This is a genomic window from Shuttleworthella sp. MSX8B (assembly GCF_000524295.1).
GTDB lineage: Bacteria > Bacillota > Clostridia > Lachnospirales > Lachnospiraceae > Shuttleworthia > Shuttleworthia satelles.
This window is the reverse complement of sequence record NZ_JAQT01000029.1, coordinates 1-83,182: the sequence shown is the minus strand read 5'-3', so window position 1 is coordinate 83,182 and position 83,182 is coordinate 1. Positions and strand designations below refer to the sequence as shown.

Here is an 83,182-nt window from a genome sequence, read left to right as displayed (position 1 = left end):
GGATGGAATCTCCGTATACAAAAAGTTTCGAGCGTGATTCGATCTCTGTTTGCTATGCAGAAATTTGGTCTGGAGTCATTATAGCATGCCCATTGATTATTAAAATCTGGGATTCTTGATTACAAAACGGGATTTTCATTTACAAATCGGGATTCTCGGTTACAGAATATCACCTCTTATTTACCAAACGGGAGTCTCCGCTTACAAACGGGATTCTCAAGCTACATTTCATCCTCTATATTATTTGTTGTAACCAAGGATAAATGTATGATACAATATATTGAACAATAGATCAATAATACAAGAACTCTTCGGAGGAAGGAAATGCTGAAAAATAATATTGAGATGGATGTAAAAATGAAGTGCATCGAGCAGTCGCTGACACAGGCGAAGCTTGCGGAGAATATCGGCATTACGCCATCCTATGTCAATAAGATTGTGCGGAAGAAAGAGCACGTTATCAGCAAAACCTTCCTCGCTATGATGGAGGAGCTTGGGTATGATGTGAGGATTACCTACGAAAAGTGTAAGTGAAATGTTGTCGCAGGAAGCTATGAGAATTGAGCACATTGCTATATATGCAAATGATCTAGAGGCCACCAGGGATTTCTTTACGCAATATCATGGCGTCAGATCGAATGACGGATACCACAATAGAAAGATGGATTTTCGTGGAAGAAAACCAGATCGAACTAACAATATAAGAAAGGAATCGGACGGATGACAGATGCAGAGCAGAGAGAAGCTGCAAGGCAGTTTGTAAATAAATGGCAGTGAAAAGGGAATGAAGACGAGGACGGAAGGTCATACTGGCTGGAGTTCCTTAGCAACGTTATGGGGATGGAGAACGCTACTGGCCGCGTGAATTTTGAAAAGAAGGTCGTGGTAGATGGCCATACCAAGCGCATAGATGTCTATATCCCGGAGACGCACGTGCTGATTGAACAGAAAAGCAAAGAGAAAGCGTTGGATCATAAGATCCATAACTCCGGCGATATCGAGCTTACACCCTATGAACAGGCAAAGCGCTATAACGATAACCTTCCCTACGGTGAGAAGGCAAGATGGATCATTACGTCCAATTTTGCAGAAATTTGGGCATATGACATGGATGCCCGTGTGCCGGAGCCAGTAAAGATTACGCTGGAGGAGTTGCAAAGTAAATATTCGCTTCTTGACTTTCTGGTTCGTAGGGACGTGAAGAAGATTTCGCACGAGATGGAAGTCTCCATTCAGGCAGGAGATATCGTGGGGCTTCTTTATGACGCCTTTTTAAAGCAATATCGTGACCCAGAAAGTGAGAAGACCTTAAAGAGCATTAATGTTCTGTGTGTTCGTCTCGTATTCTGTCTTTACGCAGAGGATGCTGGAATATTTGGTCGCCGGGCAATGTTTCATGACTACTTGGCCGCGTATAAGACAGATGATATACGCGATGCCCTTATCAGTTTGTTTAAGGTGCTAGATCAAAAGCCGAGTGACAGGGATTGTTATCTAAAAAAATCATTAGCGGAATTCCCTTACGTGAACGGTGGACTCTTTGCTGATGAAAATATCGAGATTCCTATGTTTACGGACGAAATCCGGGATCTTATTCTTGTTAAGGCAAGTGAAAACTTCAACTGGGCGGATATTAGCCCGACAATTTTCGGTGCAGTATTTGAATCCACTCTGAATCCAGAGACGAGACGATCCGGCGGAATGCACTATACTTCGATCGAGAACATCCATAAGGTCATTGATCCGCTGTTCTTAGACGACCTGAAGAAGGAGCTTCAGGAAATTAAGGAGATTTCTGTGTCGAAGACGCGGAACCGGAAGCTGGAGGAATATCAGCGCAAACTCGCGTCCTTGGAATTTCTGGATCCCGCCGCAGGAAGTGGCAATTTTCTTACGGAAACCTATCTGTCGATCCGGCGACTGGAGAATGAAGTCATTAGTACAATCGAGCGAGGACAGCTTACAATTGGTGCTGTGTCAAACCCGATCCAGATATCGATTAGCCAGTTCCATGGCATCGAAATCAATGATTTTGCCGTGACGGTCGCGAAGACAGCTCTTTGGATCGCAGAAAGTCAGATGATGAAGGAGACGGAGAATATTCTCTATGGAACGCATCTGGAGTTCCTGCCGTTGAAGACCAATGCTAACATCCTTAAGGCAAATGCGCTGCGGATTGACTGGAATGATGTGATTCCAGCGGAAAAGCTCAATTACATCATGGGTAATCCGCCGTTTGTAGGCGGAATGTATATGAATCGTACGCAAAAAAACGAGGTCAGAGACATTTTCAACGATGTAAAGGGCGCTGGCGAGCTAGATTATGTATGTGCATGGTATAAAACCGCCTGTGCATACATGAAGAACTCAAGTATTCAAGCGGCATTTGTTTCAACAAATAGTATATGTCAGGGAGAACAGGTCACAACCTTCTGGAAAAGCCTATATGAGAAATTCCCGGTTTCAATCAATTTTGCATATACAACCTTTGTTTGGAACAGTGAGGCAAATGACAAAGCAAAAGTTCATTGTATTATTGTTGGATTCTCCTTGTCGGACGCGGGTGTTCATAAGCAGATATACTATAAAGATGGAACGGTGAAACAGGTTGATCAAATCAATCCGTATCTTGCCGAAGGTAAAGCTATTTTTATAGAAGCTCATTCCGCTCCTCTATGCAAAGTGTCTCCTATGAAGTTTGGAAGTATGCCTCGCGATGGAGGAGGGTTCATACTCACTACAGAAGAGAGGCACTCTCTTCTTGAAAATGAACCGTTAGCAGCTAAATGGGTGCACAGATATGTTGGAGCGACTGAGTTTTTAAATAATAAAGAAAGATATTGCTTGTGGTTGGTAGGGGCGAATCCTTCAGAAGTGGCTAAATGTCCCACAGTAAAAAACGTATTGAGTGCGTCAGAAATTTTAGGTTATCCAGCAAGGCAGCTGGAACTAGAAAATTTTCTGAAACACCAATGGTGTTTTGCCAAATTGCTCAACCCCAAACGGAATATATTATTGTTCCCAAGACTTCGTCGGGAAAACGTCGATATCTTCCGATAGGCTTTATGAATCCAGATGTCATTGCTAGTGATCTTGTATTTTTGATTCCAAATGCCACATTATTTGAGTTTGGAGTTCTTATGTCGAATGTGCATAATGCGTGGATGAGACAAGTTGCCGGACGATTAAAGAGTGATTATAGATATTCAAAGGATATTGTTTACAACAACTTCCCATGGCCTACACCTACAGATGCCCAGAAGCAGAAGATCGAACAGACCGCACAGGGCATCCTTGACGTGCGTGCGCTGTATCCGGACTCCTCTCTTGCAGACCTTTACGACCCTATCACGATGCCGCCAGAACTTCGAAAGGCACATACGGCGAATGACCGGGCGGTCATGGTAGCCTATGGCTTTAGTACCAAGGTGTCGGAAGTAGATTGTGTGGCGGAGCTGATGAAGATGTACCAGAAGCTTGTGGAGAACCGCCATGAATGAGTTCAAGAAAAAGGATAACCTATGGTGCTCCGATGCCAATTCTTATGGGGAGCTGATCCGGAATATTGGCTTTATATTGGAAACCGGCAAGAAGCAGGCTGTATCCGCAGTGAATCAGGCCATGGTCAGAACCTACTGGGAGATCGGCAAGTATATTGTGGAGTATGAACAGGCGGGCAATGCGAAAGCGGAATATGGTTCTGAGACGCTGAAAAGACTCTCCAGAGATCTGACGGATCGATATGGTAATGGTTTTGGAATGAGCAATATCAATAAGATGCGAAAGCTCTATTCGACATACCCAATTTTGCAGACAGTGTCTGCAAAATTGAGCTGGAGCCATTACGTAGAACTCTTGAAGATTGAGGATCCTTTGGAACGGTCCTTCTATCTGAAGGAATGTGAGCAGGAGAACTGGGGCGTCCGGGAACTTCGCAGACAGATGAAGAGTATGCTGTTTCAGCGTCTGGCATTAAGCAAAGACAAAACGGAAGTAATCCGGCTTTCAACAGAGGGGCAGGTGATTGAGAAGGCAGAGGATATTCTGAAAGACCCTTATGTGTTTGAATTTATTGGGTTGCCAGAACTTCCAGTATACAAAGAGGGAGATCTCGAAAATGCGCTGATTAACAACTTGAGTCAGTTTCTATTGGAACTTGGCAAAGGATTCACCTATGTGGGCAGACAACAGAAAATCAATATCGGTGGCAGAATCTATAAGGTCGATCTGGTTTTCTATCATCGTATCCTGAAGTGTTTTGTCCTCATTGATTTGAAGCGAGGCGAAGTGCAGCATGAGGATATCGGACAGATGAACCTCTATCTAAACTACTTTCGGGAAGAGATGAATACGGAGGGCGATACCGAGCCGATTGGTATTGTACTGGGGGCTTATGAGGATAAACTGATGGTCAAGTATGCGACTCAGAACATTTCCAATCAGCTGTTTGTGAGTCGGTATCAGTTCTATTTGCCGGACAAGGAGCAATTCGAGCAGGAAGTACGCCGTTTTTGGGGGGGAGAATAGATATTTGCATTTTAAAATGCTACGGCGTAGATTTGTAAATGATGTGAGACCAGATGATCAAAGCGAATGAGCGGGGATGGAAGTAGAAATATCACCATCAGTGTTGCTGATTGTCAAGTAGCTGTCCTCGTTTATTAAGGGGCTGCTGATATTTCATTAAGGAGATGGTTCAAGAAGTGGTGAAGGAATCAGCAGATAGAAACGATTGAATATGATATGAGCCTTCACAGGCGGCTTTTGCGAACATTGATTATACTATCGAAAAGCCCCATATCGTAAAAAGAAGGAAGAAGTATCAATCGTTTATCGGGGTGATGATATGAAAAAACTGTTCAGGGCCATAAGAAATCGTGATTTGGAAACGGTTCATCACATCATTGGTAATAGACCTGAGCTAGTCAACTGTAGAGCAAAACAGCCGCCAAAGAAAGATGACGGACAGTCTCCTTTGCAAATTGCGCTTAAGACAGGAAATACAGCTATTGCAGAATATCTTTTGGATATGGGGGCAGACGTTAATTTTATTGAGGATGAGTCATGTTGTAATCAGTGGAGAGCGCCTGTCATACATGATGCAATTAACTGTGCGGTTATGCTGAGCAGGTGGAACACCAATGAAAGCTTAAGTGGATTTGTTGTGCATTCCACGGAAGAAGAAGCAATGGAATCCCTGCACCTTCTGAAAAGGATGATAGCTGCCGGTGCAGATGTCAACGCCGTGGATTCCTATGGAAATTCCGGGTTGAGTCGGTTCGTTTTGCAGGCAAGACAGATTCTTCCTGCCTATAATTATAAAGAACATAAAGAGAGTGACAATCGTATTTTTACCAAAGAGCTTCATGAGGATTTGAAGAGCATTCTGCAGGTTTTGAGGGATGCCGGTGCCGATATAGAATATGCAGCGCCTAATATTAAAGTGTCAATTCGCGATTTCTATCAAGAAGGCGCTATTTCAATATTGCTGAGTGAAGTCTATGAAGTCGAAAATCATAGCCCGGTTGTGCCGGGGATTGAAAAAACGTCCTAGTTTATATCAGGGACAGCATAAAATCATCTTTTTAAATTCAGAAGAAGGCATCAAAATTTCACAAAAACAAATCGTAAAGCAGTAGGATTTGCGACATCTTGTTTTTAGACCATGGAGAGTTCTCCCTTGTGAATGAATGTTTTAGCGCAGTCATTCTGGGTGAGCCTTAATTAGTTTCCTGCGATTTAATTTTTGCGAATGTTATTGAACAATATTATAATACCGGTCCACGATCATTCGGATTCTGTGCGGGAGAAAATTATGGCATAATAATCATATGGAAAAAAAGTGACTTTATGTTACAGATGATTCCAGTGAAAGAATACCGCAAGGGTATCAGAAATGTTCCGTCCGGTATCGTAACCTGTTATAGAGGAGGTTTTTTACATGAGTAACGTTACAAAGTACAAATGGTTTTTCAGACTCTTGGCAACAAGAGAAGGCAGAAGAATCCTGCTGATTCCGACGGTGATCCTGCTGGCATTGTCTGTGTTTACCATTTATCAGATGGAGCTAAATCCAAAACCGGAAAGGGTAGAGATGCAGGATGGCAGCGGTGACATTAAGCTCACGAAGAGAAGCGCGCTGATTGCTTTTAAACTGCCGCAGGAAGTCGGTGAGGTGAGGGATATTGTCGGTGAGGATATGAAGGTGACATCCTATGATGTATTTTGTGATAAGGACAACAACATAAAATCTGCCATGGTGAATGTGAAGGCCGATGAGAAGGAAGCAAAGGAGATCATAGATTCCTATCAAAAGAAATATGGTTTGACGCAGGCCGCATCTGCCTGGAATGGAGATGCGGGTGGCTTTGACATTTCGATTCGATATGACAGGAAGGATCAGAGGATAGACATTGATTTGAAGAAAAAATAATATTTTTTAGAAAATCGATTAGTTTTTAGACAAATAGCAAAAGAGTCAGTACAAAGAGGGGATAGAGGGGCTATGACGAAAGAAGAGCGCACTGAGAAATGGTTTGAAGAGGTGCCTGAAGCAAAGAAGCTGTCCCTTGAAGAAAGAAGGAAAATCTGTAGTTGTGTTGCAAGGGAAACTGTGGTTATTTTCATCGTCCTTCTTGCGGCGGAGTTCGTTGCAGTGTATCTCTGGACTGGCGGAATCATTTTTGACCGTATGGCAGAGGCAGCGAATCAACTTGCCGTGAACAGTCATGGGACAAGACAATATAAGATTCTTGCCCTGTTTGGCGTGATGCTGTATCTTCCCTTTTTTGTGATCCCTCTTACTATGGGTTTGGTCTATCGGAAAAGACGTCTCAAAACTCTGGCAAAGAGGGCTTGTTCTGCGGGGGAAGTGTTCTCGGCAAGCGATATATCACAAGCGGGTGCATCGTATCATGATGCGAAAGGGGATGAGATGAAGGGGAATGAAGCGCCGGAAACAATAGAAGAGAATTCAGGAAATGAGTGGCTGAACCAATGGGAAAGGCTCAGGCACAGGTTTGACTGCAAAACCGACCTGGAGTCTTACTTTAAAAAGAAAAGGATCGGGGAAGCGGATATGGGTGTCCTGGATCTGGGCATGGCGCGTTTTGAGACCGGTCGGATCATCGCCTGCGATCCCTGCATCGACCTTGATGGGGCCAAGCCATATCTACAGACGATTCCGTCGGGAATTTATCCTGTCAGAGTCGCCGTATGTAACAGTGACGGCAGCGGAATTCGCTATGCTTGTGCCAAGGTCGAAGTCAGTGGAAAGAAGCCGGCCCGTTATGAGCTTGCGATGACAGGAGATGAAAAGCTTACGTCAGAGAATGACGGAGGTCAAGAGGAGGGATTCTTTGGCTTCGGCGTTGACTGCGGCCTGGCCTGTATTGCGGACGTGGCGACGCAGAGGGCATTCAATCGTTACTGGAAAGAGCGATGGGACAGGGATCATAGCATAGATCCTTTTAATGATCTCTTCTGTGACCTTTTGGAGGAGAGTTATAAGAAATATCCGAAGTACCAGAGTAAAACAGGGGATTGGTTTCACTGGAAGATCCCGGGAACAGACTGCGATCTGCCGGTTTTTGCTTCCGGCTGGGGTGACGGTGTTTATCCCGCTTATTTTGGCTATGACGCGGCGGGAAAAGTGACCGGGGTCTATATTCATTTTATTGATGTTGAAGAAGATTTTGCTGATGTGCAAACAGAGGATTCTCCGGAGGAAAACCACGAGGGTTGGACACTGGAGGTAGATGGGGAAGAGCAGACAGCAGTTACAATGACGAAGATCAAAGAGCAGTTAGGCGCCATACGAGGGGGCGATGCAGATTTTATGATCCTGAAGCCGTCGACGCCAATTTCAGTAGAGGATAACGATCGCATGTGTCATTTCGTGCAGATCTGTTCCGATAATGGCTCAGAAGAGTATCATTTTGAAGTGGGTACAGGCAGTAAGGGGAAAAACGATGGAACTTTGATCTATGGGAAGGATCACCTGAAGCAGGAAGAGGCTGAAAGGCTGATTCAGTCGCTTCTGGACAGCAATATTGTCCCGGAATTGCGGGAGTGGGAAATTGTTCTGGATTTGAGGTCAAATGGGAATATATAATGTGAGAGAAAGGAGTCAGTCTCCTGAGAATGATGTATTTTAGAGGGATATAAGCAAGAGCAGACCGGTTATGGATGCCAAGAGGCTTATGTCTGACAGAAAAAGGCAAACCGTGGCCGGGAAGGGGAAGAACAGTGAAGCGAGTTTTTGAAAATAGGGGAATTACTTACAATATCCAGAGGAAATATCAGCTGCATATTGATGGAGAGGGAGTCAGATATCAGTCAGCCAATGGGAAGAAATCTCTCGACATTAAGTTTGCGGAGCTTGGCTCTATTTTTCTTCTTACATACTGTAGTTCAAATCAGGATTACCTGGTGACTTTTCGTGATTCGGAGGGAAAGGATATCGGAGAGATTCACACTGATGTGCTTGCTGACGACGGATGCCACAATGTGAGGGAGACCAAATCGCTTCTGATCGCCCATGCGGAGAGCAAATTGCCCCGGAGCTTTCCGGACAATCTTGACAGTCTCAATATGAAGATTGCATTCAGTCTGGCAGAGAAAGAGATTTCTATCAAGGATGGTATCCTCATCGGAGCCAAGCATCAGGTGAAGCTGTCAGAGATCCGTCGGGTTAAGTGCGGTACCAATGGAACTTTGAGTTATCTGACAGTTCACACAAAGGATAAGGGAGGATTTTTGGACCTGCCGGATATGAAAGTCCCGGTCAACGAACTGACACTGCCGATTCTGGAGGCTGTCCTTGCCAGAAATACCGGGAAAGTCATTGATTTCAGCAGAGGCAATGGCTTTGACCAGAAGACCTGCGAATTCGTCCTGATCCGCTATATGAATTCTACTTTCTTCGAAAATGAGGATGGAAGCGTGACAGATGACTGGCACAGGACGGCCTATGATCATATTCATTCCTATCACGCGGATATCGTAATTCCTGAGGATGGGTTGGAGCTATAGAAAGCTCTTTTTCATAATGAAAGATGGGAACGATCATCTGGGGAAGAGAATGATCAAGGATTAATGGTTTCCTTGCTGACCTGGGGGCTCTTTTAAGAGGCATCGCGTGCTGTGGGTATATGTTGATCAGCTGCCGTTTTCGGGGGGATAATATGAGAAATCATGAGGTTACCAGACGTCAGAATCTCTTGGATAGCTATGGGAACATCGCCGAGCCGGGCTGGTCAAGGAGGCAGCTTCAGACCTATCGGAGAGGGGATATCAAGGCGCCGGCATTTCGGATCAAGGAGTGGGATTACTATTTGATCCTGAATAAGGACTTCGGCCTGGCCCTTACTATGTCCGACGATGGTTATATGGGACTGCAGTCGGCCAGTTTTCTCAAGTTTACGGATCAGCCCTTTGAGCACACGGAGACCATTTTCAACCTGTTGCCTATGGGAAGGCTTAAAATGCCGGAGACAAGTTCCTGCGGGAACTGTCTCTACCGGGATGACAGGCTCTTTTTGTCCTATGAGATTTCGAACCTTCCCTCCGGGAGAGGACGGCGAAGACATCTGATCTGCAATTTCAGAAATTTCTATCATGGAAAGTCCCTGAAATGCAATATATTCCTCGATGAGCCGGACATGGATACGATGGTGATTGCCACGCCCTGGAATCGGAAACACGCCTTCTACTACAATCAGAAAATCAACTGCATGCGTGCTTCCGGCAAGGTTTTGTTTGACGGGAGGATTTACAGATTCAACCCCAGGACGGATTTCGGAACCCTGGACTGGGGACGGGGAGTGTGGACTTACGAGAACACCTGGTACTGGGGAACCTGCAGCTGTGATATGGATGGGCACAGCTTCGGATTTAACATCGGTTATGGCTTCGGGAATACGAGAGCGGCGAGTGAGAATGTTCTCTTTTGGGATGGGGCAGCTCATAAGTTGGATGATGTCATGTTTTTGATCCCGGGCGACCACGGACCGGACCCGATCCGGGACAGGGGCAAAGAGGGAAAGCGGCGCGGCGGAGACGGCAGAGATGCGATCCGCTATCTGGAGAAATGGCGCTACACGTCCTCTGACGGGCGCTTTGAGATGGATTTTGTCCCGATCATCGACAGGAGAGCCAAAATTGACAGAAAGATTATTTGCTCTGACCAGCATCAGGTCTTCGGGAAAATGAGCGGTACGGCCATTCTTGACGACGGCAGGAAGATTGTTCTCAAAGACGTACTCTGCTCGGCGGAGCATATCTATAATCGCTTTTGACAGGGCACGAAAGAGACTGTATTCGAGTAGGCGCGGTGCTTTAAAACAGAAGACATGGAGAAAGAGCAGACGGCAAGCGCTTCGCAGGCATTTAGAGAGTCTGGTGTGATTGGAGGCGGACTATGCCGATTCACGTGAGAGTAGAGAGCGACGGCTTTGAGGGAGTCTTCTATCAGGGAAGAGATTCTGACAAGAAGGCTCTGATTGTCATGTCCGGCTCCAATGGAGGGCTGAGTCTGACGCGAAAAGAAGCGGAATTCTATCGGAATAACGAAATTTCAGCCCTTGCTCTTGCCCTCTTTCGAACACAGGATACGCCAAAGGAACTGTCTCGTATTCCGATAGAGTATGTGGAAAGTGCCATCCGCTGGCTGCGCGGACAGGGCTATGAGAAGATTGGTGTCGACGGGATGTCTAAGGGCAGTGAGATGGCTCTTCTGGCAGCGTCCATGTTTTCGGAGATTTCCTGTGTGATCGCAAGGGTGCCCTCCTACTTTGTGAGTGAGGGAATCGCAGGCGCAGGAAAGTCCAAAAGGCCGTCGGGAACCTCCTGCTGGAGTTATCAGGGCAGGGATATTCCCTATGCGCCTTATCAGAGCAGGAAATTTTCTATGATGAAGGCATTCTTGCGGGAGCGGGAAGTTCATATCATTGACTTTAACAGGGACAAGGAAGTCAGACCGGACACCATCATTCCTGTCGACAGAATCAAGGGGCCGATTCTTTTGATTTCATCGAAGCATGACGAGATCTGGCCCTCCTATGAGAGTGCATGCAGGATAGAGCGGGAACTGCGGGAGAAGGCCTTTATCTATCCGGTCAGACATGTCGCGCTGGACTACATCAGTCATGCGGTGACTGCAATGGACTTGCCGGGGATCTACAAGCTGATCTTCAGGACGGAGCGTCAGCATCCCAAAGAGTGCCGCAGGGATCGGGAGATCCTGAGGGGGGAATTGCTCTTCTGGGTGAATGAGGTTTGGAAGTGAGATTTGATTTAGCCGGTCGGCTGAAATCGCTGAAGACATGGAGACAGAAGGTTTTTTCATGCACCGGAGCTGACAGAAAAGTTTCTGGAGTTGCAATATATCTAGGCACGGAGATAGAATTATATTATACTTGATTTAGTTTTCTAGCTTTTGTCCTGCTATATCGGGGTAAAGGATGGAAATGGAGAGATGAATGCGGAAGAATCTGTAATTTATCTTTGTAGTACCGGATTGAGTAGATCATTAGAATGGCTGATCGGCGGGAATTCTTTTGTATCGGATGAGAAAACATGAAAAGGAAGTGACGAATGAGCGCGAGAACAAAAATTTCAGACAGACTTCAGGAAGTGGTCGGGCTAAAAGCAGATCAGGCCAGCGGTCAGTTATGTGGAGTATATCACGGCTATCACGTTCGATTGGTTCCCTATAATGGAAGCAATGCCTATAGCTACATGGCCTGCTTTTCCCTGTCGCAGGGCGGCATGCAGCCGAGGAAGGAAGATATCAGAGAAATCGTAAAAGGTTCCAAGGTATTCTATGGCAGGGCGCAGGTCAAGGGATTTTCGGTTTCATTTCCACTTCGCGCAAAGCTGACGCTGGGAAAAAGCGTGGAGAACATCCGAACTGCCCTGGATTACATTACAGAACAGCTCGGAGTCAGAGGCTATCGGGAATGCTGTGAAAGCTGTGGCAGAGAAACCATGACAGAGCATTATCGGATGGGGAATCAGTTCCTGCTCCTGTGCCCGGACTGTTATTCCACGAAAGCCGGTGAGATTACAACTCGCAATCAGAGGGATTCAATGAAGGAAGAGACGGTCGTGGGGGGCGTGATCGGAGCGCTCTTAGGATCACTGATCGGAGCGGCCGCCATAGTCCTTCTGGGTCAGCTGGGATATGTGTCCATGCTGTCTGGAATTATTATGGGATTCTGCGTACTGAAAGGCTATCGACTGCTTGGAAACCGAATCAGCAGGAAGGGGATAGTCATCAGTCTTGCGGTGATTGCGCTTATGGTCTATGCGGCCAATCGGCTGGACTGGGCAATTTCCTTCTCAAAATGGACCGGGGGAGAGGTGGATATTCTGACTGCTTTCCGCTACTTTACGGATATCATGAAGGAAGGATATATCAATCTCAAAAGTTACTGGATGGATCTGGGACTGGTCTACCTCTTCTCCGCGCTTGGCGCGATTCCGGCGATTGCTAATATTGTTAAGAGTGACAGGAATGCCAGCAGCTTCGAACAGATGGGAGGTAAGGACACCTTTTGATCCTGCCTGTTGATGCGTTGATTTGGCAGCATAGGGAAGGTTTCAATACTTTTGCGCGTGAAGGGACCGCTTGTGGCAGCTTTAAAGGAGCCACAAGCGGTCCTTTTTCGTGAGTCCGACAAAGAGTCTGTTTTAAAGCTCTGTTTTCGTCCTTTTCGATATTTGTTCATTCATGGTTTTGACCAGTTTTCTGTTGTGAAGATAGAAGCCAAGCCAGATCAGCAGGGCAATGGCAAGTTCACCCAGAAGAGGAAAGATTACAGCGTAGATTCCGCTGCTTATCGGGATCCAGCCGACTGCAAATGCACTGATCAGCATGACGGCGCAGCCGATTCCCATGTGGAGAACAGACTGCAGGAAAAGAGGGAGACGGTCATTTTCATAGAGGAAGGTCGGAAGTCCAAAGCCCAGTCCGATGAGAAGAGATCCGAGGGCCATCTTGGTGAAGAAGTAGTTCGAAGTGCTGAAGTTGCCCTTGTAACCGAGATCCATTGCGACTCCGACGATACAGAATATGATGGCAGAGATGCCGATTGCGACAAGCGTGTTGCGTAAGACAGATTTCAGATTTGTACTCATTTTTAACCTCCTTGTTTTGTCTCTGAGGCAAAGAATCTCTTGATTGCCAGGGATAGGACTTACAGTCCTAACTGTTTCTTGAAGTCCGGCAGATATTTCCTTGATACATAGTCCGAAAGACCGTTCCTGAGTTTCAGGAGCAGGGCCCCGCTGAATCCTGTTTCAAGACCCTGCAGGCAGGAGAGGTTTACCAGGGTCTGCTTTGAAATCTGCAGGAATCCGGCGCCAAGTTGAGCTCTGATCTCACAGAGACGGGCGCAGGAGAAATAAGCCTTCTTTTCGGTGTAAATGACGGCCTGACCACCCTCAACTCGAACCATGTAAATCTCCTCCGGTTGGAGAAAGACCTTCTGATCCTCTGCTCGCGCAAGAATGGGGGCGCGATTCGCTCCAAGCAGATCAATCATCTTCTGTATGTCGTCCGTCATGCGATCTGTGTAGATGACCGCATAGGGCGGTTGATGTTGTTCGCCTATTTCAACGCGGACCTTCATGTCAGCTGCTCCTTTCTCTCTCCTGATAATGCGATCATACAGGAAGAATGAAAACCTGTCTCGCAGCTTATGCCAAGATGCCCAAATTTTGTGCTAAGATGCATTTGAACCTTCCCTTTCTGCAGAGTGCGATTCGTCTTTACCAGAAGTATGGTTTCTATGAGATCGAAAGCTATAACAACAGCCCGATGGATACTTCCATTTACATGAAACTGGATTTATGAGTCCGGGGGATTGGAAATCAGATAGATTTGACGCATACCAGGCTGGAAAATGGGAGAAAACGTATGAGGAGCGGTGAAGGATCGATTTCATGAAGTGATTTATGAGGGTAGCAGGAAGCAGGAGAACGAAATGATACATGTCTTGATTGTGGAGGATGATCCGGCGATTGTAAAATCTCTGGAAGATTTTTTGCGGGGGCAGGAGATGCAGGTGACTTCTGCCGGGGGGCAGGAGGAGGCTCTGCAAAAATTACAGGAGAGGCCGTATGATCTGGTTCTTTTGGATATTACGCTCCCGGATGGCAGCGGCTATTCCGTCTGCAACGCGGTCAAGAGAGATTATCAGACGCCGGTTATTTTTCTGACTGCCTCCGGGGATGAGAACAGCGTGGTGACGGGCTTTGACCTGGGCGCAGAGGATTATATTGCCAAGCCCTTCCGTCCCCGGGAGCTGGTCTCCCGCATCCGAAATGTGCTTCGCCATACAAAAAGGCAGTCAAATATCGAACGAGTTCAGGATCTTCGCGTCGATCTTGACAGCGGCCGCGTCTTCAAGGGAGAGCAGGAGCTTAGCTTGTCGGCCATGGAATACCGGCTTCTGGGTATTTTTCTGGAGAATCGGGGCAGGATTCTCTCGCGCAGTCAGCTCTTAGAGGCGGCCTGGGATTTTGCCGGCGATTATGTCAATGACAATACGCTTTCGGTCTACATCAAACGGCTGCGGGAGAAGATTGAGAGTGATCCGCAGAACCCGACCATGATCAGAACGGTGCGGGGGCTGGGATATCGCATGGAGGACTCCACAAAATCGACTGGGGGGAAATGATGAGAGAAGTAAGAGCGTTTCCGTTTGCCCTTCGGGGGAGACACAATCGAAAATCTTTCTGCCTGATGCTGCTGACATCCGCCATCAGCCTGCTTGTCATCTGTCTGGTCAGCAGAAGTTTCTTCCCTGGACTTTTGGCGCTTTTGGGAGACCTTGTCCTGATCTTTGTCTGGTATCACCATGTACGGGCTATCGATAAGGAACTGGCCGGCCTGAGTGATCTGGTTGACCGAACTCTGCGGGGAGAATCGAGTCTGTCTATTGATAGTTCTGAGGAGGGAGCCTTTGCGATTCTGACAGGAGAACTGGAGAAGATGGCGGTGCAGCTTCGAACCGAGGCGGATCAGAAAAAGATCGAGAAGCAGAAGATGAGCCGGGCTCTGGCGGATATCGCCCATCAGTTGAGGACGCCGCTGACCGCCCTGAATCTGAATATGGATCTTTTGATGAGAGGAAATCAGAAGATGAATATGGATCTCATGCAGGATCAGAATGAAAGCGCTATGGAATCTCGCAGTCGTCAAATGCATGAGATGAGACGCTGCCTCCTGCGCATGGAATATCTGGTGGAGGCCATGCTCAAGTTGGCCAAATTGGACTCGGGGACAGTGCAGTTCAAGAGAGAGCCTGTTATGCTGAGGGAAATGCTTACAAGGGCAGCAGAGCCCCTTCGCATTCCCATGGAACTCAAGGAACAGAAACTGGTCATTGCGGGTGACGGCAGTTTTATCGGGGATATGGATTGGAGTATTGAGGCGGTCGGCAATATTTTAAAGAATTGCATGGAGCATACGCCGGAGGGAAAAGAGATCTGTGTGTCCATTGAGGATTCTCCCATTGCGGCCGTAATTGTCATTCAGGATCAGGGGGAGGGCTTCTCCTTAGAGGATCAGACGCGGATTTTCGACCGCTTTTATCGGGGAAAGAATGCCTCACCCCAGAGCGTCGGTATCGGACTGGCCCTGGCCAGGGAGATTATTCTCGCCCAGAACGGCACTGTTAAGGCTGAAAATATTCCGAAGGAAAAAGGCGGCGGCGCGATGTTCACGATCCGGTTTTATAAGCAGGTTGTTTGATAAGTCAGGCTCTTCCACAAGGCAGGGCCCTTGCGCGTAAGCTCTGAGAAGAAGGGATCGGTCAGGACCTTATTGTGCTTTCACAAGTCAGGATCCTGATATGTCAGTCTTCTGCAGTGGAATGATTTCTAACAGTTGCCTGCGAAGTGCGGGGAAATGACAGGTCAGTGACAGAATTCGTTGGTTTTCTGTCACTGACCTGTCATTTTGCATATCTATACTGAATACAGAAAGCATGATACAGAGATTCAGAGCGATTGCAATCGCAGGAAAGGAGAAATATATGGAGATTCTTCGCGTTGAAAATCTTTCCAAAATCTATGGAAAAGGAAATCAACAGGTGAAGGCCTTGGATGGAGTGTCCTTCTCTGTTGCCAAGGGACAGTTTGTCAGTATTATTGGCCCTTCCGGATCCGGGAAATCGACCCTTTTGCACATCCTCGGCGGTGTGGATCGACCGACCGAGGGAAAGGTTTTTCTCAACGGACAGGATGTCTATGCCAGAAATGACGAGCAGCTGGCCATTTTCCGGCGCAGACAGGTAGGCCTGATCTACCAGTTTTATAATCTGATCCCGGAATTAGATGTGGAGGAAAATATCAGTCTCCCCCTTCTGATGGACGGACGTAAGCCGGATCCCAAGGCCCTGGAAGAAATGATCCACAATCTGGGTCTGGAAGAAAGACGCCATAACCTGCCAAATCAGCTGTCCGGAGGCCAGGAACAGCGTGTATCCATCGGAAGAGCCCTGCTTACCTCGCCTGCCCTTGTCCTGGCCGATGAGCCCACCGGAAATCTGGATTCTACCAGGAGCCAGGAGATTGTTACCCTCTTAAGGGAATCGAATCGTCGTTTTCAGCAGACCCTAATTGTCATTACCCATGATGAGAATATTGCCCTGCAGGCGGACCGTATGCTCTCGATTGAAGATGGCCGCATTGTAAGGGATGAGATATTAAGGAGGTAGGACATGAGAATCTTTCGTCAACTGGTCTGGAAATTTCTGCGGGCGAATCGAATGCGAACGGCAGCTACAATTGTCGGTATCGCTCTTTCCATGTCCCTGCTTACGGCAGTGATTGAGGGAGCCGTCAGCGGAGTTCGCTATCTGCGGGAGGTGGAGATAGAGAAAAACGGAAGTTATGATCTCATTCGGTCAGATCTGAATGCCCAGGAGGCAGAACGTCTGAGTCAATTGGATGGAGTGAAGCAGTACAGCCGTATCACAGAGGTTGGCTGGGCCAATATTCATTCGACCAATGAGAAGAAGCCTTATCTGTACATACAGTCAGCAGAAGACAACTTGAAGGATCTGATCGCCCTGCACCTGACAGAGGGAAGGATGCCGGATAAGGCTGACCAGATCCTGCTGCCGGAGCACCTGGAGAAGCAGGGGGGCGTCAAATATCAGCTGGGGGATGCTCTGACCCTGCAGGTCGGGACAAGAAGCGTGAATGGGCAGAGAGCTTTGGCCAATGCGTCGCTTGGTCACAGGGAAGAGGGGGAGGATGCAAATAAAGCAGAGGAAAAGTTGGTTGATCTTCATGAGCAGACCTACCAGGTGGTCGGCTTTTACAAGAAACCCTCTGCAGATCTGGAATCCTATTTCTGTCCGGGCTATACGGCTCTGACTTGTAGAGCTGCCGGAGACGGAAGATATACGGTAGCTCTTACCATCCGTCAGCCGGAGAAGATTCATGCCTGGATGAATGAGCATCCGGATCTGTTAAAAAAGGCGAAAATACACAAGAATCTTCTTCAATTCTATGGGGTGATCGGTAAGGAGAGCTGGCGGATCATGCTCTATGGATTTGTGATTGTTCTTCTTGTAATGGTTGTTTTTGGATCATTTTCACTGATCTATCATGCCTTCTCCATCTCTTTGAGTGAGCGCACCCGAAAGTACGGTATGCTTCGGTCGATCGGAGCAACCAGAAGGCAGATCCGGGCATCGGTTTTCTATGAGGCGGGAATTCTGTCTCTGGTCGGTATCCTGTCCGGAATTGTCATCGGATGCCTTGGAATCGGTCTGACCCTTCATTTTTTGCAGGACCTGATTTCTCGTTTCGTTATGAATACACCGGTTCGCATTCATATGGTCCTGTCGGGAGCAGGGATTGCCCTGTCTGCTCTCATCTGTCTGCTCACAGTTCTCTTGTCTGCTATACTGCCGGCCCGACGGGCGGCTGCCCTGTCGCCGATAGAGGCGATTCGACAGAGCCGGGATATGGAGCTAAAAGCGAAAGACCTGAAGACCGGAAAAAGGTTTCATCAGAATTTCGCAGCTATGATGGCTAAGAAGAATTATCGGCGCAATCGCAGACGGAGCCGAACCTGCGTCCTGGCCCTCTTTTCCAGTGTGGTGATCTTCGTATCGGCTTCTGCCTATTCTGCCTACTCGATCCAAGTGATAGATCAGAGAGCAGGAAATGGTCCGGACGTATTCTATTTCTACTCTGTGGATCACATGACGTCACAGACGGCAGATCTCTGGAAGCAGTACCGGGAAATTGAGGGAGTTACTGGATTTGCGGCTAAGCTGAGCCCGCAGAATATCAGCAGCTTCAGTGCGGATCGGGCTAATTTCAGTGAGGATTATCAGAAGAAGTCGATGAATGGGCAGGAGTCGCAGGAAAATGGGCAGCAAAAACAGGTAAATGGACAGGAGTCGCAGGAAAATGGGCAGCAAGAGCAATATGAATTTGATAGCCAGCTGAACTTCATAGATGACAAGTCTTTTTCCCAATTGCTCAAGGAAAACGGCTTGTCCCAAGAAGAGTATATGAATACTTCCGCTCCCAGGGGTCTGCTTTTAAACCGCTTCTATCTCAAGGATGTTAAGGGAGAGGAGACGCCGCCATTGATGAAAAAAGAGGCATTCCCACTGCAGATCTCAGGGAAACGCATGCTTAATCTGCAAGGAGAGGACGCACGCTTTGATATCCTGCCTTTGACTATCGGAGCGGGGATCACGAAAGGTTTCTGGTTTGAGCGGGATGTCAACGGCATATATTATCCGGTGTCTGCTATGGAGGCTGTTCTGGGAAGAAACAGCAGTGAAAATGGAAGTGGGGGCGTTACTCTGGCCTTTCAGACAAGAGATCACAGCAAGACCGTAGAAGAACTGGAGAAGATGGAGGGAAAGCTGCTAGGCTATCGCGGCTCTGTTTATGACCGCCTTGCGAATGCGCAGACCACGCAGGCGACGATTCTGGTCATCAAGGTATTCGCCTACGGGTTCATCATCCTGATTTCCCTGATCGCCATCACCAATGTCTTCAACATTATGTCAACGGGGATTATCCTGCGGCAGCGGGAGCTTGCCATGCTTCGCTCGGTCGGCATGTCCCGCAGACAACTGGTACGGATGCTTTCCTATGAATGTATCGGTTACGGGGCACGGGCGCTGGGATTGGGACTGCCCTGTTCCGTCGGCATTTCCTATCTGCTCTATCGGCTGATTGTACAGAATGAGTTCCTGCGCCCAATATCCTTCTTCCTGCCCTGGCAGGCAATGCTGATCGCTGTCGCAGTCGTCTTTGCCGTGGTCTTGATTACCATGCGATATGCGGAGCACAAGGTATCAAAAGTGAATCTGATCGATGCGCTGAAGGAAGAGGTGGTCTGAGAGGAGATTTGCTCCGGAAGTAATTACAATGACGGCTCTATGTCACATGTCGGAGCGGGATCCCCGGGGAGCCCGCTCCATTACTATGCCTGAACGGATTTGGGTGTTCTATGGTATGGCCGAATGTTTTACGGGTTCTGCCGTGTTGGATCTTCACGAGACGAAGTGCTGTCTCTGTCATTTTTCAAAGAATCTTCTTCATCAGATGCCCGTGATACGTGGCCTTTCCGATACAGGTGTACAAAAGTTATGACGCAGAAAGTGATGCCAGACGCTATCAAAAGCAGCAGAGAGAGTCCCCGCAGAAGGAGGCTGAAGAAGAAACCGACTGCGATCAATGGCGTTGAAAAGAGGAGGGTGTAGCCCCCCATGTCATCCATCTCAAAACCGGATATATGATTCCAGACTGCCTTTAAAATCAGATCAAAACCGCTTCCTGTCAAAAAGAAGAAGAGGGCGATTCCCAGGAGAACGAGAATGGGAGTATATTGGTGAAAATACTTTTTCATGCTTGCCTCACAATTTGCAGAACGGCCGCTCGACCTCACCTGAAAGGTTAATTGAAGAATAATATGTTTTTCTGTCGGCAGCAAGTGAGAACCTCTATTTTGAGTGGTAGCTTAGATGCGGTAGAGAGGTGGACTGCAATTGGAGTTTCGATCAAAAAGAGGGCGCAAAAGGGTCTCTTTGTCGGATCAAAAATATAGTAAAATGAAGACGGGAGTCTCTGTTTATTTATGGACATAGAAGGCCTGCAGAGCCTGTATTCAAGAGGTGAATTCATGATTGTCGATACAACTGCGGTTAATAAAGGGGCTCTATGAGCAAGAGTAAGTATACTGTCAGTCGGATTTGTGATGTGAGTATCCGTAATATGAGAATGGGTGAGGACGAACGATGTTTTTTGATAAGTTAAAGAAGGAACTCTTTCACGGGGGAAAAGGCCAATCGAACGAGGACAGAAACGTCTCTGCTTCACAGGGGCAATTCTCGCGGGCAAGCGGAGAAGGGACGGAGAAACCGTTCTCGCAGGCAAGCGGAGGAGAAGCAGAGGAACCGCTTTCGCAGACAGCGATGGGGGAAGAGAGGAGCAAGCGCTTTACTTTGATGGCGGAGAGATTGGAAATCGCTGCTGGAGAGGAATTCTATGTCGAGGGTGACCTCGTCGGCCAGGCTCAGGCAGGTGAACTGGTGACGGTTCTGTATCGCGACGGCAACATTGCCCATCCGGTGATTGAAAAAGTAGAGATCTTAGAGAAAAAAGGAGATGTCAGCGCCGACACCAGGACGGCAAGACTGTATTTTTCCGGGAAGAAAGCCCTGGATCTCGACTGGAAGTATGCCGTCATTACCGATATTCCCTACCAGATCGAGGTGGATGTGAACAAGGCAGTAGAAAATCCATATCTGCTGGGTCTGATCCAGGCTTTTGATCGGCACATCCGCGAGGAAGACTTTTGGAATCTCTTCTTCCGCGAACTGGTGCGGAGTCATTATCTGCTTCCTGTGCGCATGGACGGCAGTATGCCAAAGGGCCAGGGCGGGGAGGTTACGCTTGAAAAGGGGATGACCTTTGGGGTCTATCGGGTCAGCTTGAATGACGGAAGTTCGGCCCTGCCGGTCTATACGGATTGGGTAGCATTGGAAGGAATGGCCGGGCAATGCGGTGATGGCTGGAAGAGAGAAACCATGGTCATGCATTTTCCTCAGCTGGTGGATATGCTGGAGGAGGGAGAGAGCATCATCGTGAATCCTTACGGTCCTAAATTTTTTGTCGTCGATCCAAAGACCATTGCAAATATCGTGAATTCTTCCGGTTATCAGGGCGAGTTCGGAGAGGCCAAGGTTGCGTCTAAGGCAGTCCAAAAGGATGAGAAGATTCTTCTGGGTTACCCCGCAGAGAGCGAAGAAGTGGAGGCCATTCGCAGGCGTCTGGTTGCCTTTGGTAAAAAACATCCTGAGATTTCCATGATCGATCTTTTACTCAAGGCGGATGAAGAGGGAACTCAGTCCTATCTGGTAATTGTCGATGTACCGGAGGAGGGATGCAGGGACTATTTCGGCTCCATTTACAATGCCTGCCGTGACCTGCTTCACCGAGTGACTTATATGGATTTTGTGACCCTAAGGAGAGCGGAGTTCGCCAGGACGGCGAGGACAGAGCCGCCGGTCTATCAGAGATAGGGGATAGAAAATGCTGATTGGTTTTTTCTTTGCCGTTTGTTTCGTTGCATCGTCCGTCGGAGCTGTTGTGGGGGCCGGCGGAGGGGTGATCATCAAGCCGGTACTGGATATGGTTGGAATTTTGCCTGTGTCAACGGTCAGCTTCTGCTCGGGCTGTACCGTCTTAGCCATGTCTGTGTGCTCTTTGATTCGAACCAGAAATAATGGAGTTCAGCTTAAGATCAAGACGAGTACAGCGCTCGCTGTCGGCGCGGTAGTCGGAGGACTCCTGGGACAGATCCTTTTTGATCTGGTTCGAAAAAGCTTCGGAAATGAAAGTGTACTCGGGGCCATCCAGGCGACCTGCTTAACCATAATGACGGTAGGAGTCCTGCTCTATGTTATTTTCAAGAGCCGTGTGAAGGCCCTGCAGGTGAATCATGTTCTGCCCGCGGTTCTTATCGGTCTTATCCTGGGCCTTGTCTCCGCCTTTCTCGGAATTGGCGGAGGACCTATGAATGTAGCGGTTCTCTACTACTTTTTTTCTATGGACGCCAAGCAGGCGGCCAAGAATTCGATTTACATCATCATTTTTTCTCAGACGACGAGTCTGATCAGCTCCCTGATCAGGGGAACTGTTCCCGATTTTACCGCGGTCTATCTGATTGCCATGATCTGCGGCGGTGTGGGCGGAGCTCTCCTGGGAGCGGCAATCACCAAAAGACTCAATAACAGCGGCGTTGAAAAGGTGTTTAATATTCTCCTTCTTGTTATCATAGCCATTGGCTGTTACAACATCTTTAAGTACACACATATGTAAATCATAAGCACCCCGGTCGGGTATCCGTGTCAAAGAAGACGGTTTTTCTGTGAGACTGCCGGGAAGAGGTGAGGGCGATGATTGTTGAGAGCGGAAACAGCCTGCAAGAGACTAAGCGCAGGAATCGCATCCTGATTAAAAACAAGATTTTTCGAATGGAGCATGCCCTGCGCAATGAGATTGCGAGGGAACTGGGACTGACCCTGCCGACCATCACGAACAGCATCAATGAGATGATCCGTGAGGGTCTTGTCATCACAGAGCCGCTTTCACAGGAGAGCCGGAACAAAAATTCGGGAAGACGCCCCCTGGCAGTGGCATTTCGCCGGGAGGCGGCCTACGCCATCGGCATTGAGCTGGGACCTTATTATAGCCGGGCGATTCTGGTCAATTTGCGCGGAGAGGCTGTTGAGAGCGTGACGAATCCGAAAGCCTCCGAGAGCTATGGGAAAATGCTGTCAGAGCTCGAAAATCTGGTGGAGCATTTTCTGCACCGGATTGATCGGGATCAACTGATCGGAATCGGAATCGGAGTGCCGGGATTTGTGGACACGGACCGGGGACGGATCCGCTATACCTTTCGAGAGGACTGGAACGGGAAAACGCTGGGAGAGGACCTGGGCAGGAGATTCTCAGTTCCGGTCAGCGTCGATAACAACACGCGTCTTCGGGCCACAGGTTATGAGATGCTGCTGCGCGAAGAACGGCCGGGGATGTTTGCCTATTTTTTTGTCTCGCGAGGGATCGCCTGTCCCATTCTTATGAATGATCTGGTTCTCTCCGGGGACAGCGCAGGAGCGGGAGAACTGGGACAGACGGTTCTCTTGTCCTTTGATCAGAAGGGGCGAAAAAGGGCTGTGACGACAGACCAGCTCGCCTCAGAGTCGGCCCTTTTTGAGCTCTGCCGCAGGGAAATGGCGGAGGGAAGATTGGCAGCTTTGCGCAAGAGGCTGGACGCGGGAGAGGAACTGACCATGCGGCTGATTCTCGAGCTGCAGATGGGGGGAGACCAGGAAATTGACGCACTGATTGACGGTTGTATTCATGGGCAGGCTCTTGCCATGGCAAATGTTGTCAATCTGCTCAATCCAAATGCGGTTGTGGTTGATGCTTATATGATGACGTGGAAGACCAACAGAGAAAGACTGGTGGCTTATGCAAGAGAGCATTTCTTTGGAATGAATGAAAAGGATGTTGAGATACGATTTCGCGAATACGATTCCTATGACGGAGCCTTGGGGGCAGCCCTCGGATGTATTCAGAAGAATTTCTTGAATATCTGATCGCTGATCGTTTCGATTGAAACTTTCCTATCATTGAGAGGGAATCTTATTTTTTACGAGAATATAATTGGAGGACTGTGAAGATTTATCTTCAGCGACGGCAGATAAAAATTAAATAAATTTAATGAACGGTAAAGAAGAGAGAGTGGATCCAGGTGATAAAAGGTCACAGGGATCCTTTTTTACGCAATGTGTGGTCGAGGAAGAGATGTATGGGGGATCGATGCCCGTTAAAAATTTTTAAGCGGATCAGTATTTGCGGGGGATAATGTTTCGGTAGAAAATTCAGCATAATCCACAAGCCTGGGATAGTGAAACTATGGATATTTCCGATATTGATCTATAAAATAGAGAACTTATAATTAATAAAAAGATTTAATAAATAGATACAAGATTTTTGAAAGGATTCGAAAGAGAGAACTTGTATTTTGAGGGATGGGAAAATGCTTTCATATAATATAAAAATATCAGGGGAGAGATGGGAAGAAGATTATCAGCAATTTTTAAATCGAAATCTAGATTGTTTGAGAAGAGTTCAGGAAGGACAGGCCAAATATGCGGACAGCCAGGACTGGCTTGATACCCGGATTTGCGCAGGAAAAGATGTTTTGAATCGCATTTTGGACAAGGCTGGGGAGATACGGGAGAATGCGGACACATTTGTTCTGATCGGCGTGGGCGGCTCCAATAATGCGGCTCGCTCTGTGGTCGAGGCAATTGCTCCGAGGAGAGAGGGAGTGGATCCGGAGATTATTTATGCCGGGAACACATTAAATCCAACGCAGCTAAAGAAAATGCTGAGTAAGTTGGAGAACAGAAGTTGTTATATTGAATGTATCGCCAAAAATTTTGAGACTCTGGAGCCCGGCTCCTCCTTTCGGATTCTGAGAGAGTTAATGGACAGAAAGTACGGGAAAAAGGCACATGAACGAATCATTACTTGTGGAACAGCCGGAAGTTCTCTGGATCGACTGAGCAGAGAACAGGGATATGATTTCTTCGATTTTCCGAGCAAAGTGGGCGGAAGATTCACGGCTATGACCAATGTTGGCTTTCTGCCTGTAGCGGTTGCGGGGATTGATATTCAATCTCTGGTTGCGGGAGCGCATATGATGCAGATGTTTTTACATGCGAAGCGAGGGAAAGACAATATGGCATACCAATATGCCTGCCTGCGCAATTTCTGCTATCAGAAGAATCATCAGGTGGAGATGCTTTCTTCTTTTGAGCCGCGTTTCCGTTTCTTCTACAAGTGGTGGATACAGCTCTTTGCGGAGAGCGAGGGGAAGGATAATCGGGGAATTTTGCCGGTGACAGGGGAATTTTCAGAAGAACTGCACTCCATTGGTCAATTTATCCAGGAAGGTACGCCCATGCTCTTTGAGACTTTTCTGGACGTAAAAGAAGCGGATGACAGTTTGATGATCCATGCAGATGGACTGCCGGATGCCTTTGATTATTTGGATGAGAAGGATTTTGCTGATATTAACAGGGCAGCTTTTGATGCAACTGTTCAGGCGCATGCCGAGAGATTGCCGGTATCCATTCTTCAGTTGGACCGGTTGGATGCTTACGGGTTTGGTCAACTCTTTTATTTTTTCCAGTTTGCTTGTTATATCTCTTGTGAAATGATGGGAGTGAACCCTTTTAATCAGCCGGGGGTAGAGGCCTATAAGAAAAGAATGTTTCAGATTTTAGAAGAAAAATAAACGGTTAGAGACGGGGGACTTTATTTTAAATCAAACAGGAGAGAGTTTTTGTGTACAGAGTGGATCAGGAAAAGGGAATGGATGAAAATTTGCTTATCATGCACGGCGGGGGGCCGACAGCAGTGATTAACTGTTCCCTCTACGGGGCAGTGACGGAGGCTAAAAAGAGACTGAAGAGGGGACGGATTCTGGCAGCCAGGAACGGAACCGGAGGGCTGATCAGGGAAGAACTGATCGATTTGACTGAGGTCGCGGAGGCGGATCTAAAGAAGCTGCTTGTGACTCCGGGAAGTGCCATCGGAACCTCCAGAGACCAGCTTAACGAAGCGGAATACTTGCGAATGGCGGAGATCCTGAAGAGACATCAGATTCGCTATGTGCTCATGAACGGGGGCAACGGAACCATGGATACCTGCGGCAGGCTTTTTCTGGCCTGCCAGAAGCAGGGGCTTGAGATCAAAGTGATGGGAATTCCAAAGACTATGGACAACGACATTGCCGTCACAGATCACAGCCCCGGCTTTCCAAGCGCGGCAAGGTTTATTGCTGAGAGTGTCCGGGAAGTCTGCGCCGATGTCAGAGGCCTGCCCATCCATGTCTCTGTCATCGAGGCCTCTGGGAGAAATGCCGGATGGATCACGGCGGCCTCCGCCCTGGCGGCGGATCAGGGAGGACCGGGACCGGATCTGATCTATTTGCCGGAGCGGCCTTTTGATGAAAACGCCTTCATCGAGGATGTCAAAGAGCTTTTGAAGGTCAAAAAAGGGATTGTCGTTGTCGCCAGCGAGGGTCTGAAAGATGCCGCGGGGAAACCTGTGGTAGAACCGATTTTTACCGTGGGAAGAGCGACTTACTTTGGGGATGTAGGGGCGCATCTGGCTAATCTTGTGATCCGGAGGCTGGGCTATAAGGCCCGCAGCGAGAAGCCGGGTTTGATTGGAAGAGCTTCTATCAGATTGCAGAGTCCCGTTGATCGCAGAGAGGCCATTGAGGCGGGGGCTCTTGCCTGCAGGGAGGTGCTGTCCGGCACGACCGGGAAAATGGTGGCATTTCGGCGCGTTTGTGACCGCCCCTATCGGGCGGAGGCCTTTTTGACGGACATAGACCAGGTAATGATGACGGAGAGAACAGTGCCTGATTCCTATATCAACGCAAGGGGCAATGGGGTTACCGAGGCTTTTATGGACTGGTGCAGACCGCTTCTGGGAGCGGATCTGCCGGAGATGATTTCCTTTAACTGAGGAGAGGAGGAGAATATGCTGGTTCCAATGAGATGTATCTTAGAGGCGGCGGACCGCAAGGGGTACGGTCAGGCGGCCTTCAACATGAACAGCTTCAGTCAGATCGCTGCCGCCGTGCAGATCCATGAGCTCCTGGAGAGCGCCTGTATCCTGCAGGGGGCGGAGGCTTCCAACGCCTTTATGGGGGGAGAAAGCGATTTCATGCACGGCTCTCCAGAGAGCAAGAAAAAGGGCGCAGAGAATATGGGGAACATTGTCCGGGATTTCGGTCAGGAGAGTCCCATTCCCATCGCCCTTCACTTGGATCACGGCAGGAGTCTTGAGATGGTCAAGGCCTGCATTGAGGGGGGTTACACCTCCGTGATGATCGACGGCAGCAGTCTTCCCTATGAGGAGAATGTCGAGCTGACCAGAGAGGTGGTTCGATATGCCCATCCTCTGGGCGTTACGGTCGAGGGAGAGCTGGGCGTTCTTGCCGGTGTGGAGGATCACGTCTTCTCCGCGAGCTCAACCTATACCAATCCCCTGCAGGCAGTTGGTTTCTTCAAAAAAACCAGGGTGGACGCTCTGGCGATCAGCTACGGAACCATGCACGGGGCGAATAAGGGCAGGGATGCTAAGATCCGCAGGGAAATTGCCATCGCCACCAAGGAGTGCATGCGCCATGAAGGCATCGACGGCTTTTTGGTCAGCCATGGCTCCTCGACAGTTCCGCAGGAATTTGTCAGGCAGATCAACGAGCTGGGGGGAAGGATGGAAAATGCCTATGGGATCGATGTGGATCAGCTGGTCGACGTGAGTCGATGCGGGATCAATAAGATCAATGTAGATACCGACCTTCGCATGGCAAGTAGCAGAAATGTCCTTGAGCTGTTTAAGAATCATCCTGAGTTAAGGGAGAGCGAGAGTGTCGCCTGCGTCTATCGGGAGCTGACCGCCAACCCGGCCAATGTGGACCCCAGGAATTATGTGTCGGGCATCATGGACGCGATTCTCCATGGAGAGCTCGCTGATGAGGATGTGGAACTGGTCGACGACTGCCTCTATCGGGGGGCCATCTCCGCCATAGCCCCTCTTCTCGTCCAATTCGGAAGTTACCGCAATGCATCTGAGGTGATCCCCGTGAGCCTGGAAGAGATGGCAGAACGCTATCAAAAGGCGGGAATTTAAATATAGACAGTAGTTTTACGGAGACAATATTGAGGTGTCATAGAGGTATCATAGGTATGAAGCATATTTTTTTAAATCTCAAGCGCTTTGATGTGCCGGTAAAGGAGGGGGGAGTCAACCGTCTGGCCCCCATTGCCGGCTGGGGACGGGCCGTGGTCGAGGGGATTCAGGATGAAATCGAGGCCTATGGAAAGGATACGGAATTTGCGGTCTTCTTCCCGGAGGCGCATATTCTTTCTGCGGCTGAGGCCCAAAAACCCGGGAGCAGACTGATCCTGGGCTGTCAGAGCGTCTATCGGGAGGACGTCTTGCCCGGCGGCAATTTCGGAGCCTTTACCAGCAACCGCCCTGCGGCGGCCGCGCTTGCTCTGGGGGCTGATTACACGATCATCGGCCACTGTGAAGAGAGAAATGACAAGATGGGACTTCTTGCCGGCGGCGGCCTGACAGGGGATACGGCGAAGGAGGCAGTCAACCGGGTCCTGAATCAGGAAATTCTCTGCGCCCTGAAGCGGGAAATGAAGGTGCTCTACTGCATCGGCGAGAAGAGCGAAGAGCAGGAGCGCTGGAAGGAAGTCCTGGGGCAGCAGCTGGAGCTTGGTCTTTCGGGCATCTCTCCCTCAGACAGAACCGGGGTCACCATCGCCTATGAGCCGATCTGGTCCATCGGTCCGGGCAAAATACCGGCCGACGCGGCTTATATTCAAAAGGTCGCCCGCTTTGTCAAGGAGAAAACAAAGGGACTGGACCTGGTGTACGGGGGCGGCTTAAAGACAGATAACGCGAGGATGCTTGCCGCCATTCCGGAGATTGACGGAGGCCTGATCGCCCTCACCCGCTTTTCCGGGGAGATCGGTTTTTACCCCCGGGAGTATCTTGAAATTGTCAGGCTCTATCTGGGAGGAGAAGATCAGTAGGCAAAAGAGAGTGTAAGATCAGAAGGAGGAAGTATGAAGCATATTGCGTTTGAATACGGGGCAGGAACCATGGAGGCGAGTCTGCCGGACAGCACGGATATCTTTATCCCCGGTGAGACTGTGAAGGATCCGGCCTGTATCCCGGAGGAGGAGCTTGAGAAAGCCTATCAAAAGAGTCTGGCCCACCCGATCGGGATGGACTGCCTGACCGACCTGGTTCAAAAGAATGAAAAGCCCGCTGACCGCCAGACAGTGGTATTTATTATTCCTGATCGCGTCAAGGGAGGCGAGCAGGCGACCAGCCACCGCAAGCTCGCTGTAAAATACATGCTGAAGGAGCTGTATGCGGCCGGGATCAAAAAGGAACATATTCTCTTTATCATCAGTAACGGCCTTCATCCCAGGAGCACGGAAGCGGACGCCCTGGCCATATTCGGGCCGGAACTCTATGGGGATTTCTGGCATTCGGGTCAGATAATCAGCCATGATTCCGAGGACGCGGAGCACATGGTGGATCTGGGAGTCACCAGGCGCGGTGATCCTGTCAGTATGAGCAGGTATGTCTTCGAGTGCGATATCCCCATCCTGGTCGGGCATGTGCAGGGGAATCCCTATGGGGGCTATTCAGGAGGATATAAGCACTCCGCCACAGGGATCACCAACTGGAGGTCGATAGCCAGCCATCATGTGCCCGCGGTCATGCACAGGGAGGACTTCACCCCTGTCAACGGCGGCTCTCTCATGCGCGACAAGTTCGACGAGATCAGCATGCACATGGAGTATAAGATGGGGCATCCCTTCTTCTGCTGCGACGCCGTTTTGGACACCAGGTCCCGCCAGATCGCGATTTATTCCGGTTACGCGAGGGAGATGATGCCCGAGAGCTGGAAGCTCGCGGATCAGAGAACCTATGTGCACTGGGCCAGGAAGAAGTACGACGTCTTAGTCTTCGGGATGCCGCAGAAATTCCACTACGGAGACGGCATGGGGACCAACCCCATCATGATGATGCAGGCGCTTTCGGCGCAGGTTCTGCGCTTTAAGCGGATTATGAGCGATCACTGCGTGATCATCTGCTCCTCCCTCTGCAACGGTTTCTTCAATGACAGCCGCTGGCCCTATCTGCGGGAGCTCTTTGAGAATTTTCAGCATGATCAGATGAATGTTCTTCCGGACATGAATCGTCTGGGCGAGTACTACGGGACAAATGCCGAGTATATTCGCAAATACCGCTTCGCGAACGCCTTCCATCCCTTCCACGGCTTCTCCATGATGGCCTGCGGCCATATTGCGGAGATGAACACGAGCGCGATTTACATCGTGGGGGCCCAGGAACCCGGCTATGCAAGGGCGATGGGGTTAAAGACCAGAGCCAGCTTTGAGGAGGCCCTCGCGGACGCCAGGAAGAAGTATGTGGGAGAAAACCCCAATATACTGGCCCTTCCCATGACCTTTAAGAAGGCCGCGGTTCACCTGTGCATGGCGGACAGCAAATTGGACTCCATGGATGAGTACGGGCGCAGGCCGGGAGATCTGCATTATGGAGAGCATGATGTAAATCAGATCAAGGCGGATTAGGCGGGGAGAGAACTGCGTGATTGAACCGATATCAATTAGGGAGGAAAAGAGGGACAATGCTTCTGGAGAACGAATTCCTCCGGGTCAAAGTTGCGCTGCGAGGGGCAGAGCTATGCAGTCTTTATGACAAACGAAGACGTGAAGAACTGATCTGGCAGGGGGATCCGACTGTCTGGGGATGGCATGCCCCTCTCCTCTTTCCCCTCGTGGGAAAGCTGATCGACGACAGCTATCGCTATCGGGGCAGGATCTACCGGATGTTAAGGCATGGCTTTGCCAGAGAAGAGATCTTTGCCCTCGTCGAAGATTCCCCTGGAGCCTATGATGCGAAGCCGGTCAGAGGCGCAAAGAAGTCAGAACCGCAGGAAGTGGAGAAGAAAAGATCCAGCCTTCACCTTCGCCTGACAGATCATTCGGTCACAAGAGAGGTCTATCCCTTCCGCTTTTGCCTGGATGTCATCTACCAACTCAAGGGACGGAAACTGTCTGTTCGGCTGGAGCTGCGTAACCGCGACGAAAAGGAGATGTACTTTGCCGTTGGGGCACATCCGGGCTTTGCCCTGCCCCTGAAGGAGGGAGAGAGAAGCAGTGACTACCGGCTTGTACTCGCGGGACCGGGGGAGGAGAGTCTGTCCTATTACCTGCCTGATCCGGTCAGCGGCGCGGTCGATCTCAGTCACAGCTACCAGCTTGTGAAGAAAAAGGAGGGACTTGCCCTGACAAGTGAGCTCTTTGACAAAGACGCGCTGATCTTTCAGCAGGGGCAGATTTCTTCCGCCAGTATTCTCCGCCCGAATGGGGACCTGTATCTGACTCTGAATTGCGGGGATTTTCCGGACTTTGGAATCTGGTCTGTCCCGGGAGACAGTCAGCCCTTTATCTGCCTGGAGCCCTGGTTTGGAAGGAGCGATGCCGCGGGCTTCACGGGAGACCTGTCCGACCGGTATGGAGAAGTCTGTCTCAAGGAGGGGCAGTCTTTTTCCGCCGGATTTGACATCCTGCTTCCCGGGAGCTGACTGTCGGAGAAGTGTCTGAAAACCGACCAGTGGCGAAGTGGCTGTAAACCGGTCGATGAAAGAATCGCGTCTGAAAACTGAAAAATCTCCCGATGCTGTCAGCTGCAAAAATGAACTTTACTATCAACTGAAAATTCTCCCGGCGCTGTAAAAGGTATGAAAAATTTTCATACTTATTTCTCTTCTGGCCGGCGCATATACTGAAGACATCAGATGATCGGATTCTCATTTTGGGATGGGTATAAGGATGAGGAATCGTGTCTTTTGTCTTTGACAGGGGGGATAAAATGAAGCATAAATCTAAGACCCGGTGGAATCTGATACCCAAGTGGGTGTGGCTTTTGATTTCATTGGGGGTAGCTCTTGCTCTGTGGCTGTTTGCCTCCTCTCGCTGGCCGATTATATTTGCCAATCCGGAACAGGTCTGGCAGGTCTTTCTGGAGAAGGGGGTGCACAGCACGATTCTCTGGGAGCATGTCTGGGCATCTCTGTCCCGGGTGCTCACCGGTTTCGGGATTGCCTTTCTGCTGGCAATCCCCATTGCTTTTCTCATGGCCTGGTATGAACCCTTCCAGAAAATTGTCGAGCCATGGATCCAGTTCGTGCGCAATATTCCGCCTCTCGCCTATGTCTTTTTGATTACGGCCGCCCTGGGCGTCGGGAACATGGGAAAGGTCACCGTTATCGTCATCGCGTCCTTTTTAGTTCAGGTTGTCACAGTTTACCAGGGGGTTAAAAGTGTGGACGTGACCCTGATCAAGGCAGCCAGGGTGCTGGGCGCCAGGCAGAGCGACATCTTCTTTAAGGTGACGATTCCAGCGGCGACCCCCTATATTCTGGTCGCGGCGAGACTTGGCCTTTCCACCTCTCTGACTACGCTGATGGCCTCAGAAATCGTCGGCGGGGACAGAGGTCTGGGTATGATGATTCAGAAGGCGAGCGGTTACTATCAGATGGATATTGTCCTTCTGGGAATTATCGTTCTGGGAGTCATCGGAATCGCGTTTGAGAAGATTGTCAGGGGACTGGAGAGGAGATTCACAGGATGGCAGGAGACAATTCAGTAAAGGTAGAGATCCGGGATCTCGTCAAAAAATTTCAAACGAGAAATGGAGAGGTGGTCGCCTTAAATGGCGTCGATTTATCCATTCAGGATAAGGAATTTGTCTGCGTCGTGGGTCCCTCCGGATGCGGGAAATCCACCCTCTTGAACATGATCGGGGGGCTGGATACTCCGACGAGCGGGGAGATTCTGGTGGACGGAAAGGAGGTTGACGGGCCCAGTCCCAAAAGAGGCATTGTCTTTCAGCAGTACGCTCTCTTCCCCTGGCTTACCGTCGAAAAAAACGTGCAGTTCGGCCTGAAATTGCAGGGGATGCCCAGAGAAAGGATGGAGCAGGTCACTGAGAAGTATCTCAGGGCTGTGGGGCTTGAGAATTTTGCCCATTCCTATCCCAAGGAGCTGTCAGGGGGCATGAAGCAGAGGGTAGCGATTGCCAGGGCCTACGCGGTCAATCCGGAGGTTCTTCTGATGGATGAACCCTTCGGAGCCCTGGATGCGCAGACCCGGGTGCAGCTGCAGACGGAGCTCCTGGAGACCTGGGAGCATGAGCAGAAGACTTGTTTTTTTATCACGCATGATGTGGAGGAGGCGATCATCCTGGCACAGCGGGTGGTAATTATGTCTGCAAGGCCCGGCAGGGTCAAGGATATCGTCGATATCGACATTCCATATCCAAGAGATCAGGCGACCAAGATGAGTCCGAGATTTCTGGAGCTGAAGAACGATATCTGGGGACAGGTATACGAGGAGTATTTGGAGGTTCGCAAATAAGGATCGGGAAGCCTTGTTGCGTCACACAACTTTTAAAGGGGGTCACAATGAAAACAAAGCGAATTCTGGCAACACTAGCACTGGCCGGCGCGATGGTTCTGACGGCATGCGGAGGTCAAAAGTCTTCCGATAATCAGTCCCAGACTAAGACGGAGGGGACCAAGAAGGAGTATACGCCGGCAACAGTCCGCGTGGCTTATATGCCAAATCTGGGATCTGCGTCCGCTCTCTTTACGGCAATGGACCAGGGGTATTTCAAGGAAGTGGGACTGGATGTAAAGCCCGTGCAGTTCCAGGGAGGACCGGCGGAGATCACGGCGATGGCATCCGGGGACATCGACATTTCTCAGATCGGCCATGGGGCGCACGCCTTGTGCATCGAGGGAAAAGCTAAGATCTTCCAGATGGACAGCACCACTTCCCTGGCAGACGAGGTGGTAGCCAACAAGGCGCACGGGATCAACAAGAAGGAGGACTTAAAGGGCAAGACGATCGCGGTTGCCTCCGGCACCTCTTCGGAAGTAATCCTCCGCGCAATTCTGGAGTCCGCCGGACTCAAGGAGAGCGACGTCAATTTAGTTGAGATGGCAGTGGACGGCATGACGACAGCCATGGTATCCGATAAGGTGGATGCCTGCGCTACATGGAGTCCCAATACGGTGACGTTAAAGAAAGCCATGGGGGATAAATACCTGAGTCTGGGAAGCAATGCGGATTACCTGGACAAGGCAACCTTCCCGTCCAGCTTTATCACGACGGAGGCCTATGCGCAGAAGAATGAGGACGTTCTCGTTCGCTTCTCACAGGCCATCAACAAGGCGCATATCTACCGCGCGGACCATATCGACGACGTAGCCAAGTCTGTGGCAAAGCACATTGACGCTCCGGAAGAGACCCTGCTCGCTTCGACCAAGGAGGGCGACTGGACGACGATCAATCAGATCGCCGGTGACAAGGCGGCCCTGCAGAAGGTCTATGAGACCCAGCAGAATGTCTTTATCGGGAACGGACGCATCAAGGAAAAGGTTGAGACCGATAAATATGTCCTGTATGATATCATGCAGAAGGGATATGAAGCATCTAAGAATTCCAAGTAAGTCGGAGAGCTTCTTGACGGATGCGCACAGGCCGGAGTCGCTTTCTGGGACTCCGGTTTTTATGTATGCACCCGTCGCTGTTTATGACAAGAGAGGGTTCGCGAAGCGTGAATCCCTTTGCTTTCAGGAAGGGCTCGCGAAGCGTAAATCCCTTTGCTTTTAGGAAAGGCGAAAAGAGAGCGGGAGAGGTGAACAATGCTGATCATTGTTGTGACAATCAGTACCTTTGTAGTGCTCTTTACGACGATCATGCGCAGGCACTCTTTTCCCCTGGTCCTTTCCGCCATGAATGTCGCCAATCTCCTGCACGTCTCATGCATTGTTCTCTACATTGCCATCATGGGAGGGCTGGCGTCCAGAGATGTGCGCCTTCTCTTTCTCAATGAGCGGATCATGCGCTGGATGCACCAGCTTCCCGTCAATCTCTATCATCTCGGCTATCTGACCAGTGTGTCCAGGCTCATGGTTCCCTGTTTTCTCGTCATGACGGCCCTTGCCCTGAGTATGAACCGATACATCCGAGATCAGCGCCGCAAGATATACCTTTTTGCCGTGGCGCCGACACTTTTGCTGGCCCTGCTCTACTATCCGGACATTTACAAGTGGATGATCTACAGGCAGATTCACATGCTGTCTCTTCTGGTGCGGTGCTCCTTTGCCTGGATTGTGGCGGAGCTTCTTGTGTCGCTTGGAATTCTCCTGTATGAGTACTACGAGATATCGATTCCGGTCTTTCGCAAGAATTTCCTCTATATTCTCATCGCGATCGTCAGCCAAATGCTTGTCTATCTGATTTTTGCCACCAAGGACCCGGCGCAGATCTATAACCTCTTTATCACGGAATATCTGAATCTGGGAATCAGCAACTATATCAGTCCTTCCCTGAGCAGCACGGGCTGGGATATTTTGATTCTTCTTGTCATTGTGGGGGCGCTGATCGGAGCCTGGGGGATTGTGCGCTATGAGCATTTTCAGTACTCGGAGGAGAGGGAATACGCGGTGCTGGAGAAGCAGTTTTCGGCGGCGGATATGGGAATATCTGTCTTCGCGCACAGCATGAAAAACCAGATACTCTCCGCGCAGGTTCTTCACAAGCGCATGCGAAGGGAGCTGCGCAAGGACAAGCCAGACCTGCGGCAGCTGAAGGACTATGAAGAGGAGATGGCCAGGCTCAACGACAGCATGAAAGCGCACATCGATGAGTATTACGCCACAATCAACAGCAAGCATCTGATCCTGGCATTGACGAACGCAAGGGAAGTCGCGGACGCGGCGATCAGCAAATTTTATGAGAAATATCCCGGTGTCAGTATCAGGAGAGATTTCCAGACCGGGAACAGGGTCCTGGTCGACTTCTCTTTATTTTCGGAGGCTATCTATAATCTTCTGGTCAATGCCTGCGAGGCGACCGCGGGGATTGAGGGGCCGGCCAGAATCAGCCTGACGATTCGAGCGGAGAGAATGTGGGTTGTGTTCGCTGTCACAGATAATGGAATCGGGGTTCCGGATAAAATGCGGCGGAAGATCTTTCAGCCCTTTTTAACCAGTAAGAGCAAGGATTCCAGCTGGGGGATGGGGCTTTTTTACACCAATCGAATTGTGCGTCAGCACATGGGACATCTCCGCATGGAGAGCAAGAGCGGAGAGGGAAGCACGTTTATGATCTTATTGCCCGCGCTTACGGCAGGCAGGAAGCCGGAGATGAGGGCAGCCGGCAAAAAGGAAGGAAATTAAGGGACCAATGATGTCAGAGGGCAGGAAGATTCGAGTGATGGTGGCGGAAGACATTCCGATTTTGCGGGAGGATTTTGCCGAGATCATCGGGGCGGAGCCGGATATGGAACTGCTTGCTGCGGCCAGAAGCGGGTCGGAAATCTGCCGTCTGGTCGAGGAGGCAGGAGAACTGCCGGATATCATACTGATGGACATCGAGATGGAGACACTGACTGCAGGGATTGACGCGTCGGAGACCATTCACGGGCGGCATCCTCAGATTCGAATTGTCTTTATGACGGCGCATGAAGCCGATGAGATGATTAATTCCGGTATGGGAACCGGGGCGGTGGATTATGTGATCAAGGGCTGTGACGATCAGGTTCTCCTGGATCATATCCGAAAGGCCTACCGGGGAGTTTCGGTTTTAGACAGCCGGATTCAGCAGTCCATTATGCGCGAGTACACCAGGCTGCGAAAAAGCGAGCACTCTTTAGTCTTTCTGCTCAACAACGTGACGCAGCTGACGCCGACGGAAAAGGAGATCGTCTCCCTTCTTTTGGAGGACAAGAAGGTCAGGGAGATCGCCCAGCTGCGGAATGTGGAGCTCGTGACAGTCAAGACGCAGATCAAGAGCCTGCTCAATAAATTCGGCTGTCACAGGAGCAGGGAGATCGTAGAGCTGATCCGTCAAATGAATCTGGAGAGCTTCTTTCGCAGGTGACAGGCTATGAGTGAGGGAAAAGGAAAAGGGAAGCGGCCATAGGCAGAATGAAGTAAAACGGGGCTCTGCCATGGGTGACAGGAAATAAAGAAGAGATAGGTCATGGGCAGAGGGCATAAGAGAAGGAGGAAAAATGGGCGAGAATTACTTTCAGATTTCTGAGGAGAGGCTTGGAGAGGGCGCGAAGATCCCTATTCTGAAATTGGGGGATTCCGGAGAGGTCTTCTATGAAATTGCCCTGGAAATGGCAGACGAAATTGAGAAGAACAATCAGGCAGGCAAGAAGACGGTTTTTATCTGTCCGGTGGGACCGGTGGGCCAGTATCCGATTTTTGTCCGCCTGGTCAACCGGCGCGGGATTTCTCTGAGGGATTGCTGGTTTATCAATATGGATGAGTATCTCAATGATGACGACAGCTATATTGACATTGAAGATCCTCTCTCTTTCAGAGGGTTTATGAATCGGGAAGTCTATTCCAAAATCAATCCGGACCTGGTCATGTCCCCTGCGCAGAGAATCTTTCCGGACCCCGCGGACTGCGGCAGGATACACCGTTTGATTGAGGAGCTGGGAGGAGTTGATATCTGCTTTGGCGGAATTGGAATCAATGGTCATCTGGCCTTCAATGAGGCAGAGGACGACCTGCCCGCAGAGGAGTTTGCCAAGCTTCCGACAAGGGTGCTGGATATCAGTCGGGAGACACGGACGGCTAACGCGATCGGCGACAGGAATGGGGCAATCGACGCCATGCCTCGCCGGGCCGTTACCATCGGAATCTGTGAGATTCTCGCGGCCAGGAAGGTCAGACTGGGCGTCTTTCGCGACTGGCACAGAGCTGTGATCCGCCAGGCCGCTTACGGGCAGGTCAGCGGGCACTTTCCGGCCACGCTGCTGCAGGGACACGCGGATACTTTGATTATTGCCAACCAAAACGCTGCCAGGCAGCCTTTTTAATGCCCAGAGGGATGCGGCCCCTCTAAGCTAAAAAAGGACAGACTGCGGCAGGAGACCTAGGTGAAGAAACCCAAATCAGATGCCGAATCAGAGGTCTGAGAATGAATTTATCTTGGCCAAAGAAATCTGGAAGGATCCTTATAGGACAGGGGATAAGGAAGAATGAGAAGAAGACTGGTAAAAAATGTGAGGATTTATCGAGAGGGAGACTTCTTTTGGGGAAGTCTTTGGATTTCCAACGGCAGATTCGAGCGGATTTGTCCGGATGAAGAGGCCGCCTTCATGGAATCCGCCGGGGGAGAGGAAGTCCTGGACGGACGGGGCATGATGCTGGTTCCCGGCTTTATTGATCTTCATACCCATGGGGCCGTCGGGATTGACGTCAATGCTGCGGATAAAGAGGGCTTGAAGAAAATCGCGGCGTTTTTTGCAACGCAGGGGGTTACAGCCTGGAACGCAAGCATTGTCACAGACAGCATTGAGAGGACGGATCGATGCCTGGCAGTGATCCGGGATGTCAGCAGAGAAAGGGGCTATGGAGCCCAGCTCTTAGGAGCTCATCTGGAGGGGCCCTTTCTGTCAGAGGAATACAGGGGCTCCATGCCGAAGGACCTGCTGAGAGAGGGAGATGAAGATCTTCTGAATCACTACAGAGAAATCGCGGAGGGAAGCATTCGATACATCACTCTGGCTCCTGAAGTGGCCGGGGTCATGCCCATGCTCAAGAAGATCGCGGGGGACATTCCGGTTGCCATCGGACATTCCGGGGCCAGCTATGAATTGAGTATGGAGGCAATCGAAAGTGGAGCCAGGGCGATCACGCATACCTTCAACGGTATGATCCTCTTTCACCAGCACAGACCAGGTCTGATGGGGGCTGCCCTGGAGAGCGACTGTTACTGCGAGGCCATCTGCGACGGAAGACATTTACATCCCGGTACCGTTCGTATGCTGATCAAATGTAAGGGCCTGAACAGGGTGGCTGCCATTACGGACAGCATTATGGCCGCCGGGCTCCCGGACGGGAACTATCAGCTGGGGGTAAATGATGTCGTCGTCGTTGACGGGGACGCCAGGCTGGTATCCAGCGGCGTCAGAGCGGGAAGTACGCTGACGATGGCGCAGGCTTTTCGCAATCTGCTTGCATTCACAGGAAGGTCTCCGGGGGAGATCATTCCTCTGCTCAGCAGCAACCCGGCAGACCTTCTTGGAATCGCGGATCGGAAGGGACGGATTCAGGAGGGAATGGACGCGGACTTCGTTCTCCTGGACGATACATATCAGGTGCAAGTGACCGTAGTATCAGGGAAAATTGTCTATCGGAAATCTTGTGGTCCGGATGGGAATCCAGTATAATTTTTTATTTGTTTTTCGGAGAGAACAAGTGCCGATTGCCCCGGCTCTTGTGTTTTATAGCCATAGATGATCTTCGATAGCGCTGTCGGGGATGATTCTTGCTGGCATAGTCAAAGATAATTTCAAATGTCCTTGTCAGAGATGATCTTTGATGGTACTGTTGACGATGGCTTCTATCGGCATGATCGGGGATGATTTTTGGTGGAATGTAAGAGGGGGAAAAGAGACTTGCATGATATGATGATAGCTTTGCTCACAGAGAACCCCTGGATCATCATCTTTGTTTTGTGGGTTGCGTTTTGTGTCAGCATGATTCGGCTTCACTTTGTGGAGAAGCGGAAGAGGACGGCATTCCAGAAGATTCGGTCCATTGAGCATGCGGAGGGCGTATCTAAGCTCTATCTCGAGGTCGAGGATGCCTGCGGTCAGTTCGTTCAAGTTAAGCTGCGCGATGCTGAGACGGATAAGGATTTTCCAGTGCTTCTCAACAACAAGATTCTGACACCTGCCATTCTTCTGCCGGAGGGGAAATTTCTGTTGGATTTTCAGGTTAAAATCCGGGATGATGTGACAGGCTGGGCGAAGAAGCTGGAGAGGAAGAATTGCCCCGTTGAGGTTTATTTGGGCAGAGATTTCAAACTTGTCTTTAACGCGCAGACACAGCAGATCTATCAGGAGGAGCTTCCTCTGGCTCAAAAGGAGTCTTAGGCCAGTTAAGGGAAATGCAGCATTAAGGAGGAGATGATGACAGAGATACGCTATAATCTTGTAGACGATTGGCAGAAGAAAGAGCTTGACTTGCAGACCCTTGAGCAGGCCCTGGAGAACGGATCCGCAGGCCCCTATACCGATCGGGTTTTTTCTTCGATAGGAGGCAAGTGGAAAAAATACAGTAAGCGAGGCGTTTCCAACTTGTATCTGCTCAAGGAAATGGAGGATGACGGTCTTGTCTGCGCCTACTATGCCTATTCCATCAGGGATGGAGTGATCGGTGAGGATATTTTGGCCAAAATTCGCTCGGTCTGCGCGGAATCTCTGGGCGGAGGCGAGATGTACGCCAAATGCTCCGACTCCAGTCCGGATCACTGGTTGGATACCAATCCGGAGTTTTTGACGAAATTGGTCAGTCAGGGGAAGGCGGATCTGCTGTATGAGTATTTAAACGCAGAGCTCTATTCAGAGGGGATTGTCCTGACCAGCCGCGGCATGAAGGGAAGAAAGAAAGACCGGCTGGCAGCCTCCGCAGTAGCCTGGGGAGCCAAGGACAAGGGGCTCTTCAATAAGGGATCCTACTACAGCGTATTGATCAATAATGATGTCCTGTGAGGTGCAGGCGGAGTGTGAGAACTCAACCGAAAACAGATATATCGTGATCGAAAATCCCGTCGTACAGTTTTGTCCGGCGGGATTTTTGTTGGCGATTATGGAATGCTCGCGGCGCGTGTATTCTATTGTTTTGTTTCACTGGGATTTTTCGCGCCGCTTTTGATTCACATGGGAATATGTGTATCATAGGAAGGGGGATCGGAAGGATCTGAGATAAGAGCAAGAGGAAGCTATGGCAAAAATCGTGAGTCCAAATTTCGGGCAGATGAAATTCATCCTTTCAGAGGTCAGGGAGCTGGATCAGAGTTTGAAGCAGATACAGGATCTGGACCAGGTACAGATCGAGGAATTAAAGCGCCGCCTTAAGTACCTGCGTTTTGCCCAGGCAAAGAAGGAGCTGGAGTCGATCCCTATCGAGCGGCTGTCAGATGTGGATAAGAATATTCGGGTGTCAGTCCTGCGCGGGGCCGGCATTGAGAATATCGGTCAGATCTCCCGTTATGCCAATTTTGAGCTGGAGCGCATCTCCGGGATTGGGGAGGATAACAGGCGGCGAATTCGCCAGGCGGCAGACAGCTTCATTGCAGGTATGGCCAGGGTCAATACCGTGCGTCTGCACGCGGACGCGCCCGATCAGGAGGAGCTGGATGTAATCCAGTCTCTGTATATGCGCATCCACCTGGCCGGGCCGGTTCAGGAGGCAAAGAGACTCTATGCGGATACCCATGTGTCCCTGGAGCAATGCCTGTCCGCCATCCTGGTCAAGGGGAGTCTGCACTGGTTCCTTGCCTCGCGGTCTAAGAAGGAGTCCACGGTCAGGGGATATGATCTTTTAAACAGGCTCCTGGAGGATGGCTACCGTGATCGCTGCAAGCGCCTGAAGGAGGAGCTTATCACCGTCTCCGCGGCGCAGGAAAAGACCATTCTTGAGGATTATCAGAAGAATGCGGCGGCCTATTACGCCGCATTGGAGAAGGCCGATACGGGTTTTCAGATAGCGACGGGGGATCTTACATTTCCGCGGCAGCTGGCGGACGAGGTTCGCGGGGAAGCTTTGGATACCAGCCTGCTCAGGGAGGAGACGACACTTCGCGCCTATCAGGAATTTGGCGCCCGCTATATACTGCACCAGAAAAAGGCTTTTCTCGGGGATGAAATGGGCCTGGGGAAAACCCTGCAGGCGATTGCGGCCATGGCCTCCCTTGAGAGCGGCCTGGAGGGGGAAATAAAGGCATCAGCGTTTTCTGAGGATGATCATCGGAGAAATCAGGGACATTTTCTGGTCGCCTGCCCGGCCGGACTCTTGATCAACTGGGAGCGGGAAATTCGCAAGTACAGCAGCCTTTCGCCCCTGGTCATTCATGGCAGGAGCAGGGATGAGGCCGGAAGGGTCTGGATTGAAGAGGGAGGCGTAGCGGTCAGCAACTATGAGACGATGGATGAACTGTGGGAGATGCTCCCTGATAAGTTTTCCATTGATCTGATGGCGGTGGATGAGGCCCATTATGTAAAAAATCCCAAGGCCAAGCGAAGTATTTACACGAGGAAGCTGACAGAGCTGACGGATCGCCTGATCTTTATGACGGGGACGCCCCTGGAGAACAATGTGTATGAGTTCTGCAGTCTTTTGCTCTGGCTGAACCCGCAGCTGGGTCATGAGGCGCAGAAATACAGCTATATGTGTGACGCGCCTGCCTTTCGCGAGATGATCGCACCGGTCTATCTGCGCCGCAAGCGCGAAGATGTCCTCCGGGAGCTGCCGGATCTGATTGAGGAGGACGATTGGTGTCCGATGTCTAAGGAGGACAGGGATGCTTACCGCGAGATTCTCATGGATCCAAAGGAGAGTTTTCCCGGCCTGCGCCGGGTGGGCTGGCAGACCAGGCAAGCGGACCAGTCGGCCAAGGGAATTCGCCTTCTGGAGATCTGCCGCGCGGCGGCCGAAGAGGGACGGAAGGTTCTGGTTTTCTCATTCTTCCTCGACACCTTATCCAAAGTACAGAAGCTGTTGGGTGACCAATGTCTGCCCCTGATTACAGGTTCGGTCAATGCCGAGACGCGTCAGAATATCATCGACCGCTTTTGCGACGCAAGGCCGGGCAGTGTTTTAGCCTGTCAGATTCAAGCCGGCGGTACCGGTCTCAATATACAGGCGGCCAGCGTGATTATTTTCTGCGAGCCCCAGATCAAACCCTCCCTGCAGGAACAGGCCATCGGTCGGGCCTACCGCATGGGGCAGGTGCGCAATGTCCTGGTACGTCACCTCCTCTGCGAGGGGACCGTGGATGAGCGAATCCGAGACCTCCTGGAGAGGAAGCGGGACATCTTTGAGAACTACGCGGACAGCTCAGTCATGGGAGAAGAGAATCGAAGAGGCGATCATCAGCCGATCATACAGGATATTATTGAGGAGGAGAGAAGGGCGCATGGAGTGGGAGCGCAGGAGGACGGGGAAAAGCGCCGGGGCACGATGGAGCAGGAAGCAGAAGATTGCGGAGATCCCATGTAGAGGCGGATGAAGAAAAGGCGCAGTGAATACAGAGGATATGAGCGGGGACAGACCGGGACAGGTGTCGTCTTCGACTTTCGCGGCCGGAGAAATTATAATAAAATAATGAAAGCGCAAAGGGGCAAAAAGATCTGTAAAGAGGCGCCTTAGAGCGATTGGCTAAGGGGACAGAGAAGCAGTCAGGAGATGTCATGAGAGAGTATAAGGAGTCGGAAGAGAAAAGAGAGCGGGGGATGGGCAAGGGTCTTCGCCTGGGAAGAAATCTGATTCTTCTCCTGCTGACACTGGTAATCATCCTCTTCTTTATGTTCTTCTATGTCCGGTCAATTCTGGGACAGTTTCTGGCCACACATCCGGATCCGGGCATTTCCAACCAGGAAGCTCCGAAGGAGCCGGAGGATGATGGGAGGATTCGAATCACCGCAAGCGGGGACATCATCTATCACGACAGCTTAATTCAGGGAGGCAAGACACAGGACGGCTATGATTTCAGCTCCAACTATGCCTCTGTCAAACCGCTGATCTCTTCAGCGGATCTGGCGATCGGCGACTTCGAGGGAGTGGTAACCGACCAGGTTAAGCCGGCGGGATACCCCAATTTCAATGCGCCCGGTCAGGTCGTTTCGGCGATCAAAGACGCGGGCTTTGACGTGATGGACCTGGCCAATAATCACATCTTGGACCAGGGAATCCACGGGGCTTTAGATACCAGGCAAGCCTTCGAGGACGCTGGCATTTCTACAATCGGGATCAAAGATGACAAGGACAGTATCCTGATCAGGGAAGTGAAGGGGATCAAGGTCGCTATTCTGGGCTTTTCCTACGGATATAACAACAAAAACGGAGCCGGCAAGGGGGTTACAGCTGTGCAGAGGCAGCAATATATGCAGATGCTGGATGAGAATTATGTCAAGGAGAAGATCCAGACAGCCAGGCAGCAGGCGGATCTTGTGATTGTCATGCCCCACAAGGGCACGGAATACTCGGAGAAGGTCTCCAAGGCGGATCAGACGCTCTATCATAAGATGATTGACTGGGGGGCTGACCTGATATTCGGGGGGCATCCCCATGTGGTACAGGCCACAGAAAAAGTGACAAGGGATGGCCAGGACAAGTTCATCATCTATTCCATGGGAAATCTCCTCTCCAATCAGGTGAAGGAGGTCATGGGAAACGATAAGAGTCAGCGGGGGACAATCATTGAGGCGGTGCTCAAGAAGGATGCCTCCGGCCAGCTGATGATCGAGGATGTGCTCTCGCATCCGGTCTGGGTGCAGAGGACGGAGAAGGGCGCCGCCGCGGATGCGGCTGGAAATGCCGCAAGTGGGAAATCCGGGACAGAAAAGAGCACAGGCAAAAAGACGGCAGCTAAGAGCAAGTCTGCCGCTAAGCTCTATGATATAAAAACCCTGCTCTGCACGGATTACATGGAGGGAGGCCCCAATCAGGACCAGGTCGGCGACAGTGAGCGGGAGGCGATTAAGGCAGCTTATGAAGCGATCCAGAAGACAGTGTCCGCCGATGGGGAGGGTTCCGTCTGGAAGAATCGCTAAACGATCAGGGGATCGACAGAGAATCAGTGGATCGACAGAAAATCAGGGGATCGACAGAAAATCAGGGGATTGACAGAAAATCAAGGGACCAGTAGAAGATCGAGCGAAAATATGAGAGCTCTGTTCTGACGGGACGAGCGAAAGAAGATAAGAGCAGCTGTTTACCGGAGTCTGAAAGGACGGGGGAAAAAGAATATCAATCGGGAGGGAAAGACGATCCATTAAGAGAGAAGTTAGCTGCCAAAGAAAAAGAATCATGTATAATAGAGCAGATTTGTTTTTGAGTGATTTCGCCGGGACTCCGGCGAGGAGAGGTAATTGCTATGTGTGGTATTGCCGGATATGTAGGTCGGTCTCTGGTTGATCCTGAACAGAGGAAGCAGGTCCTGACGGATATGATGGATATGATCGTTCATCGGGGGCCGAACAGCGCCGGTCAGTTCATAGACGACAGGGCGGCCATGGGATTTCGCCGCCTGTCCATCATTGACTTAGAGGGGGGCAACCAGCCCATTTACAATGAAAATGAGGATAAGGTCATTACCTTCAATGGGGAGATCTACAACTTCCCCGCTTTAAAGAAGACTCTGATCGCGGCCGGACATCGCTTCTCTACCAAGGCGGACACGGAGGTCATTCTCCACGGCTATGAGGAGTGGGGAACCGATGTGGTCAAAAAGCTGCGCGGCATGTTCTCCTTCGTCATCTATGACAGGAAGACGGGGGAGCTGTTCGGAGCAAGAGACCATTTCGGGATCAAGCCCTTCTACTACAGTCTGCTCGACAACGGTGATTTCCTCTACGGGTCTGAGATCAAGTCCTTCCTTCCCTATCCGGCCTTTGAGAGAAAGCTGAATAAAAAGGCCTTAAAGCCCTTCCTCTTCTTCCAGTATTCGGCTATGGACACGGAGACCTTCTTTGAAGGGGTCTATAAACTTCCGGAAGGCCATTGTTTCACACTCAAAGATGGCAAGATGCAGATCCGCAAGTTCTGGGACATGAATTTCAGGGAGGGGAGAGAGTCCCTGGATGAGATCGTCGATGAAATCGATGACGCCGTGGTCGAGTCGGTCAATGCCCACCGGATTGCGGATGTCGAGGTGGGATCATTCCTGTCCTCCGGCGTGGATTCCTCCTTCGTGGCGGCGGTTTTAAGACCGGATAAGACCTATTCGGTCGGATTCGACAAGACCTACAACGAGGCTATGTACGCCGAGAAGCTGGCGGACCATCTCCATATCAATCACAGTTCCCGCGTGGTATCCGCGGATGAGGCCTTTGAGGCATTCCCAAAGATTCAGTGGTATCTGGATGAGCCGGACGCCAATCCCTCCTGCGTTCCCCTCTATTTCCTGTCTGAGCTGGCCAGCCGGGAGTTAAGGGTGGTTATGTCCGGGGAGGGGGCGGATGAGCTCTTTGCAGGCTATCAGGATTACGGCCCTTACACCAAGGTAGAGGCAGTGATTGTCCTGGCAAATGTCTTAAAGCACCTGCCCAAGCCTTTTCGAAAGGGACTTCTGCGTCTTTTGAAGAAGAGCAAGAGGAATTTCCGGGGCAAGCTTGAGATCGTGCGAAGCTTGGATGAGCCCCGCAATTTCTTCGTCGGTCAGGCCAAAATCATGGAGGAGAGCGAGGCGGAGTCCCTGCTGACCGCCCCCTATCGCAAGTCCAAGTCGGTCAGGGAGATTCTGGATCCGATTTTCGACCGGTCCCGCGGCCTGTCCAATATTAAGCAGATGCAGTACAACGACATACACCACTTTATGACCAAGGATATTCTTCTCAAGGCGGATAAGATGTCCATGGCTCATTCTCTGGAGCTTCGCGTTCCCCTCCTGGACAGAAAGCTGGCAGAGGTGGCTGAGAAGGTGCCTACCCCCTATCTGATCAAGGGAAAGACATCCAAGTTCGCCTTCCGCCAGGCGGCTTCCCGTCACCTGCCCAAGGAGTGGTTCAACCGCAAGAAGATGGGCTTTCCAACCCCCATCAAGGCCTGGCTTGAGACAGAGACCTACTATAAGCAGGTTCGCGAGCTCTTTGCCATGGACTTTGCCGGGGAGTTCTTTGATCAGGCTGCCATTTTAAAACTTCTGGATGATACCTATGCCAAAAAGGTCAATGGCCGCCGCAAGGTCTGGACGATTTTCACTTTTCTTACCTGGTATAAGGCATATTTTATCGACTGGCAGCCAAAGAGGAGCGCCTGAGGACTTTTTCCGGCATCATGCCTGACCAAGAAAAGCGTCTGGGGTTCTTTTCAGCGCCATGCAGCACAAGGGAAGCGCTTGAGGCTTTTTCGGCATCATGCCTGACCAAGAAAAGCGTCTGAGGCTCTTTTTGGCGCCATGCAGCACAGGGGAAGCGCTTGCGATCTATTTCGGCGTCATGCTGTCGGGGATAGGGCACAATCAGATTTGCTATACCGTCACAATGTTATTTTGCCTGTTCACTGCCTTGTCTGCTGAACAGGCAAAATTTTTATGCTGTCAATGACCTTTGCTGAGCACAGGCTTATGATGTGACCGTCGGGAAGATGTCCCTGGGCGAGATAATAGTCTTTTCTCTGAAAACGAACGGGCAGGAGGGGATAAAAGAGAGGAGGATACTTTGCGGCAGGGGGGATTGCGGCGGCGGCAGAGAGTCGGAAGCCGACGCGGTAAATATCGGAGTTGAGTCCAAGTCCGGTGCACTTAGCCAGAGCCTCTTTACAGGTCCACAGGTGGGAGAAGGACAGGTGATCAGAGGAGGCAAGCATTTTTGCCTCTTCCTCTGTTAAGACCCTGGATAAGAGGGCCGGGCTGGCGCCGCGGGGCATTTCCGCGTCAATGCCGATCTCGCTGTCAGAGAAGGCGCAGGCGACCAATCCGGGGCAGTTGGTCAGGCTGAAGTGAATCCTGGGGTGATCTTTCAGATAGGGTTTTCCATGGGGACCGAGCAGAATGGATCTGGAACAGGGATAGGTCAAAGCTCCGGGATTGCCGCGGTATTCCAGGGCCTGAGAAGGATATGAAAGACCATGGATCTGGCGCAGCCCCTGACTTAGCAGTTCCAGCCCCAAGCGGTGCATGATGGCATCAGAGCCCCTGCGGGGAAGGGGGGGGAAAGTTTTTATATATAGGATAATCAGGCTCATTCGGGAGACACTTTCTGTTAACATATCCGGTCAATGAAGGCCAACCGGCTATGTTAAAATGTTACCACAGTTGAAAGGGACAGAAGAAGCTCAGGGATAAAAACAACAGTTGGTATTTTCAGCGCGAGCAAGGTGAGATAAATATGGGTAAGAGGAAGCTTTCGGAAGAGGGGATACAGCTGCTTCGAGGGGATGTTTCGTCTTTGCAGGGAGATCAATTGAATGAAGTCCTGATCGGGGGAAGCAGGAAGGCATACGCGGAGCAGATATTTGCGCCTTTGAAAAATGCTTAAAATCCAGAGAAAAATCATTTATGATTTAGAAACAACCGTGTTTTATGACAGGAGGAACTTTGATGAATCATGAGTATATCCCCTTTACAATTCCAAGGCAGAAGCGGATCGCTTTGATTGCGCATGACGGAAAGAAACCTGAGATGATTGAGTGGTGTAAGGAGCATGTCTCCGAGCTCTCCAGGCATTTCCTCTGCGGGACAGGAACGACGGCCAGGTTGATCGCTGAGAACACAGACCTCCCGGTCAAAGCCTATAACTCGGGTCCTCTGGGTGGAGATCAACAGGTTGGAGCCAAAATCGTTGAGGGCAATATCGACTTGGTGGTCTTTTTTTCCGATCCACTGACAGCGCAGCCTCATGATCCTGATGTGAAAGCGCTTCTTCGTATTGCGGAGGTGTATGATATTCCGATTGCCAACAATCGTTCTACGGCAGATTTTATGATCACATCCAGGTATATGAATGAGGAGTATACTCACAATGTCCTTAACTTCCATAAGAATGTGGAGGATCGGGTTAAGGAGATGGCGGATCGGTAAGCGATACAGGAGTAACAATGAGATTTATATCATGGAATATTGATTCTTTGAATGCGGCTCTGACCGGAACATCAGCCAGAGCTCAGATGAGCGCGGCTGTTCTCGAGAAGATTGCCGGGATGAGGCCGGATTACTTTGCCATTCAGGAGACCAAACTGCCTGAGGCCGGGCCAAATCAAAAGCAGATGGAGATAATAGAGAAGCAATTCAGTGATTATGACTGTCACTATATCTCTTCCAGGCCTCCGGCGCGCAAGGGATATGCGGGAGTTATGATACTCGCCCGGCGGGATGCCGGACCTGTGCTTGAAGTGACGAAGCCGTCCATTGGAGCGCCGGATACCATGGATGTCGAGGGGCGTATCCTGACCATTGAGACGGCGGACTTTTTCTTCACGACTGTGTATACGCCAAATGCCGGTGACGGTTTAAGACGTCTGGATGATCGCCAGCAATGGGATGCCAGATATGCCGACTATCTGGCGGGGCTTGACGCAAGGAAGCCGGTCATTGCCTGCGGGGACTATAATGTAGCCCATGAGGAGATTGATCTGAAGAATCCGGATGCCAACCATATGTCCGCGGGCTTTACGGATCAGGAGAGAGAGGGATTTACCAGGCTCCTTGACCGGGGGTTTGCGGATTCCTTCCGCTGTCTGCACCGGGATTTGGCGGACGCTTATTCTTGGTGGGCACAGAGGGTCAAGAGCAGTAAAATCAATAATTCCGGTTGGAGAATCGACTATTTTCTGGTATCGGATCGAATCCTAAACAGGGTGAATTCCTCTGAAATGATTGATTCCGGGGCCAGACAGGATCACTGTCCGCTTCTTCTGGAGATTGATGTCTGACCGATCAGAGGAAATATCCGCGGACTGCGCGGATTATGATCATTGCCTGCCCATGGAAGGCGGATTCAATTTCCTGTGAGTGAATCGTGCGATTGTTGAACAAGTCCGGGGCTGGCTGTTGGAGGAAAAGGGTTGCCATATAGGCAGGAGGGTCTACGCGATGGAAGAGAAAAAGGCTAATTCGTCCGGGGCGGATATATCTGCGGATCAACAGGCTTTGTCTGAAACGGGTATATCGATGGATCAGAAGGATCCGTCTGAAATGGGTATATCGACAGGGAATCTGCCTGGCGAAGAAGACCTGATCCGGGCAGCGTCTGAGGGAATGGCAGAAGAGGAGACATCGGCCTCCATGCGCTTGTCTCCTGAGCAGATGCGCAGCTATGAGGAAGAAGAGGAGAATCCGGAGAAAAGCCGTTTTTTACCTGCGGATCAGACAGGAGAACTGACGGATCATCCATCAGACAAAGGAGGACAGGGTCTTGTCAATCCAGATGAGACAGGCCGGAGCAAGAGAGGGCCAAAATGGCATCTGCGCTGGATCATCCCGCTTTTGCTTATCCTTTTTCTGGTAATTTGCGGTTTGATCTGGACCAGAAACAGGAAGACGAAGATCAGCGATGTCTTCGATGTTCGTTTCGAGGGCTATGACAGTCAGGGGGTTTTAAGTTATGACGCCGATAAGGTCAACGAGAAGATGATCCGCCTGGTCGGGAAGAAAGTTGGCCTTAAGAAAAATCAGATTGAGGACATGATCAATCGGAATACCGATGATCTGGAGTCCGAACCCAAGTACCAGCAGGCAATTAAATATCTGGAGGGAACCAATATTGTCTTCGACAGGGAGAATGATCTGAAAAACGGGGATGTGGTCACACTTCGGATCACTTCTGATTACGAGTCCTCTCCCATTGCCGATGAGACGAAGACCTATACGGTCAGCGGCCTGACGCAGATGCAGGATATGACAGCGGAGCAGATTCTGGCTCAATATCCCGTTCGCTTCACCGGCTACAATGGCTACGGAAGCTTAGACTATGATCAGAGCATTTACACAGTGGAGAAGGTTTATGATCACCTGTCCAATGGAGATCAGGTCGAATTGCCCCTCAGCAATCATTTCCTGGAGAGTGCCAAGAAGAATGGCAAGAAACTGGCCAAAGAAAATGTGTCTCTGACGGTCAGCGGATTGAAGGAGATCAAGGATATCAGTGGGATTTCAGAGGTGACGGCCAGGATTGACGATCTGGCCAAGTCGGCGAACCAGGATCAGGACGGAGACTACCATAAGATCAGCTACAGCATCAAGCGCCAAAAGACCTTTATCTATTACCGCAATGGACAGATCAATATCATGAATATCTATCAGCTGGTGAAAAAAGAGAGCAGCAAAGATATTACAAGTGATCAGTGGACCGATGTGGAAAAGACGACCTTCTGCATCTATGGATACAGCAATCTCTCGATTCAAAACGATGCCATATCCACATCTGATCTGGAAGATCATGCCGGGAGCCTTTTCTCCACGGAGTATGTGGATTTGGCATCGGCAAAGGCGGATCTTGCGGCCAAAAATTACAGGGAGTTTTCGCCCTGATCCTGTGATAATTTAATTGTCCGGCTAAAAACATAGATATTGGATATAGAAGGAATTAGTCATCTACACGTTTTGTCCCATCATTAGCGGAATGTCATGCTTTACGTCTGCTCCATTTATCAAATAAAATATTATGCCTGGAGCCTGTTTCGTTTGTCAAAAAGAATACCCTCGGCCGGAAGAGATCCGGATGAGGGCATTCTTCTTGAAATACCTTTTGATTTATGGGGAACAGGCAGAATGTTCGCCTGCCTTCGTTATCACATTGTCTGCTCGAAAGACCCAACCTCTTTTTGATCTGCCAGGGGACCCTGGTAGCTGGAGGACTCAAAACCAAGAATCAGGATGAAGATTGTGTTGAGGAAGATCAGGCCTACTGCGAATCCGGCGCCGTGACCGAAGGCCCTGGCCAGCTTTACCCAGAGCATAATGCCCATGACAATGTTGACGATGGGAACGAAAAGCAGGAGAAAGAGCCAGCCGTTGCCCATGGCAATCTTGAAGAGCTCGTAGGTGTTGAGAAGAGGAACAATGGATTTCCATCCTGCGATTCCAGCCTTGGTGAAGATTTTCCACATGGCCATGACGGTGATCACATAGAGGATGAGGCCCACAAACCAGTAGGCGGCGGCGAGGGCGATCAGAGCGGCTGCCATGCCGGTGTCATAAGCGGAATAAGCGTAATTGTACATTCATAACTCCTTTTTGTGTGGGTGCTGAAAAAACAGCAAGTCAATAGGATCGTGACAGATGGATAGCTGAGTACCCCTATATCAACAATGTGACGATTCTAACAAATATATATGAATAAATTATGTTCTTTCTTCTCGAGTTAGGGCAGAAGTCCTTTCAAGTCTGTTCACAGAGAATATTTCGCATGGATTAAATGGAGAATTCCCTGAAAGTCCTCATAAACATTTCACCCTTGTTCCAAAATTAACACAAAATATATATAAATATGTTGAAGCGGATACTCTAAAAAAGGATATAATAACGATAAAAGTTCCTGAAAAGGAACAAAATATCTATTATACAAAGGAGGATATTATGGCAAACCGTTTCGCAGGAACGAAGACAGAAAAGAATCTTCAGGAGGCATTCGCCGGAGAGTCACAGGCCAGGAATAAGTATACTTTCTTCGCGTCCGTGGCCAAGAAGCAGGGATTTGAGCAGATTGCGGCTCTCTTCCAGAAGACGGCGGACAACGAGAAGGAACATGCCAAGCTCTGGTTCCGTCATCTGGGACTGCAGGGCGACACAGAGGCCAATCTGAAGGCCGCAGCCGAGGGTGAGAACTACGAGTGGACTGATATGTATGAGCGCATGGCTAAGGATGCGGAGGAAGAGGGCTTCGCGGATCTGGCAGCTCAGTTCAGAGCCGTTGGCGCGATCGAGAAGACGCATGAGGAGCGCTACCGCAAGCTCCTCCACAATGTGGAGATGAAGGAGGTCTTCAAGAAGTCTGAGGTTAAGGTATGGGAGTGCCGTAACTGCGGACACATCTGTGTTGGAACCGAGGCGCCTGAGGTCTGCCCCGTTTGTCATCATCCGCAGGCCTTCTTCGAGGTTCGCGAAGAGAATTATTGAATTTTGTTTCTGACAGAATGGAAACGGATCGGCTCCAAAAGGACAAGGAAATGATCCGCTGAGGGATAAAGGAGTGGACAATGTTATTTTACAGATGTAAGTCATGCGGTAATTTTGTGAGTTTTTTGGGAGAGAAGACGGCATGCACGCCCAAGTGCTGCGGGGAGGAAATGACAGAACTGACTGCCAATACCACAGACGCGGCACAGGAGAAACATGTTCCCGTTGTCAGTGTCGATGGAGATACCGTTACAGTGAAAGTCGGTTCCGTTGACCATCCTATGACGGAGGAACATCTGATCCAGTGGATTCTTCTTGAGACCTCCCAGGGATACCAGAAGAAGGATCTTGCGGCTGGCCAGGCTCCCTGTGCTCAGTTCAAGCTGGCCGATGGGGAGAAGGCTCTTGTTGCCTATGCATACTGCAATTTGCATGGTCTCTGGAAGGCAGAGGCTTAAGAGAAGGTAATGTGGCAGGAAGGGTCTCCTGCGCATAGCTCTCGCCAGAAAAGTGAATGAGAGACAGGGATAAATAATAAGAAGTAACCGCCCCGTCACGCATACAGTGCTTATCTGTATGCGTGACGGGGCGGCTTTTCAGTTGAGTAAATCCAGCTCTTTCTCCCAGACTTCCATACACGCGTCAGAGGGCATGCGCAGATCGCCGCGGGGGGAGAGAGCAACAGATCCGACCTTTGGCCCGTCCGGCAGGGCGGAGCGCTTGAACTGCTGGGCGAAGAAGCGCCGGTAGAAGGTCTTTAGCCATTTGAGAATCGTCCTGGAATCGTAGCGGTCACAAAAGCTGATCCGGGCGATACGGTAGATCTTGGAGGGAGGGAATCCGGCGCGCAGCATATAGTACAAGAAGAAATCATGTAACTCATAGGGGCCGACCAGGTCCTCTGTCTTCTGGGAAATAAGGCCTTCTCTCGGGGGCAGAAGCTCCGGGCTGACCGGCGTGTCTAAAATGTCACGCAAAATGGCCGCCAGGGCATTTTCCCCGCAGCTGTCCGCATAGAAAGCGACCAGGTAGCGAACCAGCGTCTTGGGGATGGAGGCGTTGACGCCATACATAGACATGTGATCGCCATTGTAGGTCGCCCAGCCCAGAGCGAGTTCTGAGAGATCTCCGGTCCCGATGACCAGACCGCCGGTCTGATTGGCGATGTCCATGAGGATCTGAGTTCGCTCGCGGGCCTGGCTGTTCTCATAGGTGACATCATGAACCCGGATATCATGGCCGATGTCGGCAAAATGCTGGCTGACGGATGCCTTGATATCCACTTCTTTCAGATCGGCTTTGAGCAGGCGGGTCAGCTGACAGGCATTGGTATAGGTACGATCTGTCGTGCCAAAGCCGGGCATGGTGACGCAGATGATATTCTCGCGGTTCAGACCGGCCAGATCAAAGGCCCTGACGGTGACAAGAAGAGCCAGTGTCGAGTCGAGACCGCCGGAAATACCGATGACGGCGGATTTAGCCCGCGTATGGAGCAGCCGCTTCTTGAGTCCCATGGCCTGGATGGTCAGAATTTCCTCACAGCGTTTGGCGCGAAGCTTTTTGTCAGAGGGAACAAAGGGAGTCGATGGGAAGGTGCGGGTCAAACCGGTCTTAGTCAGATCCAGGGAAAAAGGCAGGGTCAGATAGTCGTCTCTGTCAGCTGCGGGATAGGTGGAGATCCGGCGGCGCTCCGCTGCCAGACGATTCACATCGATCTCAGACAAAAGGGTCCCGTTGACGAAGCGGGGAGATTCAGCCAGGATAGATCCATTTTCCACAATCAGCTTATGGCTGCCGAAGACCAGATCCTGGGTGGATTCTCCGTCCCCGGATGAAGCATAGATGTAGGCGGAGACGGTGGAGGCAGAGTGAGCCATAAGCAGCTGGCGGCGATAGGCGGCCTTGCCGGTCATTTCGTCGCTGGCAGACAGGTTGACCAGGACAGTAGCGCCCACCTCGGCGTGTGATGTGGAGGGGGGCGCGGGAACCCAGAGATCCTCGCAGATCTCGGCGGATACGATCAGGTGCGGAAGCTCCCGGCAGGCGAAGAGGAGATTAGTGCCAAAGGGAACCTGATCCTCCTGCCAGTCGGTCAGGTCGATCTCATCGGCTGCCGGGGTGAAATGCCGCAGCTCATAGAACTCATTGTAGTTGGGCAGATGCTTCTTGGGGACGAGACCGAGCAGATTCCCGCGGTTCAAGACAGCGGCGACATTATATAATTTGCACTTGTGCTCCCAGGGCAGGCCGATGAAAATGAGCGCATCTACGCCTTCTGTTGCCTTTGCGATACGCCCGAGTTCCTCTTTGGCCTGATCAATGAGGGTCTCTTGCAAAAAGAGATCGGAAGCGGTGTAAGAAGTGATGGCCAGTTCCGGAAAGACCATGATTTTAGCCCCGGCCAGGGCAAGCTCAGCGACCTGGTCCAGAATCCGATCGGCATTGTAATGGCAGGCCGCCACCTTGAGGTCAGGGGAGGCCGCAGCGACTTTGACAAATCCGTCTTTCATATAGTGCTCCTTGGAAGATGTTGCTATTCTCAACTATTTTGGCCGAAAGTGAAGAGGTTGACAAGGGATAGACGCATATATTCTGATGGCCGGGACAGGTGGATATATTCAGGGGAGGTATAGGCCAATATGTTATGGAAAGGATCTTTGAGAATATATCCAGGGAAAGGGAAAGGAAGCAATCCAAGGTATTTCAGGCAGGTGTTGATTGATTTTTATTGATACGTCTTACTCTGTAATCTCTATCTTGAAAAAAGAGCACTGCAATCTTAAGAGATTACAGTGCTCTGATCACACGTGCGTGAAGGGATTCGAACCCCCGACACCTAGTTCCGTAGACTAGTGCTCTATCCAGCTGAGCTACACACACATAAGCTGTCTCGTCGACAACAGAATGAATTATGACATAGACCCGCCGGATTGTCAAGGGAGCGCCTGCGCTATCGTATGCTACAGCCTGCTCTATCATATGTGAACTTGCCATCAGAAAAAACAGAATGATGGTTTACCCTGTCCGAGAAGGCACATATAATAGAACAGTGAAAAAACACAGAAATTTGAGGGTCAGATGAGTAAGAAGGATGAGAAGACAAATGTAATGCGGCTCCTGGAGCAAAAGAAGCTGCGTTATGAGGCCTACAATTATGAGAAGCTGGGGCTGACCAATGGGAAGGAAATTGCCGAGGCCCTGGGAGAGGATCCCGACCGGGTATTCAAGACGCTGGTCACTGTCGGAAAGACGAAAGAGCACTATGTCTTTGTCATCCCGGTCTGCGCGGAGCTGGATCTCAAGAAGGCCGCCAAAGCGGTGGGGGAGAAGTCTCTTGCCATGCTGCCGCAGAAGGAACTGCTTCCTCTGACCGGTTATGTGCACGGAGGATGTTCCCCGGTTGGAATGAAGAAGAGTTTTCCAACTGTGCTGCATGAAACGGCTGAGCAATATGAAACGATTCTCTTTTCCGGGGGCAAGGTGGGGTTTCAGGTGGAGATTGCTCCTTCCTCCTTGAAAAAGTTGATTCGGTTTTCTTTTGCGGACGTCACAGTCGATCAGTAAGGAGCATTCAGATGCCCTGTCTGAGAGGTGAGAATTCGCGGGTGCGTCTACAGGGCTCGGGCATATGCACAGGATGGGGCAAATGCTGTCTGAGAGGTGAAATTTTGCGGATACGTCTACAGGGCGGGAGAGTACATGGAACAATTACAGATCGCGGCCCCCTGCCATTTTGGAATGGAGGCTGTTTTAAAAAGAGAGATCTACGATCTGGGCTATGAGATCAGCCGGGTCGAGGATGGAAGAGTTGTTTTTGAGGGAGATTACGAGGCTTTGGCCTATGCCAATATTCACTTGCGAACGCCGGAGCGCATTCTGCTGGTCGTCGCCGAGTTTGAGGCGAGAAGCTGGGAGGAGCTCTTTCAGGGGATCAGGGGAATTGCCTGGGAGAACTATTTGCCAAAGGACGCCAAATTCTGGGTGACCAAGGCGACTTCGGTTAAGTCCGAGCTTTTTTCGACCAGGGATATTCAGTCCATTGTCAAGAGAGCCATGGTGGAGCGAATGAGCAAGGTCTATGGGATCTCACATTTTCCTGAGACGGGAGCGGAGTATCCCCTGCGTATTTTCATCATGAAAAACCGGGTGATGGTGACCCTGGATTCAACGGGACTTCCCCTGCATAAGCGGGGCTATCGCACGCTCACGTCGAAAGCGCCTTTATCTGAGACTCTGGCGGCGGGGCTTCTCATGCTGACTCCCTGGCATGCAGATCGGATTCTGATGGATCCCTTCTGCGGATCCGGGACCATTCTGATTGAGGCAGCTATGATGGCGGCGAATATTGCCCCGGGATTGGACCGGTCCTTTACAGGGGAGCAGTGGACCAATCTGATTGATCCGCAGGTCTGGAGAGACCTGCGCGCCGATGCCAGGGGGCAGATCAATCCGGACGTCAGGACGAATCTGCAGGGCTATGACCTGGATCCCAGGATGGTGGAGATCGCCCGTCAGAATGCCCGCAGAGCCGGAGTGGCTGATCTGATCCACTTTCAGCAAAGAGATGTCAGAGATACATCTCATCCCAAGAAGTATGGCTTTATTCTGACCAACCCGCCCTATGGCGAGCGGCTGGAGGATCAGAAGGACCTGCCGGAGCTCTATGCGGCGATCGGCCGCGCTTATCGCAGCCTGGATGACTGGTCTATGTATATCATCACATCCTATGAGGACGCGCAGAAATACCTGGGACGGAAAGCGGATAAGAATCGAAAGATATACAATGGTATGATTAAGACCTATTTCTATCAGTATCTGGGTCCCAAGCCGCCCAGGCGGAAGAAGCAGGAGAATTAAGATGCGATATTCCCGCAGATATATAGCATTTACCCTGGTGCTGGCTCTGCTCTGCGGACTCAAGTTCACAGACAGTGTAGACCAGGGCTCTCAGGTAGGGAACTATCAAAATGTCAGGCAGGAGGTAAGTGCCTTCTACCCCATGCGGGCCGCCCAGATCAATTCTTCCCGCAGCATCAAGGCGAGCCTGGACGGGGAGAATATCAATGGGGCTTTTCGGAATATTCTTGTGGATGAGCAGATGGAGCTGATGGTCTCAAGCAGCCTGGTTCCGGAGCTTTTCGGCGCGCATCTGAGCGTTCATGAGGACGGGCGCGTCAGTTATCAGAGGGGAAAGAGCTCTGCTTCACTTTTTAAGGACAGCCTTGAGGCGACCTACAACAAGAAAAAGGTCAAGCTGAGCCATGCCCCTGTCTTTGAGCGCGGCGTTTGCTTTCTTCCGCTGCAGGATCTGGCGAATTGGTGCGGCTACAAGGTGGACTGGGATTTGGATGCCAGAACCGTCAATATTTCTTCACAGGGCAACAGCAAGGTGGCCCTGCCGACCCGATTCGATCTTCGGGATGAAGAGATGGTCAGTCAGATCCGGGATCAGGGTTCTGCTTCCGAGTGTTGGGCAGACGCGGCTATCGGGGCCTTAGAGTCCTCTTTGCTTCCGCAGACTAAAGAGCAGTACTCGGTGACAGACATGGTGAATAACAATGCGTTTGGCCTGGACAGCAGGCTGGGAGGGGATTATGAGATGGCCGCCTCCTATCTCTTATCCTGGAAGGGGCCAAAGAAAACGAGCGATGATCGCCTGGACAGGCATGTGCAGGGGGTTCGTTTTCCGGATCAGAATTCTCTGTCCGACATCAAAAAGGCTGTTTATGAGCGGGGAGGGATGACGTCTTCTCTCTATGTCGACATCGTCGACGCGGATATTTCTTCCGCCAGCTTTTACTTCAAGGAGAGCAATTCCTATTGTTATACGGGGAAGAATCGTCCCAACCACGATGTGATTATTGTGGGCTGGGATGACAATTACAAGGCGGAGAATTTCAAGGGCAATGCAAAAGAGGACGGAGCCTGGATCTGTCAGAATTCCTGGGGAAAGGATTTCGGTGAGTCCGGAGTCTTCTATGTGTCCTATGAGGACACAACCATTGGAAGTCAGGCGGCCTCTTACGCTGATGTTGAGGACAGTGACAATTTCAAAGAAATTTATCAGTCGGATCTGGCCGGCTGGATCGGCCAGGTGGGATATGGGAACGGAAAAATCGCCGCGGCGAATTTCTACATGGCCAGGGAGGATAGTCAGGTCGAGGCCGCAGGCTTTTATGCCCTTGGGAAGAACACTCGTTACCAGGTCTCATTCGTCTCAAATATACGAGGAAGCGGAGGGCTGAATAACCGTGTCCAGGTGGCGTCCGGCCTCTTGCGGGATCGGGGTTTTTATACCATTCGATTTGATAGTCCCAAGGAGGTCGGGGCAAACTGCAAATTTGCCGTTGTCGTGGAATTAGATACACCGGACGCGACGCAGCCAATGGCGATCGAGTACCGGACCGGAGACAATCGGACGGCCAATATTGATTTGAAGGATGGAGAGGGCTATATCTCCAAGGATGGGAGCCAGTGGGAGAGCACAGAGAAGAAAATTTCCGCCAACCTCTGCCTCAAGGCTTACAGCAATCCTGCGGCCAGGAGGGATCAGTAAGAAAAATATATGGAGATGAAACATATGAAAATTATTTTTGCGACCGGGAACCAGGATAAGATGCGGGAGATTCGGGAGATTATGGCAGGGTCTTCCTATGAGATATGCTCCATGAAGGAGGCCGGGATCGACCTGAACATAGAGGAGAATGGAAGCACCTTTGAAGAAAATGCCATGATTAAGGCCGAGGCAGTCGCCGCGCTGGCACCCGACGTGATCATCCTGGCAGATGATTCGGGATTGGAAGTAGACGCGATGGATGGGGCGCCGGGCATTTACTCGGCCCGATTCATGGGGCGTGACAGCTCTTACCAGGTGAAAAATCAATATATTCTGGATCAGCTGGCAGGCTTGCCGCAGGAAAAGCGAACGGCCCGCTTTGTCTGCGCGATAGCGGCTGTCTTCCCGGATGGAGAAAAAATCGTTATCCGAAAGAACATGGAGGGCTGGATCGGAGAGAAGATGGCCGGGGAAAACAGCTTTGGCTATGATCCTATTTTCTGGCCAAAGGGCTATGATATTTCCTCCGCGGAATTGTCTGCTGAGGAGAAGAATCGGATCAGTCACAGGGGAAAGGCTCTCAGGGCTATGCGGGAGAAATTGGTGGAATATGCGCGTGCTCATCGTCAGTGACAGCCATGGAAGGCATGAAAATCTGCGGGAGGTCATCCGAAGAGTGCGTCCGGACCGCCTGATTCACTGCGGGGATATTCTGACCTGTCAGCCCCAGGTGCAGGCCATGTCGGACTGCCCTCTGGATGTCGTCCGGGGCAACAATGATTTTGGGACAGATCTGCCGAACGATCTGGTTCTGTCCTTAGGCCGGCACCGTCTCTATGTGACCCATGGCCACCATGAGCATGTCAGCTGGGGGCTGGAGGATCTGGCCATTGTGGCAGCGGCGCACAAGTGCGATTACGCTGTCTTCGGGCACACCCATTATCCGACGATGGAATGTGTCAATGGGGTCACCCTGATCAATCCGGGGAGCATCAGTCTCCCCAGACAGCCGGGGAGAAAGCCCTCCTTTATTGTCTGTGATATAGATAAAAATGGGGATTTGCATTTCGCGCAGAATTATCTGTAAAATGCCGCTTTGAGGTGTTTTTCGAAATGAAAGCAGATTGTAAGAGGGCATTTCGGTGCCGTCATTTTATATTAGGAGAGAATATGTTTGGATTTGGAAAGAAATCAGATATCAATGCGGGGATTGAAGAGTACAAAAAGACAGAGGGTGCCATCCTGATCGATGTGAGAGAGGTGGAGGAATATGCCACGGGGCATATCCCAAAGGCGATAAACCATCCCCTGTCTCAGATCACAAGTATCGGCGAGCTTGTTCAGGAGAAAGACCGCCCCGTCTTCGTCTATTGTCTCAGCGGAGGAAGAAGCAGCAAGGCGGCAGAATGGATGAAGAAGCAGGGATTTAGCAAAGTGAAGAATATTGGCGGAATTGCGGATTACCGGGGGCCAAGGGAGTGAGCATAGCGGTAACTTTTCACTCCAGCAGGAGGCCGAGATCGGCAAAAATCGTATTGACAAGGATGGGGTCTTACCATATACTATTTTTTGCGTCGCGGTCAGACCTGCACGCTTAATTCGGGGTGTGGCACAGTTTGGCTAGTGTACCTGGTTTGGGACCAGGGGGTCGCAGGTTCGAATCCTGTCACCCCGATTGATGGTCACCGACTGTCACACATGCGGGTGTAGTTCAATGGTAGAACACCAGCCTTCCAAGCTGGATACGTGGGTTCGATTCCCATCACCCGCTTTTCGTATGAGCAATCATACCGCATGTGTTAGTAGCTCAGCTGGATAGAGCAACGGCCTTCTAAGCCGTGGGTCGGGGGTTCGAGTCCCTCCTGGCACATTTGATTCGCGAGAATCAAGCAAATCATATATGGTGGGTATAGCGCAGTTGGTTAGCGCGCCAGATTGTGGCTCTGGAGGCCCAGGGTTCGAATCCCTGTATCCACCCTGTTGTGGCGAGGTCGGGTGTCCTGAGGGACATCCGCTCATACTATTGGGAGCTTCCCGCTGGTCTCACACAACGACCTTGGGCTATTGCCAAGCGGTTAAGGCATGGGATTTTGATTCCCAGATTCGCAGGTTCGAATCCTGCTAGCCCAGTTGCCCAGGCAACTGGGCGTAACATATCGGGAGCTATTAGCTCAGATGGTAGAGCACCTGACTTTTAATCAGGTTGTCGCGGGTTCGAGTCCCGCATGGCTCATAAATCACAAAACCCCTGTAAACCTTTGATTTCATAAGGATTGCAGGGGCTTTTGCATGCAAATTTTTAGGACATATATTGGCATATGTATGATGCGCGCATATTGTATATAGTGTTCCTCGCGCATGCGGGGGTGATCCTAGTGGTGATTAATATCTTAAAGGCTCAACCGCTTTTTGTATATCTTATGGTCTCACATCAATTGTAACCCTACACGAAAGAGAAAGCATAGTTCTGCTTGCTATTCGAAAATGAAGGTGGCATCTTATATTTAGCTGGAGTTCCGATTAAATATAGGAACAAAAATATATCTTCATCGTTTTTGGCATTCTACAATGGTGAGTAGCAAAATTGTCAAGGCTGCTTTATGGTGTGCAACCACCATGATTGCTATGATTTACCCATCAAACACAAGAAAGGAGCCTTTGCTATGATACTTGCCGATAAAATTATTGATCTCAGAAAGAAGAATGGTTGGTCACAGGAGGAACTTGCCGAGAAGCTGGATGTCAGCAGGCAGTCTGTTTCCAAATGGGAAGGTGCACGATCCGTACCGGATATGAATAAAATTCTCAGACTGTCCGAGGTTTTTGCCGTGAGCACGGATTATCTTTTGAAGGACGAAATCAGTGCGCCGGAAGGAACAAATGTACCTGTGGACACGGAGTCTGAGGCCGTTAGAGTAAGTATGGAAGAAGCCGTTGATTTCCTTACCTGTAAAAAAGAATTCTCGATTCGGATAGCGACGGGTGTGATGCTTTGTATCCTGTCTCCGATCCTGTTGCTGATTCTCGCCGCGCTGCAGAAGGAAGGGCGGCTTCCAATGACGGAGAGTCAGACGGCGGCAGCAGGAGTTTCCGTTCTTCTGATTCTTATTGGTATCGCGGTGGCGCTCTTTGTGACTGCAGGACTCGGGGGAAATCGCTTTGAGTACCTGGGGACGGTAGCGCTTGATACTGAATATGGAGTAGATGGGATGGTTCGGGAGAAGAGAGAGAAGTTTCGGCAAACCTTCCATCAGTGGCTGACAATCGGGATCGTTCTCTGTGTGCTCGCGGCAATCCCGATTTTTCTTGCCACAGCGTTTGAGGGAGATCATATTCGGGTTGTCGGCGCGGTATGTGTTACACATGCGATCATCGCAACCGGAGTGTTTATGATTGTCAGGGTCAGCGTCATCTGGAATAGTATGAATACGCTACTGGAAGAGGGAGACTACACAAGGAGCCGGAAAGAAGAAAGTCGGAGAAACGCTCCGATCGCAACAATCTACTGGAGTCTTGCGGTCGCCGGATATCTTGCCTTTAGCTTTATTAGCGGAAGGTGGGATCGAAGCTGGATTATCTGGCCGGTTGCCGGCGTGCTGTATGGCGCGATTATTGGGATTACGAGATTCATCGGACGCAAGGAATAGTCCGATACTTGCAATTGCAAAAATAATTTGCTTAGAGATCGGTTCGCGTCAATAGAAGAGGGATATAAGATATGTGGATATTTCCCCTGTGGAACTGCTTTTAACCTATCCCTCCAATTTGTTTCGGGAATTTCCCTCCTCATTACAAACCTGCTTTAGAAGAAAGAGCAGGCTACATGACGCGCTATCGCCGGTGACAGTCAGGGGGACGATAGGAACCGGCTGTTAGCTGAATAGTTCGAAAGAGTCGATTTTCCCGGTATCAGCCAGGGGGACAATAGGAATCGGCTGTTAGCTAAACAGGTCACACGACGCAATTTTTCCGACCGATTCCCCTTCATGCGTGGATGATTGGTCAAGGATCGGGAAATTGCATATAATAAAAAGCATAGAATACCGGGAGAAAACAGGAGCTTGAAATCTCTGAAGAAAAGCAGACGGGAGATGGGGGCAAAAAGGAGTTTTCATGGAATTATATGAAGAGAAGGTGACCGGGGTGGTCGAGTCGATCCTGGCGGATTATCAGAAGGGCCGGGATATTGACAAGATGGCGATTTTCAATCAACCGGACCCGCAGGTGATCCGGGAGATCGTCCACAGTATGTTAAAAATCATTTACCCGGGTTATTATCGGGATACCAATTACAAGGTTTACAATATGGCCAGCAATCTGACGGTCTGGATCGAGGACGTTATCTATAAGCTGACCAAGCAGGTCGACATTGTCCTTCGCTATCAGTCCGGCCAGAGCGGCATCCCGGGAGCTGACAGGATCCGACCACAGGATAGTGGGGACTCCTTCTTCACGGGGGAGAAGACAGGAGAACCAGATGCAGATTCTCCTCAGGAAGGGGAGAGACAGGGTAAGGCCAGCTATTGCGCGAGCGGTTATGGGGATGGAAGCGTCTGTGCGGCAGAACAGGAATACCTCTTTGAGGAGCAGGCAAGATCCATTGTCCTGGAGTTCTGTTCCCGTATTCCCAAGCTTCGCGAATACCTGGATACAGACCTGCAGGCGACACTGGAGGGGGATCCTGCCGCCCTTAACAAGGACGAAATTGTGCTCTCATATCCTGGCCTTCTGGCGACGACAGTTAATCGCATGGCCCATGAGCTCTTTTTGCTGGACGTGCCCCTGATTCCCCGCATGATGACCGAATATGCCCATTCTGTTACGGGAATTGATATCAATCCGGCAGCTACCATCGGCAGGTACTTCTTTATGGATCATGGCACCGGCATCGTGGTCGGATCCACCACAATCATTGGAGAACACGTCAAAGTCTACCAGGGAGTTACCCTGGGAGCCCTGTCTACCTCCGGAGGGCAGAGTCTGCGCGGAACCAAGCGTCATCCGACGATTGAGGATCATGTGACGATCTACTCCGGAGCTTCTATCCTGGGTGGAGAGACCGTGATCGGCAGGGGATCCGTGATCGGTTCCAACGCGTTTATCACCCACTCCATACCGGAGGGGACCAGGGTTACGATTAAGAATCAGGAATTGATCTATAAGAATGGCAAGGGAGAGCTCTTAAATGAGCTCAACTGGTAATACATAGTAAAGTGAGGAAAAAAGAAGATGAATCCGGAGAATAAGAGGGCTGCCAGAGAGAGAAGAGCCGCGGAGAAAGAACGTGAGAAGAAGAGAAAGACGGGAAAGCTGCTGGCCTTGATTGCCGTGATTGTGCTGGCAGTCGTCCTGCTCCTCTGGGGGCTCAGCCGCAGCGGTACTTCCGGTGCCGACAAGTCCGGGCAGGGAAGCGAAACAGAGAGCCAGAGCCAGGATGGCCAGAACAAGGAGCAGAAGGACAGCAGTCAGACGAAAGACCAGAAGACCTCCGGTTCAGATACGAACCAGACGGATTCCGCCAAAACGGACCCCGGTTACAAGGCTCAAAAGGGAGATACGGCGGTGATCCACTATGTCGGCAAGGTGGGGGATACGGCCTTCTACGGGGGAACCGGCGACTACGATCTCAAACTCGGGAGCGGCTCCTTCATTTCCGGTTTTGAGGATCAGGTCATTGGACATAAGAAGGGAGAGACCTTCGACGTACATGTCACCTTCCCGTCCAATTACAGGTCAAGCTACGCCATGAAGCAGGATGGGCAGGCGGACACGTCCAGGCCGATTACGCTGGCTGGTACAGAAGCCACCTTCACAGTCACCATTCAGGAAATCAAGTGATGCAAAAGTCGATTGTCATATATCGCGTCTGCAGGTTCACGCAGGCGCGAAAAGACAGTCGATTTTTCATATCTCAGGAGGAAAATGCCATGAAATTCTATATGCCTGCCAGGCTTTATGAAGAGAGCGATGTCGTCGCGAAGCACGCAAAAGAAATCACTGCTCTGGGAAAAAAGGCGCTCATTGTAACCGGGGCGCACTCTGCCAGGAAGACCGGGGCGCAGGCGGATCTGACAGAGATACTGTCTGACGCGGGGGTGGATTATGAGATTTTCGATCAGGTGGAGGAGAATCCGTCTACCCGGACGATTATGCAGGCCTGCAGGTCGGCCGATGTCGCTGACTGCGACTTTGTGGTTGGAATTGGGGGAGGTTCCCCTCTGGATGCGGCTAAGGCGATTGCCCTTATGCTGGCTCATCCCGATTGGGAGGAGGAGAAGCTCTACCAAAATGGCCAGGATAACAGCCATTTGCCTCTGGTCTGCATTCCGACAACCTGCGGGACGGGATCAGAGCTGACCGGAGTTTCCGTCTTGACCCGCCGGGAGCAGGGCCTGAAGGGGTCCATTCCCTATGTGCTCTTCCCGGATCTTGCCTTGGTCGACGGCAAGTATCTGGCAAAGGCGCCGAAGAGTCTTATCGCCAACACGGCCACAGATGCCCTGGCGCATCTGATAGAGGCCTATGCCAATACCGGGGCGGATGACTACACCCGTATGCTGGTCGATCGGGGTCTTGAGGTCTGGGCGGAGAGCAAGAACTTCCTTCTGGGGCTTGAAGAGGCGGATGATGCGCGCCACAGCCGCCTGATGCTGGCCTCCAGCCTTGCGGGCATGTCCATAGCCCAGGTCGGGACCACGGTGCCGCACGGGCTCTCCTATAACCTGACTTTGGAGGCGCAAATTCCGCACGGAATTGCCGTCGGCTACTTTCAGGCAGGATATCTGAGAGAGTGTCCCGCGCAGATGAGAGACCACTTGCTTGAAAAGGTGGGATTCGCGAGCCCTGAGGAACTGGACGCTTTCTTCCGGCAGATCTGTCAGGTGCCTCAGGTCAGCCAGGAAGTCCTTGCCCACTCTCTGACCGCTGTGATGAATACGCCGGCCAAGCGAGAGATCTGTCCATTCGACGCGAATGAGCAGGTGCTCAAGAGGATAGCTGGACTTAAATAAAAAGAATTTTGTAAAAAATATCAGGGGCGAAAAAGGGCGCCCAGCGGTACGGCAAAACAGCGGAACAGATCGAAACGGCGGAACAGATCGAAATAGCAGAACAGATCGAAAATGCCGTAAGAAAAGGGATTGGAGGGAAAGATGCCCTGTAAAAACGCAATGACAACCCTCTGTTATCTCGAGAGAGATGACAGCTATCTTATGCTGCATCGGGTCAAGAAGGAGAAGGATGTCAATCGGGACAAGTGGATTGGGATCGGCGGGCATTTCGAGGGGACGGAATCCCCGGAAGAATGCCTGCTCAGAGAGTGCAGGGAGGAGACCGGACTGACTCTGACCTCATACCGTTATCGGGGTCTGATCACCTTCATCTATGACGGCAGGGCCGAGTACATGTCCCTTTTTACGGCGGACGCCTGGACGGGACAGATGCACGACTGTGACGAGGGACAATTGGAATGGGTCAAAAAGAATGAGATTGGCCAGTTGAATCTCTGGGAGGGAGATCGAATTTTCTTTGATCTCCTGGAAAGGAATCAGGCCTTTTTCTCTCTGAAATTGGTCTATGATGTCGACGGGCGGCTTCTGGAGGCCGCCCTGGATGGCAAGAGACTGGCGTATGATCCGGCAGTTGACATAGGAGAGCGCTGAAGGATGATACAGAGAAGCTGATTGAGAGAATTTATCTGCTGGCGAAAGAGGAATGACTATGCAGACAGAGGTCGGAGAAATGACGAAGGTTCAGAATGCGAATGGGAACAGGGCAAAGACGATGAAGGTTCAGAACACGAATGGGAACAGAACAAAGACGATGAAGGCTCAGAACACAAATGGGAACAGAGAAATGTTTGATCGGATTATCCTAGCCAGTCAGTCGCCCAGAAGAAGAGAACTTCTGGCACAGCTGGGGCTCTCGTTTGAGGTGATGCCGGCATATGGGGAAGAGTGTTCCGGCGCGCAAGATCCCGGGGCCCGTGTGGAAGAGCTGGCAGCCGCCAAGGCCAGGGAGGTCGCCGGACGACTGGAAAAAGAATCCGACAGAGAAAGGCTGATCATCGGGGCGGATACGCTTGTTGTCAAGAATGGGGAGATTCTGGGGAAACCCAGGGATGAGGAGGACGCGAAGCGGATGCTGGCCCTGTTGTCCGGGACAGCTCACCAGGTCTGCACCGGTCTCTGCCTGATCCTGATCAAGGGGGATCAGCGGGTAGAAAGGCATTTTCACGAGACGACACATGTTAATTTTGCGGAGATGACAGATAAAGAAATTGACGACTATGTCGCTTCCGGGGACCCTATGGATAAGGCGGGAGCTTATGGAATCCAGTCCGGGGCGGCCCGCTTTGTGACGGGGATACAGGGGGATTACAGCAATGTCGTCGGCTTGCCTCTCTCAAGACTCTATCGGGAGATGAAGCAGCTCAAGAAAGAGCTTGAAGGAAAAGCTGATAGAGAAGCTGTCTGTGGAAGAGAGAGCCGTGAGATAAAAGAGATGGAGGTCGCTACAAATCAGAAAGCGGGGGAGACCGCAGATCAGAGAGAGAGGGGAACTGCTGCGGATCAAAAAGCGGGGGAGACCGCTGCAGTTCAGAAAGATGGGAGAGCCGGATGTATAGATGGGGAGAAGGCCAAGTCCCGCCTGGACCTGCAGTTTGATTTTTTGCGGGAGCTGGATCAGGAGAAGAGTATTTTTCGCCAGAATTATATCGGCCATCACGCGCGTCGGGAAAATGACGCGGAGCATGCCTGGCATATGGCGATTATGGCGGCTGTTCTCCGGGAGTACGCCAACGAGGAAGTGGATATGGAGAGGGTTTTGCTCATGATCCTTCTCCACGATGTCGTGGAAATCGACGCGGGAGATACCTATGCTTATGATGAGGAGGGGAAAAAGAGCCAGAAGAAGAGAGAGATGGACGCGGCGGACCGTATTTTTCATATCCTGCCGCCGGATCAGGAAGAGTTCTTCCGCGGTCTTTGGGATGAATTCGAGGCCTGGGAGAGCCCGGAGGCCAGGTTTGCCCGGGCCTGTGATAATTTCCAGCCCATGATGTTAAACCGCATGAACGGGAGTCAGTCCTGGCTTGATCACGGAGTCAGTCTCAGCCAGGTCCTGGAGAGAAACGCCCGATCCGGGGAGGGAGCCAGGGAGGTCTGGAACTATGCCTATGCGCATTTTATTGTCCCGGGGTTGACGGAGGGAAAGCTCAGAGACGACCGTGAGGAGCTGCGCGGACAGCAAAGGATTAATCCGTGAGGCATATATTGTTTTTTAAAAGAATAAAATAAAGATACATGCGGGGGGAACAAGAGAAAAATGTACAAAATTAAAAACAATTAACCGAAATTAACGGAAGTTTGTCCGAAACTACCCGAGAATCCCCCAAAAAAGTAAAATTTTATGTTTCATCCTTTTCGACAAAGAGTATAATAGTTTTTGAGAAAAACATAGGCAAAATGCCTAAGGTTAGGTTTGTTTTTCTGAAGGGAGGAACGAAATGATTAGCTTTTTGTTGTGTCTGGCGATTCTGATCGCCGCCTACTTTACCTATGGTAAACTGGTAGATCAGACCCTCGGACCGGATGACCGGGAGACGCCGGCGGTTGAGATCAATGACGGCGTCGACTATGTGGTGATGCCGCAGTGGAAACTTTTCCTGATCCAGCTGCTGAACATCGCGGGTCTGGGGCCCATCTTCGGAGCCATGCAGGGTGCCCTCTGGGGTCCGGTGGTCTTCCTCTGGGTTACCTTCGGTACCATGCTTGCCGGTGGTGTCCACGACTACTTCTCCGGAATGCTCTCCGAGAGAAACCGCGGTGCTTCTATTTCTGAGGTGACCGGAATCTATCTGGGCGGCGGCATGAAGAATGTGATGCGGGTCTTTTCCGTCGTTCTTCTGGTCATGGTAGGAACCGTATTTGCTGTCGGCCCCGCAGGCCTGATTGTTCAGCTGGTCAAGGAGAAGGGGGCAAGCGGAATTCTGGCGCAGACCACCTTCTGGCTGGCGATTGTTCTGACCTACTATTTTATCGCGACCTTCATCTCCATTGATAAGATCATCGGCAAGATCTACCCGGTCTTCGGTATCTGCCTGATTATCATGGCAATCGGTGTCGCCATCGGTATTTTCACCGGCGGACATCAGATTCCTGAGATCTGGTCTCACTTCTATAACATGCATCCCAAGGCAACGCCGATCTGGTCCTTTATGTTCATCACGGTTGCCTGCGGCGCGATTTCCGGTTTCCATGCCACCCAGTCTCCTCTGATGGCCCGCTGCCTAAAGAGTGAGCGTCAGGGTCACTTCGTCTTCTACGGAGCCATGGTTGCCGAAGGTATTATCGCTTTGATATGGGCCGCTGCAGGATGCTCTCTCTACGAGGTTACCGGCGGTCTTAACACAGGACTTGCCGCTGTTCTTGCTCACGGTCAGTCCGCAGCCATTTATGATGTCTGCATCAAGACCATGGGGCCTGTCGGCGTCGTCCTGGCTATGCTTGGTGTTGTGGCCTGCCCCATCACCTCCGGCGATACCGCTTTCCGTTCCGCAAGGCTTACCCTTTCCGACTGGTTCGGTGTCAGCCAGGAGAAGTATAAGAACCGTCTGATGCTCTGCGTGCCTCTTCTGGGCGTGGGCGCTATCCTTGGTTTCGGCAATACCTTCGGTGTGATCAACTATACGGTCATCTGGCGTTACTTCAGCTGGACCAACCAGACTCTGGCTATGATTGTCCTCTGGGCAGCAGCTATGTATCTGGCCAAGGAGAAGAAGAACTTCTGGATCTGCGCATTGCCGGCGACTTTCATGTCCGCCGTTTCCATCACCTACTTCGTGATGGCTCCGGAGTGCCTGGGACTGATTCCGGCACTGAAGCAGAATACCATGGTGGCTTATCCCGCAGGTATTATTGTTGCTGTGATCTTCTTCGCTATCTTCTTAAGAGCAGCGAGAAAAGAGCAGAGCAGGGCATAAGATTTGTTGATTTATGACAATGGAATGCTCGCGAAGCGTGTATTCCATTGCTCATGACAATTGAATATTCGCGGAGCGTATTTTCAATCGTTTGACAGAGACCTTTGAGCAGGGTGCTTGGAGGTCTCTTTTTTCGATCAAATCGCTGCGGTATGTGCATTTGATGACTCAAAGTAATAGAATATTTAGGGAGTGCATATTCTGTTGTTACAGGAAGGAATATTATGGGACAGTGTTGTAATCCGAAAATACCGGAGGAAAAAGAAGAAGCTCTTCAGGGCGGCCCGAAGCATGTGCTCTTTGCTCCCCGAAGGGATGGAATGAAAGAATTGGCCAGGGATGTCCTGAAGGCAGACCTTAAAAAATGCCGCCGGATCGGGGTCTGTGGTCTGGGGGATCGGGCCATCTATCTTGCCACTTATTTCCGTGACAGAAGCCGCTATATCTGTTATGAGGACATCGCCCGGGTCTATAAGAGGGTGGCTATGTCAAAAGGGGGGTTCAGCGGCAAGGGAATTTTTGGTTCTATGGCTTATCTGGTTGTCGTCCTTCGAGATGGGAGTGAGCGGGTCAGCCGCATGAAGTATGAGGATCAGGTGGATTCCTTTCTGGCGATTTTTTGCCAGGAACATCCCGATATTCCCATCTATACGATTGAGGGGGAGAAGAGGATCAGAGAAGCGGAGGAAAAAGAGCGTGCCCGCTATCTGTCAGAACTCAGCCCTCAGGCAGAAGAGGCAGTGCGGCAGTTGCAGAGAGCGAAAGATTATCTCGAGAAGAAGCCGGAGCTGTCAGAGGGATTGACCCTGTCTGCCAGAAGAAAACGTATCGTTGAGGGGATCAATCCGTCTTATCGTGCTCTTGCGATTGTAATCGCCCTGTTGGGGCTGGCAGCTCTTCTTTTCGGGATCTATGCCTTCGTCAGGGGAATGGGGCTTGCCATGTACTTCCTGCTCTTCGGTTTCTCTGCGGTCTTCCTGGTGATGTCCAGCCAGATCCTGCCCTGGGGGAATATGACCAGAAGAGGGGCGGAAGAAGTCTGGGAGACGGCAAAACAGACCATGGCGGACTATCTGTCCGGCTACGACAGAGAATTCCCTCTGCCGGCCTCCTATGCGCATCCTGTTACATTAGAGCGGATGATTCGTGTTCTCCGCGAGGGAAGAGCTGTGACGGCTGAACAGGCTTACGAGCGGATGAAGGAAGATTTAAAGAAGCTCAATGCTGACGTCAAGGTGAGCCAGAAGGAGTATGAGGAGGTAGTGGCTATCAAGTCCATGTTTCTTCTGGAGAATTACAGTTAGGGAATTGCGGTTGAATTCTAGCCCCTGCTTCTTCAGCTTTCCAATGGAAAGAGACACAGGAAACAGGGGCTGGATTTTTTATATTTGAAGGATGATCTATCAACTCAAAAAGAGAGAGTGTTCCCAGGCTTTACCCCAAAAATGAGAGCTCTCCTAGGCTTGGATTGAGTCAAGATAGAATTGCTCCAGAGTGCGTGCGGAGCCCAGTTCCTGAGTGATTTCTGCCAGACTGCGATTACAGATGATGCGATGTTGATTCAAGATCAGAATCTGACAAGGGATTCTCGCAATGTCTTCAATCATATGCGAGGATAGAAAGATCACCCTGGATTTGGATAATTCGGAAAGGACCATAAGAAAATTGGCTCTTTCTTTCGGATCCATCCATGCATTCGGTTCATCTAAGAGAAGCATATCGGGGTCATTGAGCATTGCTTGGATGATTCCGATTTTTTGCTGTGTACCAATAGAGAGTGACTTGATTTTTGCGCTTTGGTATTGGCGAATATGAAAGAAGTCAAGCCACTGTCGAATCCGGCGATTAAAAACAATAGGCCGAACAGCTTTCAAGGAAGCCATAAATTGCAGATATTGTTCTACGGTATACTCTGGGATTAGACCAAGATCCTGAGGAAGATAACCCAGGTGGAGGAGGTACGTTTGGCGGAGAGCATCAATATTATTTCCCTGGTAATAAATTTTACCTGAGACAGGCTTTAAAATACCGGCCAATAACTTTAAGAAGGTGGTCTTTCCAGCACCATTTGGGCCTAGAAGGGCATATAAACCCGGTTCCAGACTGAGATCAATATCCGTTAAAATTTGTTCCTTATGATATGAAAAGTTCAAGTGCTGAATACGTAATAACTTATCTTTCATGTTGACCTCCACGTAAAGGATGGACGAGTCTGTAAATCGACAGTGCCAGGAATATCAGGGAGAGAATCACCAGAGCGATCCAAATACTGATGCTGATTTTTTGATATATTTTGGAAATTGAAGTCAAAAGAAAGAGGGAAATTGAAGCAAATACACATATGCAAATCGTTGCAAAGCTTCCGATGCTGTTCTTTACTGAGAGCAGACAAAAGCAAGTGCATGCCACAACAGTCAATGGCAAGATGAAATGTATGATCAACGTATATATCGTTAATTTTGTAGTCAATCCTGTTGCCAAAAAAAACAAAGACAATAGCAGCAAATCGTAAATTCCAATGATCATCATTTTTGCGGCATAGACATGTTCCAGAGAATAGTAACAGGTGGAGATTAGCTCTGACGCGTTTGCGTTTCTCTCTCTCCACAGATCAGGAATCATAAAAATAATAAATAGACACGCAGCAATGCCAAGAGCACCTGAGAAGTAGAGCGTTTCGGGGCTGAATTTCAAAAACAAATAGACAGATACCATTAAAATAGTCTGTATGATAAGCCATCTCTTTTTGAGCAGATGTAGCTGAAAGAAGAGAAAGTCCTGATGAGAGAGCAAATGGGTTCGTTCGGACAAATAGAATTGTTCGATAGAAGCGATAACGGTTTGATTTATATGATCTTTATGAAGATTGTTCTGCATTTTTGAGAATCTCCTTTAGTTTGATTTTTGCCTTCCGCAATCGGTACTTTGTCAGCGGAAGTCCTATTCCTAATTGCTCGCTCATCTGTTGAAGGGTACATTCCCTGAAATAGAATAAATCAATTACACTTCTTAGTTCAGGCGGTAATTGGGAAAGAATATCATTGAAGTACATACGATCTAAAATCCGATCGTAACTGTCTTGGTGAACGTCAGGAAGTTGGTTGAGTATGGTTTCTTCTACCAGTGTAGCATTTACTCTCTTTAAATTGTCTTTTAAAAGATTCCCGGCGATTGTATAGAGATAGTTGAGCACTTTTCCTCTGTGTTCATAATTGGAGAGCGCTTGGAAGAAATGTAGAAAAGTCTCTTGTGTTAAATCTTCGGCATCCTGGCTGCAGGAACAGTGCTTGGCACAATATTTGAAAATGGGTGCATAGTACTTATTAATAAATTTAGTGAAAGCTTCTGTGTCCCCTCGCTTCATTAGTGAGACGAGTTGCAAGTCGGTCATGAGATCTCCTTTGAAAGATATATTGTGGATCAGCTGTGAGATCTTTTTATTAATGAAAACAACACTGTCTCATAAAACTATTGCTTATCCTATAACATATAAAAAATAAAGACAAGTAGTAAGAGACTGAGATTGAAATTCGAATTGGTTTGGTCACAAGCAGGCTATCTTTTTCGGGGCCTCGATCGTTAATACATATATAAGAAAGTTAAGAAAGCCGCACTGTATCGAATGAGGGAGAAAGGAGAAAAAATGAAAGTAGTCAATGAAGCCAATATAGGGACGATGAGAAGAGCGGGATGTGTCTGCAGCTCAGGAAGAGAATGGACGAGAGGAATTACCGGATGGTTTTTGTGTAATTGCCAGTGCGATAATGGCACAGCAAATTACAACGCCAATTACAAAAAAGCCCGTTATAATTAAACAATAAACTCCTAAATTGATACAGTGCGGTTTTCTATCTATGAGGGAAAAGAGGATGCATAGAGAGATAAAAAAGATACTATCAAAAAAATATGTACGACTTATTGTAATTCTCTTATGTGGATTTGCCATCCTTTTGGGGTGGATTGGAGGTGTGACACAGGCGACTTACTATGAGGACAATAATATAGTTTCCCGTGGAAGGAAAGCAGCAATTAATACTATAGAGTTATATGGGTCAGTAGGAGAACTTTCTGACAAGAGAGTTTCAGAAATCTTGTTAGACTACCAAATGCTTGTTAAGAAAGAAGGGAAAGCAAAGGCACTGCAGGAAATGGGAGAAGTGAAGCTGGTGGTCTTGATGTATCTATCTAAGATTTATTTTCCGGAGGATTTCTTTAATCAGGAAGGCCTGGCAAATATAGAGGATACTAAACCTTTTTCTGAAGCCAGGGTGGAGGCAATTCTAAATAAATTTCGCAGAGAATATGGGAATAGTGAGGGCACAGAGGCTGATATTCAGAAGTGTGCCGTGGCCACACAGAAGCCGGTGCAGTTTGCATGGAGGAGTCCCTGGGCTACGTATTTTCGGATTGTATCTGTGCTGGCAATATTAACAGCTTTGGCAGCTATCATTATTGGAACAGATACTTTTGCCTATGAAAAAACACAGAAAATGGATTTGCTTTTAACTGGATTAGATTGTAGGGGAACAGTTCACTTGTTGATACAGCAGATGATGGGGGTTGTGACATTCTTGACCGCCTTTTGGGGAGGAATTGTTCTGCTCTTTACAATTGCCTTTTGGCAGTTGGTTCCATTACCAGCATTGGGTTCGTCAATTCAGTTGATTTATCCACTTTCTATTTATAGTGGGACGGTTAAGAGCGGATGGGTCATATTTCTTTTTTTGAGTTGGTTTTGTATTTTGACAACAGGATTGATAGCAGTTGCAATTAATCATTGTATTCAAAATGGAATTGGGGCTCTTGGGATTACTTTTGCAGTGACAATATTACCTCTGGCAATGGAATTTGTGCGGGGAATTCCTCTGGGAGTTCGCTCTTTGGTTGAAATTCAGCCGTTAGCTATGCTTTGGGCAGAGAAACTGTTTTCTTCTTTTGTTTTATATCGAATTGGGAATCACTGCTGTAATAGTGTCGAAATGGGATTGATGTGGAACGTAGTCCTTTTGACGATCCTTTTTCTTGTACTCATGGGTCGGATTTTCAGGAGAACTTTGAAACGGGGGTATTAGAATGGAAAATAAGGAATATTTAGGGAAGATTTTTCGTACGGGAAAAGAGGTTTATTTTTATGATTCAGGAACAGGAAAGGTGCTTTCGTGTGATGATAAGGAAGAAGAAATACTAAATCAGATTCTTGGTGGACAGAAAAGTATTCGAAAGGCATGTGAAGAAAACCTGGAGTTTGCAAGGGTAATTCATGCGGAGAAGTTGCTAGCGTGCCCACAACATAGAGAGTTTGAAGTTATTGGTCGTGAAGAATATAACAAAGTTGTTCCACATACCTGCAAACAAATTATTTTGGAATTAACAGAAGCATGTAACCTACGTTGTGGGTATTGTATTTATAATGAGCACCATTCGGATTATCGAGCTTTTTCTCAAAAGAACATGAGTGAAGAAATTGCAAAAAAGAGCATTGATATGATATTGAGTGAGGTTGAGGGAGATGAATTCGCATTGACATTTTATGGGGGAGAACCACTGGTAAATTTTAGCTTGATGCGCTCGTGCATTGATTACGTAAAAGGAATGCATCCGGATCTAAAGTTAAGTGTTTCTTTCACAAGTAACCTTACACTGCTAACAGAAGAGATGATAGATTACTTTGCGAATCTGAAAACAGAAAGTGTTGATATTATGTGCAGCTTGGATGGCCCTCAAAATCTACATGATAAATATAGAAAATTCGCTAATGGAGTGGGGAGCTACAGGGCAGCTACAAAGCATTTTAAACTCTTACTGAGTAGGTTTTATGATTTAGAGAAGAAACATACACTTTCTATCAATTGTGTGGTTGCGCCCGCATATAGCAAGATGAAGTTGCTAGGCATAAAAAAATATTTTGAAGAAGAATTAGGGATACCTAAAGAAATCGAAGTTCATTATGCCTATATGGATAGAGGGGGGATGGAAATACCCTTGAATAAAGAAGGTATTGTCGAAGATGCAACAAAAATGGAAAGTGATGTCCCGATGGAAGAGTGGGCGCAAGAAGAAATCCTGTCAGGAAACCGAGATAAAAAACTGTTTGATATCTTTGCTAAGGAAATGTGGATGATGGCATCCAGAGAAAAAGCGAAAAATGGAGAGGTACTTACAAGAAGTGGGCTTCTTGGCTGCTGCATTCCGGGTCAGAGGAGAATATATGTGACGGTAGATGGAGACTTCAAGGTATGTGAGAGGATTGGAAAGTCCCCTTCACTTGGGAACTATAAGGATGGAATCAATACCGATGGTGTAGTTCAAAACTATTTTATTGATTTTTCCAAAAAGATGCAGAATCGATGCGATCATTGTTGGGCAAGAAATCTTTGTACTATGTGTTATGAAGAGATGATTGACGAGAATGGCCTGACCGATAGGATAGATGATCTTTGTAATGGGTCCAGGTCATTTACAGAAAATCTTTTGCGTAATTACTACCAATTCTTAGAGAAGGATCCTCATTATCTGGAAGATATGTTAAAGCAATACAGCTTTGGCTGAAGGGGGAAAAGGATGCAGCTGGTTTTAAAAAATATCAGAAAATCTTATGGGAGCCATCAGGTTTTAAACGGATTGAATTGTGTTTTAGAGTCTGGGATTCATGGGTTTTTAGGGGCAAACGGAGTGGGAAAATCCACTCTCTTCAATATACTTACTGGCTATATAACAAAGGATCAAGGAGATATAGAATATCCGGCATTTAAGAGAGATGAAGAAGTTCTTTTGTCAACGTTACCGCAAAGATTTCAAGGGTATCCAGATATGTCGATACAGGAGTTTATGGAATATCTGGGAAGATTAAAGGCAAAGAATGTTCCTGGCCGACTTCTTCAGGAGGACATCAAAGAAAAACTGGGAGTTTTTGGATTGGACAGTATTCGAGACAAGAAAATTAAGAAACTATCTGGAGGTCAATTGCGTAGATTGGGAATTGCCCAGGCATTTCAATTAAATCCAAAAATTGTCTTATTAGATGAACCTACAACTGGATTGGATCCTGCGGAGAGAGTGAGGTTCAAGAATTACCTGGCTGAGGCTGGAAAAAATGAAATTATACTTCTGTCAACTCATATTGTTTCAGATTTGGAGCGGATTTCGAAGGATATCTATATTCTGAAGGATTGTAATTTTATCACGAGTGGTTCGGAAGAAGAACTACTTGAACAATGCCAGGGGAAAGTATGGGAGATGAACTTTACAACAGAAGAGGATATAGAGCGAGTACTTTGTCAGAATCAAATTGCTATGTCTTATGAGAGGGGGGGACAGATTCGCGTTCGATTTATTGCTGACCAACAGGTGGACAAAAGGGCAATGCCTGTAAAGCCGGAGTTAAATGACGTATATATAAGCTACTTTAGAGATTAGGTGCTTGTATGAAGGAAGAAATAAAGAAAAATCGAAGGTTGATGATTTATACATTTATATTAACTATTGTATGCACTGTGTCCTTCTGCGTTCTTTCGCTGCTCACGTATATTGGCGTGATGTTTAAAGATGGGAGCAGTTTTGATGTAAAAGGGGTTGACGGGCTCTTTGAAAGAAGAGCATATGTGTCATCACGAGTCTCTGGAGAGATAACAACAGAACGGTTGGATCAAATTATAGATATTTATCATAAATATCCAAGTGAAGAAGCGTTCTACCGAGCAAATGAGCAATATCCAGAGATTTATCTTCTTTTGATTTCGGCTTACAGTAATCCATCAGATGAGAATGATTTTTTGATTTCTCAGTTGACCTCAGCGGAGGATTTCTATGATCAGCACAAGGTCAAACTTCAGAAGGTGCTCGAATCGGGAAGGAAATATGAGCTATCCTCAAACGAAATAAATTATTTGATGCAGGGGGATATTAAGGGACCTTTTATCTATGATTTCACAGATCATTGGGTTCTGTATAAGAACGCGTATTTATTTATTGGATTTTTATTGGCGCTGACAGGGATTGTTTTTACAACCTATATTTTTTCTCAAGAGAAAGAATTGGAAATGGACAAGGTGTTGGGGATTTTTCCTAATCGAATTGGCGTTTCACTTGGGAAAAGTAAAATAGGAATGTGCTTTACCTTTGTTAGTATAAACTATTTTGTGTCGACTTTTGCAGCTTTTATAATGCTTCTCTTACCTTTTGGAGAGACAGGATGGAATGCTAGTATTCAGACTTTTTTCGATTACTACACTTCTTGTTTTCAGTGGAACCTGACACAATATTTTTGGATCACATTGATTGTCGGATGGATTGTGCTTATGGGGGTTATAGGATGCGCTGCTTTAGTCACTTCGATTTTGCAAAGCCGAATGATGGCTTTAATAGTGAATGTGGTAATTGCTTATATTCCAATTCTACTATCGAAGATGATTTATAGTAGTTTGCTCTTGCACATTTTGGAACTTCATCCATTAGTAAATTTTAATACAGACCAGTTTATTAAATCATTCTATAGTTATGGAGCAGGAATACATAGAGTTACAGGATATGGGCTAACCACAGCGATTATGATGGCAACTATATTTTTGACGATTGTTTTCTGCCCCAAAAGTTTTGGGAAACGTCTTCAAGGAAGAATAAAATGAAAAAAAATGGTTTATTGTGGTCTATACAAAAAGCCTGGCTCTTCCGGCCAGGTTATCTTGTTATATCCGTATTGCAGGCAGTATTGAGTGGTTTCTTGCCAGTAGTATCTGCCATTCTTATGCAGGAATTACTGAATTTAATTCAAACAAAAGAGTTTAATTTTCAAAAATGTCTTGTTCTGGTTATCTTTTTGATTATGTCAGAAGCGTTTGGAACCTACGTAACTGCGATTTTGACGGTGAAATTACAAAATTTCGAGACAAAATTTGATACATTTATTCAAAATGAAATTCTCGAAAAGGCAGGGAGGCTTGATTGTAAAAATTTTGAGGACAGCAGAACATATGATTTAATTAATCGAATTCAAAATGATATCCATGCAGGTGTAGAGGGGAATATCCAGGCTTTTATCAGCATGTTTGCCAGTGGAATTGGTCTTTTGTCCTATGGGATTATTATTGGTAGTTATCATCTTTGGATTTTACTCCTGCTCACCTTTTCATATTTTTTTAGATTAGTGGTGGAGAAAAAATATCGATTAAAAGAGTATAATGCGCTGAGAGAAAATACAGAAAATTTTCGGAGAACAAATTATTTAGCATGGTTATTATTACATCCGGAGTATATAAAGGAAATAAAGACATTTCGAGTTTTTCAAAAATTATTGGATCGCTTTCGGAACCTCAGAAAGGTTTATGATGATACTTTGATTGGGATTCGTAATCGTAAACTCAGCTGTTATTTGTGGTTAGAACTTGTCGAGGGATTTGTAGACGTCTTGGTGACAATCTATTTAATATATGAGACCTATTATGGTTTCATTTTGATAGGAAGCTTTATTCTTTATAATAATGCGATAGAAAGTTTAAAGCAAAATTTGCTTCGAATATTAGAGAAAAATGCAGAAGTGGCAACAAATGCAGTTGTTGTGGAGCAGCTGAAATCATATTATGATCTGCCGGATGAATCGAATCAGGAAGAGGAAGGTGATTTTGTTAAGATTGATTCGCTAGAACTAAGGCATGTTTTCTATCGATATCAAGGACAGAGTGAATATGTTTTACAGAATATAAATATTTTGATTCGAGGCGGAGATAAGATTGTTTTGACTGGTCCTAACGGATCGGGGAAAAGTACGTTGGCGAAAATTATATTAGGCATATACAATGATTATGAAGGCGAAATATTGGTCAATGGAATAGAGCGGAAGCAACTTTCTATAGAACAATATCGACAGCATATGTCAGCACTATTTCAGGACTATATTAAGTATGAAACAACTGTTAGAGACAATCTTTTTTTGGGTGAAAAAAATTTTGACGAGGAGCTTTCTGAGAATTTGTTACAACTTGCGGAAATGGTAGATTTTAAAGATGCTTTGGATGAACCTCTCGGTTATCGATTTCAAGATGGAAGAGAGCTTTCGATTGGGCAGTGGCAGAAGATGGCTTTTTTAAGAGCGCTTATAAAATCTTCTTCTGTTCGCCTTTTGGACGAACCAAATGCAGCTTTGGACATTATAGCTGAGGATCGTCTTTTTTCCTATTTTGATCAGACCAGGGGAAAGCATTTGGATATTATCGTAATACACCGATTTCACAAAATATTAGAGAGCGCATCTGAAGTTATTGTGCTAGAAAAGGGGAGAATCTGTTCCAGAGGAAGCCACCAAAAAGTTTTTGCTGAGAATGAGTTTTATCAAAGCCTTTGCCGGGCGGGAAGAGCAAGAGAGTTATAATTATCCTGTAATCTGAAATGATGAGATCGGGATTTACCGCGATAAAGACAGGAGAAGGCGGAGATGAAGAAGCATACAGCACTTGAATTTCGCTACTACAATATGCCGACGGGCTCTTATATTCTGCCGCTCTACGGTGATAGCTGGAGAAGAGAGTACGGTTGGGATACGGGGGATACCCAGCATTTTCACAATTACTTTGAACTTGGTTTCTGCCATGAGGGCAAGGGGGAAGTGCGTATTGAGGATCGGGTTCTTCCTTACAGTGGCGGAATGTACACAATGATTCCGGCCCATATCCCCCACACGACGAAAAGCGCATCCGGCAATCAGTGCTATTGGGAATACCTTTTTGTGGATATCGATGGCTTCCTGGGGGAGAAGCTGCAGATGGATTCCAGACAGAAGATAGAATATACGCAGGCCCTGAACCACCGTGGAACGATTCGCACCATGAAGAATCATCCCCAGGCGGGACGCCTGGTCTTGAAAATCCTGGATGAATTTCGTCAAAAGAAGCCGTACTATGAGGAGGCGGTCAATGCAGCCTTCTATGCTCTGATTATAGAGATGCTTCGTCTTGACATTAAAAGCGGGGGCGTAGGGCAGGGGATACGGATGAACAGTTCGGTTGAGATGGCCCTGCAGTACATGGGCAGCCACTATAGCCAGAATCTGAAAGCGGCTCAGATCAGCCGGGCCTGCGGACTCAGCGAAAGTCATTTTCGCCGTACCTTCGAAGAGGTCATGGGGGTGCCGCCTATGGATTATCTCAATCTGATCCGTATCCAAAACGCCTGCACTCTTATCAACGAACAGAATTTGTCTATGGAGGAGATTGCCGGAAAGGTTGGATATCAGACTCCTTCTACATTTAATCGTAATTTCAAGCGGATTACGGGAATGCGGCCCCTGCGCTGGAAGCAGGAAATCTCTGGTCACCGGGGACGGATCGCGGACTTCAATGTCAAGGTGCTCAAGGGTTGGGATTACGAATAGTTGAATTTGCAAAAAAATAAATCAGATATCAAAACAAATTCCCCTTTCGATGGAATACTATACAAACATGTTAAAAAGATTGGAAATTCACCAGCGAGATTTGTGCGAATTTCACAGAGAAAGGGGCTTGTATGAGACGCAAGTTACTGTCATTTTTATTGATGGGAACCATGGCTGCGACCGCATTTGCCGGTTGTGGATCTGGAGGAGGCAAGACGTCTGACAGTGGTTCCGGCGACAAGGGAGCCAATACATCAGCTGAGGATGCCCACACCCTGTCTGTTTATGCCTGGGATGCCAACTTCAATATTCCTGCCCTCAAGGCCGCAGAGAAGGCTTATCAGAAGAAGGATAAGGATTTTAAACTGAATGTGATTGAACAGACTCAGTCCAGTGATAATGAGCAGGCTGTCACCCTGGCGGCTTCTTCCAAGAAGTATGACGCGCTTCCGGATATTATGCTCTTCCAGGATCACTCCATTGAGAATTTCGTCAATTCCTATCCGGATGCCTGGCAGGATGTGAATGATGCCAAGATCAACTGGAATGATTTCAGTCAGGAGAAGCTGAGCTTCTCTACCATCAAAGACAAACATTATGGAGTTCCCGTCGACAATGGAACGGTCATTTCCGCCTACCGTGTTGATCTGCTCCAGCAGTGCGGATACACCATCAAGGATCTGACTGGAATTTCCTGGGATCGCTTCATTGAGATTGGAGAGGATGTCTACAACAAGACCGGCAAGTATCTCTTCTCCCAGAATGCGGATGGCAATGATCTTCCCTACATGATGATGCAGGCAGAGGGACAGTCCAGGTTCAAGGACGGCAAGCCCAACTTTGTTAACAATGAGACTTTGATCAAGGTTATGGAGACCATCAAGAAGATGCAGGATCATCATGTTCTGTATCTGGCAAATAACTGGACAGATTATACGGATCAGACCATCAAGGGCGATATGGTGGCCGGTGTGATTAACGGCAACTGGATTATTCCCACCATTGAACAGGTGAAGGATAATTCCGGCAAGTGGGAGATTACTACTATGCCGACTTTGGCCGGCGGCAAGGATGGCTATGCGGCCAATGGCGGTTCATCTCTCTATATCACAGCTAACTGCAAGAAGCCGGATCTGGCCAAGGATTTCCTTGCTTACACCTTTGGTGGAGGAGAGGGCTCACAGGAGACCTATGACGGAGCTCTGAAGGATGGCGGTGTGATCACTACCTGTATTTCCGCAGGCAAGTCAAGCGCTTATAATGACGGCGTCGCTTATTTCAATAACCAGCCGATTTATTCCACCATTGTGGGGATGGGAGCTAAGGTTCCGGTTGTTGAACAATCCAGGTATGAGTATGAGGCGCGGACACAGATCGGCACCGCAATTCAGCAGGTCAGCCAGGGGACAGATATTAAGGAGGCCTTAAAGACCGCGGAAGATCAGGTGAACTTCACGATGCAGGGTGGCGCCAAGTAACTTTCACGCAGGATAGAAGAGGGGCTGTGAAAAAACAAAAGACATCGATCATATCTCGCAGTCATATTGGAACGAAGGCGCGTATATGGTGGTTGATCTCAGTTTTTTCACGGCCCCCTTTTTGCTCATGACAATCGGATACTTGCAGAAGGAAGCCTCATCCGAGTACTTCATACAGAGAGGATGGATTTGACTATGAGAAGCAGAAGTGTTGAGAGAAAGCAGGGCAGAGCCGGATGGTGGTTTTTGACACCGGCGACAATCCTGATTTTTATCATGAGTTTTTACCCTATGGTGCAGGCCCTGATCACGTCATTTCGAACCGGTTCCAGTTCCAACATGACCTGGGCGAATCCGCTGACCGTCAATTACAGCAGGATGTTCCAGGACAAGATCTTCATGACAGCGATGGGAAACACCTTCCTCTACCTGATCATCCAGGTCCCC

At 49.3% G+C, this 83,182-nt stretch carries 72 protein-coding genes, 7 tRNA genes and 3 pseudogenes; 72 read left to right on the top strand and 10 right to left on the bottom strand.

What is annotated here, in order from left to right; all coding sequences use genetic code 11:
- Window positions 1–324: 324 nt before the first annotated feature.
- The 11 genes and pseudogenes from HMPREF1508_RS07075 to HMPREF1508_RS07025 all read left to right on the top strand — a co-directional run bounded on the left by HMPREF1508_RS07075 (window position 325) and on the right by HMPREF1508_RS07025 (window position 12,561).
- Window positions 325–534, top strand: coding sequence for a helix-turn-helix domain-containing protein (locus HMPREF1508_RS07075; protein WP_044960733.1), 210 nt, complete (start codon window positions 325–327; stop codon window positions 532–534).
- Window positions 535–834: 300 nt separating this feature from the next.
- Window positions 835–3,185 (top strand): annotated as a pseudogene (locus HMPREF1508_RS10735) (DNA methyltransferase); the annotation flags it as partial.
- Window positions 3,165–3,500, top strand: coding sequence for a type IIL restriction-modification enzyme MmeI (locus HMPREF1508_RS10725; RefSeq protein WP_330365303.1), 336 nt, complete (start codon window positions 3,165–3,167; stop codon window positions 3,498–3,500). The pseudogene HMPREF1508_RS10735 and the gene HMPREF1508_RS10725, both read left to right, overlap by 21 nt.
- Window positions 3,493–4,527, top strand: coding sequence for a PDDEXK nuclease domain-containing protein (locus tag HMPREF1508_RS07060; protein ID WP_044960732.1), 1,035 nt, complete (start codon window positions 3,493–3,495; stop codon window positions 4,525–4,527). The genes HMPREF1508_RS10725 and HMPREF1508_RS07060 overlap by 8 nt, the downstream gene beginning before the upstream one ends.
- A gap of 319 nt (window positions 4,528–4,846) precedes the next feature.
- The gene (locus HMPREF1508_RS07055; protein ID WP_044960729.1) at window positions 4,847–5,554 is read left to right on the top strand and encodes an ankyrin repeat domain-containing protein; all 708 of its coding nucleotides are present in this window, start codon (window positions 4,847–4,849) and stop codon (window positions 5,552–5,554) included.
- 387 nt (window positions 5,555–5,941) lie between these two features.
- Window positions 5,942–6,433 carry a hypothetical protein gene (locus tag HMPREF1508_RS07050; RefSeq protein WP_044960727.1) on the top strand — a complete coding sequence of 164 codons (492 nt, stop codon included), beginning with the start codon at window positions 5,942–5,944 and terminating at the stop codon, window positions 6,431–6,433.
- Between the two features lie 72 nt (window positions 6,434–6,505).
- Complete coding sequence (locus HMPREF1508_RS07045; protein ID WP_242834528.1) at window positions 6,506–8,113, top strand: DUF4241 domain-containing protein; 1,608 nt, start codon at window positions 6,506–6,508, stop codon at window positions 8,111–8,113.
- 134 nt (window positions 8,114–8,247) lie between these two features.
- Window positions 8,248–9,033 (top strand): hypothetical protein, encoded by a 786-nt coding sequence (locus HMPREF1508_RS07040; RefSeq protein ID WP_044960726.1) that lies wholly within the window; start codon window positions 8,248–8,250, stop codon window positions 9,031–9,033.
- Between the two features lie 152 nt (window positions 9,034–9,185).
- The gene (locus HMPREF1508_RS07035; protein WP_044960764.1) at window positions 9,186–10,298 is read left to right on the top strand and encodes a DUF2804 domain-containing protein; all 1,113 of its coding nucleotides are present in this window, start codon (window positions 9,186–9,188) and stop codon (window positions 10,296–10,298) included.
- 122 nt (window positions 10,299–10,420) lie between these two features.
- Window positions 10,421–11,287, top strand: a complete 867-nt coding sequence (locus tag HMPREF1508_RS07030; protein WP_044960724.1) for an acyl-CoA thioester hydrolase/BAAT C-terminal domain-containing protein — start codon at window positions 10,421–10,423, stop codon at window positions 11,285–11,287.
- A gap of 308 nt (window positions 11,288–11,595) precedes the next feature.
- On the top strand, window positions 11,596–12,561 hold the full coding sequence (locus HMPREF1508_RS07025; protein WP_044960721.1) for an ECF transporter S component: 966 nt from the start codon (window positions 11,596–11,598) through the stop codon (window positions 12,559–12,561).
- A 132-nt stretch (window positions 12,562–12,693) separates the two neighbouring features.
- Here HMPREF1508_RS07025 and HMPREF1508_RS07020 read toward each other — a convergent pair whose 3' ends face one another.
- Both HMPREF1508_RS07020 and HMPREF1508_RS07015 read right to left on the bottom strand, forming a co-directional pair.
- On the bottom strand, window positions 12,694–13,140 hold the full coding sequence (locus HMPREF1508_RS07020; protein ID WP_044960719.1) for a DUF3021 domain-containing protein: 447 nt from the start codon (window positions 13,138–13,140) through the stop codon (window positions 12,694–12,696).
- 59 nt (window positions 13,141–13,199) lie between these two features.
- On the bottom strand, window positions 13,200–13,634 hold the full coding sequence (locus tag HMPREF1508_RS07015; protein WP_044960717.1) for a LytTR family DNA-binding domain-containing protein: 435 nt from the start codon (window positions 13,632–13,634) through the stop codon (window positions 13,200–13,202).
- Between the two features lie 77 nt (window positions 13,635–13,711).
- On the opposite strand from HMPREF1508_RS07015, the gene HMPREF1508_RS09990 reads away from it, so the two are divergent.
- The 5 genes from HMPREF1508_RS09990 (at window position 13,712) to HMPREF1508_RS06995 (ending at window position 19,388) form a co-directional block, all read left to right on the top strand.
- The gene (locus HMPREF1508_RS09990) at window positions 13,712–13,858 is read left to right on the top strand and encodes a hypothetical protein (RefSeq protein ID WP_242834527.1); all 147 of its coding nucleotides are present in this window, start codon (window positions 13,712–13,714) and stop codon (window positions 13,856–13,858) included.
- Window positions 13,859–13,988: 130 nt separating this feature from the next.
- Window positions 13,989–14,684 (top strand): response regulator transcription factor, encoded by a 696-nt coding sequence (locus tag HMPREF1508_RS07010; protein WP_044960715.1) that lies wholly within the window; start codon window positions 13,989–13,991, stop codon window positions 14,682–14,684.
- Window positions 14,684–15,760 (top strand): sensor histidine kinase, encoded by a 1,077-nt coding sequence (locus tag HMPREF1508_RS07005; protein WP_044960762.1) that lies wholly within the window; start codon window positions 14,684–14,686, stop codon window positions 15,758–15,760. Before HMPREF1508_RS07010 ends, HMPREF1508_RS07005 begins: the two co-directional genes overlap by 1 nt.
- Before the next feature lie 283 nt (window positions 15,761–16,043).
- A complete protein-coding gene (locus tag HMPREF1508_RS07000; protein WP_044960713.1) occupies window positions 16,044–16,727 on the top strand; it encodes an ABC transporter ATP-binding protein in 684 nt (227 codons plus the stop codon).
- Window positions 16,728–16,730: 3 nt separating this feature from the next.
- Entirely contained in the window at window positions 16,731–19,388 is a 2,658-nt protein-coding gene (locus HMPREF1508_RS06995; RefSeq protein ID WP_044960710.1) for an ABC transporter permease, read from the top strand.
- Between the two features lie 128 nt (window positions 19,389–19,516).
- On the opposite strand, the gene HMPREF1508_RS06990 is transcribed toward HMPREF1508_RS06995, so the two are convergent.
- Window positions 19,517–19,897 carry a hypothetical protein gene (locus HMPREF1508_RS06990; protein WP_044960709.1) on the bottom strand — a complete coding sequence of 127 codons (381 nt, stop codon included), beginning with the start codon at window positions 19,895–19,897 and terminating at the stop codon, window positions 19,517–19,519.
- Between the two features lie 388 nt (window positions 19,898–20,285).
- Here HMPREF1508_RS06990 and HMPREF1508_RS06985 point away from each other — a divergent pair, with 388 nt between their 5' ends.
- The 21 genes from HMPREF1508_RS06985 to asnB all read left to right on the top strand — a co-directional run bounded on the left by HMPREF1508_RS06985 (window position 20,286) and on the right by asnB (window position 46,559).
- Window positions 20,286–21,572 carry an enhanced serine sensitivity protein SseB C-terminal domain-containing protein gene (locus HMPREF1508_RS06985; protein ID WP_044960707.1) on the top strand — a complete coding sequence of 429 codons (1,287 nt, stop codon included), beginning with the start codon at window positions 20,286–20,288 and terminating at the stop codon, window positions 21,570–21,572.
- A 10-nt stretch (window positions 21,573–21,582) separates the two neighbouring features.
- Window positions 21,583–22,371 carry a sulfite exporter TauE/SafE family protein gene (locus HMPREF1508_RS06980; protein ID WP_044960705.1) on the top strand — a complete coding sequence of 263 codons (789 nt, stop codon included), beginning with the start codon at window positions 21,583–21,585 and terminating at the stop codon, window positions 22,369–22,371.
- Window positions 22,372–22,448: 77 nt separating this feature from the next.
- A complete protein-coding gene (locus HMPREF1508_RS06975; protein WP_044960703.1) occupies window positions 22,449–23,654 on the top strand; it encodes an ROK family protein in 1,206 nt (401 codons plus the stop codon).
- A 524-nt stretch (window positions 23,655–24,178) separates the two neighbouring features.
- The gene (locus HMPREF1508_RS06970) at window positions 24,179–25,363 is read left to right on the top strand and encodes a hypothetical protein (RefSeq protein WP_330365301.1); all 1,185 of its coding nucleotides are present in this window, start codon (window positions 24,179–24,181) and stop codon (window positions 25,361–25,363) included.
- Window positions 25,364–25,440: 77 nt separating this feature from the next.
- Entirely contained in the window at window positions 25,441–26,604 is a 1,164-nt protein-coding gene (locus HMPREF1508_RS06965) for a diphosphate--fructose-6-phosphate 1-phosphotransferase (protein WP_044960760.1), read from the top strand.
- A 15-nt stretch (window positions 26,605–26,619) separates the two neighbouring features.
- Window positions 26,620–27,774, top strand: coding sequence for a class II fructose-bisphosphate aldolase (locus HMPREF1508_RS06960; RefSeq protein WP_044960698.1), 1,155 nt, complete (start codon window positions 26,620–26,622; stop codon window positions 27,772–27,774).
- A 56-nt stretch (window positions 27,775–27,830) separates the two neighbouring features.
- Window positions 27,831–28,691 (top strand): triose-phosphate isomerase, encoded by an 861-nt coding sequence (locus HMPREF1508_RS06955; RefSeq protein WP_044960696.1) that lies wholly within the window; start codon window positions 27,831–27,833, stop codon window positions 28,689–28,691.
- 33 nt (window positions 28,692–28,724) lie between these two features.
- Window positions 28,725–30,269 (top strand): lactate racemase domain-containing protein, encoded by a 1,545-nt coding sequence (locus tag HMPREF1508_RS06950; protein ID WP_044960692.1) that lies wholly within the window; start codon window positions 28,725–28,727, stop codon window positions 30,267–30,269.
- A gap of 56 nt (window positions 30,270–30,325) precedes the next feature.
- Window positions 30,326–31,285 (top strand): aldose 1-epimerase family protein, encoded by a 960-nt coding sequence (locus tag HMPREF1508_RS06945; RefSeq protein ID WP_044960690.1) that lies wholly within the window; start codon window positions 30,326–30,328, stop codon window positions 31,283–31,285.
- A 287-nt stretch (window positions 31,286–31,572) separates the two neighbouring features.
- A complete protein-coding gene (locus tag HMPREF1508_RS06940) occupies window positions 31,573–32,352 on the top strand; it encodes an ABC transporter permease (protein ID WP_006905256.1) in 780 nt (259 codons plus the stop codon).
- Window positions 32,331–33,119: an ABC transporter ATP-binding protein gene (locus HMPREF1508_RS06935; RefSeq protein WP_044960687.1), complete on the top strand. Its 789-nt coding sequence runs from the start codon at window positions 32,331–32,333 to the stop codon at window positions 33,117–33,119. The genes HMPREF1508_RS06940 and HMPREF1508_RS06935 overlap by 22 nt, the downstream gene beginning before the upstream one ends.
- A gap of 47 nt (window positions 33,120–33,166) precedes the next feature.
- Complete coding sequence (locus HMPREF1508_RS06930) at window positions 33,167–34,216, top strand: ABC transporter substrate-binding protein (RefSeq protein ID WP_044960685.1); 1,050 nt, start codon at window positions 33,167–33,169, stop codon at window positions 34,214–34,216.
- Window positions 34,217–34,411: 195 nt separating this feature from the next.
- Entirely contained in the window at window positions 34,412–35,950 is a 1,539-nt protein-coding gene (locus HMPREF1508_RS06925) for a sensor histidine kinase (protein ID WP_044960683.1), read from the top strand.
- A 10-nt stretch (window positions 35,951–35,960) separates the two neighbouring features.
- Complete coding sequence (locus tag HMPREF1508_RS06920) at window positions 35,961–36,653, top strand: response regulator transcription factor (protein WP_044960758.1); 693 nt, start codon at window positions 35,961–35,963, stop codon at window positions 36,651–36,653.
- 133 nt (window positions 36,654–36,786) lie between these two features.
- Window positions 36,787–37,608: a glucosamine-6-phosphate isomerase gene (locus tag HMPREF1508_RS06915; protein WP_044960681.1), complete on the top strand. Its 822-nt coding sequence runs from the start codon at window positions 36,787–36,789 to the stop codon at window positions 37,606–37,608.
- A gap of 162 nt (window positions 37,609–37,770) precedes the next feature.
- The gene (nagA, locus tag HMPREF1508_RS06910; protein ID WP_084640287.1) at window positions 37,771–38,964 is read left to right on the top strand and encodes an N-acetylglucosamine-6-phosphate deacetylase; all 1,194 of its coding nucleotides are present in this window, start codon (window positions 37,771–37,773) and stop codon (window positions 38,962–38,964) included.
- 237 nt (window positions 38,965–39,201) lie between these two features.
- Entirely contained in the window at window positions 39,202–39,672 is a 471-nt protein-coding gene (locus HMPREF1508_RS06905) for a hypothetical protein (protein ID WP_044960679.1), read from the top strand.
- Window positions 39,673–39,708: 36 nt separating this feature from the next.
- The gene (locus HMPREF1508_RS06900; protein ID WP_044960676.1) at window positions 39,709–40,290 is read left to right on the top strand and encodes a hypothetical protein; all 582 of its coding nucleotides are present in this window, start codon (window positions 39,709–39,711) and stop codon (window positions 40,288–40,290) included.
- Between the two features lie 232 nt (window positions 40,291–40,522).
- Entirely contained in the window at window positions 40,523–42,799 is a 2,277-nt protein-coding gene (locus tag HMPREF1508_RS06895) for a DEAD/DEAH box helicase (protein ID WP_049906929.1), read from the top strand.
- A gap of 191 nt (window positions 42,800–42,990) precedes the next feature.
- Complete coding sequence (locus HMPREF1508_RS06890; protein WP_049906928.1) at window positions 42,991–44,352, top strand: CapA family protein; 1,362 nt, start codon at window positions 42,991–42,993, stop codon at window positions 44,350–44,352.
- A 323-nt stretch (window positions 44,353–44,675) separates the two neighbouring features.
- Window positions 44,676–46,559 carry an asparagine synthase (glutamine-hydrolyzing) gene (asnB, locus tag HMPREF1508_RS06885; RefSeq protein WP_044960675.1) on the top strand — a complete coding sequence of 628 codons (1,884 nt, stop codon included), beginning with the start codon at window positions 44,676–44,678 and terminating at the stop codon, window positions 46,557–46,559.
- 239 nt (window positions 46,560–46,798) lie between these two features.
- Here the strand turns inward: asnB and HMPREF1508_RS09715 are convergent, their stop codons facing one another.
- A complete protein-coding gene (locus tag HMPREF1508_RS09715) occupies window positions 46,799–47,419 on the bottom strand; it encodes a 4'-phosphopantetheinyl transferase family protein (protein ID WP_198015608.1) in 621 nt (206 codons plus the stop codon).
- 209 nt (window positions 47,420–47,628) lie between these two features.
- Here HMPREF1508_RS09715 and HMPREF1508_RS10245 point away from each other — a divergent pair, with 209 nt between their 5' ends.
- From HMPREF1508_RS10245 to HMPREF1508_RS06865, 4 genes are all read left to right on the top strand, one after another.
- Window positions 47,629–47,778 (top strand): hypothetical protein, encoded by a 150-nt coding sequence (locus HMPREF1508_RS10245; RefSeq protein WP_006905240.1) that lies wholly within the window; start codon window positions 47,629–47,631, stop codon window positions 47,776–47,778.
- Window positions 47,779–47,840: 62 nt separating this feature from the next.
- On the top strand, window positions 47,841–48,320 hold the full coding sequence (locus HMPREF1508_RS06875) for a methylglyoxal synthase (protein ID WP_044960673.1): 480 nt from the start codon (window positions 47,841–47,843) through the stop codon (window positions 48,318–48,320).
- A gap of 17 nt (window positions 48,321–48,337) precedes the next feature.
- Window positions 48,338–49,171, top strand: a complete 834-nt coding sequence (locus HMPREF1508_RS06870) for an exodeoxyribonuclease III (protein ID WP_044960671.1) — start codon at window positions 48,338–48,340, stop codon at window positions 49,169–49,171.
- 160 nt (window positions 49,172–49,331) lie between these two features.
- Complete coding sequence (locus HMPREF1508_RS06865) at window positions 49,332–50,768, top strand: hypothetical protein (RefSeq protein WP_044960668.1); 1,437 nt, start codon at window positions 49,332–49,334, stop codon at window positions 50,766–50,768.
- A 260-nt stretch (window positions 50,769–51,028) separates the two neighbouring features.
- Here HMPREF1508_RS06865 and HMPREF1508_RS06860 read toward each other — a convergent pair whose 3' ends face one another.
- The gene (locus tag HMPREF1508_RS06860) at window positions 51,029–51,460 is read right to left on the bottom strand and encodes a DUF5684 domain-containing protein (RefSeq protein ID WP_006905235.1); all 432 of its coding nucleotides are present in this window, start codon (window positions 51,458–51,460) and stop codon (window positions 51,029–51,031) included.
- A 355-nt stretch (window positions 51,461–51,815) separates the two neighbouring features.
- On the opposite strand from HMPREF1508_RS06860, the gene rbr reads away from it, so the two are divergent.
- Window positions 51,816–52,355, top strand: coding sequence for a rubrerythrin (rbr, locus tag HMPREF1508_RS06855; RefSeq protein WP_198015606.1), 540 nt, complete (start codon window positions 51,816–51,818; stop codon window positions 52,353–52,355).
- A gap of 80 nt (window positions 52,356–52,435) precedes the next feature.
- Entirely contained in the window at window positions 52,436–52,813 is a 378-nt protein-coding gene (locus HMPREF1508_RS06850) for a desulfoferrodoxin family protein (RefSeq protein WP_044960664.1), read from the top strand.
- Window positions 52,814–52,951: 138 nt separating this feature from the next.
- Here HMPREF1508_RS06850 and HMPREF1508_RS06845 read toward each other — a convergent pair whose 3' ends face one another.
- Together HMPREF1508_RS06845 and HMPREF1508_RS06840 are read right to left on the bottom strand one after the other, a co-directional pair.
- A complete protein-coding gene (locus HMPREF1508_RS06845; protein WP_044960662.1) occupies window positions 52,952–54,865 on the bottom strand; it encodes an NAD(+) synthase in 1,914 nt (637 codons plus the stop codon).
- A 296-nt stretch (window positions 54,866–55,161) separates the two neighbouring features.
- Window positions 55,162–55,235: transfer RNA gene (locus tag HMPREF1508_RS06840), tRNA-Arg, on the bottom strand.
- A gap of 198 nt (window positions 55,236–55,433) precedes the next feature.
- Between HMPREF1508_RS06840 and ybaK the strand changes: the two genes are divergently transcribed.
- The 21 genes and pseudogenes from ybaK (at window position 55,434) to HMPREF1508_RS06740 (ending at window position 71,199) form a co-directional block, all read left to right on the top strand.
- Window positions 55,434–55,919 (top strand): Cys-tRNA(Pro) deacylase, encoded by a 486-nt coding sequence (gene ybaK, locus HMPREF1508_RS06835; RefSeq protein ID WP_044960659.1) that lies wholly within the window; start codon window positions 55,434–55,436, stop codon window positions 55,917–55,919.
- A gap of 135 nt (window positions 55,920–56,054) precedes the next feature.
- Window positions 56,055–57,212 (top strand): THUMP domain-containing class I SAM-dependent RNA methyltransferase, encoded by a 1,158-nt coding sequence (locus HMPREF1508_RS06830; protein ID WP_044960657.1) that lies wholly within the window; start codon window positions 56,055–56,057, stop codon window positions 57,210–57,212.
- Between the two features lies 1 nt (window position 57,213).
- Entirely contained in the window at window positions 57,214–58,911 is a 1,698-nt protein-coding gene (locus tag HMPREF1508_RS06825; protein WP_049906926.1) for a lectin like domain-containing protein, read from the top strand.
- 24 nt (window positions 58,912–58,935) lie between these two features.
- Window positions 58,936–59,544: an RdgB/HAM1 family non-canonical purine NTP pyrophosphatase gene (gene rdgB / locus HMPREF1508_RS10240; protein ID WP_044960745.1), complete on the top strand. Its 609-nt coding sequence runs from the start codon at window positions 58,936–58,938 to the stop codon at window positions 59,542–59,544.
- A complete protein-coding gene (locus HMPREF1508_RS06815; RefSeq protein WP_044960654.1) occupies window positions 59,522–59,998 on the top strand; it encodes a metallophosphoesterase family protein in 477 nt (158 codons plus the stop codon). Before rdgB ends, HMPREF1508_RS06815 begins: the two co-directional genes overlap by 23 nt.
- Before the next feature lie 83 nt (window positions 59,999–60,081).
- Window positions 60,082–60,393 carry a rhodanese-like domain-containing protein gene (locus HMPREF1508_RS06810; RefSeq protein WP_044960651.1) on the top strand — a complete coding sequence of 104 codons (312 nt, stop codon included), beginning with the start codon at window positions 60,082–60,084 and terminating at the stop codon, window positions 60,391–60,393.
- Window positions 60,394–60,511: 118 nt separating this feature from the next.
- Window positions 60,512–60,586 (top strand) — tRNA-Pro (locus HMPREF1508_RS06805).
- A 25-nt stretch (window positions 60,587–60,611) separates the two neighbouring features.
- Window positions 60,612–60,682 (top strand) — tRNA-Gly (locus tag HMPREF1508_RS06800).
- 25 nt (window positions 60,683–60,707) lie between these two features.
- Window positions 60,708–60,781: transfer RNA gene (locus HMPREF1508_RS06795), tRNA-Arg, on the top strand.
- Between the two features lie 33 nt (window positions 60,782–60,814).
- Window positions 60,815–60,888, top strand: a tRNA-His gene (locus tag HMPREF1508_RS06790).
- 80 nt (window positions 60,889–60,968) lie between these two features.
- Window positions 60,969–61,041, top strand: a tRNA-Gln gene (locus HMPREF1508_RS06785).
- 30 nt (window positions 61,042–61,071) lie between these two features.
- A tRNA-Lys gene (locus HMPREF1508_RS06780) sits at window positions 61,072–61,144 on the top strand.
- Window positions 61,145–61,574: 430 nt separating this feature from the next.
- A complete protein-coding gene (locus HMPREF1508_RS06775; RefSeq protein WP_044960649.1) occupies window positions 61,575–62,558 on the top strand; it encodes a helix-turn-helix domain-containing protein in 984 nt (327 codons plus the stop codon).
- 466 nt (window positions 62,559–63,024) lie between these two features.
- The gene (locus HMPREF1508_RS06770; RefSeq protein WP_044960647.1) at window positions 63,025–64,113 is read left to right on the top strand and encodes a serine O-acetyltransferase; all 1,089 of its coding nucleotides are present in this window, start codon (window positions 63,025–63,027) and stop codon (window positions 64,111–64,113) included.
- 27 nt (window positions 64,114–64,140) lie between these two features.
- The gene (locus HMPREF1508_RS06765) at window positions 64,141–64,749 is read left to right on the top strand and encodes an FKBP-type peptidyl-prolyl cis-trans isomerase (RefSeq protein ID WP_044960645.1); all 609 of its coding nucleotides are present in this window, start codon (window positions 64,141–64,143) and stop codon (window positions 64,747–64,749) included.
- Window positions 64,750–64,838: 89 nt separating this feature from the next.
- Window positions 64,839–65,921, top strand: a complete 1,083-nt coding sequence (locus HMPREF1508_RS06760) for an iron-containing alcohol dehydrogenase family protein (protein ID WP_044960743.1) — start codon at window positions 64,839–64,841, stop codon at window positions 65,919–65,921.
- A 141-nt stretch (window positions 65,922–66,062) separates the two neighbouring features.
- Entirely contained in the window at window positions 66,063–66,572 is a 510-nt protein-coding gene (locus HMPREF1508_RS06755; protein ID WP_044960740.1) for an NUDIX hydrolase, read from the top strand.
- Window positions 66,573–66,765: 193 nt separating this feature from the next.
- Window positions 66,766–67,344 (top strand): annotated as a pseudogene (locus tag HMPREF1508_RS10825) (Maf family protein); the annotation flags it as partial.
- Window positions 67,333–68,178, top strand: coding sequence for an HD domain-containing protein (locus HMPREF1508_RS10820; RefSeq protein WP_334291388.1), 846 nt, complete (start codon window positions 67,333–67,335; stop codon window positions 68,176–68,178). The pseudogene HMPREF1508_RS10825 and the gene HMPREF1508_RS10820, both read left to right, overlap by 12 nt.
- A gap of 241 nt (window positions 68,179–68,419) precedes the next feature.
- Window positions 68,420–69,895, top strand: a complete 1,476-nt coding sequence (locus HMPREF1508_RS06745) for a carbon starvation CstA family protein (protein ID WP_044960644.1) — start codon at window positions 68,420–68,422, stop codon at window positions 69,893–69,895.
- 224 nt (window positions 69,896–70,119) lie between these two features.
- On the top strand, window positions 70,120–71,199 hold the full coding sequence (locus HMPREF1508_RS06740) for a hypothetical protein (RefSeq protein ID WP_049906924.1): 1,080 nt from the start codon (window positions 70,120–70,122) through the stop codon (window positions 71,197–71,199).
- Between the two features lie 153 nt (window positions 71,200–71,352).
- On the opposite strand, the gene HMPREF1508_RS06735 is transcribed toward HMPREF1508_RS06740, so the two are convergent.
- The 3 genes from HMPREF1508_RS06735 to HMPREF1508_RS06725 are packed head-to-tail and all read right to left on the bottom strand — an operon-like array spanning window position 71,353 to window position 73,286.
- Window positions 71,353–72,078 (bottom strand): ABC transporter ATP-binding protein, encoded by a 726-nt coding sequence (locus HMPREF1508_RS06735; protein ID WP_049906923.1) that lies wholly within the window; start codon window positions 72,076–72,078, stop codon window positions 71,353–71,355.
- On the bottom strand, window positions 72,068–72,772 hold the full coding sequence (locus HMPREF1508_RS06730; protein ID WP_044960641.1) for a hypothetical protein: 705 nt from the start codon (window positions 72,770–72,772) through the stop codon (window positions 72,068–72,070). The genes HMPREF1508_RS06735 and HMPREF1508_RS06730 overlap by 11 nt, the downstream gene beginning before the upstream one ends.
- Window positions 72,753–73,286 (bottom strand): RNA polymerase sigma factor, encoded by a 534-nt coding sequence (locus tag HMPREF1508_RS06725; RefSeq protein WP_044960639.1) that lies wholly within the window; start codon window positions 73,284–73,286, stop codon window positions 72,753–72,755. The genes HMPREF1508_RS06730 and HMPREF1508_RS06725 overlap by 20 nt, the downstream gene beginning before the upstream one ends.
- A 478-nt stretch (window positions 73,287–73,764) precedes the next feature.
- Here HMPREF1508_RS06725 and HMPREF1508_RS06720 point away from each other — a divergent pair, with 478 nt between their 5' ends.
- From HMPREF1508_RS06720 to HMPREF1508_RS06685, 8 genes and pseudogenes are all read left to right on the top strand, one after another.
- On the top strand, window positions 73,765–74,967 hold the full coding sequence (locus HMPREF1508_RS06720) for a hypothetical protein (protein WP_044960637.1): 1,203 nt from the start codon (window positions 73,765–73,767) through the stop codon (window positions 74,965–74,967).
- A 1-nt stretch (window position 74,968) separates the two neighbouring features.
- Window positions 74,969–76,444, top strand: coding sequence for a radical SAM protein (locus HMPREF1508_RS06715; protein WP_049906922.1), 1,476 nt, complete (start codon window positions 74,969–74,971; stop codon window positions 76,442–76,444).
- 12 nt (window positions 76,445–76,456) lie between these two features.
- Window positions 76,457–77,311 carry an ATP-binding cassette domain-containing protein gene (locus HMPREF1508_RS06710; RefSeq protein WP_044960635.1) on the top strand — a complete coding sequence of 285 codons (855 nt, stop codon included), beginning with the start codon at window positions 76,457–76,459 and terminating at the stop codon, window positions 77,309–77,311.
- Between the two features lie 8 nt (window positions 77,312–77,319).
- Window positions 77,320–78,519 carry a hypothetical protein gene (locus HMPREF1508_RS06705; RefSeq protein WP_044960633.1) on the top strand — a complete coding sequence of 400 codons (1,200 nt, stop codon included), beginning with the start codon at window positions 77,320–77,322 and terminating at the stop codon, window positions 78,517–78,519.
- Window positions 78,516–80,258 (top strand): ATP-binding cassette domain-containing protein, encoded by a 1,743-nt coding sequence (locus HMPREF1508_RS06700; protein ID WP_044960630.1) that lies wholly within the window; start codon window positions 78,516–78,518, stop codon window positions 80,256–80,258. Before HMPREF1508_RS06705 ends, HMPREF1508_RS06700 begins: the two co-directional genes overlap by 4 nt.
- 63 nt (window positions 80,259–80,321) lie before the next feature.
- Window positions 80,322–81,257 (top strand): AraC family transcriptional regulator, encoded by a 936-nt coding sequence (locus HMPREF1508_RS06695; RefSeq protein ID WP_044960628.1) that lies wholly within the window; start codon window positions 80,322–80,324, stop codon window positions 81,255–81,257.
- 131 nt (window positions 81,258–81,388) lie between these two features.
- Window positions 81,389–82,735, top strand: coding sequence for an ABC transporter substrate-binding protein (locus tag HMPREF1508_RS06690; protein WP_044960626.1), 1,347 nt, complete (start codon window positions 81,389–81,391; stop codon window positions 82,733–82,735).
- Between the two features lie 195 nt (window positions 82,736–82,930).
- Window positions 82,931–83,182 (top strand): annotated as a pseudogene (locus tag HMPREF1508_RS06685) (sugar ABC transporter permease); the annotation flags it as partial.

Coding starts and splice junctions, on each gene's coding strand:
- HMPREF1508_RS06990 (WP_044960709.1), bottom strand. CDS start 19,897: ATGAAAAAGTATTTTCACCAATATACTCCCATTCTCGTTCTCCTGGGA.
- HMPREF1508_RS06845 (WP_044960662.1), bottom strand. CDS start 54,865: ATGAAAGACGGATTTGTCAAAGTCGCTGCGGCCTCCCCTGACCTCAAG.
- HMPREF1508_RS07010 (WP_044960715.1), top strand. CDS start 13,989: ATGATACATGTCTTGATTGTGGAGGATGATCCGGCGATTGTAAAATCT.
- HMPREF1508_RS06945 (WP_044960690.1), top strand. CDS start 30,326: ATGCTTCTGGAGAACGAATTCCTCCGGGTCAAAGTTGCGCTGCGAGGG.
- HMPREF1508_RS09990 (WP_242834527.1), top strand. CDS start 13,712: ATGCCCAAATTTTGTGCTAAGATGCATTTGAACCTTCCCTTTCTGCAG.
- HMPREF1508_RS06875 (WP_044960673.1), top strand. CDS start 47,841: ATGAATCATGAGTATATCCCCTTTACAATTCCAAGGCAGAAGCGGATC.
- nagA (WP_084640287.1), top strand. CDS start 37,771: ATGAGAAGAAGACTGGTAAAAAATGTGAGGATTTATCGAGAGGGAGAC.
- HMPREF1508_RS07075 (WP_044960733.1), top strand. CDS start 325: ATGCTGAAAAATAATATTGAGATGGATGTAAAAATGAAGTGCATCGAG.
- HMPREF1508_RS07020 (WP_044960719.1), bottom strand. CDS start 13,140: ATGAGTACAAATCTGAAATCTGTCTTACGCAACACGCTTGTCGCAATC.
- HMPREF1508_RS06720 (WP_044960637.1), top strand. CDS start 73,765: ATGCATAGAGAGATAAAAAAGATACTATCAAAAAAATATGTACGACTT.
- ybaK (WP_044960659.1), top strand. CDS start 55,434: ATGAGTAAGAAGGATGAGAAGACAAATGTAATGCGGCTCCTGGAGCAA.
- HMPREF1508_RS06825 (WP_049906926.1), top strand. CDS start 57,214: ATGCGATATTCCCGCAGATATATAGCATTTACCCTGGTGCTGGCTCTG.
- HMPREF1508_RS06760 (WP_044960743.1), top strand. CDS start 64,839: ATGAAATTCTATATGCCTGCCAGGCTTTATGAAGAGAGCGATGTCGTC.
- HMPREF1508_RS07050 (WP_044960727.1), top strand. CDS start 5,942: ATGAGTAACGTTACAAAGTACAAATGGTTTTTCAGACTCTTGGCAACA.
- HMPREF1508_RS06890 (WP_049906928.1), top strand. CDS start 42,991: ATGAGAGAGTATAAGGAGTCGGAAGAGAAAAGAGAGCGGGGGATGGGC.
- HMPREF1508_RS06895 (WP_049906929.1), top strand. CDS start 40,523: ATGGCAAAAATCGTGAGTCCAAATTTCGGGCAGATGAAATTCATCCTT.
- asnB (WP_044960675.1), top strand. CDS start 44,676: ATGTGTGGTATTGCCGGATATGTAGGTCGGTCTCTGGTTGATCCTGAA.
- HMPREF1508_RS09715 (WP_198015608.1), bottom strand. CDS start 47,419: ATGCACCGCTTGGGGCTGGAACTGCTAAGTCAGGGGCTGCGCCAGATC.
- HMPREF1508_RS06925 (WP_044960683.1), top strand. CDS start 34,412: ATGCTGATCATTGTTGTGACAATCAGTACCTTTGTAGTGCTCTTTACG.
- HMPREF1508_RS06755 (WP_044960740.1), top strand. CDS start 66,063: ATGCCCTGTAAAAACGCAATGACAACCCTCTGTTATCTCGAGAGAGAT.
- HMPREF1508_RS06810 (WP_044960651.1), top strand. CDS start 60,082: ATGTTTGGATTTGGAAAGAAATCAGATATCAATGCGGGGATTGAAGAG.
- HMPREF1508_RS10820 (WP_334291388.1), top strand. CDS start 67,333: ATGAAGCAGCTCAAGAAAGAGCTTGAAGGAAAAGCTGATAGAGAAGCT.
- HMPREF1508_RS06915 (WP_044960681.1), top strand. CDS start 36,787: ATGGGCGAGAATTACTTTCAGATTTCTGAGGAGAGGCTTGGAGAGGGC.
- HMPREF1508_RS07025 (WP_044960721.1), top strand. CDS start 11,596: ATGAGCGCGAGAACAAAAATTTCAGACAGACTTCAGGAAGTGGTCGGG.
- HMPREF1508_RS07000 (WP_044960713.1), top strand. CDS start 16,044: ATGGAGATTCTTCGCGTTGAAAATCTTTCCAAAATCTATGGAAAAGGA.
- HMPREF1508_RS06850 (WP_044960664.1), top strand. CDS start 52,436: ATGTTATTTTACAGATGTAAGTCATGCGGTAATTTTGTGAGTTTTTTG.
- HMPREF1508_RS06775 (WP_044960649.1), top strand. CDS start 61,575: ATGATACTTGCCGATAAAATTATTGATCTCAGAAAGAAGAATGGTTGG.
- HMPREF1508_RS06955 (WP_044960696.1), top strand. CDS start 27,831: ATGAAGCATATTTTTTTAAATCTCAAGCGCTTTGATGTGCCGGTAAAG.
- HMPREF1508_RS06695 (WP_044960628.1), top strand. CDS start 80,322: ATGAAGAAGCATACAGCACTTGAATTTCGCTACTACAATATGCCGACG.
- HMPREF1508_RS06920 (WP_044960758.1), top strand. CDS start 35,961: ATGTCAGAGGGCAGGAAGATTCGAGTGATGGTGGCGGAAGACATTCCG.
- HMPREF1508_RS06870 (WP_044960671.1), top strand. CDS start 48,338: ATGAGATTTATATCATGGAATATTGATTCTTTGAATGCGGCTCTGACC.
- HMPREF1508_RS06745 (WP_044960644.1), top strand. CDS start 68,420: ATGATTAGCTTTTTGTTGTGTCTGGCGATTCTGATCGCCGCCTACTTT.
- rdgB (WP_044960745.1), top strand. CDS start 58,936: ATGAAAATTATTTTTGCGACCGGGAACCAGGATAAGATGCGGGAGATT.
- HMPREF1508_RS07060 (WP_044960732.1), top strand. CDS start 3,493: ATGAATGAGTTCAAGAAAAAGGATAACCTATGGTGCTCCGATGCCAAT.
- HMPREF1508_RS06730 (WP_044960641.1), bottom strand. CDS start 72,772: ATGCAGAACAATCTTCATAAAGATCATATAAATCAAACCGTTATCGCT.
- HMPREF1508_RS06965 (WP_044960760.1), top strand. CDS start 25,441: ATGGATGAAAATTTGCTTATCATGCACGGCGGGGGGCCGACAGCAGTG.
- HMPREF1508_RS07035 (WP_044960764.1), top strand. CDS start 9,186: ATGAGAAATCATGAGGTTACCAGACGTCAGAATCTCTTGGATAGCTAT.
- HMPREF1508_RS06905 (WP_044960679.1), top strand. CDS start 39,202: ATGATGATAGCTTTGCTCACAGAGAACCCCTGGATCATCATCTTTGTT.
- HMPREF1508_RS07005 (WP_044960762.1), top strand. CDS start 14,684: ATGAGAGAAGTAAGAGCGTTTCCGTTTGCCCTTCGGGGGAGACACAAT.
- HMPREF1508_RS06735 (WP_049906923.1), bottom strand. CDS start 72,078: ATGAAAGATAAGTTATTACGTATTCAGCACTTGAACTTTTCATATCAT.
- HMPREF1508_RS07030 (WP_044960724.1), top strand. CDS start 10,421: ATGCCGATTCACGTGAGAGTAGAGAGCGACGGCTTTGAGGGAGTCTTC.
- HMPREF1508_RS06975 (WP_044960703.1), top strand. CDS start 22,449: ATGATTGTTGAGAGCGGAAACAGCCTGCAAGAGACTAAGCGCAGGAAT.
- HMPREF1508_RS06900 (WP_044960676.1), top strand. CDS start 39,709: ATGACAGAGATACGCTATAATCTTGTAGACGATTGGCAGAAGAAAGAG.
- HMPREF1508_RS06725 (WP_044960639.1), bottom strand. CDS start 73,286: ATGACCGACTTGCAACTCGTCTCACTAATGAAGCGAGGGGACACAGAA.
- HMPREF1508_RS06985 (WP_044960707.1), top strand. CDS start 20,286: ATGTTTTTTGATAAGTTAAAGAAGGAACTCTTTCACGGGGGAAAAGGC.
- HMPREF1508_RS06950 (WP_044960692.1), top strand. CDS start 28,725: ATGAAGCATATTGCGTTTGAATACGGGGCAGGAACCATGGAGGCGAGT.
- HMPREF1508_RS06960 (WP_044960698.1), top strand. CDS start 26,620: ATGCTGGTTCCAATGAGATGTATCTTAGAGGCGGCGGACCGCAAGGGG.
- HMPREF1508_RS06765 (WP_044960645.1), top strand. CDS start 64,141: ATGAATCCGGAGAATAAGAGGGCTGCCAGAGAGAGAAGAGCCGCGGAG.
- HMPREF1508_RS06705 (WP_044960633.1), top strand. CDS start 77,320: ATGAAGGAAGAAATAAAGAAAAATCGAAGGTTGATGATTTATACATTT.
- HMPREF1508_RS06995 (WP_044960710.1), top strand. CDS start 16,731: ATGAGAATCTTTCGTCAACTGGTCTGGAAATTTCTGCGGGCGAATCGA.
- HMPREF1508_RS06830 (WP_044960657.1), top strand. CDS start 56,055: ATGGAACAATTACAGATCGCGGCCCCCTGCCATTTTGGAATGGAGGCT.
- HMPREF1508_RS10245 (WP_006905240.1), top strand. CDS start 47,629: ATGGGTAAGAGGAAGCTTTCGGAAGAGGGGATACAGCTGCTTCGAGGG.
- HMPREF1508_RS06710 (WP_044960635.1), top strand. CDS start 76,457: ATGCAGCTGGTTTTAAAAAATATCAGAAAATCTTATGGGAGCCATCAG.
- HMPREF1508_RS06865 (WP_044960668.1), top strand. CDS start 49,332: ATGGAAGAGAAAAAGGCTAATTCGTCCGGGGCGGATATATCTGCGGAT.
- HMPREF1508_RS10725 (WP_330365303.1), top strand. CDS start 3,165: ATGAGACAAGTTGCCGGACGATTAAAGAGTGATTATAGATATTCAAAG.
- HMPREF1508_RS06700 (WP_044960630.1), top strand. CDS start 78,516: ATGAAAAAAAATGGTTTATTGTGGTCTATACAAAAAGCCTGGCTCTTC.
- HMPREF1508_RS06860 (WP_006905235.1), bottom strand. CDS start 51,460: ATGTACAATTACGCTTATTCCGCTTATGACACCGGCATGGCAGCCGCT.
- HMPREF1508_RS07045 (WP_242834528.1), top strand. CDS start 6,506: ATGACGAAAGAAGAGCGCACTGAGAAATGGTTTGAAGAGGTGCCTGAA.
- HMPREF1508_RS06690 (WP_044960626.1), top strand. CDS start 81,389: ATGAGACGCAAGTTACTGTCATTTTTATTGATGGGAACCATGGCTGCG.
- HMPREF1508_RS06940 (WP_006905256.1), top strand. CDS start 31,573: ATGAAGCATAAATCTAAGACCCGGTGGAATCTGATACCCAAGTGGGTG.
- HMPREF1508_RS07055 (WP_044960729.1), top strand. CDS start 4,847: ATGAAAAAACTGTTCAGGGCCATAAGAAATCGTGATTTGGAAACGGTT.
- HMPREF1508_RS06935 (WP_044960687.1), top strand. CDS start 32,331: ATGGCAGGAGACAATTCAGTAAAGGTAGAGATCCGGGATCTCGTCAAA.
- HMPREF1508_RS06740 (WP_049906924.1), top strand. CDS start 70,120: ATGGGACAGTGTTGTAATCCGAAAATACCGGAGGAAAAAGAAGAAGCT.
- HMPREF1508_RS06980 (WP_044960705.1), top strand. CDS start 21,583: ATGCTGATTGGTTTTTTCTTTGCCGTTTGTTTCGTTGCATCGTCCGTC.
- HMPREF1508_RS06770 (WP_044960647.1), top strand. CDS start 63,025: ATGGAATTATATGAAGAGAAGGTGACCGGGGTGGTCGAGTCGATCCTG.
- rbr (WP_198015606.1), top strand. CDS start 51,816: ATGGCAAACCGTTTCGCAGGAACGAAGACAGAAAAGAATCTTCAGGAG.
- HMPREF1508_RS06815 (WP_044960654.1), top strand. CDS start 59,522: ATGCGCGTGCTCATCGTCAGTGACAGCCATGGAAGGCATGAAAATCTG.
- HMPREF1508_RS06930 (WP_044960685.1), top strand. CDS start 33,167: ATGAAAACAAAGCGAATTCTGGCAACACTAGCACTGGCCGGCGCGATG.
- HMPREF1508_RS07015 (WP_044960717.1), bottom strand. CDS start 13,634: ATGAAGGTCCGCGTTGAAATAGGCGAACAACATCAACCGCCCTATGCG.
- HMPREF1508_RS06715 (WP_049906922.1), top strand. CDS start 74,969: ATGGAAAATAAGGAATATTTAGGGAAGATTTTTCGTACGGGAAAAGAG.